Origin of the sequence: Rathayibacter sp. AY1C7 (genome assembly GCF_002931865.1) — a bacterium.
In the GTDB taxonomy this organism is placed as follows: domain Bacteria; phylum Actinomycetota; class Actinomycetes; order Actinomycetales; family Microbacteriaceae; genus Rathayibacter.
Window position 1 is genome coordinate 1 of sequence record NZ_PSWB01000009.1, and the last position, 109129, is coordinate 109129.

Here is a 109129-nt window from a genome sequence, read left to right on the forward strand (position 1 = left end):
CCGCCCCGGCCCGCCCCGCCTCGCCCCGGCTCGGCGAGAAGCCAGGACTTGTCGCACTCGACGCCCACTGCGACAACTCCTGCGCACTCGCGAGCGGCCTCGGGACGCCGGACGCCCGTCGCTCCTACGCCGAGCACCCCGAGACTCCAGGAGTTGTCGCACTCGAGACCGACTGCGACAACTCCTGCGCACTCGCGGAACCGCGATCGGAGGAGTCCGGCGAGAAGCCAGGACTTGTCGCACTCGACGCCCACTGCGACAACTCCTGCGCACTCGCGAGCGGAGGCGGCGGCGGACGCGCCGAGACGACGGAGGCCGCCGCACTCGAGCTCGAGTGCGACGGCCTCCGGCCCGTCACGAGCGGGCGACCGCGGGTCAGGACTCCGTGTCGACGAGCGAGTCGAGGTGCGCGAGGTCCTCGGACGAGATCTCGAAGTCGACGTCGGCGTTCTCGACGATGCGCGAGGGCGTCGTCGACTTCGGCAGCGGCAGCACGTCCTTCTCGAGCAGGTAGCGGATGCAGAGCTGCGCCACCGACTTATCGTACTTCGCGGCGATCTCGCCGATGTCGGAGTTGTCGAGCAGGCCGCCCGTCGCGAGTGGCGAGTACCCCTCGACGAGGATGCCGTGCTCCTTGCAGTACGCGGTCGTCTCGTCCTGGGTGTTGCCGACGAACCAGCGGATCTGGTTGGCGTGCGGCACCACGTCGGTCGCCGCGATCAGCGACTCCAGATCGGCGACCTGGAAGTTCGAGACGCCGATGGCCCTCGAGCGACCGGCCTCGAGGATCTCCTCCATCGCCTTCCACGCCGCGATGTTGCCCTCGCGGTGGTCGGAGCCCATGTCCTGCCAGGGCCACGGGGCGTGGATGAGGTACAGGTCGACGTGGTCGAGCTCGAGCGCCGCCATGGTGGTCTCGAAGCTCGCCTTCGCGCCCTCGTAGTCCTTCACCTCGGCCGGGAGCTTGGTGGTGATGAACACCTCGTCGCGCGGGACGCCGCTGTCGCGCAGTGCCCGGGCGACGCTCGCCTCGTTGCCGTAGGCGCGGGCGGTGTCGATGTGGCGGTAGCCCGCCTCGAGCGCGGCGGTCGTCGCGTCGTAGGCCTCGGGGCCGTCGGGGATCTGCCAGGTGCCGAACCCGATCTTCGGGATGGCGACTCCGTTGGACAGCGTGAACGTGTCGGTCAGGGCGGGCATGACTCTCCTCTGCATCGGTCTTCTCCGCGGCCCGCCACCGGCGGCGCCGCTCCTTCCACGCTAGGCCGGGCCCCCGGCTCGCGCGGGCCCCTTGCGCTGTGCGCCTGCGGTGCTACGCGGCCGTCGCGCTCCGGGCCGACGACCCCGCAGAAGTCGCAGGACTCGCGCGCGAGTACCGCGACTTCCGCGGGGTCGCGAGCCGGCACCGCCGGCCCGCCCCCCGCGAGCGGCCGGCGCCTCCCCCCTGAGGCGCCGACCGCTCAGCCTCGCGCCACCGACCAGGGGGTCCGCAGCGCCCGCTCGGCGAGCAGCCGCCGCTCCCCCGTGATCGACACCTCCGCCGTCACCGCCGCGTCCGCCGCCGAGGCGCCGGCCGTCAGCCGCAGCGGCCCCGGGTCCACGGCGAGCCGGCCGTCCTCCCCCGTCACCGCGAGCCGGGCCGCGTCGACGTGGAAGTGCACCGTCATCGTCTCGCCCGCCGCGATCGGCACGCGCGCGAAGCCGATGAGCTGCGCGACCGGCCGCACCACCGCCGAGGTCGGGTAGCCCGCGTAGAGCTGCACCACCTCGACCGTGTCGGCGCCGTCGTTCCGGAGCGATACCGCCACGTCGAGCGATCCGCCGACCGGCAGCTCCGCCGCCGTCGCCAGCTCCGTGTACGTCACCGCGCCGCGGGTCAGCCCGTAGCCGAACGGGTAGAGCGGAGTCGCGTCCAGCGCCGTGATCCCGGGGTTCGAGAGCCCGAGCGACGGCTGCAGGTACGTGGTCGACGCGGACGGGAGCCGCGGGATCTGCACGGGCAGCCGCCCGGTCGGAGCCACGCGGCCCGAGAGCACGCCGGCGACCGCAGCCGCCCCGTCCGCTCCCGGGAAGAACGCCTGCACGAGTCCGCGCGCCGCTCCGAACGCCCCGAGCGCGTAGGGCCGGCCCGAGAGGACGACCACCACGGTGGGCACGCCGGTCTCGAGCACGGCCGTCACCAGCGGCTCCTGCGCTCCGGGGAGGCGGAGGTCGGCCGCGTCGCAGCCCTCGCCCGAGGTGCCGTCGCCGAAGAGCCCGGCGATGTCGCCGACCACGACGACCGCCGCGTCGGAGGCGCGGACGAGGTCCACCGCCTCCTGCACGCCGTCGGTCGACGCGGAGGTGATCGAGCCGCCCGCCCCGAAGCGCACGCGCGACGCTCCGAACTCCTCCTGCAGCGCCGTCAGCACCGTCGGGATCGACAGCCCGAGGTCGTGGCCGGGGTGCTTGGAGAGCACGTGGTTGGGGAACGCGTAGCAGCCGACCAAGCTGCGGAACTGGTCCGCGGCCGGTCCCACGACGGCGAGCGAGCCGGAGGACAGCAGCCCCGCGACGTCCTCGTCGCGCAGCAGCACGACCGACTCCTCCGCGATCCGCGACGAGATCGCGCGGTTGCGGGCGCTGTCGAGGTCGACCTCCTCGGCCCCCTCGGGCACCAGCGGGCCGCCGTCGAGCAGGCCCGCCTCGAACTTGTGGCGCAGGTGCCTGGCCACGGAGCGGTCGAGGTCGGCCTCGTCGACGACGCCCTCGCGGATCAGGCGCGGCAGCTCGCCGTACGCCGCCGTCTGCGGCAGCTCGACGTCGACCCCCGCGTGCAGCGCCAGGCGCCCCGCGTCGGCCGCATCGACCGCCACGTGGTGCATGGCCTGGAGGAACGGCACCGCCCAGTAGTCGGCGACGACCGTGCCCTCGAAGCCCCAGCGATCGCGGAGCAGCGTCGTCAGCAGGTGCCGGCTGGCGCTGCTGGGCACGCCGTCGATGTCGGTGTACGAGGTCATCACGCTGCGGGCGCCGCCGTGCCGCAGGGCGGCCTCGAACGGTGGCAGCACCGTGTCGGCGAGCTCGCGCGGCCCCATGCTGACGGGTCCGTGGTTGCGGGCGCCGCGGGAGGCGGCGTACCCCGCGAAGTGCTTCAGCGTCGCGACGACGCCGGTCCCCTCCAGCCCCGCCACGTAGGCGGCACCGAGCTGCGAGACCAGGTACGGGTCCTCGCCGAGGGTCTCCTCGACGCGGCCCCAGCGGTAGTCCTTCACGACGTCGACGACCGGGGCGAGGCCCTGGTGGATGCCGAGGGCGCGCATGTCCGAGCCGATCGCCTCCGCCATCTCGCCAACGAGCTCCTCGTGGAAGGTGGCCGCCCAGGCGAGCGGAGTGGGGAACGCGGTCGCGCCGTACGCGGCCAGGCCGGTGAGGCACTCCTCGTGCGCGATGGCCGGGATGCCGAGGCGGCTGCCGGCGACCACGCGCTCCTGCAGCTCGCGGAGCCGGCGGACGCCCTCCGGGACGGTGACCGGCTCGGTGCCGAACACGCGGGTCAGCTGGCCGAGGCCGCCGGTGAAGAGGTCGTCGCCCGCGGCGGGCCCGTCGTCGAGCTTCGGGGCGAAGTCGTCGGCGGAGTCGGTGAGCCAGACGGAGCCGAGCTGCGCCGCCTTCTCCTCGAGGGTGAGTTCCTGGGTCAGGAGGCGGGCGCGCTCGGCCGGAGGCAGAGCGCGGTCCCGCCAGTCCCGCCCGGGAGGACGCGCGGCGTCCGTCCCGGGCAGTGCTGGGGAAGCGTCGTGCATCAGCCCTTGAACGCCCCGTCCATGATCCCGGACACCATCCGGCGGCCGACGAAGAAGAACGCGATCAGCAGCGGGAGGGTGGCCATGAACGATCCGCCCATCGCCAGGGCGACGTCGATCGAGCGGTTGGCCTGCAGCTGCTTCAGCGCGATCTGCACCGTGAACAGCTCCGGCGACTTGAGGACGATGAACGGCCACATGAAGTCGTTCCAGACCGCGGTGAAGGTGATCAGCCCGAGGACGAACGCCGCGGGGCGGACCACCGGGAAGGCGATGCGCCAGAACAGCTGCCACGAGTTGGCGCCGTCGATGCGGGCCGCCTGGATCAGCTCGTCGCTGACCGTCGTGGACATGTGCTGCCGCATCCAGAAGATGCCGAAGGCGCTGGCCAGGCCCGGCACGATGATCGCCTGGAGGGTGTCGACCCAGTCGAGCGCCGAGACGATCAGGTACTGCGGGATGATGCTCAGCTGCGCCGGCACCGTCATCGTCAGCAGCACGATCAGGAACAGCACGTTGCGGCCCGGGAACTGCAGCTTCGCGAAGGCGAAGCCGGCCATCGCGCAGAGGATCGAAGAGATGACGGCGATGCTCAGCGACACGATGAGGCTGTTCAGCATCGAGGCGATGAACGGGACGGTGTCGAACACCTTCTCGGCGATCGCCATGAAGTTCGTGCCCGGGTACAGGCGCGGCGGGATCGACGTGACGGCGGTCGCTCCGACCGACGCGACGACGAACATGTAGTAGAGCGGGAAGATCGAGACGAGCACCGCGATCACGAGGAAGACGTAGGTCGGCCAGCCGACTCCGCCGCCCTTCCCGCGCCGCTTCGGCAGCTGTGCCTTCTGGACCGTGGGGGCCAGCGTCTGCGGGACGGCCTGGTCGATCACATCCGACATCAGACGGCCTCCTTCCGGGTGCGGGTGGAGAGGTAGAAGTTGAGGAGGGAGACGAGGACCACGATCACGAACAGCACGACGCCGATGGCGGATCCGTAGCCGAACTTGAACTGGCCGAAGCCCTGCTCGTAGAGGAAGAGCGCCAGCGTCTGGCACTGCCGGCCTGCGCCGCAGGTGAGGCCCGATTCGGGAGCCACCAGGAGCGCCTCCGTGAAGATCTGCAGACCGCCGATGGTCGACATGATCACGGTGAAGACGATGATCGGGCGCAGCGCCGGGATCGTCAGGTGGCGGAACTGCTGCCAGCTGGACGCGCCGTCGACGGAGGCCGCCTCGAACATCTCGCGGGGCAGCGACTGCAGGCCCGCCAGGTAGAGGAGCGTGTTGTAGCCGAACCAGCGCCAGAAGACCATCGTCGAGATGACGATCCAGGAGCCGTAGTTCGTGGCGAGGAAGTTGATCGACGGCAGTCCGAAGATGCCGAGGAACCAGTTGATCAGGCCGAAGTTCTTGTCGAAGATCTGCGCGAACACGATCGCGGTCGCCGCGACGGAGGTGATGTACGGCACCAGCAGCGCCATGCGGAAGAAGTTCGCCCAGCGGAGGCGGGCGTGGTTCAGCAGGTGCGCGAGGAAGAGGGCGAACAGCAGCTGGGGCACCGTCGAGATGATGAAGATGCCGAAGGTGTTGACCAGCGCGTTCCAGAACCGGGAGTCGGCGAAGAGCTGCTGGAAGTTCGCGATGCCGACGAAGGTCTGCTCGCCGATCGGGTTCCAGTCGAAGAGCGAGACGTAGAACGTGAACAGGAGCGGGAAGAGCCCGAAGACGATGAAGATGATGAAGAAGGGCGCGACGTACGCGTAGGGGGCGATCCGCTCCGAGAGGGAGTTGCGGATCCGCGCGGCCTTCTGGACCGGCGCGCTGGGCTGCTTGCGCTGCTTGCGGGGTGGTGCTGCTGTCACCGTTGACACGGGAGTACCTCCGTCGAGAAAGGGGGAGGGGCCCGGCGCGCGAGGCGCCGGGCCGCTCGGGTGGGTGGGGCGATCAGCCGCCGATGGCCTGCTTGGCCGTGTCGAGTGCGGTCGACCACGCCTTGTCGGAGGTCACGTTGCCGGCCTCCAGCTCGACGAGGGTGTTGAGGAGCGCCCCGTTGATCGGGGTGGTGTCCGGTCCGTTGTAGAAGGACGGGAACTGCTCGACGGAGGTGGCCATGACCTCGCCGATCTTCGAGTCGCCGAAGAACGGGTCGGTGTACGACTGGACCTCTTCGCTGGCGACCGCCTCGGTGGCGGCGGGCAGCGTGCCCGAGGCCTTGAAGTGGTCGGTCTGGCCCTCGGCCGACATCATCGTCTTGATGTACTGCCAGGCGGCCTCGGGGTGCTCGGCGCGGGCGGGGATGGCGATGACGCTGCCGCCCCAGTTGCCGCCGATGCCGGGGACGCTGGTGACGCGCCAGTTGCCGGCGGTGTCGGGGGCGTCGGTCTTGATGCCGGCGAGGATCCACGAGGGGGCGATCGTCACGGCGAAGGCGCCGTTCGCGCGGCCCGGAGCCCAGCCCGAGGACCAGGCGGCGATGCCGGCGCTGATGCCGGCGTCCTTGGTGTCCACGGCGACCTGGAACGCGTCCTTCACCTGCGGGTTGGTGTCGTAGACCAGCTCGCCGTCGGGCGAGTAGTACTTCTCCGAGACCTGGTTGACGGTCGAGAAGAAGACGCTGGTCTCGATGTTGTCGACGAACGGCTTGCCGGTCGCCTCGGTGTACTTCTTGCCGGTCTCGATGAAGGACGGCCAGTCCTTCCAGAGCTCGGCGACCTGGTCGGGCTCGGTCGGCAGGCCGGCCTGCTCGAAGAGGTCGGCGCGGTAGGCGAAGCCCAGTCCGCCGACGTCGGTCGGGACGCCCACGACGGAGCCGTCGTCGGCGGTCGCGGCGGAGGCGGCCCACGGGAGGTAGGTCGAGGCGACGTCGTCGCCGCCGAGGGTGCGCAGGTCGAGGAAGTTCGAGCTGTTGGCGACGAACTGGGGCAGGTCGTCGTTCTGGATCATGACCAGGTCGGGCACCTTGCCGCCGGCGAGGGCCGCGGTGAGGGCGGTGGCGGTCTCGGTCGTGCTGCCGACCTCGGAGAGCTTGATCTTCGCGTCGGGCATCTTCGCGAGGTACTCGTCGACGCTGTCCTTGGCGTTGATGCCGGTGAAGGACCAGAAGGTGGCTTCGGCGTTCGGGTCGTCCGAGGCGCCTCCTCCCCCTCCGGACGAGCACCCGGTCAGGGTGAGCGCGACTACTGCTGCTGCGGCGGCTACGGCCGTCAGGCTTCTTTTCACGACAATTCCTCTTCGTTGGGGATTCGCAGGGTTTCGGTGAGGGCGGGCCTCAGAGAACGATCTCTTGGCGGCCAACCTAACCCGCCCGCGAGCACGATGCAAGCGAGAACCGGTCTCCGCGAGATAACGATCTCCGCCTAGTATCAAAGGGAAGTTTCGCAAATCGAGCAGTTCCGGACGGCCGCCCGCCGCCCCGTGCGAGTCTTCACCTCGACGCTCTCCCCACCGTGCTCCGCGGGGAGGCGCGGAAGCCGGAACCTCCCCTCGCAGAAGGAAGCAGCATGACTCGACCCACGCTGGTGGACGTCGCCCAGGCCGCGGGCGTCTCGCGCGCCACCGCCGCCCGGGTGCTCGCAGGCGGCACCAATGTCGACGTCCGGATGACCGCCGCGGTCGAGCGCGCCGCGAAGTCCCTCGGCTACGAGGCGAACAGCGCCGCCCGGATGCTCCGCGGCGGGCGGGCCGGGGCCATCGCCCTGATCGTCGCCTTCAACGAGCTCGACAGCCTCACCGGGACGTTCTTCACCTCGGTGCTGAAGGGCGCCGCGAAGGGCCTCTACGCCGGCGAGGTGCAGCCCGTGCTGCTGCCCGCCGACCACGACGACAGCGACCGCATCCCCCGCTTCCTCCGCTCGCGGGCCGTCGACGGCGCGATCGTGATCCTCCAGCACGAGATCACCCACCTCGCCCAGGCGCTGGCCGACTCCCCCGTGCCGATCGCCTGGGTCGGCCGCCCGCGCGTCGCCCTGCCCGAGGACGCGATCGTCATCGACTCCGACAACTACGGAGGCGGCCGCCTCGCCGCCCGCGCGCTCGCCGACTCCGGCCGCCGGCGCCTGGGCATCATCGCCGGCCCGCACGACATGGAGCCCGCCCGCGACCGCATCCGCGGCTGGCGCGACGAGCTGACCGAGCTCGGCCTCGACTCCAGCCCGATCGTGCACGGCGCCTTCACCCTCGAGAGCGGTTCCGCCGCGATGGCGCGCCTCCTGCAGCGCCACCCCGACCTCGACGGCGTCTTCGCCTCGTCGGACCTGATGGCCAACGGCGCCATCCGCGTCCTGCAGGCGTCCGGCCGCCGCGTCCCCGCCGACGTCTCCGTGATCGGCTTCGACGACGTCGTCATCGCGACCACCTCGGATCCGACCCTCACGACCATCCGCCAGCCCCTGGAGGACATGGGCCGCGTCGCCGCCGAGACCGTCGTCGCCGTCGTCCAGGGCCGCCCCGTCGACCGGCAGCCGATCCTCGCGACGACCCTCGTGCAGCGCGAGTCCGCATGACCCCGCCTCCCCCGCACCGCCTGATCGTCAGCACCGACGCCGCGAACGAGGCCGACGACCAGTTCGCGATCGTCCAGGCGCTGCTGACCGAGACCCTCGACGTCCGCGGCCTGGTCGCCGCGCACTTCGGCCGGCCGGGGAGCATGCCGGAGTCGCGCGCCGAGATCGACCGCATCGTGGAGTTGGCGGGATCGACGGTGACCGTCGTCGACGGCGCCGAGTCGGCCCTGCCCGCGACGGCATCCGACGGCGCCCGCCTGATCGTCGCGGAGGCCCTGCGCGACGCGGGCCGGCTGTGGATCGCCGTGCTCGGGCCGCTGACCGACGTCGCCGCAGCTCTCCTGCTCGAGCCGTCGATCGCCTCCCGCGACGTCGTGGTCGTCTGGGTCGGCGGCCCGCCCTACGACGAGATCCCCGCCTACAGCCCCGAGTTCAACCTGATCAACGACGTCGGCGCCGCGAATCTGGTGCTCGAGTCGGGCATCGCCCTCTGGCAGATCCCGATGCCCGTGTACTCCGGAGTCGGAGTCGGACACGCCGAGCTGCGGACCCGGCTGCGCGGCACGAGCCCGCTCGGGGACTACCTGGTGGACCAGCTGATCGCGTTCAACGACACCATCCCGTACGGGCCGCTCGACTTCCGGTCGCTGGGTGACAGCCCGGCGATCGGCGCCGTGATGAACCCCGCCGGCGGACGCTGGCGGAAGCGCCGCGCACCGCGGTTCTCCGCGGACGGCGAGCTCCTGCCCGACTCCGGGCCGTACACGATCCGGGTCCGCGAGGCGTTCGACACCCGCTGGCTGATCGAGGACCTGTTCGCGAAGCTCGTGGAGTTCGGGGAGCGGTCGGGCGGCGAGCGCTGATGGTCCCTCGTGGCGAGGCATCCGATGCGTGCGCTCGCTGAACAAACGAAGGCCTTCTGCGATGCGAGCGGACACCGCGGGTTGCTCGCACGATCCCGAGATCAGGTGTAAAGACGCAGCTCGGCTTCGAGAAGCGACTCAGCCCTGAGTTCCTTTATGAGTTCTTGAAGAGCTTCCACCGCGACGGTCTCGGCGCTCTCCGAGTCGGTCGCCTTGTGCGCAGCTCTCAGTACCGCTTGATGTCTATCGTAGATCGGATCCTCTGCATAAACAGCCTCGAGCACATCCGCGAAATCGACGAAATACCGGTAGAGAGTGCCGATGCCGACGCTGGCGCGAGCCGCCACCTTGGCGGTTGTCGCCCGATCTCTACCCACCTCGATGACGACTTCGCGTGCCGCCGCGACGATCGCGGCTCGCGTTCGATGAGCTCGATCTTGGAGTGGTTTCACTGGTGTGCTGCGATTTTTCGCTCCTGTCATACCTTTCATCCTCTCACCACAAGCCTGGAACGTGACACATACTCATATGGTCGATCGGAGTGTGCTGCCAACGAGAGTCGCATTGCGGGCGGCCCCCGAAGTGATCTCACCAGCGCGCTGGCCGCCACCCTTCCGGCCACGCCAACCGAGGGCGCTGAAGCAAGCGAAAGCGGAGGAGAGAAAGAAGTAGAGCCGAATTCACGAAGATCCGAGTAAGACTCCTCGCTCACGAACGCGCCACTTATCCCGCCACTTGAAGCTCCGCTCTTGACCGTTCCTGACTTCGCTGCAAGCCTTCTTCAAACGCGGAGATCAATCCGCATCTGAAAAAACGCTACAGATGAAAGGCCGTTCGATATGCCATTGAGGGAATTCAGAAGTGCCAATGAGAGTAGAGACAAGAAGCTAAAGGTGGATCGCATGAAGCGTTTCCGTTCCTTCGCTGCAAGCCTGCTTATTGCGGGCATCGCAGCCACCGGAATCGGACTGGTCTCTACGGGACCGGTGATGGCAGCACAACCGCCCGCCGGCTACCCCAGTACCGACACCTTCGCGACGGTGTCGAGCAGTACGCATGGGAGTTTCCCGATCCGGCGCGGCTTCTACGATGCAGACATCGAGCGCGGGTGGGGCCTCGACAAGGTTTTCCACAAGCACAACATCTGGAGCACCAACGCAATGAAGAAGGTGATGGCTTCCACGAACAGCACGCTGCAGGGGAACGGCAATTACAATCTCAAGGCCTACGCGGGCAACTACGACTGCGTCGACGGCAGGTGCGTGCTCCGCGAGCAGGTCGAGTTGCTGGGCATCTACAATCCCCGGTCGTACGACCTGTACTACGGATGGCCCGTCGGCGGAAAGATGGGCATGCAGACCCTCTACTGCAAGCAGGGCGGCGAAGCTCGCTGCGCCGACTGGGTGACGTACTCGATTGACTACCCAGGTGTCGACAACCCGTTTAGCCGGTCGAGCACGCCTGCGGAGGAAGGGCTCACGGCGGACCAACAAGCGAAGCAGGCCGAGATCCTCGCGTCGCCGGAGATCGAGGAGCTGAAGGCAGAGATCGCAAGCGACGTGACCGAGGTCGCGTTCGACTACGCGCCCCTGCCGGAGATCATGTTCACGGAGTAAGTTCGGTCAGTAGCAGAGGAGAAGAAATCTACTCTTCTCCTCTGCTACTGTCGATTAAAAGGAGTTGGGCAATGACACAGGCGGAACATACAGCCGACGCCTTCCTGCGAGGAGTGCGTGTTTTCCTAAAGCAAGATCGTGCTGGTGATATCGAACTTATTCACTGCTGGGCACAGGAACCTAATGACGCCTTCATCCTCTATAGATATCGAAGAGGACCCTCCAACGTTCTCGGGTGGCATGAACAGCTTCTCACGTCCGAAGGAGTGGAAGCCGCACTACTTCATGGTATGAATACAGCCCAAGAGCTTTCGGAACCCGTTGGAACCGCGTCTATCAAGGCTGATGAGAATGGCATCAAATGGGTCGGGCAAGCAGTTCATACCAGCCAGCCGAAACTTACCTTCGAGGCAGTGACTTTATTGCGTTCCGCTATGGAACGCTAGAAGAGGTAACGCGGGGCTTCGCAGGCCCGGCGGCGTGGCCCTGTGGCCGGGAAGGGTGGCCGACGGGCATGGGGGCTGGGCGTTTACATACCCGCGAGCCCCTGTGGTACCTCCTAGTTGGGTGTGACGGCGGAGGGAGCGAGCCTTTGCTCGAGCGGTGCGTGTGAGCGCATCGCGTCACTCAGCTCCGAGCACCGTGCTGTCAAGGGGTCGGTTCAGGGTCCTGCGCATGGTGTCCGACCTGATCGGCACCTACGACCGGGAGACGACCTCCGCGAGCATGAACAAGGGTGTGCGCTCGACCACGAGCGCGTTGAAGCGCGAACTGATCCTCGACGTCGCGGAGCTGGCGAACCTCCCCACACCGAGGAAGGGCCGCAAGATCGGGCGCGCGGTGATGATGTCCTCCGGTAACCGTGCCGCGATTCTGCGCACCGTCCCCTGGTTCGACGGACCCAAGGCGCTGGTGGAGTCGATCAACGCCTCCATCGCGAACCACAAAGCGGGCAAGCCCGCACCGACGACGCCGCCCCTCGTCACTACCGCCGTTATCGAGGAAGCATGACCGCATACGACTTCGACCCGTTCGGCGGCGAGGACTCCGCACCCACCGCAGAGCACGCTCCGGCGCCAGGCGAGGAGGCAGTAACGACGCACTACGGGTCCGCGGATGAGTTCGTGCGCAAGCAGCTCATCAGCACCTACCGCCGCCGGGTGATTGCGTATGGCTCCGGGGGCGGCATGCGCTGGAAAGCGGCCTGGTGGGAAAGCAAGGAGGCGGTGCAGCGCATCGAGGCCCTGTGGCGAGCGTGGGAGGCCGCACGACGAGACGAGACGGACGGGCCCAGCACCTGGTGGGTCAACCACTGCGACCCGCACATGAACGTGCTCCTCTCGATGGACGGGCCATTCGCGGACTCCCGACGAGAACGACGTCGGAGATCCGCTGCCCTACACGCCGCCGCCGGTCGGCATGTTCGAGGACGACAACCAACCCCCGCTCTACACCGAAGTGGTGGCGGCGCGGGAGGCGACGGCCTGAGCCCAAGGCAACAGCGAAGGGGAGCATCCGACTGGATGCTCCCCTTCTTTGCATGGCGTGCCTCAGCGTGCGAGACCGCCGCGGCCCACTCCACGGAACCAGCCCAGGGCACTCAATCCACAGTTGGGCAAACCTCCGATAATCTACCTTATGTCAGTTAACTCCTCGCTCGCAGTCCTACGAGGAGTCGGCGAGCTGACCGCGGGGAGACAAATTTCGCGGACGATGCGAGCATGCAGGGTTGACAGGGTATGCTTCCTGTATTATCTTTGGCTTACGCTGAAGCGCTGACGAAACTTCAAAATTCAAGAGAGAACATCAAAGCTACTCATAGGGAGGCGGATCTGATGCCAAACGGCTATCAGAAAATTTCCGTAAATCTCTCGGATCAGGTCCTCGAACAATTGCGCGCGATGGCCGCCGAAGAAGCAGTAACGGTCACTGAAATCCTTCGCCGATCGATTGGAACCCAAAAGTTCATCGAGGATTCTCAGAGAGAGGGTAAACGAATCTATCTCGTTGACCCAAAGACAAACGACTCAGAGCGAGTCGTTTTCAGATAAAATGGAGCAGAATAATGCGAGATAGTAGCGACTCACGCGACCCCGATCTGATTAGAGGCCAGGCAGCCACGGATCGAGGGTTTATTGGTGCGGATCATATTGTTGTGGCGTCATTGCCAATGGTGATAAAACAACACACTGTGATCAAGGTGATCATACAAAAGGAGAGCAAAGATGAAAACCTGACCGATGAAAGTTCTACCATCCAGGCGGCGCAGGCCGCTGAGGTGCCTAAAGACTTGCCACTCGAACCCTTTGTGCCTCGGCTGGAGCAATCGACCTGGCATCCCCCGAAGTCGTCGTGGGAACCCAAGGAAATTGTCCAGTTAGTTCTAGTCCTGGGCGTTCTTGGTCTTGTACTCACAAGCATTATCGTACAGAGTTCTGCTATTGAGTCCTTGCTTGTAATCATCGGCGCTATTGCCGGTTATTATTTCAGAGCAACAACTAAGCGTCGGGATAACTAGGCGCAAAGGGCGGCCTTCGGGCCGCCCTTTTTTTGTTCAACCTGCTGCCGACTATTCATAAATCGCTGCTACCTCTATTTGCACCTCGATGCAACGAATAATTTCGGATAAAATGGTGGGCGCAGAAGCATCGGTCTCGGGCGCGCGAGGAGCAATCCGGCCTGGCACGGATTGTAATAGGCTGCTGTTACTTTGACTGCCTCTCGACGGGAACCGCCGCCGGTCTTGGCGCGCTGCCGAGTATCGCCGCGTGGCGCATGACTTGCCACAAGCGCAACTAAGTTACCAACTTCACAACAACGGTAAGGACGGCACCAAAGCCCGGTTTAGAAGTCTGTCGGAGAGAATGGCAAACCCATTATTTCATCTTTTCTGCTTCCGAGTCTACGATTCAATGCGATTCCCTTTCGAACAAGAATCGAGAGCTCAGGATCGGGGAACAATATCGACAGCATTGTATACAAGCTTACAATTCTTCTTAGCTCTTTGCGCGCGAAGTGGAAGGAGCTATAGTCCGAATTTGCCTCAATCTCCCATGCAGAGCGGAGGATGGCTCTAATCCTTTCCATTGCCTGGGCAGGCGCCGCAATGTCTACCGACTGTTGCGCTTGACGTGTCGCCACTTCGACATTATCCGCCATGCCGAACCAGGCGTCGGCGGAAGTCCCCTTAGAATCAATTACCTCGCCTAGATGGTGACAGGTGAGCCACACTCCAAACCAGTCGTCCCAAAGTCGCTCTTTTGCTGAGCAAATAATTAGAACATCGCGCGCGGTTATCAAAACTCGTCGACTGAAAGTCAGTGTCCGTAGTTCAGCACGTCCGAGTTGGTGGGCGACGGGGCTTGTCGAAAGCTCTTCAAAATTAACATGCTTAAGCATCATTACACTACCGTCAATAAGGCGCTCAATCTGAGAATTAGTTAGCAAATGCGCACTCAAACGTTGTTCTAGTTCTAGTATCCATGTATGAGGAACGGGCGCGTCAACTTTATCTGACAGTACGACGCGAAGCTCCGAAATCAAAGTTTGAGCGTCAAAAACGGGCAACTGGGCCATATTTGTCCTTTTCATCACCTAGCGCGTTATTTAACGGAATGCTACGAACCGAGACGGCTTCAACGGCAGAATCGTTCGTACCGCTCAGATGCCACAACATGAATCCGTAGGTTACACGTCGAATCTTGCGCCGCGAGCGGTGGAACTCTTCGAAATTCTTAGAAGGATCCGCGGATATCTGGACAGATATTGCGCGCTCAAACCTGCACATTGCTTCGTCAGCCGTAGTGACTTTCACTGATTCCGAGTACCCAATGGAACACAAGATTGAAACGTTCTTCATTAGACGGTCCTCACCATCTAAAAAACGGCCTAGTTCACGAGTTAATTCGGAAAGCGACCGTATCAACTCCGATTGATTTCCCGATTTTTCACCTACGAGCTTTAGCCCATCTCGCACTACCGTTAATACTCGTCGAGCATCTCTAACAGTCGCGGTGTCTCGGGTTTTTAGAGCCTCGTCAATCATTGTAGGAAGCTCGAGCAGAGGCGCCTCTGAAAGCAAGTTCGTGATGAGCATTTGTATTTCATATAGCGGAACAGTTGAGGCATGCAACACGCTCGATGCCTGCGTTTGCCATGCAGTAACGCTGACAGATGGACCAGTCCGATTCTGATTCAAGTGGTTAAGAATTCGCGCAACAGCAGACCTGTTTCGCCATTCGGGTATGGCTGTCAATGTCAGCTCCCTCTTGCTTGGGAAGAACGCACGTTACACGCAGACCGGGTTCCCTGGCAATAGTCGGGGAGCTCAAACGGAGGCGACTTGAACCGTCTTTAACCAGTGCGAACGTGGAGGTGATCACCTTCGTCTTTGAACTGCGCCGCGTTCGCGGGCTCGGCTCCTGGCTGCATGAGTCAGCACCTATGCGCTCGCTGCAACGTGACGCTGACGATCGTCCACGCTCAGCCGTGATCAGTGGCGGATCGCGGAAGCGCGCCAGCCTTCGTCCTTGACCCAGTGGAACCCGATCCAGCAGGTCTGCTGTTCCGACGCATCGGCGGCCGCGTCCAGGGCGACCCGGAACGTGCCGGCTGTCGCGCCGTCGATGATCGTGACCTCGGCATCGCGGTTCGCGAGCGCCCCGCAGGCATCGCGCAAGCCAGCACTGTCCGACTCGGTGTTCGCGGGAAGAAGCTTCGCGATCGCCGGATCATCGTTCAACACCGGCACGAGCTCGTACACCAGCTCCTGGCCACTCCCCGCCGGCGGCACCGCCCCCGGAGCCGAGTCACCTAACGACCCGACCGCAAATAGGAAGACCGCGACGACGCCGGCCAGTACCGACGTCAGCAGAACGAGCAGGACCACGGTGACGCCACGATGGTGTCGCGGCGATGAAGGAAGATCCTCCGCCTCGTCGTACGCCCCCACCGCTCCCCCTCCGCCGACAGATCCTCCCGACCCGACTCACCACAGATACCAGACCCGAACAAAGGCCACCGCTTGCGCTACCTTCGCGCTCCTAAATGACCGTCGATCATTAAATCGCTTAGCGATCGGTGTGTATGATTTCGCACGGATCGACCGTGAACCTGGACCGCCGATCCCTGGCTTGAGACGCGAGAGCGCACCGGCATGTGCGCCAACCCGAACGGCGCACCCTCAGCCGCACCACAGTGCAGAAACGACCTCGCCGTCGCTCGTACTCGCCGCCACGAACGATGATCGGCCTGTTCGATCACGCGCCCGCTAAGAGCGGGGCGGCACCAGAACCAGCCGACTTGTGTGAAATTGACCGCATCGCGCGGCTCGCTTCCTAGTTACTCAATGGCGCTGGTAAGGAGGAGATCCGCAGGAAATATCGGGCATTTATCTATCACCGCAGCGACGGCGCTGTGTTGCTTTAGCCATGAAGCCAAGTCCTCGTCGATGAATGCGGCGAGTTCGATGACCGCGGCATGAGCATCCACGAGCGGTATCCTGAGAGGAGCATTATCGTCGCCAACCACCCCAGCAATCGGGACACCCCATACGATATGTTCATGGTGAGCGATGCGGTTGCGCAGGGCCTGGACACGCCTCGCGACACCCTCGACACGTTGGCGGTCAAGATCGCCGACGTTAGGGAAAGCGCGGCGCACCGCTTTCTTCCAAATAATCGTGTCGTAGATGCGCCTTTCACGCCGACCATTAGTCTCATTGTACTGACCGCGCCCGAGCAGATTCACCCAGAAGCCGAACATCATGGATGCGACAAGCTTCCCGTGAACGACTTGAGGGTCGTCTGGCAGCTTCGACAATCGTGTCCTCGTAGTCGCTTCCATGACCGATTCGACTGCGCTCTGATCCAGAATGTCGCCCTCCGTGTACCAAGCGAGGCCGTATTCATGCGCTAGCTCCTTCGCCATAGCTGAGCGCATCGCGACTTCAACGTGTCCGAGATCATCGAAGACGGCGAGCCCGACTGCTGTAGCCCACCTGTACAGTTCGATCCCGTCGACGTCCGGATCATGACGACAGGCATGGTCGTACCGTCGCATCCGGGCTTCCGGAACATTTGCGCGCAGCCGGTCCATGGGCTCCCTCGTTGCTTTTGGACGTTCAGAGACCTAGACTAGGGGGCAGTCCCCGACGCAGCGCACCTAGTGTGACGGTCGGGGTTCCTTTTTTTGCTCCGCAGCGGGGTTGATGCCGGGACGCGCCGTTGCGACCGCAGGACGCCAGCTACCTCCGACCGTCGTGTCCGCGTCGGAGCGGATTACAGGTGCGATCGACCCCGGAAGCCCGTCGCTGCGCCGCCGCATCGTCGCGCCGACGAGCGCGCACGGTGAGAAACGGAACGGTCGCGGTGGCAACAGCTCCCAAGCCCGCACCCAGCAACGCAGCAAGACTCGGGTCCACACATCGAGCGTAGCCCGCCCTTCACGAGTGCCCTCGTGACCACGACACCGAAACGACGCATCGAGTGCCCAGCTGGGCTACACCCCAACTCGACGTCAGACGACCCGGCCGAAGTGCGTCCGGGTAGAGCTGGATACGGTCACATCTGGGATTGGCCCTCACATGTCTAGATCCCATCTAGATCAGTGAGAGTCGGAGTGAGGTGTCGAACCAGGCGGGCCGCTCTGCTCATGGCCACGGGTACATGGCGCTGCCAGGAGTCGCATCGTGGACAGGAGGCGGTGCTGCACTGGTTAGGTTGCGTCGACCGCGTCCCAGAAAGCGGCACGAAGTCGGAAGCGGATATTGTCGCTCAACGTGTACTCGCCGATGGCGGCCGAGAGATCTAGAAGGAGTGCGCGGTCGAGGTCTCTCGGCACGGACGGGCGGTTGTCCCGAAGCTCGACCAATTGCTGAGGAGTAGCTGCTGCGGCCCACACCGTGTAGGTCTTCTGCGCGACGTCTTCGATCGCCTGGTCGGAGGCCGCGGCCGAACTCTCAATCGCAGGTCGAGGGTCTGCCGATGAGTAGACCAGCGTTGCGTCGCTCGCGGTCGGCCGTGGGACGGGTCGCGGAGTCGGTACCGCGGTCGCAATGCGCGCGATGTCCGCGGGAGTCGGAGATGAAGTTGAAGGTGGCGCGGGCGGCGCGTCGAGCTCGATTCCGACGGTTGCGGTCGGGCGGATGGAGGTATCGAGGAGCTGCGCGTCGAGGATCTCGAGACCGTCTGCGGCGAACGAGAGATGACGGCTGACTCCATGGCCCAGCCGTGTCCGGGACGGGACCGCGAGAACGATGACTTGCACGCCCTGAGCTTGCGCTTCGTCGACGGCTTCGGTGAGGTCGTCGTCGCCGGAGAGCAGGTACATCGTGTCGACAGCGCCTGTGCGGGAGTGGCCGACCATGTCCAGACCGATCCGAAGATCGACGCCCTTCTGCTCGCCGTCGACACCGATCCTGCCCAACCGCACCTTCACGCGAGGCAAGAGGGCGATCTCTTCCTGCGCGGATGTCGCTTTCCCGTCGCGGGCGGCGTCGTACCAGTAGACGCGCAGCAGAGGTAGACCGCTTCGTTGCTCGACCATGGTGATCAGGTCCGCGAGGAGGCTCGTGTAGTCGACAGTGATGCCCCGACGGATCGAGGAGCCGGTCAGACGAGTAGCGGCGGCCGCGATCAGATAGCCGGCGTCAACGTAGAGCGCGGAACGAGATCGCACGACTCTCCCTCGCTATGAGCACGGCCACGAGCATCGATTTGACGACGACCCGGAGCGCGATTCTAGTTGCGGGACCTGAATCGGTCCGGCGACCTCATCCAGATGTCGGGCTGGTCTGACGCCGACGAAGGTGCGGACGGTGATGGGGATGCCGGAGACGAACGTCGGTGAGCTGTGCACGAAGCTGAGCATCTCGTTGCTGTAGAGGACCGAGCCCGCGTCGTGGTCTAGCCCGGTGGTGTGGGTGTCGGTGCCGACCGATATAAGTGGGGGATGGACTTCGCCGAGCTCGCTGGCCGCGTGGAGAAGAACGTGTTGGGTCGCCTGATGCATGGGCAGCGTGAGTTGTTCCACAGCAACCTGCTCGCGTGGTTCTTCGAGACGTTGCCTGACGCCGCGGATGCAGTTTTCCTGCCGCTCAGTGCACCCGGTGCGGGCGCGGCGCGCCTCGTTGAACGAGAGCGTCAGAACATGGATCTGGTGCTGCGGTGGCCTGATCGCGCACCCCTGGTGATCGAGAACAAGGTGTTCGCGATGCCCGACGTCGACCAGCTGGACGAGTACGCGCAGCTCGCGGCGGCGTGGCGAGGTTCGCCTCCCGCGTTCTGCCTGCTCGCGATGTCGGCGCCGGTCCTGCACGCCAGCGCTAGCGGAAACCTCGTGACGCAGAACGGTTGGCAGTACATCAGCTATGCGGAACTGGCCCGCAGAATCGAGGCAGCTCTCCCTGCTGTGGAGTCCTACGAGGTGGAGACAATGCGTCGATATGCAGCGCTAATCGGTGACCTTCAGCAGTTGATTTCCGCCGTCGACGTGACGTCCGATCAGGAGGAAGCGTGGCTTCCGAAGTCGATGTTAGGTGCGGTGGGGAGTTCCCAGACCCGCGCTGCGTTGCAGAAGGCCCGGTCGCAGCGCATCGCTAGCGCCCTCCGCCGGGACACATCAGGTCGAGGGCGGTCCGTCGGTCACGGGATGACCCGTTCGGTCGCGCTCGTCGAGTCCTTTGAGCACGTGCTGGTTCAGGGAATCGACCTTTGGGCTGGGTGGCAGCTTCAAGGTCCACAGTTCCGCCGAGTGGTCATCTTCACCGACCCTGCACTTCAAGGCGGTAGTCCTGCTGCACGGGAGCAGCGAGCCTCGCTCGCCCGATCGCTCCCGGAACTTTTCACACTTCCGACAGTCCTCTCTGCAACTCCCGCGGGGCGGAACGAGTTCAACCACTACGCACCGAACTTCGTCTACCAGTACGGCAAGGTTCCCTCGCTGAGACTCGATGCCCTACTCCAGGCGACGTCGGAGATCCACACCGACCTCGCCCGCTTCGAGAGCGTCCATGCGGAGCCGCTCGACCGAAGTCACGTACGCACCCCCTCCCACTAGAGACTGAACGGCAGCAACCGATGTACCTTCCCGCTCCCCGTGGCCTGAAAAACCCTGAAGCAGTCCGCGAACGGCTAGACCTCCTCGAGACGGAGCCACGCGTCCAGCCACTCCGCGCTTGGGCAGCAGAGGTTGTCGAACGCCGCCGCCCGAGACAGCCCGACATCGTCATCCCACACTTCGACCCCGCCGAGGCGGGGGTAGAGGCCCGAGTGCTCCTGCTCTTCGAAGCACCTGGCCCCAAAACGGTTCCCGAGTGGGGTGGCTCCGGCTTCATCTCCGTCGACAACAACGACCTGACAGCGCAGAATGTTTGGACGGCCCGCAACGACGTCGGGCTCCACGAACACGTGCTGGCCTGGAACATCAACCCGTGGGTTCTCGGCCGAGCAGATGTGAAACCGACCGCCGACGAACTCGGGCAAGGTGCGTCCGAACTACGCCGGCTGCTAGCCATCCTCCCGGACCTGCGCGTAGTCATCGCTAGCGGAAAGAAGGCGCAGGCCGGCTGGGACCGGCACGTCGCGCCATTTGTCGGCGAGAAGTACGTATCAATCCATGCGCCGCACCCCGCCGGGCAGTCCTTCGCTCAAACAGGGAACCGGGAGCGCTTCGTGCGCTCCCTCGAACGCGCGGTCCAGCTTGCAGGTTAGGCGAGCGCGGCCAGCACTCTGATCCCCGCGTTGATCCGCGGCGCCGCGCTCGCTCTCGCGAAGGAGTCCACCACTACGACTGCGGTCCCGTCCTCGGACGCCATGATGTCGAGGGTCCGCACGTCGATGCGGTCTGCCCTAACCACGGCTCGGGTCCGAGGTGCGCGAACGGCGGTAGAACGTCGCTCGGGACATGCCCAGATCCCGGGCGACCTGAGCGGCCGGCTCCCCCGCCTCGACCAGGCGCAACGCGGACTGGATCTGGCTGTCAGTGATCTTCTGCGGACGGCCGCCGAGGTTCTTGCCGGCAGCTCGACGCTTGCTGATGGAGTCGACCACCCGCTCACGCTTAATCTCGTGCTCCATCTGCGCCAGCGCCGCCATGATTGTGAACAGCATCGACCCCATCGGAGTTGACGTGTCCACGTCCCCTCCCCCGAGATTGAGCACGCGAAGGCCTGCACCACGACCGCGTAGCTCGTCCGCGAACGCCAGCATGTTCTGAGTCGACCGCCCCAGACGATCCAACGTGGTGATGACCAGCGTGTCTCCCTCGTGCAGTGCGTCGAGCGCGCGATCAAACTGCGGCCGCGACGCTCGAGCCCCTGAAACCCCATGATCGACGTAGAGGTCATCACGCCGGATCCCAGCCGCAAGCAGGTCGGCCTCTTGCCTATCCGTGGACTGCTGACGCGTCGACACCCGCGCATACCCGATCAACCTCGCCACAGGACCTCCCTCAATGTCTCGAAACCAACGCTTAGCACACCCACTGACCCGCGAGGTTACGCGACGTAGTTACAAGAATCAGCGCTCCGCGAGAACCCGCTCGCGCTGCGGACGGACGACTGCCGCGCGCGAGACGTCTCGTATCGCTAGCGATACGAGACTGAAGCCAATCCGAAGTGCTTGATCGACGCCATCGGTTCGATCTGTCGCCCCGTTGCACCCACCGCTCCCCCAGCACGCACCTTGGCGTCCCCCGCCCAACCGACTCCTAGTACGCGATCCACCCTGGCGCCCACCTCGCCTTCAGCTCGAGGCGATCGGGATCGTCTCCGACTACGCTCAACGAGAACTCCGTCGAGGAGCTGCAACTGGAGAGGATCCCGCGTGGGGGTTAGGTACATCGGCAGCAAGGCCAGAGTCGCTGAGCAAATTGTCGAGTTGGCAGGGACCGCATCTACCGCTGGCCGATTCGTCGATGCCTTCAGCGGCTCAGGAGCGGTAGCAGGTGCAGCCGCCAAGCGCGGATGGGCTGTGTCCGTGAATGATTCACTGCCGTCGGCCGTCGCCATGAGTGTAAGTAATGTCGTCCGCAAAGACAACGTACCCTTTGAGAGACTCGGCGGGTACAACCGCGCTATTCAAGCGCTTAATGAACAACGCGAGGCGCCCGGCTTTATCTACCGCGAGTACAGCCCCGCCTCCTTGGAGCACGGAGTCGTAGAGCGGAGATACTTCACTCAAACCAATGCTGGCCGACTCGATTCAATGCGCAGTTTGATTGCCACTTGGGTGGCCTCTGGGTCACTTAGCTGGCTCGAGGAGCAACTTCTATTATCAGACCTTCTGCAATCGGCGAATAGCGTTGCCAACATCAGTGGAACTTACGGCAGCTTTCTCAAATTTTGGTCGCCGTCCGCACTCAAGCCAGTACTCGTCACCGCACGAAGCCTCCAAACCGGCTTTGCAGACGTCACCGCTACGACAAAAGACGTGTTCGACCTAGTGTCCAACTCGACAGATACCGTCTACTTAGACCCGCCATATACCAAAAGGCAATATAGCGCCTACTATCATATTCTCGAGACTTTACACGCCGGCGACGCCCCCGAGGTTGGCGGAGTTACTGGCCTACGCCCCTGGCAAGACAAAGCATCAATCTTTTGCTACAAGCAAAAGGCTCTCAGCGCCCTAACTCAACTCATTTCCGGCTTGAATGCTCGTCAGATTTTGCTTTCTTACAGCGATGAAGGGCACGTCCCACGAAGCCAGCTTGTTGAAGCACTCGGCATGATCGGTAAAGTCCGCGTACACGAAATTGAGAGTATTGGCCGTTACCGGCCAAATGCCCGCGCCTCAGCCGCTGGAAAACTCGTCCAAGAATTCGTGATCGAGATCGAACCGACCAGAGAGCGAGCCAGTATTAACGCGCAACTTCCGATGATGGTAACAAATTGAGAAGTGTTGAAAGTGCAGTTCTGCACAAGGCCAATAAGGCTCTCGATGAAATAGTAGCTTCACATTTTCCTGACGAAGACGTAACAAACTCGCGGCTCACCATCCTCGAGAGGATAGCAAGTCGATACGCTGGCTGGTCGATGGACGACTATGTCCAGCACTCAGCTCTCCACGTAAGCCCCAGTCCTAAGCACGTCGACAGCGCGCTTCTGGACGGACTACTAAACGAAATCGCAAGCACTCCGATTCCGGTTCCACTCGCACTGTCCGCGCTAAGCAGGGAGGTGCTTCCGCCCAGCCAGCAACGGACAACTGGCGCGTATTACACCGACTGGCGCTTAGCACGCATGCTTGCGAAACAAGCGGTCGAAGCGGTCACGGCGCCAGGCCTTTGGGTAGACCCAGCATGCGGCACAGGAATTCTCCTAGTCGCCGCCGCTCTGGAGGTTCAACCCGGGGCCAACCGTGACAACCTCATCGAACATCAATTAACAGGAGCCGATCTCTCACGTCGGGCTCTTCAGGGCACCCTCCTTAGCGTCGCCGCGCTCACCAAGAATCTCGGGGCGATCAGCAGTTTTTCGCAGCGCTTACTACAACGAGATAGTCTGCGTAGTCGAACGACTTGGACCCGCCTCGCACCGAGCGGCGTGGCGTTAACTATCGCGAACCCCCCGTGGGAGCGACTACGAGTCTCGCGTCATGAAACGTTGCAACGAGACGGGGTGGACCGTCACTACGGGCAGGCAATCGACCCAGCCCTAGACCTCAGCGTGGCGCGCCGTCGGATGCTCGACTACGTCGAAGCGGTCGCAGCCGGCACGCGTCTTCAGGGATCAGGTGACCACGATCTCTATAAGCTATTCATGGAACTTAGCATTGGGCTTGCTTGTGAGAACGGCGTAGTGGCGATGCTCGTACCTGCGGGCCTCATCCGCGCACAAGGTACCGCTGCCCTCCGCGAGGAACTAGACACGGTAGCTTCCGAGTTGCAGATCAGCGTCATTGAAAACCGCGCTCGAAATTTCGCGATTGACACTCGCTTTAAATTTCTCGCAGTCGTCGCCCGGGTTGGAAACACGGGTAGAGCACCGATCGCGCTTAGGGTAGCTGACCGCACTGGAACTCTGCCAGCAGACGCCGTCCCTATTCTTCGGGATGAACTAGCTAGTCTGCGCCCCGACCGGTCTATTCCCGAAGTGCGCTCTTTGGACGAGTGGAACTTGTTCGCTCGGTTGACTCGCGACTCTAAGACAGTTGGAGACCCGACGGGACCGTGGCACCCCGTCTATCGACGCGAAGTCGACATGACGTCCGACAACAGCAGATTCAAAACCCGCGCTGACAAGGACACAGTCCCTATCCTAGAAGGTCGTCACGTAAGTCAATTTAGATGGCGTGCCAAGACCTACGTCAGTGGCCAGGGCCGAGCCGCTCTATGGAATGCTGAACCTCTCAACTCGGCCCGCGTTCGCACGCAGTGGCACATTCCTCGCGCCGCTCTCCGATCCTCCACGCAGGAGCGAATCGCGCGGTCACGTGTTGGCTTCTGTGACATAACCGGGCAGACAAACGAGCGTTCGCTGCTCGTCGCCCGAGTCCCGGAGAACTTCGTTTGTGGAAATAAGGTCCCCACTCTCACCTTCGAAGCCGGTGAACAAGATCGAGAGGATCTTTTCATCGGGCTTGCGAACTCCTTCGTTGTGGACTGGATGCTGCGACGCGTAGTTACGACGAGCGTTAACTACTTCCTTCTTGACTCGTTGCCACTACCCCGCATAGACGAGTCGTCCACTATTGGTCAAGAGATTATCGCTTTGGTTCGCCAAGTCGCACTTGCCGAGGGAGACAGGCACACGCGCCTATCCACAGTTGGACTCTGGCGAGGTCGCCTCGATGCCCTTGTCGCACTTGCATGGGGCCTGACCATTGACGAACTCGAACTCGTCATGCGTGATTTCCCGCTCCTAGACCGTGGACAGGCTGTTCTACGGGGCGAAGCAATCCCTACCGTGACACGTGACTGTGTTCTATCGCACGCCGCCACGCTGTCCAAATCCAATCACCCGAGCCAGCGCCGGTTCGACCTGGCAATTGAGCTCGGTGCAACGCCGTACATCGGCGCTGAATACGTTTAGGAGTAAGAATGCCGCCACCGCTTCAGCCTGTCTTACTTGTATACCGCGAGCTTCTCGAGGGCGATCGCCGAAAGTTGCAGGCCGCATCCAACGATGACCCATCTGCGGGCGGCGGCGCTCGCGACCTCCGCTTTCCCTGGGAAGCGTTTCGGTCAGTGATGCACCGAATTTTCTCACAGGAGGCCGTTGGTAGGGGTGGAACGCTTGTGCGCACCGCGACCGTCTCCTACGTCGACGCTAACGGGCAGCCGCGCACTACGACGATGACGTACTGGCCGGCGAACGACTCACGGCCGACCGAGGACCGAGTCTCACGTATACACGCAAGTCCCGCTCTTCGACCGGATCTGCTCAGAGATGATTTTGGGCGCGTATTCTTCACATTCATCCTGTTTTCCGACGGAACCGTGCGTTGCGTTTTTGCCTATGAGAAGGACCTTCTCGAGGGCGGGTGGGCAGACCCAGTACGCGACACAATGCTCGGATGCGCGCGGACAACCGACGTGAAGAACGGCGCCCGCACCACCAATCGCGTCCCTGCAATGGGATTCTACGACTTTCAAACAGGAATTAGGTATTGCCATGCCGAATGAATCCGACATCGAGCCTGATGCTCGAGACGTCCTACGGGCTCTAGCCTTTCGCAAGAACGTCATCCTTTCGGGAGCGCCCGGAACTGGAAAATCTCGTCTGCTCGGACAAGTTCGCGATCTTTTCCAATGGCAGCAGGAAAAAGTAGGTGCCTCTCTGACCGGCCACATACCAATTCCTCCAGCACCGAGTGCGCTACCAGATTGGTTTCCAAGCCCGTCAGAAACTCTATCCCGGCGCGTCTACCCGACGGTCTTCGATCAAAACACAAAATACCGCGACGTCATGCGCGGCCTTGTACCCTCGGTCGGGAACGCTGGGGTATTCACCGTAACATCTGGAACTCTTTTCCGGGCCGCAAAAGACGCGAAGCTTCCTGGTCACGCCGCCCTCGTTATTATTGACGAGATAAACCGCGGTCCTGCCGTTGCGGCGTTCGGAAGTGCACTCGTCGGACTCGAAGCAGATAAGCGCTCGGGGTCCACAGGAGAAATGTTGCCCTCAACTCAGGAGTTCGAAATTCTGGGCGATACTGGGGCCAGCGAGCTGTTCAGCCTGCCGTCAGATCTCTACATACTAGCTTCAATGAACGAAGCCGACACAAGCGTCGAGCCTCTCGATGTTGCCTTCCTCCGGCGCTTTCAGCTAGTTCGCCTTGAGCCGGATTCGGCGATTCTCCGTCAACACTTTCGTTTACCGGCGGACAGTAAAGGCGCGCCGCTACCCGAAAGCCCGCAAAGCACCAGAGATTGGTACGAAGTACTGGTGCGCGCTTTCGATCGAGTGAGCGAGCAAGTCGTGCTCGGTAGAGGGCAGGCTTACCAACTCGGTCACGGCGCCCTCATGCATACAGCAGCTCCCCAGATTGAGACGTCCTCTGCAGCCGAGTACGTCTCAATGGCTTGGGGAACGCTGCACGGCCATCTCGAAGAGGTATTCTTCGGCAACTCTCGCGCAATGTCAGACATACTTGGAGGTGAGCGCTCAGGTAGCCCCTACCAACTCACGGAGGCCATTTTCGGCGGACAAACTGTTCGCCGTCTCGTTGGGCCAATTCGCCCGACCAATCAACAGCTCTATAAATTGCTTCGGCTCATCGCTGGCTCGTGAACTCGACAAGACACGTTCTCACGGAACTAGAATCCTCACCAGGTTTCACTAGCAAAATGGCGGCCGCTTCAGAGTGCTCCGAGGCCGAAGTGCTTGTTCAGCTCGATGATCTAAACGAACGCATCCGTCAGATGTTTCCGCATAGTAAAGACAAGAAGAGAAACGATGCTGTTACTTCTGACAAGCTGGGTAGCTGGAAGGCTGATGGTATTGCAGGCATTATCCGCTTAAACTCGCGGGTCGAGTTGGAGATTGTGCCGAAGTTCTTAGACAAGGCAGACCCAACCTGGAGACAGGACTTTTTCGTTCTGGCCGTGCTCGTAAAAACCGGTCACCTACTTCAGTACGACGAAATATCGGTTGCCTCTGCGACGCGTGACGACTTGGCTACTCTAGTGGCATTGTCATTGGTAGCTCTCTGCGAAGACGGGCGTCGACGGCCTCTGCGGAACTATCTCCGGACCGCGAGTCAGGATTTTGCCGTGGAAGGCGACGTTGATGCGGAGAGTATTGTCTTGCCCGACTCGGACGGGTACCGCATCTCCCGGCTGGAGCTATCAGGTCGAAACCGGTACAACGCGACAATATCTGCGGCCGCTCGAGTTCTGCTACGAGAGGTAGGAGACGTTGATACCCAAGATCGTCTGCGCCAGCTCATCAGGACGTTGGGCCCTCAAGACGCGGCGCCACGAGAGCAACGATCGGTACCGCAACGGCATCAGCACTGGGCTGAAGCCCATAGTCTCTCGCTGTTGATCCTTGAGGGCCTTGGGCTGGACTATCAGAGCGGTATGTTCACTGGCCCCGGCTTCATCATCCAGACCTGGGAAGCTTGGCAGATTTTCTGTGAGGAGATTGTCAGGCGCTCGTTGCGAGATTACCGCGTAATCGGCCAAAGAGCGTGGGAGCTCGGCGCCCAAGACGCGAAGTCGGTTCCGACCAAACCGGACATTAGCGTACTCAGAGAGGATGTTGTCCAGTTCCTTCTCGATGCAAAATATCGCACGCGCTTGAGCCGGTCTCCATCGATTGGCCAGGATGACCTGTACGAGTCATTCGCGTTTCTGCATGCTGCCGAGGTGAATCGCTTGGAACTTCTCTACCCGGCCACTGAATCTTTAGACACTCTTGCAGTAGGTGAGTGGCGTTATTTTGACGACATTCGACTTCGGGGCGATAAGCGCATCCGAGGCGTGGTGGTTCAAATAAGGGGTCTATCGCGCCGGGGAGGAATAGAGGCAATTATTCGACATGCTACCTTAAAGCTAGAAAGGCTTACTAGAGAGCTTCATGCGGAGGGCAAGTAAACGCTCAACCGTTGCGCCGAGGATATGAACCGCCCACGGCGCATGCTGCTGTTACAAGGGAGGCCAGTCGGGACTTCACCTGAGTGCCGTTTCCTGCGATAATGAGCGAGCGGTGAATCAGTTGGGCGGCAGCGACGAGGTAACAATGCCGTCCTCCCACTCCACCGCCCACTTGGTCGCGTCCGTAAAGTGCATCACCGCGACAGTCGGCATGAGGGAAGGCGGGCTTCCGCCGCGGCCGACCATAATGCCCGCCGCTGTGAGAACGAGCACGAGGCCTTGCCACGTTCGTCTCGGGTAGTGCTCATCCACGAACGCGTCGGTGAGGCCACGGCTTTGCGGGACCCAATGAATGTGGTGCAGCAGCCGTGCGAGCTCGTTCGCGGATCGATGTTCCGCAAACTGCTCAACCGACCGGGTAGCGCGACACGAGGCGCCCATCGGGATCTCGCGTATGGCGAGGGCTCCCCGCAACTCCCAACTCTCACGAAACACGCCCTTCTCGATCGGAAAGTCGGGCAGCTGAGCGACCACGTCCACCGCTTCCCGCGCTCCGTCAAATGAAGCGACCCGAAAGTGTGCGAGGAGTCGGGTGCCGATGAAGAACCGGACGTCTAGAGCTTCGCCCGAGCGCAGGCCGTCTGCGCGCGCGAGGAGTCGAGCTTGAGCGTCATTCCAGGAGAGGGCTGTTGGGAGGCGGAAGATGAATGGAAGCTGTTCGGGCACGTTGATCCTGTCCATCGAGATTGCGACGACTGGATGGTCGTCACCCGTTCTTTCCCTGGGGCACCCGTCGATGGATCGGGTTGCCGTGCGGCCGGCCAGGTACCGATAGCCGCAACTCTGGAACGTTTGACCGACACTAGAGCTCACCTGCGACACTCGCGCCCATCGAACACGGCCGACGTCGCAGGTCCAAGTTGTGTGACGAGGCGGTCATGGCTGGGTGTCACCGCGCGGTGAACACGAGCCGTCGCCCTCATGGACGGCCTCACCGCGATTTCGTGGTCGCTCAACGAGCGCGCAAGCAGGCCGCCGAGTCGGAGCGAACCGCTCAGGCCGCGCTCCAGAAATCGGCGGATGCGCAAACGGAAGCAGCAGCAGCGCTCGCGCGCAGCGCCGATGCGCAAGCGGACGCAACAGCGGCCCTCGCGCGCAGCGCGGATTCGGGAGACCGAATCCGCGGCGGCCGTCGAACAGATGGCCGCGCGCGCCTCCGAGCCGGACGTCGACTTCATTCGCGTGTTCGAGGACGCCTTGAACGCGAAGGTGGAGTGGGCGATCGAAGAGCGGGCCGAGCCGCACTCGTACCGGTTGCGAAACACCGGGAACGTTGACGCCGAGGATGTGCAGATCACCGCCATTCCTGCGGAGCATGCGGCCCTCCTCAGCGGGGGCGACCTCGGCAACATTGACGCGGGACAAGTCGGCATCTTCGGGACGTCAGCGCGCATGTCACTGTCCCTGCATCGGGTAGCGGTGAGCTGGGTGGAAGGGGACACCCGGCAGCCGGTGAGGGATGAGCTCAGCCTTCCCTAGGCCGTCTCACGGGCCTACAGCTTCGAGCGGGAGGCTCCATCCCCCGGGCTTGTCGACGGCCTGGCCGTCGCGGTCGGTGAACACGTAGAAGTAGAACGTCGAGAGCCGCTTGTCGTTGTTGCCTGACATGGCGCCGGCCGAGTAGAGCCGGCTCGCCCACGACTCCCCCACGGCCGCCTGTGCCCATGCGGCGTACTCGTCAGTGTCGAGGATCTCTGAGTTCCCGACGAGGAGATTCGAGCCCTTCACGGACACGCTGACGAGCGAGAGTGCCGGGTCGACGCCGGAGTCCGGTTCGAGTTGCGCGGCTGGGCCGCGGTCCATGACGACCGACACCTCTGCGCGCCGGTTAGTCAGTGAGCGACCGCGCAGGCGCGGGAGGGTCGATGCGCGAGCTCGCGCTGCGGCGATCGCCTGGGCGTCGGTCATGCCGGCGCCGGCTATCCGCTCCCCCGCGTCGGTGAAGAGGGTGCGCTGCATCGCGCGAATGTCGCGCTCGTGCTTGTTGACGATCTTGCGAACGAGTGCGGAAACCATCCTCGGATTTTACGGAGGAGGACGGGCACCCCTTAGCCGTGCGTGGCACGCTGGCGACATGAGTACTCCCCGGACTCCTCGGACGCCGCTGGCGTGGACCGTGTTGATCGCGAACGGCGGAGTGTGGGGCGGGCTGTCGCTGATGTTCCTCGGAATCGCAGGCGAGCAGACCTATGCGGCGTTCAGCGGTCAGTGGTTCAACGTCCTGGGCTGGGTGCTGATCGTCGCCGTCGCCGTGGGCCTGGCTATCGTCGGCGTGATCGAGAACCGGAACATTCGAGCGGGGAAGACCTACAAGCCGCGACCCCGCCGCTGACGGCCGTTCGGACGCGCGTGGCCGTTCCGTGCGCGCGGCGAGCGGTCGAGGGGGCTCTTCTCCTCGGGGCCGGTCCGACGAGGGCCGGCTCTGCATGTTCGGTGGGTCACTCCCCCATCGGTCGGCCCTGGGGCAGCTCGCGCGCTCCAACGGACGCAAACGGCTGGCCTCCGTTGTACTGAGCTTCGAGCCTCGCCACCTTCTCCATCACCGCGTCATTGATGAACTGCGACAGAGTGCGGGTGCCTTCTTGGACCTGGGTGTGTCGGATCGCGCCGCGTACTCGAGACGTGTCCACGGGGTCTTGGTAGAAGCTCACCTTGGGCGGGTACTTCGGCTTCGTCGTCGGCTTCGTCGTCGGCTTCGCGGCCAGCGTCTCCTGCTGTTCGATCGCGGGGGCAGGCGGCGCCGCCCGAGCCGGGCTGTCCTGCGGAGCCGGCGGCTCTGCTGCCGGCTCCGCCGCCGCGATCTGAGGCGGGGTGATGGGGTTTGCTCCGGCCAGGCTGGACTTACGGGGTGCGGGGCGGTTCACGAGCCTTCTCCTTCGATGCTGGCCAGGTGGTCGGCGTAGATGGCGCCGAGTGCGGATGCTTCGGCGCTCCCCCACTCGTCCAGGCCGCGGGCGGCCTCGGTCGCGTCCGCGATGACGACGCGCTTGGGGATCGGCGGGAGTAGGACGCTGAGGCCCCGGGTCTCCGCGGCACTGCGCAGCTCTTCCAGCCACGTCGCGCCGCTGACGGTGCGCTCTTCGTGCTGGTTGACGATGATGCCCGCGACGCGCAGCTCGGCGTTGTAGTAGCCGCGAACGTTCTCGATGGTGTCGAGGAGCTGCGCGAGCCCGTTGGTGCTCCACAGCTTCGAGTGGGTGACCACCACGACGCCCTGTTTCCCTCGTTCTCGGGCGCTATGGCGAGGTAGACGTCCGCCACGCTGGACGTGCCGTGCGAGTAGAGCCCCAGCGTCCGGTACATCGCGTAGATCTGGGGACCTCCGGCGATCGCTCGGCACCGCTGCTCGAAGCTGCGCGTGCTCTTGGCGCGGGCATCCCGATTCTCTTCCTCGTCCAGTCGACGGATCACGTCGGACAGGTCAGCGAGGCCGAGGTCGGTCACCTCCTTGAAGGTCTGGCGCCGGTTCTTCGTGTCTACTGCGCTCAGCGCCGCTCCACCGTCATCGGTGACCAGTAGCCAGGCCGCGTTCATCGCGCATTCCATCGTCTGCCTGATGAGGGGCATGGCTTCGAGGTCGTGTCCTGCTCCGTGCAGCAGGAGGACCGCTCGCGAGAGGCGCGCGGCGTGGTGCGCGAAAGTCCACACCTGGATTGCGTTCGAGGGGTGCAGGCCGTCCTTCGGCGCGAACCGGCGGGAGCTGAGCTTGTCCCAGAGAGTCAGGAGCCGTTGCGTCTCGACCGTGCCGTCAGGGTGGTTGGGGCTCATTCCTCGAATCTAGGGGCGAGGCCGGCCAGCTGGCCGGCCAGGCGCAGGGGGTGGAGATTCCTCCTGAGGACCTTGGACACGTCCAGGGTCCGGTGGGAGGGTGGGCGCATGTCGAAGCCTCGGACCAAGCTCGCGCGTGCTGCGCTGATCAGCAACGGCATGGTCTGGTTCGGGCTGTCGTTCATGCTCTTCGCGATCGCCGGTGAGCAGACGTACGCGGCGTTCACCGGTGAGTGGTTCAACGTGCTCGGGTGGGTGCTGATCGTCGCCGTGGCCGCCGGCCTGGCGGTCGTCGGGGTGATCGAGAACCGGAACATCCGGCCGGGGAAGAAGTACAAGCCGCGTCCTCGCCGCTGACTACCGCTCGAGCGCGCGTGGCCGTTCCACGCGCGTGACCGGGGGGTCGAGGGGGTTCTCCCCCTCGTGCGGGCCGGCCCGTTTCGGGTCGGCCCGCGCACGCGCTCAGAGGGTGAGCGTGTGAAGGATCAGGGTCGTGGAGCCGATGGGCTTTCCGAAGTCGGTGTAGTCGAGGGTGGCGCGGCGGTTGCTGATGAGGTCGAGGGCGATCAGTTCCTCCTCGGACTCGTCCGTCATGTCGCCGGGCTCCTCGTTCCATTCGCGGAGGACCTGGCGGTCGGCGTCGAGGACTTTCCACAGTCCCCAGACGTGGGCGATGGGGCCGGTCGTCTCGTACTTGAAGACGAGGGCGGTCGCGGTAGGCCAGCCGTAGGCGGCCGCGGCGACGATCAGCGCTCCCGCTGCGGCCGCGGTCGCGTCGGCGTCGCCGGACGCGGCCGCGGCGTCGACGGCGACCTCGGCGGCTCGCAGCGTCGGGTCCTCCTGGTACGGGTCGAAGCGGTGGGCGGGGCGGGGTGCGGTGGTCGTGGTGGTCATGGTGGGGCCTTCCTGTGCAGCAGTGGGAGAAGAGGAGGGGGCGGGGACCGGCGCGAGCCGGTCCCCGCCGGAGGAGCTAGCTGAGCCCTGCGGCGTCGGCGGGGGTGTTGTCGCCGGTGACGACCTGCTCGACCGGGGAGAGCGCGTATCCCCAGGCGGCGAGCTGGCGGAAGTGCTCGGCCGTGCGCTCGTCGCCGCGGCGCCAGGACTCCTTGCTCGTGTGCGCCTCCTGACCTTCGAGCACGACGGCCAGCGCGACCAGGCGGGCCTTCGCGGGGTTCGCCTCGACCAGCGCCGCGAGGGCGTCGGCGCGGTAGCCGGAGGGACGCTCGATGCGCAGCAGCGCGTGCGCGAGGTCGCTGCCGCCCGTCATCCCGGAGGACACCGCGAACCGGTGAGCGGTGAGACCGAGGGCGATGATGCGATCCGCGTCCTTGGGGAGGGTCTTGCGGGCGAGGAACGTCGCGATCCACTCGCGGCGCACCTTCTCGGCCGCGTTCCACGCCTTGTTGTTGGCGATGAGCACCTTCCGCTCCGCGGACTTCTCAGCCCGCTCCTCCTCGGCCTCCTCCTCGGTCTGCGGCTGCTCGGGGGCTCCGTAGGCGTAGGTGAATCCGGCGGCGGTCGGGTCCTGAACCAGGAGGGTGACCTCGACCTCGCCGCGCCAGCTGGTGTCGATGAGCACTCCGCGGCCGGGAGCGGCGGCGACCTGCTCGGGAGTGACGCTCTTCCCGTCCTCGCCGCGCAGCTGCCGCACCGGCGTCCACGTCGCCTGGTCGCCGTAGGCGTCGGAGCGGGTGAGGATCTGGAAGCCGTTGCCGGTGTACTCGGCGGCGGTCGCTGCGAGGAGCGCCTGGTGCGCGGCCTCGTCGCGGAGGGTCTGCGCGGTGTGCTCGAACTGGGCCGGGTCGTGGGTGGCGACCTCGATCAGGTTCGCGCGGGCGTCGGCGTCGTCCTTGAACTCCAACAGCACGGCCGCCTGGTCCAGGGTCAGCTCGTGCTCGTGCAGAACGGATGTGACGGTCGCGGACTCCGCGACCGCGAGGCCCTTCTTCACGGCGTCGGTCTTGGTGCCGGTTCGCTTGGCGATCGCTGCGGCGGTGACGCCCTCGAACGCGAGCTGCGCCCACGCTGCGGTGCGGTCCGCGACGCTCAGCTCGGCGCGCTGGTCGTTCTCGATGATCTGCTGAACGATCCGGTCCGCGGTCGTCTCATCGCCCTCCACGACGTAGACGGGGATCGTGGGCACTCCGGCCTCGCGGGCAGCGAGGGTGCGGCGCTGTCCGGCGCGGACGATGACGTTGCCGCGCTCGTCGCGGCGGGCGAGGACCGGGGTGATGACCCCGTTCTCGCGGATCGACGCGATGAAGTCCTTCGTCAGCGGGGCGCTGGTGCGGACGTTCGCCTCGATCACGAGGACGGTCGGGTCGATGTGCTGAACGGTCCCGGTTCCGGTGGTGATAGTCACGATGGTTTCTCCTCAATCGGTGTGCGACCATTGAGGCGACGAGTCCCGTGGTTCTAGACCAACTACGGGGCTTTTGTCGTCTTCCTGATCGTTTTTCTTTGCCTCTCCGGCGAGTGAAAACCAATTGAGTGGAGTCGGCGGAGTGACGGCTCTCTCGGGCGAAATAAGGGAGCGTGCGACCGCGTCCGAGAGAGACGGCACGTAGCCGGCGGAGCGAGATAGGTTGAAACCGCGGAGAGGTGAAGAAAACGGGTAATCCGGCCGCGTAGCGGCTCCTGCCGGCGGTGCTCCGTCACCGCTGCGCGTGCGCAGCTCGCGCCCCAACGGAGAAACGACGTCGGTAGGCTTCGGCTAAGTGACGCTTGATCACCCCGGACGGGAGAACGACATGAACGCCGTGATCTACCGCATTCGATCCATCGCCGCATCGCTCCGCGCGAAGTTCACCACAGCGCCGACGGCGCTGCCGGACGATCCGTTCGGGGATCCGCCACGCGAGGCTCACGACCCGCACTCGTACCAGGAAGAGTCCTGGAAGGCACCTGCGCCTTCCACGATCAACTTCCACTGAAGCCATGCTCCCCGGGGGAGTGTGAGGGGATCGCCCCTCACGGGCCGGCCCAGAAGGCCGGCCCCTCCCCCGCACTACTCGGCGGGCGTCAGGAACGCGATCAGCGCGGCGGCCTCGGCGGTGCCGTCGTCGTAGACAGGCATCCCGCCGGGTCCGCACTCACCCGGCAGTCCGAGCGTGTTGCGGGTGTGCGCGAGGATCTCCGCGTCGGTCGCGGTGGTGTTCTCCGGGTCCTCGTCGCGGCTGGTCGCGAGGATGAGCGCGAGCTGTTCGGCCGTGGCGCGGCCGGTGTCGGTGCGGGTCATGGTGTGGTCCTCTCAGCGGTTCAGGAACGGGGCGACGCGGCGGATCGCTGCGCGGCGGGCGTGGGCGACGCAGTGGCGGAATGAGCCGCTGGTGATGCCGTGCAGCTGGTCGGAGTGCCACGCCTCCCAGACGCCGGACTTGCGGCGGGTGACGTGTACCGAGGGCGTCGTCGTGGGGTCGGTGCCCACGACGCGGACGTCGACCGCGCGGGTGTTCGCGAGCGTGAGGTAGGTCTTCGCGGTGGTCTGCAAGTCGGTGGTGGTCTGCATGGTGTGGGTGCTCCCTCTGGCTGATAGTTTTTCTTTGCCTCTCCGGCGGGGAAAACCGTTTGAGTGGAGGTGGCGCAGTGACGCCGATAGCGGGCGAAATAAGCCCGCAGGGCGCGTCCGCTATCGGTGGCACGGAGCCGGTGGAGCGAAATAGGTTGAAACCGCGGAGAGGTGAAGAAAACGGGTGGAACGGGCCGCATCGCGGCCTCCCATTGGCGGCGCTCCGTCGCCGCTGCGCGAGTGCAGCTCGCGCCCCGGAACGGGACACCGGGGAGCGTGAGGGGGTCGCCCCTCACGGGCGGGCAGCGCAGGCCCTCCTGCTTAATTGCTTGGCTGGCAGGCGGCGCTGGCGGCTACGGTGGGCGGATGAACCGCCTTACGGCAGCTGCGATCGCGATCGCGGTGCTCACTGTCGCCAGCGGTTGCTCGGCGGTTGCACCTGAACCCGCGTCGAAAGCGCCGAACGGCGATCCGATCGTCGCCGCTCGCAGCCTCCCTGATGCTGGTGGCGTCGTCGCCGGTAGCGACGCCAGCTCAAGCTGCGGCGAATACGTTCTTGAGCAAGGCGGTGACTTGCCTAGCGAGGCTCGAGCGTGCCTCGCGACCGCCGCGATCGCGGGAGACGAAGCGGAACTGGCGTGGAGCACACCGACTACCGAAGGCGACCCGATCGTCTCGTTCGCGTTCGTCGGAGGCTCGATCGACGGCGTCGACGTGTACACGACGACGGCGTTCGATCGCCACAACGGTCTCGAAGAGCCCACGGGCGTGGGCGCCAGCTGGTCACTCCTGCACTGTGCCGATCCGGCAGATCTGCAAGGTTCGGGCGACTGCGAACGCTACGTCGAGGGATGAATCCTGAGCCGAGCACCTCGGAGACTGAGCCGCATCGCGGCCTTGGATGTGCGGTGCTCCGTCACCCGCCGGCCCCCACGCTCGAGCGGTTCGTGTCAGCGTCGGATGCGACGATGGAGGCATGTGGGAACTGGCACACCGGACGCGCGCGGAATCGGCATCAACGGTGGTGCGCAGCAACGCGGCGACGAGCGCCGCGGCGATCCCGGAAGTGCGCGCAGCGATCCCGGAGGATCACGTCATCCTCTACGCGGTCCGGATCGCGAACGGCTCGGAGTAGAACCCACCGGGATTCGCTCGGAACCACTAGCGTTGCGATCAGTTCCGGAAAGCGATGGTCTCGTGATGGCAAACGTGTTGAAGTTCGTCGGAAAGGCATTCGTGATCGTCTTCCGCCTTCTGGGCGCGGCGGTGTCCGCGGGACTCGCCGCTCTGGGCGTGGGCAGCTTCCAGCAGCCCAACCCCGGACCGCCTCCGTCCTCTACGGAGAACCGCGAATATAGGCCGTAGAACGGCGAACTCTGCGGCGGATGGCGGAGCATCTCGGACGACCGAGTCCTACTCAGCCGCGGAGGCGGCGCTGCGGCGGGGTGCGCGCTGGGTGGTCGTGGTGACTACGGCGGTCGCGCGGGTGAGGTTGGGGCCGATGGCGTCGGCTTCGAGGACGCGGCCGGTGCGGCGGTTCTCGCCGTCGCCCCAGGCGACGGTGCGCTCGTAGCCGACGACGATCACGGCGTCTCCCTTGTGGAGGGAGGCGAGCACGTGCTCGCCGAGTTCGAACTTCGCTTCCACGTAGTGCGTGGTCGGGGCCTCGTGCGGGGTCCACTCCCCCGCGCGGTATTCGCCGGTGTTCTCGATGACGCGCAGCTTCACGATCTGCACGCGGCCCGCCTGCACGGCCTCGGGGTCGGCGGCGAGGTTGCCGGTGATAGTCCTGGTGCTCATCTGACGTCTCCTGCTCGTGCGGTTGGTGGGTCCCGTCGACGGCGACGGGTTCTCGGTCGCGGCCGCGGCCGCGGGGGTGTCGGTGGCGGGTGTCTCGATGCCCCAGGACGCCAGAGCGTCGCGGCGGGTGACTTCGACGGGCGGCTCGGACAGCGCTCTGCGCTGTTCGAGCTCGGCGCGAGTGACGGTGAGGGCGGGGACGCGGCGCTCGTCGCCGTAGGCGAGGCGGTAGAGCCGGTCGGCCTCGTTCTCCAGCCAGTCGACTTCGCCTTGCCGGTCGGCCTGTCCGGCGAGGTACCCGGCCCGGTAGTCGTCGCCGGTGATGTTCGGGCCGGTCATGCGGCGTGCTTCTCGATGAGGTCGGGGCGAAAGCCCGACCAGTGGTCCTGGTCGCTCGCGACGACCACGGGGGCGGCGGAGTAGCCCAGCTCCTCCGTGACGTACGCGAGCGCTGCGGGGTTGGTGGTGATGTCGACGGTGGTGTACTCGATGCCCTTCTTCTCGAGCACCCGGTAGGTCATGGTGCACTGCACGCATGACGGTTTCGAGTAGACGGTGAGCATCAGTCGTCCCACCGGTCGCCGCGGTGCGGGTCGTGCTCGTCGTTGACCGGGGACCAGGCGTGCAGCTCGGCCCACTTCTCGGCGGCGTCGGTGTGTCCGGTCTGGGTAAGGATTCTCAATCAGATTTGTCAAGCCAGCGGGGGCGGTCTGGCTCGGTTGTTCTTCCTTCTCTCCCAGCGTTTTTTGCCTGGAAGGCACGTAGTGCCGAGCAGGGTCGGAGGTGGGAGCGCAACCCGGAGTGCGGAGGAGGAGAGGTTGTCGGCGCGATGTGAGGGAGCGCAGCGACCGCGTGTCGAGAACCTCGGAGGAGCCGGCCGCGCAGCGGCTTGCGCGGACGCCGGAGGCCCGTACGCTGCCGAAGGCTTCCAGGCAAAATGCGCGCAGCGCACAGCACCGCGTCGACCGGAGGTCGGCGTCCATGTCGGTGCCCGCGTCCGAGATCGTCTGCGCACCAGGAACGTGCTGCTCGATCGGGGTGCACGTGCGCTGTCTCTGTATGCAGTGCGTACCGCTGAGAAGCCGCATATCTCCGCGGAGCAGGCCGGTTCCGCCGCGCCACGGGTGCGAGCATGACCGTGGGAGGCCGGGATGCGTGACGCGGTGATGGTCGTCGAAGACGACGTCGAGATGGGCGAGCTCATCAAGCGGGGTCTTACCGGCGACGGCTACGACGTCGCCCTGTTCTCGAACGGGGTCGACGCGCTGAACGCGGCGCGCGACGCGGACTACGCCGCCGCGGTTCTCGACGTGATGCTCCCCGGAATGAGCGGCTTCGAAATCTGCCGGCACCTGCGCGCGACCGGCGCCACGCTCCCGGTGATCATGCTCACCGCCCGCGACGCCCTGCAGGACCGCGTGTTCGGCCTCGACGCAGGCGCCGACGACTACCTCGCCAAGCCGTTCCACTTCGAGGAGCTCTCCGCTCGCCTACGAGCCATGATTCGCAGAGAGCACCTCACGAATCGCGCGCCGGTCATGATCGGGAACCTGCGCATAGACCCGTACGCCCACTCCGCGACGATCGACGGCGCCGTCCTGCCGCTGAGTCCAAAAGAGTTCGGAGTCCTCCGCGCGCTCGCGGCGCGTGCCGGGGACTTCGTGCCGCGGGAGGAGATCCTGCTCGAGGTGTGGGGGTCGGCGGACTTCGTGGACCACAACATCGCGGAGCAGTACGTCAGCTACCTCCGCCGCAAGCTGGCCGCGGGCGGCGCGTCGGTCGAGATCCTCACCCGTCGGGGTGCGGGCTACCGGCTCGGGGGGAAGCCGTGAGCTGGCGGTCCCTGTCGATCCGGGTGCGGATCACGGTGTCGAGCCTGCTGGTCGCGATGCTGTTCTTCGGGATCGTCGCGGTCGTCGTGCGCGAGCAGCTCGATCACATCCTCGATACCTCCACGATCGAGCTGGTCCGCTCGGGAGCGTCGCAGGCGCTGATCGAGGAGAGCCGCGACACCGCCGAGGCCGTCGTCGGCGGCGTCAGCACGACGCTCCTGATCGCCCTCGCGATCCTGTTCGTCGCGTTCGCTGTGACGTCCTGGGTCCTGGTCGGCCTCGCGCTGCGCCCCGTCGGCAGGATGCGCGCGATCGCCGACCGGCTGCGCCAGGGACGCTCCACCGAGCTGCTCCCGGTCGGGCCCGCCCGCGACGAGCTCTCCGACCTCGCCTCGACCCTGAACGCGCTGATCGCGGACCTGCGGGAGTCGGCGGACCGGGAGCGGCGGCTCGTCGCCGACGCGAGCCACGAGCTGCGCACCCCGCTCGCCGCGCTGCGCACCCGGCTCGAGCTCGCTGAGCGGGTCCGTGACGATCCGGCGGCTCTCTACGCCGATGTCGTCGACGCGCGCCGCTCGATCGACCGCCTGCAGTCCCTGACGGACGGGCTGCTGATCCTGTCGAGGATCGACGCGGGCATCGCTACCGGCGACGCCTCCTCGGCGGCCCTGCGGGAGGAGGTAGCCGACAGCGTCGACCGCGCCCGGATGCTCGCCCGCGAGCGGGACCTCGCGATCGACTTCGTCGCCCCCGCCTCGATCGTCGCCGCCCGGTACCCGATCTCCCCGACCGATTTCGGCCGGATCCTGGACAACCTGCTCGCGAACGCCGTCACTGCGACGCCCGACGGCGGCAGCGTCAGCGCGACCCTCGTCGAGCGCGCCGACGAGATCGTCCTCTCCGTCGACGACGACGGCCCGGGCGTCCCCGACGCGTTCCTCGCCGTCGCGACCGACCGCTTCACCCGCCCGGACGCCGCCCGCTCCCGGGAGGGCGGCGCCGGCCTCGGCCTCGCCATCGTCGCCGGGCTCAGCCGGGCCGCCGGCGGCGAGCTCCGACTCCGCAACCTCGCCCCCCACGGCCTCGGTGTCGACGTCCGCATCCCCGCGACGCAGCCCGACCCGACCTCTCGCAAGGAGAACCGATGATCGACCCCCAATCCCTCCTCGACGGCGCCGGCCCCTGGGCGATCGCCCTGGTCTGCCTGATCGCGTTCGTCGAGACGGGCCTGCTGATCGGGTTCTTCCTCCCCGGTGACACCCTCCTCTTCTTCACCGGTGTCTTCGTCGCGACCGGCGTGATCTCCCTGCCGGTGCCGCTGGTGATCCTGATGGTCGCCGCCGCCGCGTTCCTCGGCGACCAGCTCGGGTTCGTCATCGGCCGCGCGAGCGGGCCGCGGATCTTCGAGCGCAAGGACAGCGGGCTCTTCAGCCGCTCGAGCGTCGCCCGCACCCAGTCGTTCTTCGACCGGTTCGGCGGCTGGGCGGTCACCATCGCCCGCTTCGTCCCGGTCGTCCGCACCTTCGCCCCCGTCGCCGCCGGAGTCGGGAAGATGCACTACGCCCACTTCGTCGGCTTCAACGCCCTCGGCGCCGCCGTCTGGTCCACCGGCGTGATCCTCCTCGGCTTCTTCCTCGGGCAGATCCCCGGCGTCGCGGACTTCGTCGGGAAGTACATCGACATCGTCCTCGTCGGCATCGTCGTGATCAGCCTCGCCGGCATCGCCCTCACCTACTGGCGGCAGAGGAACCGCGCTGGCCGCGACGCCTGAGCGCCGCGCTCAACGGGTCGGGCGCGGTCGGCGGAGCGCGATCACCGCTACCAGCAGCATGAACACCGCGAGGGCCGCGAGCGTGACCGGGCCGGTGCCCAGGCCCAGGCCCTTCCGGTCGACCGGATCCGCGAGCCAGTCGCAGACCGAGGCGCCGAGCGGTCGCGTGACGACGTAGGCGGCCCAGAACGCGAGGACCGCGTTCCGCCCCGTGAACCGGTGCGCGAGCGCCGGCACCGCGATGACCGCCGCGAACAGGACCGCGGACGGCAGGTAGCCGAACCCGAGCGTCGACGCGGTCAGATCGCCCGCGGCCGTGCCGAGCGCGAAGGTCCCGGAGACGGCGAGCCAGTAGAACGCGGCGCGGCGCGGCGTCGTAATCGAGTGGATCGACAGCGTCCGCTCCGCCCGCCACCACAGGGCGAAGACCGCGGCGAGCGCCACCGCGAACCCGAGAGTCGAGACGAGGTACGGGACTCCGGCGACCACGTGCAGCACGTCGGCGGCCATCGTGCCGAAGACGCTCACCATCAGCACCGCCGTCCAGTACACCCACGGGATGTACCGGCGGGCCGCGAACTGCAGCGCGAGGGCCGCGAGGAACGCGAGCCCTGTCGCGCCGACCACGATCACCGGGTCGAACGCGGTCGCGAGGAAGTCCGACGCCGTCTCGCCCATCCCCGTCGTCAGCACCTTGAGGACCCAGAACAGCGCCGTCGCCTCGGGCACCGTCGAGGCGGCGTAGCGGCCGGCGAGGAGGCGGGAGCGGATCCGAGGGAGCGGAGGGCGGCGCTGATCGGTGAGATGCGTCATGCCGCCATGGTCGGGCAGTCTGCGGCACCCGGGGCTGGGGGCTTCGCCGGGTCCGTTGAACAAGCGCACAGCGACCCGCTCACCGGCAGCGCTGCCCGCTGCCTTCCGCCGTCATCTGGTCGGACGGTGCCCGGAGAAGCGCCGCCAACGGAACGACGGTGATGCAGCACGTTCGGTGTGCAGCCTGACCGCGAGCGGCGCCCAGACGATCAACGCCACCCCGGCGCCCAGGAGCAGCCCACCGACGGTGTCGGAGATCCAGTGCGCACCGAGGTAGGTGCGGCTGAGCATCATCGCCACCGTGTAGAGGGCACCGGCGATCCGGACCCACCACAGGGGGAAGACGATCGCGAGGACCACCGCGGTCGTGGCCGCGTTCGCGCTGTGTCCGGAGGGGAAGGAGCCGAAGTCGGCGTTCACGAGGATCTCCAGCGGCCGTGGACGCCCGACCGCGTTCTTGAGGATCTGCACCAGCAGCCCGCTGAGCGGCGCGGCGATCGCGAAGTACGTCGCAGCCCAGCGACCGCGCCAGAGCAGCAGCGCCGCGAAGACGACCAGAGGAATCACGATCGTCCCGAGGATCCCGCCGCCGAGGCTGTTCATCACCAGCGACGGGACCAGCCAGAACGTGGACCGGTGCTCGATGATCTCGTTCATCCAGGCGGTGTCGAACCCGAACGGCTTGTCGTGCTCGCGGTAGAAGATCAGCGCGGCCAGGAGGATGGTGAGCAGCACCGCGAGGCCCGCCGAGATCAGCGGCCATCGTCGCGCCGCCCGATACGCGATCGCACCGTCCGGTAGGGGTTCCCGGTTCGGCATCAGTGTCGTCCTCGTCTCTCGACGCGAAGCACGCCGCAGAAGTCCACGCTATGAACGAGCCGTCTGTGGCGGCGGCGGATTCCCCTGCATCCGTTGTGAAAGCACAGAGCCTCGACCCCCTCAGCTCGGTACCGACCTGATCGCGTTCGGGTACTTCGGGTCGTTGTGAGCAAACACAACGCAGCACGGCGCATCCCGAGCCGCCGCCCACTTCCCGACTGAGACTCTGCGGGCATGGACATCTCAACGACGGCAGCACCGTCCCGCGGCCGGCGGCTGCTCAGCAAGGTCCCCGAGGTCACCATCTGGTTCTGGATCATCAAGATCCTCTGCACCACCGTCGGCGAGAGCTTCGCCGACTGGATCAACATGGTCCTCGGCGTCGGCCTCATCGCGACCGCCGTGATCTTCATCATCGTCACCGCAGTCGTGCTCGCGATCCAGATGCGGCTGCGCCGCTACCTGCCCGCCGCGTACTGGCTGACCGTCGTCGTCATGAGCGTCACCGGCACCCTGCTCACCGACATCCTCACCGACCAGCTCGGCGTCCCCCTCTGGGCCAGCTCCCTCGTCTTCTCCGTGCTGCTCGCGATCGTGTTCAGCGTCTGGTACTCGAAGGAGCGCACCCTCTCCATCCACAGCATCGACACCGCCCCGCGCGAGGCGTTCTACTGGCTCACCGTCCTCGTCACCTTCGCGCTCGGCACCGCCCTCGGCGACTGGACTCTCGAGCTCACCGGCTGGGGCCCTGGCGTCTCGATCCTCCTGCCCCTCACGCTGCTCGCGATCGTCACCGGCCTCTGGCGCTACGGCGCGAACCCGGTCCTCGCGTTCTGGATCGCCTACATCCTCACCCGCCCCCTCGGCGCCAATATCGGTGACTGGCTCGGCCTGTCCCCCGACGAGCAGGGCCTCGGGCTCGGCACCTTCGTCACCAGCATCATCTTCCTGCTCGCGATCCTCGCCACCGTCGTCTACCTCTCCCTCAGCAAGGCCGATGTCGACAAGGGCGCATCCGAGCACTACACCACGCCAGTCGCCCGCGAACGCCGTTCACTCGTCGCCTTCGCGGTCCTCGCCGTCGCCGTCGTCGGGCTGCTCGCCTTCACCAACAGCCAGCCGCACACCAGTCCGGCACCGGAAGGCGCAGCCCCGGCCTGCGATGCGTCGGGAACGCTGTCCGCAGCTGACGCGAAGGCATCCGTTCAGACCGACTTCCCCTCCGCCGACGTGCAGAACTTCCAGACGATCACCGCCGACACCCTCGCCCTCGTCACCAGCGGCGATCAGGCCGGCGCGAAAGCCCGCGCCACCGACCTTGAGACCGCCTGGGACGACGCGGAGCCCGCACTGAGCGCCGCGAACTGCCAGACGTGGACCTACGTCGACCAGCAGATCGACCCCGTTCTCTCCTCCGTCCGCGCCGGCAGCCCCGACCCGGTTGTCGAGAAGACGAGCATCCAGGACCTGCTGACCACTCTCGCCGGACGCTGACATGAGGCGTCACGGTCTTCTTTTGCGACCCGAATCCGGCCTCCTCCGACCAATTGATCACTGCCGCCCTGCCCTGCCGCCGCCGCAGCGGCATCAGCGCGACTCAACACATCGATCGGAACCGGTCGGTGACAAATCGGTCCGCTATTGAACCCATGCTCGAGCTCGTAGACGCACTCCGAGCACACGGGGCTGCCGACCAGGCCGGCGTCCGCGAGGTGCTCCACCCAGGGGTGCGAGCACTCACCACAAACCTCAGCGAGCAGAACCCGGAACCGGGCGCGGCGCGAACGGCGAGCGTCAGCTCGCCGGCGCCACTGCGAGAGGCCGACCATCACGTGAGCGTAGCGAGCGCGCCACCAAGCAATCGCGCGCTTCGCCTCATCCGCATCGCCTCTGGCGTCCCGTTTGGGGATTCCCATACGGACGGTAACTAAGGATCTATCCGGCGGTGATCAGCTCGCCGGGCGCACCGAGAGACGCGAGGTCGACATCGCCCTGTGACGTCAGGAGCTCTCCGCTGATCCCGTCGTAGACGGCGGTGAAGACGTCCACCCGATGGAGGTCGAAGCCATAGGGCGCGTCCGTTCTCTCCGCGGGCGCGTGCACGGTCAGCGCCCACACCGGCTCGTCCGGTGCGACCCAGTAGTGATCCGCGAGAGCGGGGTCATAAGCGGCGAGCTCCTCGTACGTGGTTCCGACCGCGTAGATCGGGTACTGCTTCTTCTCCTCCGCACTGAGCGTCGAGAGGAGTCTTCCGGTGCCGTTGGCCAGGTCGAGCGCCGGGTTCGTCAGCTGCTGGACGTCGATGATCGGTCCCTCAGAGGCGGCGGTGGCAATGGGGGTGCCCGGCGGACCCTCTGTCGGAACGGTGGGTGTCAGGGCCTCCGTCGCCTCCGATGGTTCGGCAGGCGTCTCGGTGGAGATGGGGGTCGTGCTGGCGGTGGCGTCGATGGTGACGGGGCCGGAGCGGATGCGCATCGTCGTGGAGGTCTGGGTGAGGCTGACGTCCTCGGCACCCAGGACGTCCATCAGCCACTGCTCTCGTTCGCCAGCGGCGGCGAGGCAGCCGACGTAGGTCGTCGCGGGGCCCCCGCTGACGACCCACACGGACGTCTGCAGCCCCGCGGACTGGAGGTCGTAGGCCAGCGTGTTGCACGGCCCGTCGACGCTGAGCTTCGACCGGCCGTCGATGCCGATGATGCGAAGGCTGACGGGGTGATCGAGCAGCCATCCGCCTGATCCTTGATCGCCGATGACCGAGGTGGTCTCGTAGACGGACCTGGTCGCGTCCTCGGCGCTGAGCAGCTCGCCGGGTATCTGCGTCGTCGGTGGGGAACCGGGGCTGCCGGCGCTCGTCGCGCATCCACTGACGAGGAGCGCCGCGGAGAGGCAGAGGATTATGAGGGGGAGGACTCTCGCCCGCCTGACGGTCACTGGTCCACTCCGGTCTGCGTCGCGGGCGGATTGGTGCAGTCGACCGCGGTGGTCAGTCCCGTGAAGATCTCGATCCGGCCGCCCTCCTGGCACACCTGAGTTCCTGCGAGGGAGAACAAGGCTGCGTCAGTCCCGTCTGCGTCGGTCCCCGTGAGCGCAGCGCACGCCGCTGCGAGCGACGCAGTGGACTGCTTCGCGGGCGTCTGGATCTCGCCCGACAGGGCAACGCCCTGCCCGTCCTGTTCCCAGCAGGTGACGGGCGCTGCGACCGGAGTGCCGCGCTCCGTCGTCACCGCCGTGAGGACTGCCGCGCTGAGGACGGCGCCGGCGATGCCGGCGAGCGTCACCGCCGCGGCCTGGCGAAGACGTCGGCGGCGGCGGATTCGGTCCGCGAGGCGTGCGCTGATGCGCTCGAGCTGCTCATCGCTCAGGTCACGACTGTCCATGGTCCTCTGTCCGTTCCGTCAGGGCTCTCGTCACCGATGCCCGTGCCCGCGAGAGGCGATTGCGGACCGTCCCGTGGGACAGGCCGAGGGAACGCGCGGCATCGCTGTAGCTGAGGTCGTCCTCGATGCACGCCGTCCAGATCGCACGGTCCGTCGCGCTCATCTGCTCGACCAGACGTCGCACGTCCAGCAGCCGCTCGCTCGCCTCCGCGTCGACGCCGCGAGAGGCGGTGTCGTCGGAGAGGGGCAGGTGGCGTCGGCGCTGCTCGCGGCGATTGGTCGAGAAGCTGAGGTTGCGTACCGTGACCAGCAGCCAGGGCAGCACCGACTTCCCCACGATGCGCACGCCCGAGCGGCGCTGCCAGAGCAGGAAGAAGCTCTCCTGCACGACGTCCTCGGCATGACCGGCGTCCGCGAGGAAGCTTCCCGCGGCGCGGTAGAGCGCGCGGCCGTGCATCCGGAAGAGAGCATCCAGCGCCGAAGGGTCACCACCGCGAAGACGATCCACCAGCGTCACCTCAGTAGCACCGACCATCCGACATCACCCCCTCAGTAGTGAATGCCCTCAGAGCACGGTTTCGTCTCAGACTGCACGGACGAACGTCGCCGGTCCCGCAATGCGTCTGTGACCGATCGCCTTGCGGACGCTCTCGGTCGCGAGCCGGTTGCTCCTCGTGGTGAGAGCCGCATCACGCCTACTCTTCTCCCGTGGGCGGACTCGAGCTGGGCAGCGGTCGAGGCCGTTTCTCGCCCATTGAGGGGAGACGCCGTGGTTGAAGGTCTGGACAGTTGGGATCCGAGCGGGCTCTCGCCGGACCGGCAGACGCCACCCCGCCAACGACGGTCGGTGAGACTGTCGATCGCGCTGGGCGCTCTAGCCGTCGTGGCGGCCGCGGGTTCTGTGGGTAGGTGATCTGCTGTTCGGAGTGCATGGCCCTTCCCACTACGTCAGCATCACCAACGACACCGGAGCCTCACTCACCTGGTCCTGCTCCTGGTCCGATCTTCACCTCGCCGCCGGGGAGACGGGTCAGCTGCGCATCCTCGACCAGCCCGACCAGGACTACGGCTGCGTCCCACAAGCAGCGACCCCCTTCGTAGCGGCGGCGCACAACAACGACATCTGCCCGTCACTGAACTCCATGACCGAGGGAAGGCAGTTCACGGCAACCGACTTCGCGAAGACATACCGCTGCCCGTAGCTGATGCGCGCTTGCGGCGTCGTTCCGAGCTGGCTCGACAGCTGTTCGGGATCATCGCGTCGGGCGGGCGCACCGAGAGCAGCTGTCGGCACGTCCCCCTCGGTCCGGAGGACGGCTAGACCGGCGTCGTACACGGGAGCGCAGAGAACGGCTGCAGCCGCGATCGTCGCTCCCGCGACGACGAAAGGGCGTCCGCGCTCTCTGGGCTCATCCACGAGCCCGGCCACGAGCAATGCGCTGTGGCCCCTGAGGGAACTGCGGCCACTCCATCCGGTCGCCCCAACCTCACGAGAAAGGGAGGAGCGGGGATGACGGCGGATGACCTGCTCTCCCTCAACCCGTTCCGCTTCCCTTCGGACGAGATTCTGCGTGTCGGTGAAGTGTCGCTGCGCGATGACCTCCCTGCGGGGCGCTCGCAGCCGCCTCTGTTGTTCCGGTTCTTGATCGATCCCGTGAAGTGCAGTGCATGATGTCCCGATGACCGTTGGAGAGCCCCCGCGACCGAGTGCAGCGACGCCCGTCGTTCTCGCCTTGGTCTTCGGCGGTCTCGCAGCCGTCATGGGAGCGGTTGCCTCCATCTACATGTGGGACCCGAGCGAGACGTGCCGGACCCGCGGCGGAGGCAGCCTGACCGGAGAGGGGTTCCTCTGGAACCCGCTGTGCTCGGACGGTTCGACCGTTCAGCCGACATGGATGACGTTGACGACTGCTGCGGCGTTGATCGTGGCTGTGACATGCGTCGTCCTCGCGGCCATCCGACGAGCTGAACGCGACGGACAGGAAACGGCGTCGTCCGACGTTCTGCACGACTTCTCGCGCCAGACCCTGCCGGAGGACAACCGGCTCCGCAAGCTGGGCGACGAATGGTGAGAGACGGCGGCTCCCAGGGGTTCTATCGTCCCGCCGTCGCGATGCGGCGTGCGTCGGTCCACGAATCGGCGTTTAGGTGATCGCTCGACGATCCCCATAAGGGACGCGCACAAGGCGCTCGGGTTCGCGAGACTGAACTGATGTCGGGGTTGCTGGTCATCGATCTCGTGTCGCGCGTGATCAGAGCCCGCCGCGGCCGAGCCGCGACGCACGAGAGGTGACGCGCCCGACGTCGGGAATCAGCACGCCTCATGGTCCACGGCGACGGAGGACCGGACGTCAACCAGCCGATCTGCGGCGTCGGCTCAGCGCCCAGACGAGCGCGCCCGCGAGGATCACCGCGCAGGTCAGCCCGGCGACGTGCAGGACGAGCGACGGCACGCCGTTCTCGGGGAGCAGGAAGCCGTACGGCACCCACCCGTCGGTCGCCCCGCGGACGAGCACGACGACGACCCAGACGATCGGGTAGGGCAGGACGACCCACAGCCGGCGCCAGGAGAGCGGCCCGCGGTCGTTGACGACGATGAAGTCGAGGAGGACGAGCGCGGGGAGCACCACGTGCAGGACGGCGCTGACCCAGGGCGGGGCCGTCCCGGTACCGGGAACGAGGGTGTTGTAGATCACGGCGACGACGATCGAGTAGGCCGTCGCCGCGCCGCGGACGTAGCTCAGCCACACGGGCGTCGGACGGCGGGCGAGCGCGACCGATCCGGCGACGATCAGCACCGCGCTCGCGAGCAGGCTGGTCTGGTTCGTGAAGTAGCCGAAGTAGTCGAACGGATTCGGGTCGCCGACCGCAATGCTCAGCGCATAGGTGTGGAGGATCACCGCGACGGCGGCTGCACCGACGGCGATGCGCGCTACACCCACGAATGGGCGGGTCGGTGCCGGGGAACTCATCGGGTCAGCCTAGGAGCCGTCGGGCTTCCTGACGACCCGCAGCAGACCGGCTGACAGCGGTCAGCCCGCCGGCACCGTCCGCATCTCCTCGCCCACCGAGGTGTGCAGATCGCCGCTTCGACTGGGGCTCTGCACCATCGATGACTCTGTCCGAGTGCGAATGACGGGGGTCCGTGTCACCCTGACTGCATGGGTTAACTCCCGGCCGGCGCTGGGCTCTGCCTCTCCCCTTCGTCTCTTCCCAGCCGGTGCAGCACTGACGGGATCGGGCAGGCTCGCCTGGCTAGCGCTACCGAGGGGTGGGTGCTTGCATGGCCCTCATGTCGACCCCATTCACGCCTCAGCCCTCCTCGCCCCGCGCGGAACCGCACGACAGCGCGATTTCAGGGCGGCTGAACTGGTTGCGAGCGGGCGTGCTCGGCGCGAACGACGGCATCGTCTCGGTCGCCGCTCTCGTCGTGGGTGTCGCCGGAGCGACGACCGCCACGGCACCGATCCTGACGGCGGGCGTCGCAGGGGTCGTCGGCGGTGCGATCTCGATGGCGCTCGGCGAGTACGTGTCGGTGAGCAGCCAGAGCGACAGCCAGCGCGCACTGATCGCGAAGGAGCGGGTCGAGCTGGCCGAGGATCCCGACGGGGAGCTCGAAGAACTCGCCTGGCTCTATCGAGCGCGTGGCCTGACCCCGGAGACAGCGCATCAGGTCGCCCGCGAGCTGACCGAGAACGACGCTCTGACCGCACATCTGGAAGCGGAGCTCGGATTGAACGAGGAAGCGGTCGCCAGCCCGCTCGCCGCCGCCGGCGCCTCGGCGCTGGCGTTCCTCCTGGGAGCCGTGCTGCCGCTGCTGGCGATCCTGCTCCCTCCGCCGGACTGGAGGGTTCCGGTGACCTTCGCCGTGGTGCTGATCGCCCTCGCCGCGACCGGATACATCAGCGCACGGGTCGGCGGCAGCCCGGCTCTGCGCCCGATGATCCGCATCGTCGTCGGCGGCGCTCTGGCCCTCGCGGCGACGTTCCTGATCGGCCTGCTGCTCGGCACGTCCGGCGCAGTCTGATGTCCCGGATCCTCGTCGTCGAGGACGACCCGCAGATGGGTGCCCTCGTCGAGCGGGGACTGCGGGAGGACGGCTACGACGTGCAGCTCGTCGACAACGGCGTCGACGCGCTGATCGCCTTCACCGCGGGAGACGTCGATGTCGCCGTCGTCGACGTGATGCTGCCAGGGATGACCGGGTTCGAGGTCTGCCGACGGATGCGGGAGTCGGGCAGCACCGTCCCGGTCGTGCTGATCACGGCGCGGGACGCCGTCGAGGACCGGATCTTCGGGCTGGACTCGGGCGCCGACGACTACGTCACCAAGCCGTTCCACTTCGGCGAGCTGAGCGCCCGGATCCGCGCACAGATCCGGCGCCGAGCCAGCGGCCCGCAGCCAGTGGTCCAGATCGGAGCGCTGCGCCTGGATGCCCTGTCCGTGCGCGCGACGGTCCGAGAGCGTCCCTTCGCGCTGAGTGTCAAGGAGCTCACGCTGCTGCGCTTCTTCGCCGTGCATCTCGATGAGGTACTGACCCGGACGGAGATCCTCGCCGAAGTGTGGGGGTCTACGGAGACGTTCGAGCCGACCCTCGTGGATCAGTACGTCAGCTACCTCCGCAAGAAGCTCGCCCTCGCCGACACAGGCCTCCGGATCACGACCGTCCGCGGCGCCGGATACCGGCTGGAGCGCGCCGAGTGAGGCTGCTGCGCTCCCTGTCGATCCGCTCCCGGATCACCCTCGGCAGCCTCCTCGTCGCGCTGATCGGGGTCGGCGTGATCACCCTCGTGCTGCACGGGCAGGTCCGCAGCATCGTCGTCGCGTCCGAGGTGACCGTCGCCGAGGGCGACCTCGCCCCGTATCTCGCCGATCTGGGATCGGACCCGACCGAGACCCCCGACCCTCCGGCCGAGGGGATCCTGATCTTCGCGCGCGCTCCCGGCGGAGCGGTCCCCGTCGATACGATGCCGCACGACGTCCACGAGGTTCTGGAGCGCAGCACCGGCAGCGACGGCACCTCGACGGTGATGACCGACGAGGACGTCCGGTTCACGATCGTCTCCCGGACCCTGGACACGAGTGCGGGCACGTGGGAGCTGTGGGCGGCTCGCAGCGGCGCCGGCAGCGACCTGACCGTCGCGGCCCTGGACCGGACGCTGCTCGTCAGCGCCGCGGCCCTCGTGATCCTGTCCGCCCTCGCCGCATGGCTGCTCACCGGCGCCGCCCTGCGTCCGGTCGAGCGGATGCGCCGCACCGCCGCGTCGCTCGGCGACCGGCACGGCGGCGAGCTTCCCGTAGGCCCGGCGACTGATGAGCTGTCGGATCTGGCGGAGACGTTGAACGCGTTCATCGCTCGGACGCGGGACACCGCCGATCGGGAGCGGCAGATGGTGTCCGCGGCAAGCCACGAGATCCGCACGCCGCTGGCAGTCGTCATCACCCAGCTCGAACTCGCGCACCGGCACTTCGGCGACGCGGACGCCCTCGAAGAAGAGATCCGCGCCGCCGAGGGGTCCCTCGCCCGCCTGTCCCGCCTGGCGACGAACCTCCTGGAGCTCTCCCAGCTGGACGCCGCCCCGCCCGTCACCGCGCGCGCGACGGCGAGCGAGCTGGAGACCGAGCTGATGGACTCCGTCGACCGGCTGAGGACGATCACCGGCGGCACCGGCCCCGACATCGAGCTCGATACCGCGATCGAGCGCGCCGACGCGCCCTACCCGCTCTCGGTGAGCGCGTTCTCGCGGATCCTCGACAATCTCGGCGCGAATGCGATCGCCGCAACACCTCCTGCCGGACGCATCACCCTCCTCCTCGAGCAGCACGATTCCACCCTCGAGCTGAGCGTCCGGGACACTGGGCACGGCATCCCGGAGGAGTTCGTGCCGCACGCGTTCGAGCGCTTCTCTCGACCCGACGAGGCGCGCACCAGCCGCGACGGCGGCAGCGGGCTCGGGCTCGCCCTCGTCGCAGCTCTCGTTGACACCGCGGACGGATCGGTCACCATCGAGAACTGTCGACCCGCCGGAGTGAGGGTGACGGTCGTGCTGCCCGAGCGGTGACATGTGATACCTCGAACACGAATCGGGCTCCGGCGGGGAATCGGCACGCATCCCTCATAGTCGACACCAAGACTCCCCCGCGACGGTAGGAGCGCGCCCCCGGAAACCCGAGGTCGGCGCATGCGACACCGACCGGAGGGCGCCGCCGTGAGCACCACGATCCGACCGACCAACGCACCCGCACCCCACGCGCCGACCACGCTGCGGCGGTCGCAGGCCGACCGCGAGCGATCCCTGCGTCGGCGCCTGCGTTCCGCGGACGCGCTCGTCACCGCCGGCTGGGTCTCGGTCGCCCTCGCCATCGCGCTCTACCTCGCAGCCGGCGGGCCCGCGGAGGCCACCGATATCGCCGGAGCTCTCACGGCCGCAGGGATCGTCGCCGGCCTCGTCGGCACCGACCTGATCCTGGTCATGCTCGTCCTCGCCGCCCGGATCCCCTGGATCGATCGCACCTTCGGCCAGGACACCGCGATGGCGCTGCACCGTCGCCTCGGCAAGCCCGCCCTGTCTCTGATCCTCGGGCACGGTGCCCTGCTCACCGTCGGCTACGCCCTCACCGACGGGCTGACGCTGTGGAACGAGACACTCGCTCTGTACTCCGGCGCCGACATGCTCCTGGCGCTGCTCGGCAGCACCCTGCTGGTGCTCGTCGTCGTCACCTCCCTCGTCGCCGTGCGCCGCCGCTTCGCGTACGAGGCGTGGCACGCGATCCACCTCCTCAGCTACGCGGCGGTCCTCGTCGCCGTCCCCCACCAGCTCTCCGCCGGCCAGGTCCTCGCCGAGAGCACCCCGCAGCGCGTCTACTGGCTCGCCCTCTACGTCCTGGCGTTCGGAGCGATCGCCAGGTTCCGGTTCGCGGTGCCGGTCCTCACGACGCTGCGGCACCGGATCCGGGTCGAGGCCGTCGAGACGATCGCCCCCGGCGTCTTCTCGCTCCACCTCTCCGGCCGCGACCTCTCCCGCCTCGGCGTGATCGGCGGGCAGTACGCGATCTGGCGGTTCTGGAGCCGCGGCACCTGGTGGCATGCGCACCCGATCTCCTTCTCCGCCGTCCCGACCGACACCCGCGCTCGGATCACCGTCCGCGCACTCGGAGCCGGGACCGACCGTCTCGCACGACTGCGCCCCGGGACCGCGGTCTCGATCGAGGGGCCCTACGGGATCTTCACCGACGTCGCCCGCACCGCCCCGCGGCTCGCGATCATCGCCGCCGGCATCGGCATCACCCCCGCCCGAGCGCTCCTCGAGCACGGCGGCCTCCGACCCGGCGAGGCCACCGTCCTGCTGCGCGCCACCGACGACTCCCAGACCTACCTCTGGGACGAGACTCGGACACTGGTCCGCAGCAGCCGCGGCGCGCTGTTCGGGATGATCGGCCGGCGGCCCGCAGGGCTGGCGACGTGGATGTCCGCCGAGTCCGTCGCCCGAGGTGTGACGATCACCTCGGCACTGCCGGGCCTGCTCGAATCCGACCTGTTCGTCTGCGGTCCCACCGCCTGGACCGACCTCGTCGTCCGCGACGCGCGAGCGGCAGGCCTGCCCGACCGGCAGATCCACGTGGAGAGGTTCGACTGGTGAGAACACGAGCAGCAGTCGCCAGCGTCCTCGCCTCCCTCGCCGTCCTCGTCGGCGGCTGGCAGATGGGATCCGCCGGCGCCACCGGTTCCCCGCTCGCCACCGGAACGAGCGCCACCACGGCCACGGACCCGACATCCCCCGCGGCGACCACGCCGACCTCGGCCGGCGCCCCCGCCTCGACGACGCCCTCCGCCGGCGCGCCCACCGACCCGTCGGCCGGTACGAGCTCGACGGCCACTGCGAGCCCGTCCGCCTCGGCCGACGGCACGTGGACCGGCTCATCTGTTCCGACTCGCTTCGACGCTGTGCAGGTCGCGATCACCGTCGCCGGCGGGCAGATCACCGACGTCACGGCCGTGCACCTCACGGACAAGGACGGCCGGTCCGTGTCGATCTCGCACCGGGCCGCGCCGATCCTGCGTCAAGAAGTCCTCGCCGCCCAGTCCGCGAACGTGCAGGCGGTCAGCGGAGCGACCTACACCAGCGACGGGTACCTCACCTCCCTGCAGTCGGCGATCGACCAGGCCGGACTCTGACCGTGCACACGTTCACGACGATGGGCACCGTCGTCAGCCTGCGCGCCGCCGACGACACCCCGGTCGGCGACGTCGAAGCCGTCTTCGCCGACGCCGACGCCCGCTTCAGCCTGTACCGGCCGGAGTCGGAGGCGTCCCGGATCGCCCGCGGCGAGCTCGCGCTGACGGCCGCGTCCGAGCAGATGCGGACCGCCTACACCGAATCGCTGCACTGGCGAACGGCGACGGACGGCGCCTTCACCCCGCACCGGCCCGACGGGGTCATCGACCTCGCCGGAACCATCAAGGCGACCACCATGGCGCGCGCGGCCCGGCTGCTCGGAGACGGCGAGTGGCTCCTCGACGTCGGTGGCGACGTCCTCACCTCGCCCTTCGGCAGCTGGAGGGTCGGGATCGTGGATCCCGACGACCGGCAGGCACTGCTCTGCGTCGTCCCGCTCGGCGACGGGCGCCGCGCGATCGCCACCTCCGGGACGGCTGAACGCGGAGAGCACGTCTGGCGCCGACCTGCCGAGCCCGGTGACGTCCCCTTCGTGCAGGTGTCCGTGATCGCCGAGGACATCGTCACCGCCGACGTCCTCGCGACCGCGATCCTCGCCGGCGGCGTCGGGACGCTCGACACCGTCACCGACCGCTTCGACGTCGACGTCCTCACCATCGACGCCGCCGGTGCCCTTCTCGTGACCGACCGGCTCCGCCGCCTGATCGCACCGGCGAGCCGGCACACGTCCTGACTCCGCTCGGTCGGCTCCTCGCATATCGGCGGTGAAGCGGGGAGTCGGCTCGGAGGACGGGCGAGTGATCGTTCGAGGGCTCACACGAACACGTCCAACGGCAGAGCGCGCAGGGCGGGGCGCGTTAGCGTCACGAGGACAGCCCCCCTCTCGACCGAAGGCGCCCCCGATGAACGACTGGCAGATCAACGGCCTCCCCCTCCACCCGCTCCTCGTGCACGCCGTCGTGGTTCTGCTCCCCCTCGCCGCACTGATGCTCATCCTCGGCAGCCTCTGGCCGGCCGCCCGCCGCAAGTTCGGGATCCTCACCCCGATCATCGCCCTCGCCGCGCTGATCGCCGTCCCGCTCACCACGCAGGCCGGAGAAGCGCTCGAACGACAGACGGAGCCGTCCGCGATCCTCGAGAAGCACACCGAGCTCGGCGACCACCTGCTCCCCTGGGCTGCCGGCCTGTTCCTCGTCGCCCTGGTCCAGTGGCTCTGGTTCCGCCGCACGCGACGAACCGAGGACCGAGCCGCCACCACCCGCCGCCCCCTCGTCGGAATCGTGCTCGCCGTCGCAGCGATCGCCATCTCCGTCGGAGCGACCATCGACGTGATCCGCATCGGCGACTCCGGCGCACAAGCCGTCTGGTCCGACTCCACCTCGAGCACCAGCACCGATCAGGCACCCGCGCCCGACAGCGACGACGACTGACCCACCCGCTCTCGGGCACTGCCCTCTCCGGCTGACACCGCCCCCTCTTCGCAGGAGGATGGTGTGAGTGCCTCAGCACTCGACGCCATCTGCGAGGTCCTCGGCTGCCAGGTGGGCGACATCCTGACTCACGTGCCGGACGACGTCGGGAGCAGTACGGATCGGCTCGGTGACCGAGCGGCCCGCTGACACGTCGCACCTCGGTGGTCGACTGGTCACCGCGGGCGTCGTCCAGCTGGTGGCCGTCGTCGCGCTCAATGTGCTGGGGCCGATCGTGCCCGTCTGAAGGATCTCCGGCCCGAGCGCTCAGGGTCCACTGCGGTCCCCGATCTGTCGCCTCTGCTCTGCTGGGCGATCGCCGCGGCGGTGTTCCTCGTCTGGGCCTGGTCGACGGCGTGGCCGGCCGGCCCGGAACGCACCCGCGACCTCGCCCGCCACGAGGACCGGTCCCGGAAGCTGGTCGACTCGCTCATCATCGCCGCCACCTTCTTCAGCCTCGTCCTCGTGGTCGTCGCACTCCTCCGCAGCCAGCAGAAGGACCCCGTCGGATCCGCGGCCGCGATCCTCGCGGTCGTCGGGGTCGTCGCGGCCTGGGCGCTCGTCAACACCGTCTACGCCTTCAAGTACGCGCGCATGTACTACCTCGACGACCGCCACCGCTTCGACTTCGACCAGGACGAGGAACTGTCCTACAGCGACTTCGCCTACACCGCGTTCTCGATCGGGATGGCCTACAGCGCGAGCAGCATCACCCAGTCCTCCACCCCCTCACGCCGCGTAGCCCTGGCCCACGCCCTGCTGTCCTACTTCTTCGGCACCTTCGTCGTCGCCGTCGCCATCAACCGGATCACCGGCCTCACCCAGGGAGGGTGAGGAGCGCCGCACATCCTCAGGCAGGCGTGTCGGAGCTCGATACTGATGTCATGGCATCACCGCTCGTCTCCGACGTCGCTCACTCCGGTCTCACCGTGGCCGACCTCGACGACGCGCTGGTGCTGTGGTGCTCCGGTCTCGGGTTCGTGCTCGAGCGCACCTTCACGCTCGACGTGGAGGTCACGGCGGCGACCACCGGCGTCCGTGGAGCCGTGATCCGCGCAGCGACGGTGACACTCGGCCCCCACCGGGTGGAGCTGCTGCAGTACGACCCGCCCCGACAGCTCGAGTCCGCCGGCTCGCCCGCACAGGTCGGCACGGTGCACATCGCGCTCTCGGTCTCGGACCTCGATCGTGTCCTCGAGCTCTGCGCTGGACACGGCTGGAGACCGGTGGGGACACCTCACCGGATGACCGCTGGCGCCCGAGCCGGCACGCGCATCATCTACCTCGAAGGAGCCCTCGGCGGATTCCTCGAACTGATCGCGCCCCCACAGCTCCCGTAGTCCGCGTCGGCCGATCGCAGTGCGCGCCCGACCTCTCAGCCCGCCAGCCTCGCCATCCACTCCTCCACCGCGTCGGGCGTGCGCGGCATCGCCGCCGAGAGCAGGATCGACGACGTCTCCGTGACCACGAGGTCGTCCTCGATCCGGATGCCCAGGCCCCGCAGCTCGGCGGGGACCGTCAGGTCGCCGAGCTGGAAGTAGAGGCCGGGCTCGACGGTGAGGGTGTGGCCGGCCGCGAGCACTCCGCCGAGATACGTCTCGTGCGGAGCGTGGTTGCAGTCGTGCACGTCCATCCCGAGCATGTGCCCGGCGCGGGAGATGCTCCACCGGCGGTGGTACGACGCCGACGGGGCCATGGCCTCGTCGACGGAGCAGCGGATCAGGCCGAGGTCGATCAGCCCTTCGGTGAGGGCTCGCCCGCACGCGTCCTGGTAGTCCTGGAAGCGCACTCCCGCGCGCAGGGAGTCGATGCCGGCCTGCTGCGCGCGCAGCACGATCGAGTACACGTCCCGCTGCAGCGGGGTGAACTCGCCGCTGACCGGGACGGTGCGGGTGATGTCGGCGGCGTAGAGCGAGGGCAGCTCGACGCCCATGTCCATCAGGACGAGGTCGCTGTCGGCGAGGGGCCCGGTGTTCCGCGTGTAGTGCAGGGTCGTGGCGTGCGCTCCCGAGGCGACGACCGATCCGTAGGCCGGCCCCTGTCCCTCGACCAGGGCGCGGCGGGCGAAGGTGCCCTCGAGGTAGCGCTCGCCGCGGGGCATCGCGCGGGCGACCGGCCACGCCTCGAGGCAGTCGTCAAATCCCCGCGCCGTGCCGTCGACGGCGAGCTGCAGCCGTCCGATCTCCCAGTCGTTCTTGATCAGGCGCAGCTCGTCGAGCGTCGACTTGAGCACGAGGTGCGGTCCGAGCTCCGGTCCGCAGATGCTCCGCACCAGCTCGTCGATGCTCTCGTCGAGGGTGGGCAGGACCCGGATGCGCCGGGCCCGCCGCGCGGCCCGCTCCACGTCGCGCGTGAAGTCGGCCAGCGGCCGGGTCTCGATGCCCAGCGCCGCCTGCGTCTCGGCGAGCGACGGCCGCGGCCCGACCCAGAGGTCGCCGAGCGCGTCGTTCTGCCAGAACTCGTCGCCGTCGCGGCCGGAGGGAGCCCGCAGGTACAGGATCGAGCCGGCCTCCCCTCCCGTCGTGTCGACGACGAGCACGCTCTCGGCGACTCCGTTGCCCGTCAGCCACACGTGGTCGGTGCCCGGGCGGAAGCGGTGGTCGCTGTCGTTCGAGCGCACCCGCGGCAGGCCGGAGGGGATGATCAGCAGCTCGGCGGGCAGCGCCTGCGCCAGTCGCGACCGGCGCTCCGCGGTGTAGGCGAGCACCGGCTCGTCGGAGTCGATCACCGGCTCCGGATCGGCCCAGCCGGCGGTCATGAACGCGCCGTCCCCGGGGAGCGGGCTGCGGTTCACGGCCCTCGGCATGCTCCAGAGTGCGGACTCCTCTGCCCGGGCCTCCTCCACAGCGCTCACGCGCCCGCCCGCTCCAGCGCGTGCGGTCGCTGGACAAAGCGCGGGCCGGCTCGACGACCTCAATCTGCGCATCCTCGCCGTCCTGCGCGAGAACGGGCGCATCTCGATGTCAGCCTTGGCCGAGCGGGTGAACGTCTCGCGGGCGAGCGTCTACAACCGGGTCGAGCAGCTGACCGCATCCGGCATCATCACCGGGTTCTCGGCCCTGGTCGATCCGGGGAAGGTGGGGCTCGACGTCTGCGCCCTGGTGTTCGTGACTGTGCACCCGCAGTCGTGGCACCGGTTCCGCGAGGGCATCCTCCAGATGCCCGACGTCGAGTACTGCTGCATCACGACCGGCGAGCACGACGCGATGCTCCTGGTCCGCTCGCTCGACATCGGCGGCGTGCACGACTTCGTCACCGGCGTGGTCGCGGCCCGGCCAGAGGTGAAGTCGGTGGTCTCGGTCGTCGTGCTCGACGAGGTGGTGCGCAAGGCCTATCTGCTGCCCTCCGACATCCCCGACCGCTCCGGATCGACGAACCGGCTCGGCATGACGCGGTTCACCACCGCGGGGAACGGCCGCGACGCGGCGCGCTGAGCGTCAGACCTCGACGCAGATGCTGACGTGGTCGTCGCCGTCGATCTCGAACTCCTCGACGAGCCGCAGCAGGCCCTCGCCGTCGAGCTCGACGCGGCTGCCGCCGGTGCCGCTGACCACGGTCCCGCCGTCGATCAGCTGGTGCACGAACGAGACCTGCAGGGCGTCGCCGGTGCGCGTGCCCACGAACCGGCCGAAGGTCACGGTGTCGCCGACGTCGTCGCCCCAGACCACTCCGTCGCGCTCGGAGTAGTGGAACCGCGACGGCGACTCCGGGTCGACCGCGCTGTTGGTCGAGGAGGTCATCACGAACTCGCGGCCGTCGAGACTGGGGGCGGTGGTGGCGTCGTTCAGGTCATGGAGTATGCCGGAGAGGTCGAGGTGTCCTGGCCGCGGGCCGATTTCGTCTCATCCTTCGGGTGGCGAACCCGTGGAACTGTACGAAAGTGTCGTCACGGCGTCCCTCCACGGTTCATTCGTCTGCGGTCGCGGACCGACCGACGTCGCTCGGATCGCGCCGAAGGCCCTCCGGCGTGGAGCGGGCGACTCCACGGACAGGACGTCGTCCGGTGTCTGCGAGGCGTCCGGACCTCCCCGGCCGCCTCGATGCTCCAGCGATTCGTCCGCGATCGGATTCTTTCCCGTACTCTCAAAACCCGTACGGGGAATGAATCGGGGCTCATTCGCATCCGATTCGAATTCAGCATCTTGGGGGCGCAATGGATCCGCAGCAATCGGTGAACAGGGATCGCGCCGTGTGCGCCAACGCGAGGAGCGACGGATGACGGGATCGAGCACGGCAGGGGCCGTCGTGAAGCGCCCCGAGTCGCGAGAGTGGATCGACTTCGCCAAGGGCGTCGCGATCAGCCTCGTCGTGCTCTACCACTCGTCGTTGTTCCTCGGATTCTTCGACCTCGCGGGGTACGTCCCGAAGCTCCGGACCGTGCTCCTCTACTTCCCCATGCCCGTGTTCTTCTTCATCGCGGGCCTCACGGCCGCCCGGATGCTGACGTGGACGTTCGCCGAACTGTGGCGCCGCCGAGTGCTCGCGCTGGTGTACCTCTACCTGCTGTGGTCGTTCATCCGGGTCGTCTTCTACCTCATCGTCCCGTTCTCACGGTCGGAGGCGACCTCGCCGACGGACCCGCTCAACGTGCTGGTGCTGCCCATCCTGCCGTCGAGCAGCTACTGGTTCATCTGGGCTCTCGCGATCTTCAGCATCCTCGCCTGGCTGATCCGCAAGGTGCCCCGATGGATCCAGCTCTCGGTGGCCGGGCTGCTGGCCGTCGCGGCGACGACCACCGGCCTGCTGGACACCGACAACATCGGCTGGGACCGGGTGCTCCAGAACTTCATCTTCTTCCTCGTGGCGATGTTCATCCCCCGCACGTTCTACCGCTTCGCCGCTCGCGTGAAGCTCTGGCAGGCGCTCGCGCTCGCGGTGGCCTACCTCGGCATCATCGCGGTGATCGTCGCCTTCGACGCCAACCGCATTCCGGGCGTCATCCTGATCGCCAGTTCGGTCGCGATCATCGCGGGCATCGCCGGCTCCCAGTACCTCGTCAAGGTCCGCGCACTGAAGATCTTCGTCACCATGGGGCAGCAGAGCTTCCAGATCTATCTCCTGCACCTCTTCGTGATCGCGGTCGTCGTCGCATTCGTCCCCCTGCTCGGCGAGACGAATGTCCCAACCCTCCCGGCGACGGTCTTCCCGGTCGCCCTGACGGTGTTCTCCCTCTGGGCGTCGCTGTTCATCTTCCAGTCGCTGCGGCGCTTCTCCTGGCTGTGGGTGAGCCCGTTCAGCACCGGCAAGTCCCAGAAGAAGCGCCTCGCCGCCAGGAATGCGAGATCAGCCGAGGTCCAGCCCACCGCGGTCGAGTCCGCAGCTCCTGTCGCCCCGGCCGACGAGCCCGCTGACGCGGGGACTGCGGGCAGACCGGAGAAGGACTGACCGGCGAGCACCTCCCGGGCGACTCCCCGGGCGACCCTTCTGCAGGCCCGAGTCGTCTCGGGCGCTGGTGAGTCCGCCTCAGACCGGGCCGGCCCGCGCTGCTCGGTCTCGGGTGAGCCGAGGGAGCAGTCGGACGAGGACGACCATGCCGACGAGTTCCACGAGGGTCTGCGTGACGACGACGACGGGCGCGAGCGACAGCGGTGCCGGGAGCGCGAGTGCGAGGGGCAGCACGACGAGCGAGTTGCGGGTCGCGCCGCTGAACACGAGGGCGCGCGTCGCGGGCACGTCGAGCCGGAAGACGCGTCCAGCACCCAGCCCCAGAGCGGTCATGACCACGAGGAATCCCGCGTAGAGCGGGACGAGGACGAGAAGCCGGCCGGCCGAGGCGCCCACGGCGCCGGCCTGGGAGGCGACGACGGTGAAGAGCGTGGCCGTCATGAGCGGCACCATGAGCCCGAGCATCGTGGACTCGACGATCCGGCCGGACACGTGTCGGCGCGCCAGGGCCTGCACCAGCCCGGCCGCGGACAGCGGCACCACGATCAGCAGCAGGAACGCCCGCGCGAACGGACCGGCGTCGACCACCGCCACCCCCGCAGGACCGATGAAGAGCACCAGATACACGGGGAGGAGGAGGATCTGCGCGAGCATCAGCAGCGGTGCGGCGGCGAGCAGCCGGTCGGACGCCCCTCCGGCGAGCCCGGCGAACACGATCACGTAGTCGATGCACGGCGTCAGGAGCACCAGGAGGACCCCGAACAGCAGCACCGGAGTGTCGGCGACGAATCGGGACAGCCCGTAGGCGACGAGCGGCACGACGACGAAGTTCAGCACCCCGACCGCGGCGAGGAAGCGGCCGTCGCGCAGAGACCGTCCGATCGCGGCGAACGGGACCCCGAGGAACGTGGCGAACAGCAGCAGCGCGAGCACCGGTTCGATCGCGACCTCGAGGTGGTGCGCGGCGGGCAGCAGCAGTCCGAGAGCGGCGCCGGCGGCGATCGCGGCGAGGTAGAGCGGGATCTGGCGGTGCTCGAGCCAGGCGACAAGCGGTCTCACGACAGCAGGCCGGCGAGAAGGAGGGGCACGGGTGCAACGGTAGAGGCTCGCCGCCCGGCTCACCGCCGTGGCCGAGACCACCCGCGAACTGCCGGCGCTGACCTGATCGCGCGTCGAGCGGAAGCACCGCCGCACAGTGAGTCCGCTGACGACCGCGACCTGGCGCGCCCGGGCGGATGATGGTCGGGTGAACCGCACCGATCGTCTCTACGGGCTCGTCGAGGAGCTGCGGGCGGTCTCGCCCCGGCCGCGGAGCGCGCGCCGTCTCGCCGAGCGGTTCGAGGTGTCGGTGCGGACCATCGAGCGGGACCTGTCCGCGCTGCAGCAGGCGGGTCTGCCGATCTGGGCAAAGCCCGGCCGCACGGGCGGCTACGTCATCGACGCGTCGGCGACCCTCAGTCCGGCCGGGTTCACGCTGGAGGAGGCCGTCGCCGTGCTGATCGGCCTCAGCGCGCTGCGGCGCAGTCCGTTCCGGCAGGCGGCCCGGACCGCCGCCCGGAAGACGCTCGCGGTCCTGCCCGACGACGTGGCCGCCCGCGCCGGCGCGGTCGCCTCCCGGGTGCACTTCCTCGAGAGCGAGGAGGAGGCGCCCGTCCCGGCGGAGTTCATCCCCGCCCCTGAAGGAGCCCCATGTCGTTCACCTCCCTCCGCATCGTCACCGACGACCTCGACGGCCTCGTCGCCTTCTACGAGCAGGTCGTCGGCCGACCGGCCGAGCGCCCGGCGCCGGTCTTCGCGCAGTTCACCGGAGCGGGCGCGACCCTCGCGATCGCCCACACCTCGACGGTCGCGATGCTCGACGGCGCCGTCGTCCCTGCGGCGAACCGCTCCGTCCTGCTCGAGTTCGAGGTGACCGACGTCGACCGCGCCTTCGCCGAGCTCGGACCCCGGAGCGAGGACGTGGTGCTCCCGCCGAGCACCATGCCGTGGGGCAACCGCTCCACCCTCGTCCGCGACCCGGACGGGAACGTCGTCAATCTGTTCAGCAGGCCCGCCGGCTGATCGGGCGTGTTCCGTCGGTCGCGCCCGCTGGGCCCTGCCCGAGTGGCGGCCCGACGACCGGAGTGGGTCGCGACGCGTTTCAGAGAGCCGTTCCCCGCCGGGACGGCGTCATGACGCGCTGCCGGGCGCTGCGAGCTCGCCCGTGAGGTACTGCGCTCGACCGAAGCCGAAGGACCAGTCCGCCGCGGTGTTCTCGACGAAGCCGACGACGAGGTCGGCGCCGTCGACGCCGATCTCCTCCAGCGCGGCGGCGAGTGCGGCGAAGAACGTCTGCTTCTCGTCCGTGGTGCGCCCGGTCTGAGTGAAGATCTGGATGACCACCACCTGCTCGGACCTCTCGATGCCGAGACCGACGTCGAGGGCGGTGAGCCGGCCGGGCTTGTGCTCGGTGACGATCTGGAAGCGGTCGCGCTCCGGGAGGCCGGAGACCTCGACGAGGGTGCGCATCAGCGCGTCGCCGAGTGCGGTGATCTGCTGGTCGGAGCGGCCCTCGATCAGGTCGATGCGGATGAGCGGCATGGTGATTCCTTCGGGTCCGGGGAGGTCGTCGCACCGTAGCGTGCAGCCTGCGCCGACCTCTGCCCCTCCCCTGCGTCTCCTCTCAGCCGGGCGGCGTCGGAAGGATCGGGCAGCCTCTCCTTGCTGGCGCGTCAGCGGGGCTGGTGCTTGCATGGCCCTCATGTCGACCCCGTCCGCGCCTCCGCCCTCCTCGCCCCGCGCGGAACCTCACGACGGTGCGATCTCGGGGCGGCTGAACTGGTTGCGGGCGGGCGTGCTCGGCGCGAACGACGGAATCGTCTCGGTCGCCGCTCTCGTCGTGGGCGTCGCCGGCGCCACGACCGCCACGGCACCGATCCTGACGGCGGGCGTCGCAGGGGTCGTCGGCGGTGCGATCTCGATGGCGCTGGGCGAGTACGTGTCGGTGAGCAGCCAGAGCGACAGTCAGCGTGCACTGATCGAGAAGGAGCGCGTCGAGCTGGCAGAGGATCCAGCCGGGGAGCTCGAGGAGCTCGCCTCTCTCTACCAGGCGCGGGGCCTGACCCCGGAGACCGCGCATCGGGTCGCCCGCGAGCTGAGCGAGAACGACGCTCTGACCGCGCATCTGGAAGTGGAACTGGGCCTGAGCGAGGAGGCGGTCGCCAGTCCGCTCGCCGCCGCCGGCGCCTCGGCACTGTCGTTCCTCCTCGGCGCCGCGCTGCCGCTGCTGGCGATCCTGCTCCCTTCGCCGGAACAGAGGGTTCCGGTGACCTTCGCTGTGGTGCTGATCGCCCTCGTCGCGACGGGGTTCATCAGCGCCCGGGTCGGCGGCAGCCGGGCTCTGCGGCCGATGATCCGCATCGTCGTCGGCGGCGCTCTGGCGCTCGCTGCCACGTTCCTGATCGGGTCGCTGCTCGGCACGTCCGGCGCGATCTGATGCCCCGGATCCTCGTCGTCGAGGACGACCCGCAGATGGGTGCCCTCGTCGAGCGGGGGCTGCAGGAGGACGGCTACGACGTGCATCTGGTCGACAACGGTGTCGATGCGCTGATCGCCTTCACGGCGGGAGACGTCGACGTCGCCGTCGTCGACGTCATGCTGCCGGGGATGACCGGGTTCGAGGTCTGCCGTCGGCTGCGCGAATCGGGCAGCACCGTCCCGGTGGTGCTGATCACGGCGCGGGACGCCGTCGAGGACCGGATCTTCGGGCTGGACTCGGGCGCCGACGACTACGTCACGAAGCCGTTCCACTTCGGCGAATTGAGCGCGCGGATCCGCGCGCAGATCCGCCGCCGGACCAGCGGCCCACAGCCTGTGGTGCAGATCGGAGCGCTGCGCCTGGACGCCCTGGCGGTGCGGGCGACCGTCCGCGACCGCCCTTTCGCGCTGAGCGTGAAGGAGTTCACCCTGCTGCGCTTCTTCGCCCTGCGGCCGGACGAGGTGCTGACCCGGACGGGGATCCTCACCGAGGTGTGGGGGTCGTCGGAGACGTTCGAGCCGACTCTCGTGGACCAGTACGTCAGCTACCTCCGCAAGAAGCTCGCGCTCGCCGATACGGGCCTTCGGATCACGACGGTCCGCGGCGCGGGGTACCGGCTGGAGCGCGCCGAGTGAGGCTGCTGCGCTCCCTCTCGATCCGCTCCCGGATCACTCTCGGCAGCCTCCTCGTCGCGCTGATCGGGGTCGGTGCGACCACCCTCGTACTGCACGCGCAGTTCCGCAGCATCGTGGTCGCCTCCGAGGTGACCCTCGCCGAGGGCGACCTCGCCCCGTACCTCGCCGATCTGCGATCGGAGCCGACCGAGACCCCTGACCCGCCGGCCGAGGGGATCCTGATCTTCGCGCGCGCTCCCGGCGGTGCGGTCCCCGTCGACACGATGCCGCACGACGTCCACGAGGTCCTGGACCGCAGCAGCGGCAACGACGGCGCCTCGACGGTCGTCACCGACGAGGACGTGCGGTTCACCGTCGTCTCGCGGACCCTCGACACCGGCGCGGGCACGTGGGAGCTCTGGGCGGCGCGCAGCGGCGCCGGCAGCGACCTCACCGTCGCGGCCCTCGACCGGACGCTGCTCGTCAGCGCCGCAGCCCTCGTGATCCTGTCCGCTCTCGCCGCATGGCTGCTCACCGGCGTCGCCCTGCGTCCGGTCGAGCGGATGCGCCGCACCGCCGCCTCGCTCGGCGATCGTGACGGAGGCGAGCTCCCCGTCGGCTCGGCGACTGATGAGCTGTCGGACCTAGCGGAGACGCTGAACGCCTTCCTCGCCCGGACGCGGGACACGGCGGATCGGGAACGGCAGATGGTGTCCGCGGCCAGCCACGAGATCCGCACGCCACTGGCCGTCGTCATCACCCAGCTCGAACTCGCGCACCGGCACTTCGGCGACGCGGACGCCCTCGAGACGGAGATCCGCGCCGCCGAGGGGTCCCTCGCTCGCCTGTCCCGGCTGGCGACGAACCTCCTGGAGCTCTCCCGCCTGGACGCCGCCCCGCCGGTCGCGGCGCGCGCGACGGCGCGCGAGCTGGAGACCGAGCTGATGGACTCCGTCGACCGGCTGAGGACGATCGCCGGAGGCGCCGGCCCCGAGATCGAGCTCGACACCGCGATCGAGCGGGCCGATGCGCCCTACCCGCTCTCGGCGAGCGCGTTCTCGCGGATCCTCGACAATCTCGGCGCGAACGCGATCGCTGCGACGCCGCCGGGAGGACTCATCACCCTCCGTCTGCGCCAGCACGACTCCGGCCTCGAGCTGCACGTCGAGGACACCGGGCACGGCGTGCCGGAGGAGTTCGTGCCGCACGCCTTCGAGCGCTTCTCCCGGCCCGACGAGGCGCGCACCAGCCGCGACGGCGGCAGCGGGCTCGGGCTCGCCCTCGTGGCGGCGCTCGTCGACATCGCGGACGGCTCGGTCGCCCTCGAGAACCGCAGCTCCGGCGGAGTCGCGGTGACGATGGTGCTGCCCGAGCGGTGACAGCCGGGCCCTCGACGACCGATCGCAGGAGGCCACCGGCTCCGACGACTGATCGCTCCGGCGAGCGAGCGCACGCACTGACTCCGCCCGGTCGGCGCCTCGCAGCTCGGCGGTGAAGCGGGGAGTGGGCTCCGAGGACGGGCGAGCGATCGTTCGAGGGCTCACACGAACGCGTCGATCCGGCGGAGCGCGCGGGACAGGCGCGTAGCGTCACGAGGACAGCACCCCTCGACCGAAGGCGCCCCCGATGAACGACTGGCAGATCAACGGCCTCCCTCTCCACCCGCTCCTCGTGCACGCCGTCGTGGTCCTGCTCCCCCTCGCCGCACTGATGCTCGTCCTCGGCAGCGTCTTGCCCGCCGCCCGCCGCAGGTTCGGGATCTTCACCCCGATCATCGCCCTGGCCGCGCTGATCGCCGTCCCGCTCACCACGCAGGCCGGCGAAGCCCTCGAACGCCGGACGGAGCCGTCCGCGATCCTCGAGCTGCACACGGAGCTCGGCGATCACCTGCTCCCCTGGGCCGCCGGCTTGTTCGTCATCGCCCTGGTGCAGTGGCTCTGGTTCCGCCGCACGCGACGGAGCGATGACCACGCCACCACCCGCCGCCCTGTCGTCGGGATCGTGCTTGCCGTCGCAGCGATCGCCGTCTCCGTCGGAGCCACCATCGACGTCGTCCGCATCGGCGACTCCGGGGCGCAGGCCGTCTGGTCCGACTCCACCACCGGCACCGACCAGGCACCCGCGCCCAGCGGCGACAGCGACGACTGAGTCCCCGACGGATCAGCGCTCATGCCCCTGCGACGGAGGACGCGCCTCCTCCAGCCCGCCCCGCCCGCTGGATGCGCGCCCGCACCAGCCGCTGCAGCAGCGCGGGGTAGAGCTGAACGGCGATCGTCGACCCGAGCAGCCAGGCCGCGCCGCCCGTCGCACCCGTGACTGTCGCGGCGAGGGCGAGCGCGACTCCGACGGCCGTGCACGCGACGTGCACCGCCTCGGAGCGGCGGGTGTGCTGATCGAGAGCGGCCAGCCCCGCGCGCGTGCCGTCGAAGCCGCGCTCGCGGGTGACGAGGCGGTTCCACCCGACGACGTCGAGCAGCCGACCGAAGACGCCGACCCCGAGCGCCCGCAGCACCGTCGGCTCGCGGCGGCCCACGTCGAACCAGGACTGCTCGAGCGGACGGGTGCGCGCACCGAAGGTCAGTGCCGCCCAGCCGGTGAGGACCATCTGCGCGACCGCGGCGAAGACCGGGCGCGAGGGTCCGATCGCGTGCCAGGCGGCGGCGAGGAGGGCTGCCGCGACGGCGGTGAGGACGAGGGTCCGGACCACTCCCGCTCCCTCCTGCCCGTGCTGCGGTGTCGGACCCGACCACCGGCGCACGCCTCCTATGATGACCGCTGCCGGGCAGTCGCCGTCAGGCCGGTACCGAGAGGGTCGCCGTGAAGACCGGCCCCCGGCGGGCCGGGTGAACGACGTCGAGACGGTGACGGTCCCGCCTGCCCGGGCGAGGATCGCCCGGGTGATCGCGAGGCCCAGACCGGCACCGCCGTCGTCACGGGCTCACGCCGGGCTGGGTCGACTCGCGCCTCACCAGGTCCGTAGGCAGGGTGATGGCAGCCGGGCGCTCCCCCTCGATCGCCTGCAGGAGGAGGCGGACCATCTCCGCGCTGATCCGCTCGAAGGGCTGCCGCATGGTCGTCAGCGGCGGGTCCGTCGTGAGGGCGACGGCCGAATCGTCGAATCCGCCGACGGCGACGTCCTCCGGCACACGCTTGCCGAGCCGGGCGAGTGCGTCGATAGCGCCTGCTGCCATGCGGTCGTTGGCGGCGAAGACGGCGTCGATGTCGGGATGCGCGGCGAGAAGCGCCTCCATCGCAGTGGCCCCACCGGCCCGGCCGTAGTCGCCGAACTCCACCGCCTCCGCACCGCCCACCTCCGCGCGGTAGCCCGCGAGCCGCGCGATCCCTCCCGTAGTGTCGGGCGGTCCGGCGATCGTGGCGATGCGCGAGCGTCCGAGGCTCCGCAGATGAGCGACCATCTCCCGCGCTCCCTCCTCGTCGTCGGCGGCGACGTAGCCCATGCGCTTCTCGTAGCCGACCGGCACGCCGCAGGCGATGGCCGGCACTGAGGATCTCTGGATGTCCGTGAGCAGCCGTGCGCCGACGTGGGCGGAGATGAGCAGGACCCCGTCGACGTGGCCCGCGTCGATGTAGGCGAGGGCTCGCCTCTGCTCGTGCTCCGTCCCCGCGAGGATGAGGACGAGGGCGACGTCGTGCTCCGCGAGTGCGGCTGAGGCGCCTCGGAGCAGAGTGGCGAAGTTCGGATCCTCGAAGAGCGAGCGCGCGTCCTCCGTGAGGAGGAAGGCCACCGTGTCGGTGCGGCTGCGGGACAGGCTCCGGGCGTGGGGATTGGCGCGGTAGCCGGTCTTCGTGATCGCCGCCTCCACTCGCGCGTGCGCTTCGGGGCTGACCCATCTTCCGCCGTTCAGCACGCGCGAGACCGTCCCGCGCGAGACACCGGCCTCGACAGCGACGTCCTGAATCGTGGGGCGTGAGGGCGTCCCGCCTCTTCCGCGCGAAGGCATCCGCGTCACTTCACCGCCCCGGCCGCCAGGTCGACCCGCCAGAACCGCTGCAGGACGAGGAACATCACGATCAGCGGCAGGATCGAGAGGAGTGCCCCGGTGATGACCAGCGTGTAGAGCGCCGGCGCGGAGGCGCCCTGGTTGAGCAGCCCGTTCAGGCCGACCGTGAGCGGGAAGAGCGAGTCGTCGCCGAGCATGATGTACGGCAGCATGAAGTTGTTCCAGATCGCGACGAACTGGAAGAGGAAGATCGTCACCAGCCCCGGCAGGAGCATCGGAACGGCGATCCGGGTGAAGATCCCCATCTCCCGGGCGCCGTCGGTCCGGGCGGCCTCGATGACCTCCGTCGGCACGGCGGCCGCGGCGTAGATCCGCGCGAGGTAGATGCCGTAGGGGCTGATGATCTGCGGCAGCAGCACTCCCCAGAACGAGTTGGTCAGCCCCACCTCGGCCAGCAGGAAGTACTGAGGGATCGCGAGGATCACGCCGGGGACGAGGACGCCCATCAGCAGGACGGCGAAGACGCCCTTCCTGCCGGGGAAGTCGAACTTCGCGAGCACGTATCCCGACAGTGCCGATACCCAGGTAGAGGCCACTGCACCGACGCCCGCGTAGAGCGCGGTGTTCAGCATCCAGCGCCAGAACAGACCTCCCCGGTACTGCGCGAGAGCGACCACGTTGTCGATCAGATGCGAGCCGGGCGCGAGCGTGAAGGTGGAGAAGAGCTCGCCGCCGCTCTTCGTGGACGCCGTCACCACCCACAGCACGGGGAAGAGGCAGTAGACGGCGCCGATCAGCAGGATCGTCGTCGCGATCCAGCCCGGACGTCCGCGATCGGGGTCGCGGCGTGCGGTCCTGGACCGTGTCCGCCCGACGGTGCGGGCGGGGGGCCGCTGAAGGATGCCGGGCACGGATCAGTCCTCCTGTCCGAAGGCTCGCTTCTGCACGACCCGGAGGAAGAGGAAGGAGACGGCGAAACTGGCGAGCGCGATCACGACGGAGGTCGCGGCGGCGGAGTGGATGTCGTCGCGGGTGAACGCGTCCCGGTAGACGAGCATCAGCGGGGACCAGGAGGTCGAGAGGCTGTTGGTCAGCGGTCGCAGCGTCGTCGGCTCTGCGAACACCTGCAGAGTTGCGACCATCGAGAAGAGCGCCGTCATCACCAGAGCGGGGGTGACGATCGGGATCTTGATGCGCAGCGCGATCTGCAGATCGCTCGCCCCGTCGATCCGTGCCGCCTCGTAGACGTCGGAGGGAATGGCCTGGAGGGCGGTGTGGATGACGATCATGTTGAATCCGACGCCGCCCCAGAGCGCGATGTTCGCGATCCCGAAGACGACGGCGCCGGAGGACAGGATGTCGGGGGCTTCCCCGCCCAGCCGCTCAATCACGTACGCGAAAGGCGAGACGGCCGGCAGGTAGAGGAATCCCCAGAGCAGCGAGGAGATGACGGCCGGTACGGCGTAAGGCAGGAAGATCGAGACCCTCGAGAACGAGACCGCACGGGCCCGCCTCGCGTCGAGGAGGAGAGCGAAGAGGAGCGCGAGACCGAGCATGCACGGGATGAGGACGAGCCCGTAGAGGAGCACCCGTCCGACGCTGGCCCCGAACTCCGGATCGCTGAGCGACACGAGGTAGTTCTCGATGCCGGCGAAGACCTGCTTCCGGCCGCCGGAACCCAGGCCGAGCCCAACGGCCTGCTTCTTCTGGAAGCTGAGCATGACGGTGTAGAGGATCGGCGCGGCCATGAAGGCGGCGAAGAGCACGATCGCCGGTGCGAGCATCGCATAGGGAGCGAGTACTCGGGCGCGGAAGCCGGTGCCGAGTCGACCTCTCCTCGGCGGCGCGGTCGGGAGAGTCAGGGGTGGGGGAGCCATGCCGAGTCCTTCGGAACGAGAGCGGTCGGGAAGCGGCGCCGGATCCTCGCCGCCGGGAGGCGCGCGGCCCGATGGTGGACGCGGGCCGCGCACCGGTCACTCCACGGAGAAGCCGCTCTTCACGAGGTCGTCGGAGGTGATCCGCTGCATCTCGGCCACGGCGTCGACGAAGGCGGACCGCGTCCTCGCGGCGGCGGCCTTCGCGAACTCGTCGTTGTACGCGCTGAAGGCGACGTTCACGTTCGGCCCGTAGGTGAACGGAGCGACCGACTCGGAGGCGGCGGCGGCGATGTCGGAGAAGTCCCCCTGGGTGCTGAAGAAGTCGGGCGGGCTGCTGAGCGCTGCTCTCGCCGCCTCGGTCGCCGCCGGGTAGACGCCCGCGACCTCGGCGAGTGCCGCGACCGCCACCGGATCCGTGTTCAGCCAGGTCGCGAACTCGGCAGCGGCCGCGGTCTTCTTCGTCTGACTGGTGACTGCCGTGGTGCTTCCTCCCCAGTTCCCGCTGGAGGGGTTCGCGGCGTCCCACTGCGGCAGAGCTGCGGCGATCCACGCGCCTTTCGTGTCGGGGGCGTTGCCGCTGAGCACGCCGGGTGCCCAGACGGCGCTGATCCAGCCGACCTGCGAACCGTCGTTCAACCCTGCGTTCCACTCCGGCGTGTACATCGGCGTGTTGCCGATCGCCCCGGATTCGACGAGCTCTCCCCAGTAGGCCGCGACCTTCTCGGTCGGTCCGGCGTCGATGTCGACGCCCCAGCTCCGGTCGTCCGTCGACCACCAGGAGGCTCCGGCCTGCTGCGCGAGGCCGGCGAACCAGCCCGCGTCGTTGGAGGAGAAGGTGCCCAGGTGTCGGGCCGGGTCGGAGGCGTGGACGGCCTCCGCGGCCGCGGCGTACTCCTCCCACGTCGTCGGGACGCCGAGGCCGAGGCTCTCGAGGATGTCCGCGCGATAGTAGGCCATCATCGGCCCCGAGTCCTGGGGGATCGCGTAGACGGCGTCACCTCCGAGCGTGACGGCCGACCAGGTGCCGTCGGAGAAGCTGCCCTCCAGATCGACGGCGCCTTCGTCGGAGATGTCGGCCAGAGCATCCGCCGCGACGAGGGTGGGGATCTTCTGGTACTCGGCCTGAACCAGATCGGGGGCTCCGCTGCCCGCCTTGACGGCGGTGAGCAGCTTGGTGATGGCGGGGTCGCCGCCGTCCTGCTTGCTGACGGTGACCTGGATCTCCGGGTGGTCCTCGTTCCAGATGTCGACGACCTGATCGAGGTTCGGCGCCCAGGCCCAATACGTCAGCTCGACAGGGCCCGAGGCTCCGTCGTCGAAGCCGGTGGAGCAACCGGTGAGCAGGAGCGCTCCGGTGACAGCGGCGGCGGCGCCGAGGGAGCGGATCCTGCGGAACGGGATGTGCATTCGTCCTCCTTGAAGAAGCTGGTTCGTCGATCCCCGGCGCCTCCGCTCGGGAGGAGGACGGCGGCGTGCCCTGTGAGCGGTTACAGTTAGCCATACGTGTATGGTCTTGTCAACAGTGGCGCAGCCACCCGCACCAGGGCACGACACTGGGACCGCGCACAGCCGAAGGAGACAGCTCGCATGACCACCGCTACCGGCGACACCCCCTCCGCCTTCCGCTACCGGCTCCCCGGAGCCGACGGGCGTCCGCTCCCCCGGGCTCCGTGGATCCCGGGGCGGCCGGGGCTGCGTTACGGAGGCGACTACAACCCCGAGCAGTGGCCGCGGGAGGTCTGGGCGGAGGACGTCGCCCTGATGCGCGAGGCGGGCGTCGACCTCGTCAGCGTCGGGATCTTCTCCTGGGCACTGCTCGAGCCGCAGGAGGGCCGGTACGACTTCGGGTTCCTCGACGAGCTGCTCGATCTGCTGCACGGCGCCGGGATCGATGTCGACCTCGCGACGCCGACGACCGTCCCGCCCGCCTGGTTCTGGAAGGCGTACCCGGACTCCCACCCTGTCACCCGGGAGGGCGTCACCCTGGGCCGGGGCTCGCGCGGCATGGTCAGCCCGAGCTCGCCCGAGTACCGGGCGGCGGCCGTCGCCGTCACGGAGCAGCTCGCGCAGCGCTACGCCGCGCATCCCGCGGTGGTCCTCTGGCACGTGCACAACGAGTACGGCGCTCCGGTCAGCGAGGACTACTCCGACTACTCTGTCGCGGCCTTCCGCGCCTGGCTGCAGGCGAAGTACGCGACGCTCGGCGCTCTGAACGCGGCGTGGGGCACGCTCTTCTGGGGCCAGGTGTACGGGGAGTGGGACGAGATCGACGCGCCACGGGTCGCGGCCACCGTCGTGAACCAGACGCAGCGGCTCGATTTCGCCCGCTTCACCTCGGACGCGCTCCTCGCCTGCTTCACGGCGGAGCGCGACGCGATCAAGCGCTACTCGGACAAGCCGGTCACCACGAACTTCATGGCCACCAACTGCCCCTCGATCGACTACTGGAGATGGAGCAGCGAGGTCGACCTGGTCTCGAACGACCACTACCTGGCCGCAGAGCGCCACGACAACCACGTGCTGCTGGCGATGGACGCCGACCTCACGCGATCTTTCGCCGGAGGGCGTCCGTGGATCCTCATGGAGCACTCGACGTCGGCGGTGAACTGGCAGCCGCGCAACATCGCGAAACGCCCCGGTGAGCTCGCACGCAACGCCGCGAGCCATCTCGCGCGCGGGGCCGACGCGGTCCTCTTCTTCCAGTTCCGGGCCTCCCGGTACGGAGCCGAGAAGTTCCACTCCGCGATGCTCCCCCACGCCGGGGCGCGGACGCGGGTCTGGAAGGAGGTCGTCGAGTTCGGCGCCGACCTCGACCGCCTCTCAGCGGTCCTCGGCTCCGTCGTCCGGACTCGCGTCGCGATCCTGTGGGACATCGAGTCCTTCTGGGCGCACGATCTGGAGTGGCGGCCCTCGGTCGAGCTCGATCACCGCGAGCGGATCGAGGCCTTCTACTCCGCGCTCTGGAAGCGCGGTGTCACGGTCGACTTCGCCCACCCCCACTCCGATCTCAGCGGCTACGGCCTCGTCCTCGCCCCCTCGCTCTACCTGATGGACCGGACGTCGTCCTCGAACGTGACCGAGTACGTCCGCGCCGGCGGCACGTTCGCCGCCTCCTACTTCTCAGGGATCGTCGACGAGAACGACGCCGTGCACGAGGGCGGCTTCCCCGGCGCCCTCCGCGAGGTCCTCGGCCTCTCGATCCCCGAGTTCCTGCCGCTCCGCGACGGCGAGGTCGTCGAGCTCGACTCCGGAGCGCGAGGAAGCGGCTGGACCGACGACATCGCCCTCGAGGGCGCGGTCGAGAGAGCGCGGTACGCCACCGGACCAGCTGCCGGAGGACCGGCGATCACCCGCAACGTGGTCGGCGACGGATCGGCCTGGTACCTCTCCACGCGGCTCCGGGGCGACGACCTCGCGGACTTCGTCGACACCCTGCTCACGGACGCCGGCATCACTCCACCCGCCGAGACAGTGGAAGGGCTCGAAGTCGTCGTCCGCCACGGTGACGTCGCGGACTTCACCTTCCTCATCAACCATGCCGAGACGGACGCGGCGGTCGCGAGCCCCGGCACGCTCGAGCTCATCACCGGCAGCACCGTGGACGGGACCGTGGTCGTTCCGGGGAAGGGCGTCCGGGTCGTGCGGCGGGACCACTGAGGATCGACCACCTGCTTCACTCCGAGGTCGAGACCTCGCGGGAACCGCGGGTGCCGCGAAGGTACTCGAAGGTGCGCAGGGATTCAAGGGGACGGCCGTCCGCAGCGAACAGGGCCTGGTTGTCCCAGGCCGATCCGCCGTGACTCCCGCCGACGTGGACCGGGTCGTAGCCCGCGGCGCGGCTCGTCGCCCATCCCGCGCCGAAGCGCTCCCAGAGCGACCGGTTCGCGGCGAGAGCCGATGGAGGACCGACGGGCAGCCAGGCCGGCTCCCAGTAGAAGACGCCGATGCCCGTCGATCCGACATCGCGCACTGCTGCGACGACATCCCGGAGAGCCGTCGCCTGGCCCTGCACACTGATCGGGTACCGGCTCGAAGAGGGAGCAGTGGCGATGACGTTCGGATGCCCGTCGCCGTCCGTCAGGGTGTACGGCCACGAGGTCTCGGCGACCATCACCTTCTTGCCGTAGGTCCGTGAGACCTGGGCCAGCACCTCGGTGAGGTTCGCGGTCGAGCCGTGCCAGTACGGATAGTAGGAGCTCGCGAAGACGTCGTAGTCGACTCCGAAGCGGTGGAGCCCCGCGGCGATCGCCGAGTACCGCCCGACGGATTCCGGGTTCGTGAAGTGCAGAGCGACAAGAGCATGCGGCAGCACTTCCCGCACGGCGGAAGCACCCGCTGCGAAGAGTGCTGCGAGGGAGGCGTCCATCGATGTGGCGTCGCGGGAGTAGCCGGCCATCCCGGTGTTCGTCTCGTTTCCGACCTGAACGACGCGCACGTCGACGCCGGCGTCCTCGAACCTCCGCAGCGCGCTGACCGTGAAGCCTCGCACGGCTGCTGCCGTCGCCTCCGGCGTCGAGCCGGCCCACGACTTCGGAGCCAGCTGACGACCGGGGTCCGCCCAGAAGTCGGAGTAGTGGAAGTCGACCAGCACTCCCAGTCCAGCAGCCGTGGCGCGTCTGCCGACCTCGACGGCTCGCCCGACGTCGACGTTCCCGCCGCCGTAGCCTCGGCCGCGGTCATCGAACGGATCGTTCCACACCCTGACCCGGACCGCCGTGACGCCCGCATCAGCGAGGACGGCGAAGAGATCCGCCGGAGAGCCGCTCCTCTCGCGGAAGACGACCCCGCTCTCCTCGAGGGAGAGGACGGAGGAGACGTCGACACCGCTGAGGAATCCCGTGGACATGCCGTCGACGCGGCTCACGACGACCGGGACACTCGTCGAGGCGGCAGGAGCGACTGGGGCCGGTGCGACCGTCCCGACGGTCAGGCAGGCGATCACAGCGGTGATCGAGAGGTGGAACGTTCTGCTTCGTCGCATGGTCAACCCTTCCGAGCGGTCCGTCACGGAGGAGGAGCCCCGCCGCCGCGGTCACGATCGCCGACCATAGGTTCGAGCGGCCGAGGGAACAACAGCCTTCTCCGTACAGGCGCGGCTTCCACCAGAACTGGCGCGGACGCGGAGCCGTGACGACCCTTCCCAAAGGGCTTCACGACGATGAGCCGCTCCCCGCTCGCGCGCCGCAGTCTCACCCGGGCGCCCCGCACCGGGCATCCGCCGCCTTCTCGACGGCGCTTCCTTGACACCGCCGCCGGCCGGTCATCATCATGCAGTCACGACCGGCGGCGGCGTGCCACCGGCGACCCGACAGGAACGGTGCACCGATGCCCACCACGATCTTCGTCAACCTGGCCGTCGCCGATCTCGCCCGGGCGAGAGCCTTCTACGAATCGCTCGGCTACTCGATCGACGAGGGCTTCAGCGACGAGAACGCCGTCAGCGTGGTGATCAGCGACACGATCACCGCGATGCTGCTCACGCGGGAGTTCTTCGCGGAGTTCACCAGCAAGCCGATCATCGACGCCACCACCTCGACCGAGGTGCAGCTCGCCCTCAGCGCCGACAGCAGGGAGGAGGTCGACACGCTCCACGGGAAGGCCCTCGCCGCGGGGGCGACCCCGGCCGGCGAGCAGGACCACGGATTCATGTACTCCAAGAGCTTCGACGACCTCGACGGCCACCACTGGGACTTCGTCTGGATGGACCCGGCGGCGGCAGCGGGCGGCGCACCGGAGCTGTCCGTCGAGGAGATCCGAGCGAACACGACGCACAGCTGAGTCACGACCCGCGGACTCCGAGCGGTCGACGTCCACGACCCGCGACGGCGCGCCCGCGCAGTCACACTCCGTCACGATCCGGCGCGCACTCCCCTCGGCCTGACAGGCTCCCGGCATCTGCCTTCAGGGCGTCTGGACAGGAGCACACCGTGACGATCACTGCACCGGCGACCACCGCGACCACCGCTGCGGCGACCACAGCGACCACTGCGGCGAGCGCCGCGACCTCGACCCCGGCGCCCGAAGACCGTGCCTCCGCGGCGGCCGGCTTCTCCACGCGCCAGGTGCACGCCGGTGCCGCGCCCGACGGCGCCCACGGAGCGCGCGTCACGCCCGTGCACCTCAGCGCCGGCTTCGTGTTCGACAGCTTCGAGCACGCCCGCGAGCGGTTCGCCGGCGAGGACGAGGGCTACCTCTACACCCGCAACGGGAACCCGACCACCGAGGAGGTCGAGCGTCGGCTCGCCGATCTCGAGGGCGGCGCCGAGGCGATCCTGGTGGCGAGCGGCCAGGCGGCCACCGCCTCCGCTCTCCTGGGGATCCTGCAGGCCGGCGACCGGGTGCTCTCGTCGCGCCGCTTGTACGAGGGCAACCGGGGGCTGCTGGTGCAGAACTTCGGTCGGCTCGGGATCGGCGTGGACTTCGTCGACGACGCGTCGGACCTCGGCGAGTGGGAACGGCGGATCGGGCCCGACACCCGGGTCCTCTTCGGCGAGCCGATCCCGAACCCGAAGAACGATCTGCTGGACCTCCCGGCGCTGGCCGCGATCGCGCACCGGCACGGGCTGCCGTTCGTGGTCGACAACACGCTCGCGACCCCGTACCTCCTCCGCCCGATCGAGCACGGGGCCGACGTGGTCGTGCACTCGACCAGCAAGTTCCTCGCCGGGCACGGCTCCGCCCTCGGCGGCGTGATCGTCGACGCCGGCACGTTCGACTGGGCGGCGCGCCCCGCGCTCTTCCCGCACCTCAACCAGGAGGAGCGGTCGTTCGGCGGCCGCAGCTGGACCGAGCAGCACGGCCGGCGCGCCTTCGTCTCGTACACGCGGGACATCGTGGTCTCCCGCCTCGGACCGACGCCGTCACCGCTGAACTCCTTCCTGCTGCGGCAGGGCGTCGAGACGCTGTCGCTGCGGGTCGAGCGGCACTCCGCGAACGCCCTCGCCGTCGCCCGCTTCCTCGAGGGGCGGCCCGAGGTCGTGTCGGTCGACTACTCCGGCCTGGAGTCGAGCCCGTCGTTCGCCCTCGCGCAGCGGCTGCTCCCCCGCGGGCAGGGCTCCGTCTTCTCCTTCACCGTGGCCGGAGGCGAGGCGGGCGCGGCCGCCTTCATCGACGCCGTCGAGCTGTTCAGCCACATGACCCACCTCGGCGACGTGCGCTCGCTGGTGCTGCATCCCGCGTCGACCACCCACGCCGGACGCACCCCCGCCGAGCGCGCCGCCGCCGGGATCCACCCCGGGCTCCTCCGGCTGTCGATCGGGATCGAGGACGTCGACGACCTCCTCCGCGACCTCGAGCGCGGGCTCGCCGCGGTGCGCGAACGCGCCCTCCCCGCGCTCGCGGAGGTGTGAGCGTGGCGCGCCGTCAGCACTTCGGCTGGTTCTTCTCCCGGGGCTTCGGACCGCAGGGATGGGGGCACCCCTACCGGGAGTGGAACCACGACTGGACGAAGCCCGGCCTCTACCAGCAGTCGGCCCGCGAGCTGGAGCAGGCCGGCTTCGAGCTGATCGTGATGGAGGACGCCGTCTCGCTCGGCTCCCCGGAGACGCTCGACCTGCGGGTGCGGGGAGCGTACGGCGGGCCGAAGCACGATCCGCTCCTCCTGGCGCCGTACCTGTTCGCGGCGACCGAGCGGATCGGGCTGGCGCCGACGATCAACGCCGGCATCACGCCCCCGTACCTCGCCGCCCGGCAGGCGGCGACGCTGCAGCACCTCAGCTCCGACCGCTTCGGGATCAACCTGGTCACCGACGTCGGCAGCGCCCGCCACGTGGGCCTGGAGCCGCTGTCGCACGACGCGGCCTACGACCGGGCCGACGAGTGGATGGCGGTCGTCCGCCGGCTCTGGCACAGCTGGGGCGAAGGCGCGCTGATCGCCGACCCCGGGTCGGGCCGCTACGCCGACGGCACCCGGATCGACGCGTTCCGGCACCGCGGGGAGCACTTCCGCGTGGACGGCCCCCTGAACGCCGTGCCCTTCGCGAACGGCGACCCGATCGTCGTCTCCCCCGGCGGGTCTCCCCGCGGCCTGGCCTTCGCCGGCACGCAGTCGGACGTGCAGCTCGCGCTCGCCCCTCTGGAGGCCCGGGCGGTGCGCGACTACCGGGCGCGCGTGCTCGCCGCGGCCGAGCAGCACGGGCGGACGGCGGACGACCTGCGCGTGCTCTTCGTCGTGAAGCCCGAGATCGTGTCGAGCCCGGAGGAGGCCGCGCGCGTCGTCGAGGCGTCGCGCCGCCCCGACGAGGACGCGCTGCGGCGGATCGCGCTCGGCTGGTCGAGCGACCTGGAGACCGACCTCACCGGGCTGGACCTGGACCTCCCCGTCCCGCGGTCGGTGTTCGGCGAGCACGTCTCGCACGGCACCATCGCCGGCCTGTACGGCGGCACGGAGGACGCTCCGCTGCGGGAGCTGCTGACCAGGAAGGCGTGCAAGGGCCGCGTCGCCGAGCGCGCCGGCTTCGTCGGCACCGCGGAGGAGTTCGCCGACTTCGTCGAGGAGCTCGGCGACGACGGCGGCAGCGACGGGCTCCTCCTCTCCGGGGACCTGCACCCGGTCACCCTGCACCGGATGCTCGACGACCTCGTCCCCGTCCTGCGCCGCCGCGGGATCCTCCGCGACGAGCTCGCTCCCGGCGGGACCCGCGCCAACCTCTTCGGGACGTAGGGGGGGTCCGCCCCGTCTCACTCCGGATCCTGCGCCCGGCCGGGCACCGGGCGGAAGGATCCGTGCTCGATCTCGTGGGCGAGCTGCACAGCCTCGACACGCGAGGCCGCCCGGTCCACCGCCGGCGGCCCGGCCTCATCGGGGGTGCAGAGGGAGCGGAGGCGCTGAAGGACGGCTCCTCGCCACTGTCGTGCGATGCCGCCCGCCTCGGTGCTCCGCCGTCCCACCTCGTCGAGTCCCCGCGAAGGCGCTCCGCCGTTCACACGGCGGCCCGCACGGCTTCGAGCGTCTCGAGGAGGAGGGGACGCGGCATGGCGAAGACGAGACGCACGTGGTCGGCGTAGCCGGCGCCGCACAGGCGTCCGGAGGTGAGCGTCACTCCCGCCTCGCGCTGCAGGTGCTGCGCGGGATCGGCGAGGCCGAGAGCACCCAGGTCGAACCAGGCGAGATACGTCGCCTCCGGGGTGCGGTGCCCGATCCGGGGCAGCTCGGAGGCGAGGAAGTCGGCGATGAGGCGCCGGTTGCCGTCGAGGTAGTCGACGACCTCGTCGAGCCACGCTCCGCCCTCCCGGTAGGCGGCCGTCGAGGCGATCACGCCGAGATTCGAAGCGCCGTGCTGCACCGCGAACCCGAAGCGCGAGTAGACGTCCTCGTCTGCGTCGTTCGTGGTGATCAGCTGCGCGGCCTTCAGGCCGGGGATGTTCCACGCCTTCGAGGCGCTCGTTCCGGTGACGGAATGCCGGGCGGCCTCCTCCGAGACCGAGGCGTAAGGGATGTGGGGGACGCCGTCAAACCGCAGCGGCGCGTGGATCTCGTCGGCGAAGACCCGCCCGCCGTGGCGCTCGACGACAGCGGCGAGACCTTCGAGCTCGGACCGCGGCAGGACCGAGCCCGTCGGGTTGTGCGGATTGCAGAGCACCAGGGTGCCCGCTCCCTGCGCGAAGGCCGCATCGATCCCGTCGAGGTCGTGCTCCCAGCGGCCGTCGACGATCGTTCCCGGGACCTCGATCACCTCGCGTCCGATGGCCGACAGGTAGGTGAGGAACGGCATGTAAGCGGGGGTAGGCACGATCACCGGTGAGCCGGGGCGGGAGAACTCGGTGACGGCCACTCCGAGCGCGGCCATGACATCCGAGACGGAGTGCACGCGGGCGGGGTCGACCGTCCACGCGTACTGCTCAGCGAGGTACTCCGCGGCGGCCTCGCCCAGCTCGCCCGCAGTCGAGGGGGACAGATAGCCCAGCACGTCGCCGGCCACGGCGTCGTGCAGTGCCCTCCGAACGGCCGGCGCCGTACCGAAGTCCATCTCGGCGACCCAGGCTCCGATGGTGCCGGGGCGGAGGCTCCACTTGCGGCTCGTCGGGCGGTCGAGTCGTTCGCGCGTGAGCGAGTCGAACAGGTGCATGGGAGTCCTCGGGGAAGCGGGCGGAGGGCGCCCCGCTGGGCGATCGGGGCGCCCGAGGCGGGGGCGGCTCAGCTGTTGTCGAGCGGGAGCCCGGGCGGGTTCACCAGGGCCTCGTCCACGGCCTCGTCCTGCAGGCCGTAGGCCGACAGCCAGTCCTGGTACTGACCGTTCCCGATGAGGTAGCCGAGGGCCTGGGCGATCGGCTCGGCGAGTCCGGAGTCCTTCTTCACAGTCGCCGCGATCAGCCCGTCGAGCGATTCGCCCGCTCCGGAGAACGTGCCGGCGTTGCGGGTCGGGTCGGCGCCGTCCTCCAAGATCCGGTTCTGGTAGACCGTCGTCGGGTTGGGCCCGAAGTAGGCGTCGATCCGGCCGGAGCCGAGAGCGAGAGTGACGGAGTTGGCATCGGGCAGTCGCGTGATCTCCAGGGACCTGCCCTCGGACTGCAGACGGGCCTGCCACTCGAGCAGGATCTTCTCCTGGTTGGTGCCGCTGCTGACCGCGACGGTGAGTCCGTCGAGGTTCTCGTAGTCGCCGTCGAACTCCCAGTCGTTCGAGGCGAGGACCTGGAACGCGAGGGTGTCGGCGCGGTAGGAGGCGAAGTCGTACTTCTCCTTGCGCTTCTCCGTGACGGTGATGTTCGAGAAGCCGACGTCGCTGCCTCCGGTGTCGATGCCCACGAAGAGGTTGTCCCAGGTGGAGTTCTCCACCTCGGGCTGCAGCCCGAGGACGGCGGCGACGAGGCGGCCGAGATCGGGCTCCGAGCCGGTGAGGGTCTCGGTGTCGGTCCCGGTGAACGCGAGCGGAGGGAAGCCTGCGGGGAGAGCGCCGACGCCGATCGTCAGGGTCCCGCGGTCGAGGATCTCCTGCGGCAGCGTGCCGCGGATCTCGTCGACGACCGGCACGTCGATGTCCGTCTCGGTCGCCGCTCCGTTGGAGAGGGCACCCACGGTGACGGTGGTGGTGCCGGAGGCGGCTCCCGGGGAGGCCGGGTCGGAGGCGGCGGCACCGGAGCAGGCCGCGAGGCCCGTCGTCAGCGCGGCGGCAGCGAGAAGCGCCCCGACTCTGGTCCAACGAGTGATGTGCGGTCTGGTCATGATTCGATTCCTGTGTCTGTCGTGCGGATGGAGAGGAGGAGGAGTGCGGGGGCTCAGCCGAGGACTCGGCCGAGGAAGTCGCGGGTCCGCGGATTCTGCGGGCGGTCGAGGACCTCGCTCGGGCTGCCCTGCTCGACGACGAGGCCGTCGTCGACGAACACCACCCGGTCGGCGACCTCGCGGGCGAAGCCGATCTCGTGGGTCACGACGATGAGGGTGCGGCCGCTCTCGGCCAGCGACCGGATGACCTGCAGCACCTCCCCGACGAGCTCGGGATCGAGAGCCGAGGTCGGCTCGTCGAAGAGGATCACCTCGGGGTCGAGCGCGAGCGCACGCGCGATGGCCACGCGCTGCTGCTGGCCGCCGGAGAGCTGCCTCGGATAGGCCGCCGCCTTGTCGGCGAGACGGACGTGCTCGAGCAGGGCGCGTGCCCGCTCGCGGGCCTCCGCGGGCGGCTGCCCCTGCGAGATCGGCGCCTCGGTGACGTTCTCGAGGATCGTCAGGTGCGGGAAGAGGTTGAAGCTCTGGAAGACGAAGCCGATCCTCGCCCTCTGGCGCAGGATCTCCTTCTCGCGCAGCTCCTTGAGCCGACCGCCGCGCAGCCGCACCCCGATCAGCTCGCCGTTCACGGAGACGAACCCCTCGTCGAGCTTCTCGAGATGGTTGATCGCCCGCAGCAGGGTCGACTTGCCCGAGCCGCTCGGACCGAGGATGACCGTGACGGTGCCTGCCTCGACGCGCAGGTCGACTCCCCGGAGCACGGTCCGGTCGCCGTAGGACTTGGTCGCGTTGTGGATCTCGATGGCGGCGGTCATCGCGCACTCCTCAGGCCGGCGAGCGAGCGCCGCACCCGCTGGAGGGGCGTGGGCGCGAGCTCCCGGTGCGCGCCACGGGCGTAGAAGCGCTCGATGTAGAACTGCACGACCGAGATCGCCGAGGTCAGCACCAGGTACCAGATCGTCGCGACGACGAGCAGGGGGATGATGTCCGTCGGGTACGTGCTGCCGAGGTTCTGAGCGACCCCGAACAGGTCGAGCAGCGAGACGTAGAACAGCAGCGAGCTCGCCTTCAGCAGGCCGATGATCTGGTTCACGTAGGCGGGCACGATCGAGCGGAGCGCCTGCGGGAGGACGATGCGGGTGAACTGGCGGCGCTGCGGGATCCCGAGCGCCTTCGCCGCTTCGTGCTGCCCCTGATCGACCGCGAGCACCCCGGAACGGACGACCTCGGCGCTGTAGGCGATCTCGGACAGGCTCAGGCCGATCACGCCGAGGGCGAGCGGAGGCAGCAGCGACACCGTCGGCACCGACCACTGCGGACCGAAAGGGATGCCGATGCCGACGGTCGGATACAGGTTGCCGAGATTGAACAGGAAGATGAGGACGAGGATCAGCGGCACCGAGCGGAACAGCCAGATGTAGACCCAGCTGAGCGTCGACAGCACCGGATTGCCCGAGAGCCGGGCTACGGCGACGACGATGCCTCCGACGAAGCTGATCACGGCGCTGATGGCGGTGGCGAGGAGCGTCAGCTGCAGCCCCTTCAGGATCGCCGGACTGAAGAGCCAGGTCCCGACCTTCGGCCACTCCCACGACGGGTTCGTGAAGAGGGTCTGTCCGGCGTTCAGCAGGAGCACGAGGACCAGTGCGGCGACCACCCAGCGCACCGGGTGGCGCAGCGGCAGCACCGGCCGCTCGCCGAGTCGGGCGAGGTCGATGCCTCCGGGAAGGGGGCCGGACGTGTCCCGCGGTCGAGGCGGCGCGATCGTGCCGCTCATGAGGCACGCCCCGTGACGCGACCGCGCAGGCGTGCTCCGCCGTCGGGCAGGGACGCGGTGAGCTGCGCGAAGGAGTCGTCGTGCGCGGTCCGGATCCTCGCGACGTCGAGCGGCCGATCGGTGAGCGTCCGCGCATAGCCGTGCAGGACGACCACCTCCGGAGGCTGGGTCACGTCGTAGAGCGGTGTGTAGCCCGCGGTGAGGTAGAGCCGCTGCGCCTCCGGCTGGAGCGGCCCGGTCGTGAGGTAGACGGTCGAGTAGCCGAGCCGGCGGGCCTCCGCCTCGAGCTCTGCGACCACGCGCAGGGCGAGTCCCTGCCGACGGTGCGCCGAGGATGTCCAGATGCGCTTGAGCTCGGCGGTCGTGTCGTCGAATCTCTTCAGCGCGCCTCCGGCGATCGCGGTGCCGTCGCGCAGAAGCAGGACGAAGGATCCCTCCGGCGGGGCGAACACCTCGCTCGGGTAGCGCGCGAGCTCGGCCGATGCCGGCTCGCCCCAGGCGGTGCCGTAGCGGGTGTCGTACTCGCGCTCGAGCTCGTCGAGCAGGGGCCGGGCCCGCGGGTCATCGGCCCGCACATGGACGAACTCGTCGGCCGCGACGGTGTCAGACGAGGACACGAGCGGCCTCCTCGGCGGCCTGGGCGGCCGCGGCGTCGCGTCGAGCGACCTCCTCGCGCACCAGCGGTATCACATGGCGACCGAAGTCGAGGGTGTCGTCGACGTAGTCGTAGCCGCGCGCCGAGATGATGTCGACCCCGAGATCGACGTAGTCGAGCAGCGCGGCGGCCACCGTCTCCGGTGTCCCGACGAGGGCGTTCGAGTTGCCGCGCGCTCCCGCGGCGACTCCCGCCCTGGTCCAGAGCGCGCGATCGAAACGGTCGCCTGCGGCGGCGATCGCGAGGAGGCGCTGCGAGCCGGTGTTCTCCGGCGCGGCGAGGCCTCCGGGGGCGGTCTCGCGGGTGCGCGCCTCGATGCGGCGGAGGATCCCCTCCGCCTTCTCCCAGGCCTGCTCCTCGGTGGCCCCGAGGATGGGTCGGAAGGCGACCTGGATGCGCGGCGCGACGTCGCGGCCGGCCGCCGCCGCCGCCGCCGCCCGGATGCTGCGGATCTGCTCGGCGGTGTCCCGCAGCGGCTCGCCCCAGAGCGCGTAGACGTCGCTCTCGGCGGCACCGACGGACAGAGCGGCGGGAGAGGAGCCTCCGAACGAGATCTGCGGCCGAGGCTGCTGCACCGGCCAGACGTCGCTGACGAACCGGGAGAAGCGGTAGTGCTCCCCGACGTGATCGAACGGCTCACGGGTCGTCCAGACCTGCTTGACGATCCTGATGTACTCGGCGGTGCGCGCGTAGCGCTCGTCCTTGCTCAGGTAGTCGCCCTCCGCGGCCTGGTCCGCGTCCGACCCGCCCGTGATAACGTGGACACTCAGGCGGCCTTCACTCAGCTGATCGAGGGTCGCGAAGGCTTTCGCCGCGACCGTGGGGTAGGAGACGTTGGGCCGGTGCGCCAGCAGCAGCTGGATGCGCTCGAGCCGCGACGCGATGAAAGCGGCGGCGACGGCGGGGTCGGGGGCTCCGGAGTGGTAGGCGAACAGGATGCGGTCCCACCCGCTGTCCTCATGAGCCGCGGCCAGACGCACCGTGTACTCCGGGTCGAAGCTCGCGCCGCTGCGTGCTCGTGTCTCGCTGCCGTCGTTGAGCGCGGCGATGCCGAGGAATTCGATGGGCACTCGAGGCTCCTGCCTGTCGGGGCGCACCGTTCTGCACGCCGTGGGGGCCGACGCTAGGGTCCGCGGCCACCCGGCTCCAACCCGCCGCTACACACTTCTTCACATCGTCACGAGTCGTCACAGAGCGGCGTCCTCACGGGGGAAGAGTCATCGTGGACGCATGTCAGCGCCATCGGACGGGACCCGCTCCCTCGTGATCGTCGGGGGAGGTCCCCGCGCGGTCGGGGTCCTCGAGCGCCTCGCCGCGAACGCCGCCGAGGACGCCCTCGGGCCGGCCGCGCTCGTCGTCCACGTCGTCGACCCGTACCCCGTCGGCCCCGGCCGGATCTGGCGCTACGAGCAGTCGCCGCTGCTGAAGCTCAACTCGCTCGCAGCCGACGTGACGATGTTCACCGACGCGAGCGCGACGATCGAGGGGCCGGTGCGCCCCGGACCCTCGCTGATCGAGTGGGCGGAGGCGGTGCGGGCCGGCCGGATCGCGCTCGCAGAGGGCGACGAAGCCGTGCGCCGCGAGCTCGACGGGCTCCGCGCCGACAGCTTCCCCACCCGCCGGCTGCAGAGCCTCTATCTGCGCTGGTTCCACCGGGAGGCGCTCGCCGCTCTCCGCCCTGACGTCGAGGTCCGCGAGCACGCGGCGCGTGTCGTCGAGGTGCTCGGCCGCGACGACGGTGCGCAGCGGGTCGTCCTCGACTCCGGCGACGTGATCGAGGCGGACCTGGTCCTGTTCTCGCTCGGGCACAGCGGCGCTCTGCCGACGGTCGACGAGACCCGGCTGGCCGGGTTCGCCGAGCGCCACGGCCTCGCCTACCTGCCGCCGTCGTTCACGGCCGACGCCGACCTCGGATCCCTCCGCGCCGGACGCGACGTGATCGTGCGCGGCTTCGGCCTCGTCGCGGTCGATCTCCTGGTGCTGCTCACCGAGGGCCGGGGCGGCCGCTTCGAACGGGACGACGCCGGCGGACTGCGCTACCACCCGTCGGGACGTGAGCCGCGCATCCTGATCGGCAGCCGCCGCGGGGTCCCCTACCACTCGAAGATCGGCTCGACGCTCCAGGGAGCCGCGCCCGAGCCCCGCTGGTTCTCGGCGTCCGTCGTGGAGGAGCTGCGCTCGCGACACCGCCCGCTCGACTTCAGCGAGGACGTCTGGCCCCTGATCGCCCAGGAGATGCTCTGGGGCTACTACCGTGAGCTCTTCACCGGGCACCCCGACCGGGTGAGCACCGACTGGACGCACTTCTCGGAGGTGTTCTCGCGGCTCGACCCGCGCGCCTCGGTCCTCGCCGGCTCCCGCGGCCCGCGACCCGAAGCGGGACAGGGGTACGCTCTCCCCGCACTCGGGGCCGACGCCGAGCGGGTCCTCGGAGATGCGCGGACCCTGACCGCGCTCGTCGCGGACACTGTGCCGGACAGCCTCGACAGGCTGCTCCTCCCCGATCTCGACCGCCCGTTCGCCGATGTGCGGTTCGCCGACGGCTCGGCGCTGCAGGAGGCGGTGCGCGCCTACATCCGGGACGACCTGGCTCTGCGCAGCCGGCAGGAGCACAGCGCCACGATGGCGCTCTTCCTCGCGCTTCTGCGCAGCCACTTCCTCGTCGCCGATCTCACCGCGTCCGCGAGGTGGACACCCCGCTCGCGGATCGAGGATCTGCACGGATGGTGGCTCGGCTGGTTCAGCTTCCTCGCGAGCGGGCCGCCCGCGCACCGTCTCGAGGAGCTGCTCGCACTCTCGGACGCGGGCGTCGTCGACTTCCTCGGCCCGGGCATCCGTGTGGAGACCTCCGAAGAGGAGGGCCGCTTCGTCGCGAGCGGCGGGGCGACCGATCAGGTCGTCCTCGCTGACGCTCTCGTCGACGCGCGCCTCCCCCGGACGTCCGTTGCGAGGAGTGACGACGCGCTGATGCGAGCGCTCGTCGCGTCGGGGTCGGCGGTCGAGGACCTCGTCGACGTCGGCGACACTCTCCTGTCGACCGGGAGGCTGCGCGTGCACCAGGACGACACCCTGCTGCGCTCGACGGCGGGAGGCCGCGTCGGCCGCCGGTACGCGATCGGCCCGTACACCGACTCGCCGTTCGTCGGCGCCTTCTCCCGGCCGGGCACGAACGCGGTGTCGTTCCGCGAGAACGACAAGGTCGCGCGCGCGCTGCTGCGCCGCCTCCGCGCACTCGACGACGAGGAGCTCGTCCGAGCCGGCACCCTGATCCGAGGAGCACGATGACCGCCGCCCCACCCCTCAGCCTCGCCGTCGCCCTCGAGGGCGCCGGCTGGCACCCCGCGTCCTGGCGCGAGCCTGGCGCCCGTCCCGACGCGCTCTTCACCGGCGCGTACTGGGCGGACATCGTGCAGCGGGCGGAGCGCGGCGGGATCGACTTCGTGACGATCGAGGACTCCTTCGCCCTGCAATCGGCGGACCCCTTCCTGGCCGACGACCGCACCGACGAGGTCCGCGGCCGGCTCGACGCGCTGCTGATCGCCTCCTACGTCGCCCCCCTCACGAGCCGCATCGGTCTCGTGCCCACGGTCACCGTGACGCACACGGAGCCCTTCCACGTGTCGAAGGCCGTCGCGACGCTCGACCACCTGAGCCGGGGGCGGGGCGGTTGGCAGGTCAGGGTGTCGTCACGCGTCGACGAAGCCTCGCACGTCGGACGACGAATCGCGGCGATCGTGCCGCCGGAGCCGGGCACGCCCCTTCTCGAGGACCCCGCGATCCGCGCCGTCGTCGACGAGCTCTTCGAGGAGGCGGCCGACGCCGTCGAGGTCGCACGGAGACTCTGGGACAGCTGGGAGGACGACGCCGAGATCCGCGACGTCGCCACCGATCGCTTCCTCGACGCCGACAAGGTGCACCGCGTCGACTTCGCAGGACGCTGGTTCTCGGTGCGCGGCCCCGCGATCACTCCCCGGCCGCCGCAGGGGCAGCCCGTCGTCGCCGCGCTCGCACACGCCGACATCCCGTACCGTTTCGCCGCGCGCTCGGCCGACGTCGTGTTCGCGACGCCTCAGAACGCAGCGGACGCCGAGAGGATCCTCCAGGAGATCGCCGAGGCGGAGCGCGGGGCGGGGCGCACGGGCGAGCGCCTGCGGGTCCTCGCCGACCTCGTCGTCGTCCTCGACACCCCGGCGGAGTCCGCCGCGGCCAGACTCTCGCGCCTCGACGCTCTCGGCCGACCGCTCACCGGCGACGCCGCCGTCGCCGCCGGGTCGGCCGCGTCCGTCGCCGACCGCATCGCCGAGCTCTCACGGCTCGGCTACGACGGCGTCCGCCTCCGACCCGCGGTTCTCGCCACCGATCTGCCGCTGATCGCCGACGACCTCGTGCCCGAGCTGCGCCGACGCGGTCTGCTCGTCGGGACGGAGGAGGGCCGCACCCTCCGCTCAGCCCTGGGCCTGCCCACGTCGATCCCGAACCGCTACGCCTCCGAGGAGCAGTCATGACGCGGCGACCGAAGCAGATCGTCCTCGCCGCCTACGTGGGCGGGGTGAACGAGCACACCCTGTGGGAGCACCCCGACGCCGGCAGCCAGGTCGACTTCTCGACGTTCCGCCGCGTCGCAGAGACCGCGGAGCGCGGGCGGTTCGACTACTTCTTCCTCGCCGAGGGTCTGGCACTGCGGGAGCGCGCGGGGCGCCCGTTCGACCATGACATCGCCGGACGACCGGACACTCTGCCGCTCCTCGCCGCGCTGGCCGCGGTCACGGAGCACATCGGCCTGGTCGGCACGCTCAACGCGACGTTCAACGAGCCCTTCGAGCTCGCCCGTCAGATCGCGACCCTCGACCACCTCTCAGGCGGACGAGCGGGGTGGAACGTGGTCACGTCCTTCGACGCCTTCACGGGCGCGAACTTCCGCCGCGGCGGCTTCCTCGACCGCGCCGACCGCTACGCCCGTGCCGAGGAGGCCGTCCGCGCGGTGACGACGCTCTGGGACACCTGGACCTCCGACGCCGTGCGAGCCGATGCCCCCTCCGGCGAGTTCCTCGCCGACTCGTCGACGGGGTCGTTCGCCGTCTCGAGCAGCCAGTTCGACGTCTCCGGCCGTTTCACCGTGCCGCGCAGCCCGCAGGGCCGCCCGGTGATCGTGCAGGCGGGCGTCTCTCCGCAGGGTCGCGACTTCGCGGCGTCGAGCGCCGACGTGATCTTCTCCCCCTACCACCGGGGACCTGAGGCGCACGAGTTCGCGCGCGACATCGCGGCCCGGGTCGCGGCGGAGGGTCGCCCGGCCGGCTCCGTGCGGATCCTCCCGTCAGCCGCCGTCGTCCTCGGCGGCACCGCTGCGGAGGCGGAGGAGAGAGCGCGGTGGATCCGCGATCAGCAACTCACACCGCGCACGATCCAGGTGCTCTTCGAGCAGGTCTGGAACCGGGACCTGTCGGGCTTCGACGTCGACGGGCCGGTACCCGATCTCGAGCCCGACCTCGAGGCGCCGCCGCTGATCGAGGGCCGCGCACTGATCCACGGTGATCGCGCGGGGACCGTCCGCGCCTGGCGTGCGCTCGCTCAGGAGCGCGACCTCACCCTCCGCGGTCTCGCCGAGACCGTCTTCGACCGCACGGAGTACGTGGGCACGGCTGAGCAGGTCGCCGACCGTCTCGACGAGTTCGTGCAGAGCGGAGGCGGCGACGGGGTCGTCCTCGGATCGCACCTGCACCCGGGTGGTCTGGACGAGTTCGTCGACCGCGTCGTGCCGCTGCTGCAGGAGCGCGGTTCGCTGCGCACCGAGTACGAGGGCACGACCCTGCGGGAGAACCTCGGCCTGGAGATCCCCGCCCGGCCGTGACCTCATCCCCTCCGCCCCCTCTCCGACCTCCGAAGGAAGACCATGACCGACGCCTACTACGACCGCGCAGCCGACCGCCGCTACACCGCCGCCTACAAGAAGGAGACCCCCGACGTCCTTGCGGCGTTCACCGCCTTCGACACCGCCGTCTTCGCTCCGCAGGGTCGCGAGATCCCGCTCAAGTACCGCGAGCTCATCGCCTACGCCGTGGGCATCAGCAAGCAGTGCGTCTACTGCATCGACGGCCACGGCCAGAACGCCGTGCGCGCCGGTGCGACCGAGACCGAGCTCGCCGAATCAGCCTGGGTCGCGGCCGCCATCGGAGCCGGAGCCGCCTTCGCGCACGGCCGACTCGGCTTCAAGCTGACCGAGGACCACCCGCACTGATCGTGCCCCCGCCCCTGTCCCTCCTACCGATCGGCCGATCATGACGAACGAACCCGCCTTCAGCATCACCCTCACCCCCTTCGACGAGGACTACTCGCCGGCCCGGAGCTCCCGGATCACCACCAACTTCGCGAATCTGGCCCGCGGCGAGCACCGCCGGGAGAACCTCCGGACCGCGCTGCGGATGATCGACGACCGGTTGAACGATCTCGTGCCGGGCGACGATCCGAGCCGCGGCCGCTACACGGTCGGGCTCGACATCGTCTCCGTCGGGCTGCGGCTCACCACGGACGGCGAGGACCGGGAGTTCCCCCTGCTGGAGGTCCTGCGCACCCGGATCCTCGACCGCCGCACCGGCCGATGTCAGCCGGGGACACTGGGGAACAACTTCTCCTCCTACCTCCGCGACCACGACTTCAGCGTGCGGCTGCCGGCGGTCAACGCCGCGCAGGCCGGCTTCACCGTCCCCGACGACTTCGGCGTCCTGCACGGCGCGCTCTTCCAGCACTTCCGGGACTCCGCGCAGTACGCGGAGCTCTCGTCGACGCCGCCCGTCATCTGCATCAGCGTCTCGACGAGCAGGACGTACCGGCGCACCGGGACCCTCCATCCGATCCTCGGCGTCGAGTACCGGCAGGACGAGCTCTCGCTGACCGACCGGTACTTCTCGGAGATGGGCCTCGGGGTCCGCTTCTTCATGCCGCCCGGCAGCACGGCGCCGCTCGCGTTCTACTGCGGCGGCGACCTGCTGGAGGACTACTCGGACCTCCAGCTCATCGCCACGATCAGCACGATGGAGACGTTCCAGAGGATCTACCGGCCCGAGATCTACGGCGCGCGCTCGGCCGCCGCCGACGTCTACCGGCCGGACCTGGAGCAGCAGGACTACGTGCGGCCCGCGGTCTCCTACGACCGCGAGGAGCGCGGTCGGCTCGCGGTCGAGCAGGGGCGGTTCGCGGAGGAGCACCTCATGAAGCCGCACGGGGAGCGGCTGCGGCAGTGGGCCGCCGAGTACGCGGAAGCGGTCCGATGAGCGCCCGCGGATCCTCGACGTCCCTCCCGCTCCTGCCCACCTCGATCGCCGGCAGCCTGCCGAAGCCGTCGTGGCTCGCGCAGCCGGAGACCCTGTGGTCCCCGTGGCGGCTGACCGGCGACGCCCTGGCCGAGGGCAAGCAGGACGCCCTGCGCGCCGCCGTCCACGAGCAGCACCACCGGGGCCTGGACATCGTCAGTGACGGGGAGCAGACCCGGCAGCACTTCGTCACGACGTTCATCGAGCACCTCACGGGCGTCGACTTCGAGCGGCGCGAGACGGTGCGCATCCGCGACCGGTACGACGCGAGCGTGCCGACCGTCGTCGGCGCCGTAGGGCTCGAGAGGCCCGTGTTCGCCGACGACGCCCGGTTCCTGCGCGAGCAGACCGATCAGCCCATCAAGTGGGCGCTGCCCGGCCCGATGACGATGATCGACACCCTCTCCGACCGGCACTACGGGAGCCGCGAGAAGCTGGCGTGGGAGTTCGCGACCATCCTCAACGAGGAGGCGCGGGCCCTCCAGGACGCCGGAGTCGACATCGTCCAGTTCGACGAGCCCGCCTTCACCGTCTTCTTCGACGAGGTGCACGACTGGGGTGTGGCCGCGCTGGAGAGGGCGGCGGAGGGACTCCGCATCGAGACCGCGGTGCACATCTGCTACGGCTACGGGATCAAGGCGAACACCGACTGGAAGGCGACCCTCGGGTCGGAGTGGCGGCAGTACGAGGAGTCGTTGCCGCTCCTCCAGCAGTCCTCGCTCGACATCGTCTCGCTGGAGAGCCACCATTCCCACGTGCCGATGGAGCTGATCGAGCTCGTCCGCGGCAAGAAGGTCATGCTCGGAGCGATCGACGTGGCGAGCGGGACCGTCGAGACGCCCGAGGAGGTCGCCGACACCCTGCGCCGCGCCCTCCGGTTCGTCGACGCGGACCTGCTCCTCCCCAGCACGAACTGCGGCATGGCGCCGCTGCCCCGCGACCTCGCCTGGGGGAAGCTCAGCGCGCTGAGCGCGGGAGCAGCGATCGTCCGCGAGGAGCTCGCGCCCTGACCGGCCTCCGGGGAGACGGGTCGCGGCCGGCCCGTCTCCCCGGAGGTCCCGCCCGCCTCACCCCTCCGCTCGCGCCTCCTGCGCCGCGATGTCCTTCATCGCCAGGTCCGCCCGGCGGAACTGGTCCGTCTCCGGAAGCGCGAGGTGCAGTCCGGCGACGGTCGTGAGCGAGACCGTCACCTCGGCCACGGTCACGTCAAGGACGTGCCCGCCCTTCTCGCGGGCGTCGTCGACGTAGTGCAGGTGGTACCCGGGGACCGACACGGCCTGCTCGAACTGCGGAGTGCGGAACCCCGCGATCGTGCCGCGGGTGTCGGCGATGCCGGTGACGCTCTGGTGGGCGGTCGCCTCGATCAGGGGCGGGTACGGCTCGGTCTGCGCGCCCACGGTCCGGGTTCGGACCTCGGTGAACCGGCCGTCGATCCGCAGGGCGACGGGGATGTTCCCGCCGTCGACCGCGTCGTCGATCAGCCGGGTGAGGCCGGCGAGACCGGTCGGCTCCTCCACCGTGAACGTCGTGGTCGCGTGGAAGGGCAGCACGGCGGCGAAGGGCGTCCGGTCGTCGCCGTCCGCGACCTGGACGGAGCCGTCGCTGCGCAGGTGGTAGCAGACGCCGTCGACGATCACCATCTCGCCGTCCAGGTGGTTGAAGGTGCCCAGCCCGAGGTCGCCGTGGGTGAGCAGCTCGCCGATCGTCAGGTCCCCGTCGTAGACCCCGGCCAGCAGGGCGGCCATGGTCGAGCTCTGGTAGATCGCGTAGTCGTCGGTCGAGTCGACCGTGTGCGTGCTCATTCGAAGGCGTCCTCGACCAGGTGGGCGGCGATGTCGACGTTGCGGCTGTAGTCCACCGCGACGTCGATGATCGAGACGCCCGGCTCGGCGAGGGAGGCGCGGAAGGCCTCCTCGAACTCGGCGAGGCCGCTCACCCGCCTGCCCGTGGCGCCGAACGCCGCGGCGAACTTCTCGATGTCGTAGTCGCCGAGCTGGACCCCGGACTTGCGGCCGTACTTCAGCAGCTGCTGGAAGCCGACCATGTCGTAGGTGTCGTCCCGCATGATCACGTGCGTGAACGAGAGGCCGAGCCGCGTCGCCGTCTCGATCTCCGTCGCGGAGAACAGGAACCCTCCGTCACCCGAGACGGAGACCACCGGGGTCCCGGGGCGCAGGAGGCTCGCCGCCATGCCCCACGGGAAGGAGACGCCGAGGGTCTGCTGCCCGTTCGAGAAGAGCAGGTGCTTGGGCTCGTACACGCGGAAGTGCCGGGCCATGAAGATGTAGTTCGAGCCGATGTCGCAGGCCACGGTGGCGTCGTCCGAGAGCAGGTCGCGCATCAGGAGCACGAGGCGGGCGGGATCGACGGTCCCGGGAGCCGCCTCGGCCGTGCGCGCCGCGTCGTCGATCCGCTCCAGCTCGCTCCGGTGCCGGGCGACCCGGTCGGCCGCGTCCTCGTCGAGCTGCAGGCCGGAGACGAGGGGCGTGAGGGCCGCGACCGTCTGCGCGAGATCGCCCTTCAGCTCCAGCGCCGGCAGGTAGTGGTTGTCCAGCGGGGCGTCGACGGAGTCGATGTGGACGATCCGGCGGTCGACGTCGCTGTTCCAGATCACCGGGTCGTACTCGACGGCGTCGTACCCGATCGCGACGACGAGGTCGGACTCGGCGAGGGCGAGGTCGGCGGGCTGGTTCTTGAACAGGCCGACGCGGCCCAGGTAGTGGTCCTCGAGCTCGCGGGAGACGAGGCCGGCCGCCTGGAACGTCTCGATCACCGGCAGCTCCGTCTCGCTGATCAGGGCCCGCAGGGCCGCGACGGTCTCCGGCTCCGACGCGCGGAGGCCCACGAGGAGGACGGGCCGCTCCGCGGTGTTGATCAGGTCGGCGGCGTGGGTGAGGTCCTCGGCGCGCGCCGGACCACTCGTCGGCCCCGTGGCCGCCCGGGTGATGATCTGCGAGGTCGGCGCGGCCATCACGCTGGCCGAGAGGACGACCGCCGCGGCGCCTCGGGGCTCGGTGACGGCGGCGCGGAAGGCGTTGCTGACCGCCTCCGAGACGTCGTCCGGATCCGTCGACTCGACCGTGTACTTCGTCACGGTGGTGAGGAAGGCGGCCGCGTCCATCGACTGGTGCGTGCGCTTGAGGCGGTCGGAGAGCTGCACGGCCCCGGCGAGCGCGACGACCGGGTCCTGCTCCGTGTTGGCCGTGAGCAGGCCGGTGGCGAGGTTGGTCGTGCCGGGGCCGGAGGTCACCAGGACGACGCCCGGGCTGCCCGTGAGCCGCCCCACCGCGGCGGCCATGAAGGCGGCGTTCTGCTCGTGCCGGCAGACGATCAGCTCCGGCCCCTCGTCGGCGAGGACGTCGAAGACCGCATCGATCTTCGCTCCCGGGATCCCGAAGACGTACTTCACGCCGTTGGCGATCAGGGTCTCGATCACCCGCCGTGCACTGCGCGTCTCGACGTTCGGCTGCTCCATGGTCCGCTCCGCTCTCTCCTCGGTTGTACCGACGAGCGTAGGAACGGGGGCACCCGGAGCGACCCGGTCAGATGACTCGTTCCCACCGGTGCATCTCCGGCGGCGTACCGATCGCAGTGACGGTGCGCTCGGGCGGGACACGCTCGGCTCCCCCGCCGACGGTCTGCTCGGAGAGTCGTCCGACGCTCGCCGCGACGTCCCCGGTCGTGATGGACTTGCCCGCATGATGATCTCTCCGCGCGAGTCCGCGCACGACACGAAGGCAGGCGTCTGATGGCCGAGGAGCGCGCGATCCTCGCGGGCGGATGCTTCTGGGGGCTCCAGGAGCTCATCCGCGACATGCCGGGCGTCTTCAGCACCCGCGCCGGGTACGCCGGCGGCAGCACGCCGAACGCGACCTACCGCCACCACGGCGACCACGCGGAGGCGGTCGAGATCGAGTTCGATCCCGAGCAGCTCTCCTACCGCGACCTGCTCGAGTTCTTCTTCCAGGTGCACGACCCGACGACGAAGAACCGTCAGGGCAACGACATCGGCACGGCCTACCGCTCCGTGATCCTCTTCCTCTCGCCTGAGCAGGAGAGGGTCGCGCGTCAGACGATCACCGAGATCGACGCGTCGGGCCGCTGGCCCGGACCGGTCGTCACCGAGGTCGAGCCCGCCGGCGAGTTCTGGGACGCCGAGGAGGAGCACCAGGACTACCTGCGCAAGCACCCCGGCGGCTACACCTGCCACTGGGTCCGGCCGAAGTGGGCGCTCGACGCCTGATTCCGGTCACGCGGGACGCGGGGCCCCGGGCTCCGCTCCCGCGGGCACGGCTCGCGCGCGGTGCGCGAAGAGCAGCACGACGGCGAGCGCTGAGAGCACGAGGGCCGGCGTCGGAGCCCAGGCCGGGGCGAGCGTCACGGTCGCCGCTCCGACGACCGCCCCGCCCGCGAGGCTCGCGACGATGAGCGCCTGGACGGTCCTCGACCCGGACGAGCGCTCGGCGAGCTCCTGCATCAGGCTCGTGAGCGTGCCCGTGACGAAAGTGGTCGTCAGGCCGGCGGCGCCGGAGATCCGCTTCGCGAGCACGGTCTGCAGCCCGAGCGCCGCCGCGCTGGTCGCGATGAACGCGCAGTCCACGAGCAGCGACGTGCCGCCCTGCACCGTCGGCCAGGCGACCGCGACGGCGAGCTGCAGGACGACCCCCACGAGCGCGATCGAGCGGAGCGGACGTCTCCCGTCGCCGGTCGACGGCGTGCGCGCCCGGGTCGTGCGGAACCCGGCGTAGACCGCTCCGGCGAAGAAGACGATCGCCGTGACCGCTCCGGCCGCGGTCGTCAGCCAGGCGGAGCGGGGGTACAGCCCCAGCAGCACCAGGTTGCCCGTCATGTTCGCGGTGAAGATGCCGCCGAGCAGGAGGAACGCGAACGCGTCGGTCGCGCCCGAGGCGATCGCCAGCAGCACCAGGGCGAGCCTGAGTCGCGCGGGGCCGGTCAACGCCGTCACGCGCGGCCCTCACCCATGGAGCTGCCGCCAGGTGACGATCTGCTCGCCGCGGAGCTCGTAGCTCCCGAAGCAGCGGAGCCAGTGGCCCTCCCCCGGGTCCGAGCGGAGGTGCAGGGCGTGCTCGGTGAGGACGACGCTGCCGGCGACGGCGATCGTGACGAGGGCGATCCGGATCTCGGTGAACGCCCGGTGGACCTCGTCGCACATCTCGAGGACCCGTGCCCGCCCCGCGATCTCCTGCGAGCTCGACGCGCTGTAGACGACCTCCGGATGCAGGAACGGGATGAGCTGGCGGCTGTCGCGAGCGCTCCACACCTCGAGGAAGTCGCGCACGACCAGCTCGTTCTCGATCATCGCGACGCCCCGCACCGACGCGTCCTGCCAGCTCTCGGCCATGGGTCCTCCCGCCGTCCCCGCACCGACACTCGTCGATGGCGACGAGCCTGCCCGAGAGAGCCCCGGGCGCCTACGCGTCGGATGACCCGATCTCCCCGGCGGCGGGCTCACCGCGCGTGCGCCGTCGCCAGCTCGCCCCAGTGCGTCGTCGCCCGGAGCGAGAGGGCGTCGCGCTTCATCGTCCACACCGGCCCCGTGCGGATGCCCGCCAGCCCGAGGCCGACCGCGGACCGCCCGTGGCGCTTCGTCACCGCGTCGATGGTGGCGCCGAGGCCCTTCGTGTCGAAGGCGGTGTCGAAGATCTCGAGCAGCGCATGGGAGTTCCGCGGCGACAGGTTCGTGAGGATGACGCCGGCCCGCACGTAGCGCGCGCCCTCCCGCAGCCGCGGGCGCAGGGTGCCGATCGCGGCCCTCACCATCGCCACCGGGTCGTCCGTGGGGACGGGGAAGCCGGCCAGGCCGCCGGCGGACTCGTACGGCGCGTCCGCGAACGGCGATGTCGACGCGAACACGCTCATCGTCCTGGTGACCGACTCCTGCGCGCGGAGGCGGTGGGCGGCGCGCTGCGCGTAGACGGAGAGCACCTGCTCCATGTCGCTGATCGTCGTCACGGGAGTGGCGAACGACCGGGAGAAGATCAGCTGGTCGCGGACGGTGCGGGCGGCCTCGAGCGGGATGCAGTCGACGCCGCGCAGCTCGTAGACGGAGCGCTGCAGGACGACCGAGAACTTCTTGCGGATCAGCGCGGGGTCCGCGTCGCGGAGGTCGCGGACGGTGTGGATGGACAGCTCCGCGAGGCGCTTCCCGGTGCGGCCGGCGACTCCCCACAGCTCGGTGACGTGCTGCGAGGCCATGAGCGCGTCGAGCTGCTCGGGCGTGTACCAGTCCGTGTCGCAGACGCCCCCCAGGCGCGGGTGCTTCTTCGCTCCGCCCTTGTTGACGAACTTCGCGAGCGTCTTGCTCGGCCCGAAGCCGACGCAGACGGGAAGCCCGACGTTCTTCGCGACCGCCGCCCGCATCGCCCGGCCGACCTTCGCCCGCTCCGCCACGTCGCCGTCGACGCCGAGGAAGGACTCGTCGATCGAGTACACCTCCTGCCAGGCGGAGTAGCGGCCCAGCAGCTCCATGACGCGCGCGGACAGCTCGCCGTACAGCTCGTAGTTGCTCGATCGGGCGATCACTTCCGGGAGGCGACCGGAGCGGATGAGCGGCTCGATCTGGAACCAGGGGGTGCCGTTCTCGATGCCGAGCTGCTTCACCTCGTCGGAGCGGGCGACCACGCAGCCGTCGTTGTTCGAGAGGACGACGACCGGCCGGCCCGCGAGCCTCGGATCGAACAACCGCTCGCAGGAGACGTAGAACGAGTTCACGTCGACCAGGGCGATGCGCCGCTCAGAGCGCACGGTGCAGCCGGTGGAGGCAGACGGTGACGACGCCCCACACCTGGAGGTCGCTCAGCTCGGCGACGTGGATCGGCGGGTACTCCGGGTTCTCGGCCCGCAGCACCACTCCCCCGGGGTGCAGCTCGAGGCGCTTCACGGTCAGCTCGCCGTCGAGGATCGCGATGACCACGCTCCCGTGCGTCGGCGTGATCGACCGGTCGACCACGAGCTCGTCGCCGTCGCTTATGCCCGCGCCGACCATGCTCTCGCCCGAGACTCGGACGATGAACGTCGACGTCCTGTCGCGGATCAGGTGGTCGTTGAGGTCGAGGGACCCGTCGAAGTAGTCCTGCGCCGGCGACGGGAACCCCGCCGCCACCGCCTCGCTGGTGACGAGGAAGGTGACGGCGACGGCGTCCGAGGCCGGAGTCGCGATGCGTTCCACGACGGTCACGCTCATGGTCGACTCCCTCCTCGTGGTATCGAACGTGTGTTCGAACGCGTCCGAGTGTAGGTCGGGGGCACCGACATTCGGGGGGCGCTCGGCGCCGTCCTCGACCGCCGGCGAGGAGGATCACCGGCGACGCCGCTGGGAGCCCGGAGGAGTGGCGCGTCGGCCGACGCGAGTCCAGCCTCCCTGGAGCCTTCTCCGGCACGATCCGACCTCATCCCCTCGGAAGGAGCCCCTCCCATGCGCGCATCCCGTCCCCTTCCCGGCGACCCCTGGCCGTCGGAGATGGTCATCACGGTCGAGGACAACCCCTCAGCGCTGCTCGAGCTCCTCTGGATCCGCGAGGCGCGGGGCCTCACCCCGGCGGGCGACGGGCCGCCGCCGCTCGAGCGGTCCCCGGAACGGGTCGGGTCGGCGGAGCCCGGCGCCGACGAGCAGCGCGCCTGGCCTCAGCTGTGGCACGACTGCGTCGAGCATCTGGCGGTCGAGACCGGCCCGCTCCTCCGGCAGCTCTCCAGCACCGCCGACGGATCCCCCGAGCGCGCACGCCTCCTCGACCTCGCGCGCGGCCCCGGCTGGCGGGAGCGCTTCGGCGACGACTCCCTCGGAGCGCCTTTCCGCGCCTGGCACGACGAGCTGCGGTCCGCCCGGATGGACGCACGGGACGTCCCTCTGGACGCCGCCCCCGAGCGGCGCTGCCTCGGCTCCCTCGTCCCCGCCTGGGAGGCCGGACTGACGACGGTGGTCACCCTCCCCTGCCGCGGCGAGTACACGCGCGCCGTCTCCGGCTCGGTGCTGCTCCTGACCGACAGCGACCACCGGGACCCGGACCGCTACGCGGCCGCGCTCCGCCGGTTCGCCGACGGCTCTCTGGAGTGACGGGGCACGGATCTCCGGATCGGATGAACGCTCGCGCGCTCCGGACGGTATCCCCCTCCGAGCCGCCGATCTCCGGCGACCGCAAGTCTCGAGGAGTGCACGATGACCAGGAACATCAGAGTCGGTATCGCAGCTGTCGCCGTCGCGGGCGTGATGGCGGTGGCACCCGTGCTCGCCGGTGCGAGCAGCGTCGCTCCCGCCGCGGCGACCAGCGACTCCAGCAGCGCGTCGGACAGGAACCTGATCAACGCGGTCCGCTCCGTGGCGGCGAAGCTGCGGGTCGTCGGACTCTCCGACGGCGGCACGAAGCTCGTGCAGTTCAACCCGACGAAGCCCGGCAAGGTCACGAACGGCGTCGCCGTCACCGGCCTCACCGGCGGCGACACCGCGCTCATCGGCATCGACTACCGGGTCCAGGACGGCGCCCTCTACGGCGTCGGCGACAACGCGGCGAGCGCCGGCGTCTACTCCATCAACCCGTCCACCGGCGTGGCCACTCAGGTGACCCGTCTCACCGTGGCGCTGAGCGGCACCTCCTTCGGCGTCGACTTCAACCCCGCCGCCAACGCGCTGCGCGTGGTCAGCGACACGGGCCAGAACCTCCGTCAGCCGTTCGCCACCGCGGGCGCCGCGACGGTCGCCGACGGCACGCTCAGCTACGCCGCGCCCGCCGTGGCCACCGGTGTCGCCGGGGCCGCGTACACGAACAACGACCTCGACGCGAACAGCGCGACCACCCTGTTCGTCCTCGACACGGCCCTCGACCAGATCGCCATCCAGTCCCCGGCCAACGCCGGCACCCTGGCGCCGACCGGGAAGCTCGGCCTCGACGCAGCGGGTGCGACCGGCTTCGACATCTACTCCGTCCTCCGCAACGGCAGCTCCATCGGCTCGGTCGGCCTCGCCGCCGTCAACGGGTCGCTCTACGAGATCGGACTGCTGAACGGCACGGCGACTCCGCTCGGCGCCATCGGCGCGGACGTCACGGACATCGCCGTCCCGCTCGTCCAGCGCTGACCCGAAAGGCTCCGGCGACCGCGCCCCTGCCGACCGACGCTCCCGGTGAGCGCCGGTCGGCAGGACGCCGGTCGGCAGGACGCTCCGGCGGGCCGCCGGGGCCGAGAGCCCTCGTCGGAAAGTTCACTCAGCTATGCATCACCGTTCACCCACCGATGCGGCGATGAGGAGTGAGATGAGCGTGCCCCTTTCCGGGGTCTCACCTCTCAAGGAGTCCACGACGTGACACGACTGTTCCGCTCCGCGAACCGCGGACGCTCCGCTCTGGCCCTCTCGGCCGCTGCTCTGGTCTGCGCCGCCGCCCTGGCCGCACCCGGCGCCGCCACTGCTGTCGGTGCCGCCGACCTCTCCGCCACCGGCGGAGCCGCCCGCATCTCCCCGGTCGACGCCGACCTCTCCGACTCGCTGCGCGCAGCGGTGAAGGAGCAGGACGCGAAGAACGTCATCCTCCTCATCGGGGACGGCATGGGCGATTCGGAGATCACCGTCGCTCGCAACTACCAGTACGGAGCGGCCGGCCGCTTCCCCGGGATCGACGCCCTGCCGATCACCGGCCAGTACACGACCTACTCGCTCTACCGCGCGGACGACCCGGCGGCGGGTGCCGTCAAGGGCGCCCCGGACTACGTGCCCGACTCCGCCGCCACCGGCAGCGCCTGGGCCACCGGCACCAAGACCTACGACAACGCCATCTCGGTCGACATCGACCAGCAGCGCAAGGACACCCTCCTCGAGATCGCGAAGGCGAACGGCCTGAAGACCGGCAACGTCACCACCGCCGAGATCCAGGACGCCACCCCGGCCGTGCAGGCCGCCCACGTCGACGCCCGCAGCTGCTACGGACCCGACAGCGCGAGCTGCGGCGACGACGCGCTGGAGAACGGCGGACTCGGCTCGATCAGCGAGCAGATCCTCGACACCCGCGCCGACCTGACCCTCGGCGGAGGGTCGGCCAGCTTCGCGCAGGTCGCCCGCGCCGGCGACTGGAGCGGCGAGCCGCTGTTCCAGCAGGCCGCGGAGCGCGGCTTCCAGGTGCTCGGGGACGCCACGACTCCCGCCACCGCCGCGCAGCTCGACGCGCTGACCGTCGCCGACCAGGACGCGCCCGTGCTCGGACTGTTCAACTCCGGCAACCTGCCCGTCCGCTACGCGCCCACCCCCGCGACGGTCGGCGGAGCGGACGCCGCCCCGCAGACCTGCGTCGCGAACCCCGACCGTCCGGCCGAGCAGCCGACGCTCCGCTCCATGACCGAGAAGGCGATCGACCTCCTCGACACGGGCGACAAGGGCTTCTTCCTCCAGGTCGAGGGCGCGAGCATCGACAAGCAGGACCACGCCGCGAACGCGTGCGGCCAGATCGGCGAGACCGTCGACCTCGACGAGGCCGTCCAGGCCGCGCTCGCGTTCGCCGAGGCGGACGGGAACACCCTCGTCATCGTCACCGCCGACCACGCCCACTCCAGCCAGATCGTCGACTCGACCCCGCCGGCCTCGCTCAGCACCGCGCTGAAGACCGCCGACGGCAGCACCATGAAGGTGTCGTACGGCACGGCCGCCGAGGGCGGATCGCAGCAGCACACCGGAACGCAGCTGCGCATCGCCGCCTACGGGCCGGGCGCGGCGAACGTCGCCGGGCTCACCGACCAGACCGACACGTTCTTCACCATCACGAACGCGCTCGGAGTGGACCGCGACATCCGCTCGATGAGCTTCGGAGCCACCGCCGAGCTCTCCGGCTCGTCGTTCACCCCCGGAGCCGACGTCACCCTCACCGCGAAGGGCTTCAACGGGGACACGCAGCTGATCGGCTCCGCGCCCCTCTTCACGGACCGCACCGCGACCCGCGACCTCGCCGGCGGCGGCCTCACCGTCACGGCGAAGGCGCCCACCACGCCCGGCGACTACAGCGTCACGGTGACCGGCGACCAGACCGGCAAGGCGATCACCCTGCCGTTCACCGTCACCGAGCGCCCGAAGTCGAGCACCCCCATCACCGACAAGGTCAAGGACCTCGGCGGGAAGCTGATCGACAAGATCCGCCAGCACTGAGCACTCGTCGGCCCGGCTCCTCTGGAGGAGCGCGGGCCGACGGAGTCGCGGGAAGGGCCGTCCCTCGGGGCGGCCCTTCCTCGCGTCGGGGGGGGTGTCGGCACGACCGGACCGGTGAGCCCGCCTCCGATCAGGACGCGCCGACTCCCGGCGACCGGTCGCGATGCGGCACGGCCCCCGCGCGCTGCACGATCGAGCGGATCAGCGCTTCGAGCAGCAGCGCCGCCCGGCTCGCTGTCAGCGGAGTGGGCTGCCGATCCGACGAACCACTGCGACTCCCCTCGGAGGAACAGCCCGCTGCTCGAAAAGGTCCGGCTCATCAGAGGGAAGCGCGACTCGGCGGTCGGTGCGGTTGATGTAGAAATCGAACCCGCTGCCGTCGATCGTCCGCCGCGAGTGGAAGACGGCGCCGACCATCTCCGACGGGAGCTCGGAGGCCACTCCGGCGGCCTCGAGAAGTTCGGCGACGACATCGAGGAGGTCACCCCCTCGGAGACGGGTCGAGACGTAGGAGGCGCTGCCCGCTCCGGCCGCGCGCCGCGTCACCGCCGGCTCGCCCGCGTGCGGTCCTGTCGCGTAGCGGCGGACCACCCGCGTCTCAGGACTGCGGAGCTGGATCCCCTCGGTCCACAGGGATCCGCGCAGGTCACTCTCCAGCAGGACGTGCTCCTCCTCGAGGAGCGGGTGGAACTCCTCCACTCGGATGCCGAGGAGGTCGCGCAGAGCACCCGGGTAGCCGCTGGCGACGACGTGGTCGTTCTCGTCGGCGATCCCCGAGAAGTACGTGGTGATCAGGTTCCCGCCGCCCTCGACGTAGCCGGTCAGCTCGCGACCTGTCCGCCCGGAGACGAGGTAGAGCATCGGAGCGACGACGACGTCGTACGGGGTCAGGTCGGTGCCCGGGGTGATCACGTCCGCGCGGACGCCCGCGTCGGCGAGCGCGCGCCACCAGTCCAGCGCCTCGCGTCGGTAGCGCAGCAGCGTGCTGGGGTGCGATTCCAGCTCGCTCGCCCACCAGGAGTCCCAGTCGAACAGGACGGCGACCGGGGCCGCCTCGCGCCGGCTCCCCGCCACATCGTCCAGCCGGCGCAGCCGCTCCCCCAGCTGGACGACGTCGCGGAACAGCTGGCTGTCCTCGCCGGCGTGGGGCAGCATCGCGGAGTGGAACTTCTCCGCTCCGGCGACGGACTGCCGCCACTGGAAGTAGCAGACGGCGTCGGCGCCGTAGGCGACGTGGGTGAGGGCGTCGCGCGCCATCTCCCCCGGCTGCTTGGGCTGGTTGACCGGCTGCCAGTTCACCGCGCTGGTCGAGTGCTCCATCAGGAACCAGGGCGATCCCTGCGCGACGCCTGAGGTCAGCGCCGCTGAGAAGGCCAGCTCGTCGAAGGACTGCTCCCCGGCGAAGCGGTAGTGGTCGTTGGAGACGAAGTCGACCTCCCGCGCCCAGTCGTCGTAGGCGGCGTGGTTCTTGCCCTCCATGATCATGAAGTTGGTCGTGACCGGGATGTCGGGGGTGATCCGCCGCAGCACCTCGCGCTCGGCGACGAGGTACTCCTTCAGGGCGTCGGAGGAGAAACGGAGGAAGTCCAGGCGCTGGGTCGGGTTCGGCAGGGCCGCCACCAGACGCGGAGTGAGCACCTCCTCGAACGAGCTGTAGCGCTGCGACCAGAACGCTGTCCCCCACGCCGCGTTGAGGCCGTCGATGCCGGTGTAGCGGTGCTCGAGCCAGGTGCGGAACGCCCGCGTGGCGTCCTCGGAGTGGTCCCAGGCGTTGTGGCAGCCGAGCTCGTTGCTGACATGCCAGGCGACGATCGCGGGGTGGTCCCGGTAGCGCTCGGCGATGCGCTCGACGAGCTCGAGGGCGTGCGCTCGGAAGACCGCCGAGGCGGGACGCCAGTGCTGCCGGCCCCCGGGCGAGAGGATCCTGCCGTCGGCGGTGACGGGGAGGATCTCCGGGTGGGCCAGCGTGAGCCAGGGCGGCGGGGAGGCGGTCGCCGTCGCCAGATCGACTCCGATGCCTCCGGCGTGCAGCAGGTCGAGGACCTCGTCGAGCCAGGCGAAGTCCCACTGGTCGGGGGCGGGCTGGATCTTCGCCCAGGAGAAGATGGCGACGGAGACGACGTCGACCCCGGCCTCCTGCATCAGCCGGACGTCCTCGGCCCAGATCTCGCGCGGCCACTGATCCGGGTTGTAGTCGGCGCCGAAGGAGATGCGCGGGGTGCGCTCCTCGCCGGTGCGGAGCCATCGGTGGTTCATGGGAGCCTCTCGTCGGTGTCCGGGCGCCGTGAAGACGGCGACCGCGGGTCGTGTGGGGTCGGGTCGGGTCGAGCGCGGGTCGAGCGCGATCAGGCGGAGCGCTGGGAGAGCGGGGAGATGACGAGCTCGTCGATCCGCACGTGGCGGGGTGCGTCGACCACGAACATCGCCGAGCGGGCGATATCGGCGGGCGCGAGCATCACCGATCGGGCCGCCGCGCCGGGGACCTCGGGCCGCTGGCGCAGGAAGTCGCTGTCGATGTCCCCGGGGCAGAGGAGTGTCGCGCGGACGCCCGAGTCCGCCTCCTGGTCGTTGAGGGTGCGGACGACCGGCGCGAGCGCCGTCTTCCCGGCGCTGTAGGCGACTCCGGCGCCGGGCGAGGGGCGCCAGCCCGCGATCGAGGAGACCACGACGATCACGCCGGATGCGGCGCGCAGTCCCGGAAGTGCGGCGTCGGCACTGCGGACGACGCCGAGGAGGTTGGTCTGCACGACGCTCGCGAACTCCGCCATCGACTGGTCCGCCCACGCCCGCCGCGGGGTGTTGGCACCGGCGGAGAGAATGACGGCGTCCAGGCGGTCGGTGCCGGTCGCGGCGGCGATCGCCTCGACGCGCTCACGGGCGTCGTCCGTGGCGACGTCGAACGGCAGCTCGAGGGCGGTGCCGCCTGCGGTGCGGACGAGTCCCGCCGTCTCGGACAGCTCGGGCGCCCTGCGCCCCGAGAGGGCGACGGTCCACCCCCGCTCCCCCAGGGCCGTCGCGCAGGCGCGCCCCACTCCGCTTCCGGCTCCTGTCACCCAGGCGACTCGCATCTCCGCGTCCATGAGATCTATAATAAGCAGACTTTTCAGAACGACGGGGGTAGGACATGCTGATGGATCTCACGGATCGGGTCGTCCTGGTGACGGGTGGCGGCCGGGGCATCGGGCGGGCGCTCGCTGAGCGGTTCGCCCTCGAGGGTGCGAAGGTGGCGGCGTTCGACGTCGCCTTCCCGGAGGGCGCGCCCGAGGGCGTCCTCCAGATCGAGGGCGACGTGACCGAGCCCGACTCCGTGGCGAGCGGCGTCGCTCGCGTCGCCGAGGAGTTCGGCGGTATCGATGTCCTGGTCAACAACGCGGGCATCAACGTCGAGGGCCGGGTGGAGGATCTCGATCTGGCCGCCTGGCGCCGCTGCTTCGACGTGAACGTCGGCGGCGTGTTCCTGATGTCGCAGGCGGTGCTTCCGCATGTGAAGGCCTCCGGTCATGGACGCATCCTCAACGCGGCCTCGTTCGCGGCGATCGTCCCCTCGGTGGGCGCGGCCGCCTACGGCGCATCGAAGGCGGCCGTCGTGCAGTTCAGCCGGGTGCTCGCCGGCGAGCTGGGGCCGTGGGGCGTCACGGTCAACGCCTACGCTCCCGGTATGATCCCGAGCGCCATGAACGGTTTCGAGACGATGCCCCAGGCGGCTCAGGACCGGCTGCTCGACACGCTGACCCTCCGCCGCTGGGGCACCGCCGACAGCATCGCCGATCTGCTCGTGTTCCTCGCGAGCGACGCCGCCGACTACATCACGGGCACGCTCATCGACGTGAGCGGCGGAAAGCTCGCCACGCAGCTCCCGCAGCGCGCCTACGAGGGAGTGGTCCCACCCGTCTCATGACTCATCAACGCTCCCTCGTCGACACCATCGGCACCGCCATCGTCGGTGGAGATCCGCCGACGGGCACGGTGCTGAACATCGAGACGCTCACTCGCGAGCACGGCGTCTCGCGGTCGGTGATCCGAGAGGCTCTGCGCATCCTCGAGACGCTCGGGATGATAGTCGCCCGCCAGCGGGTGGGGATCACCGTCCTCGGCCGCGAGCACTGGCAGCTCCTGGATCCGCGGGTCATCGCCTGGCGGTCGCACACGGACGACGCGCAGATCCAGCTCCGCGAGCTCATGCAGCTGCGCACCATCATCGAGCCGGCGGCGGCGGAGCTCGCCGCGGTCCAAGGCACGGAGGAGCAGCTGACCGCGATCGTCCGGGCCGCCGAGGAGATGACCGCGACCTACCGCGACCGGCGCGTCGCCGCGTTCACGCGGGCCGACCTCGACTTCCACTCGGCGATCGTCGTCGCGGCCTCGAGCTCCGTCCTCGCGCAGCTCTCCGACACCGTCCTCGCCGCCCTCCGGCTGCGCTACTCCGGCAGCGTGCCGGTGTTCGACGAGGAGGGCGAGCGGGCCCTGGCCATCCACGTCCGGCTCGCCGACGCGCTCACCGCACGCGACGCCGGAGCAGCGGTCGGCCTCACCCGTGCGCTCGTCGATCAGACCCGGGGCCGCCTGGAGGAGCCCGTGGAGCACCCGGACGACGCGGTCGCGGCGACGCCGGGAGGCGGCGCATGAGCTCCGCCGTCCCCGCCTACTGGGAGGCCGCGGTGTGCATCCCGCCCGTGTCGCATCACGCCGAGGGCCCGCTCTGGGACCCGCGCGGCGACACGCTGATATGGGTCGACCAGTACGCGGGACTCGTCCGCTCCGCGACCCCGGAGGGTACGAGCTTCCTGCTCCGCCCCCCGATCGCCTTCGACGGTCCCGTGGGCGCCGTCGTCGGAGACGTGCGCGGCGGCTGGCTCGTCGCGGCTGCGGACGGCCTGTGGTCCCTCTCCCCAGAGGGCACCGTCTCCCCCGTCGTCGACGTCCTTCCGCGCGACGGCGTGCACCGGCGCATGAACGACGGGAAGGTCGATCCGGCCGGCCGGTTCTGGTTCGGCACGATGGCGATGGACAAGCGCTCGGGCGCCGGCTCCCTCTACGCCCTCGACCAGGGCGTCGTCACGGAGGCGGTCCCCGAGGTCACGATCTCCAACGGTCTGGCCTGGTCCCCAGACGGCGGCACGATGCATTACATCGACACCCCGACCCACCGCATCGACCGGTATCTCACGGAGGGGTCCGCCCTCCGTCGTGACGGATCGCTCGATCTGTCGTCGCGGCCAGGGAGCCCGGACGGCATGACGATCGACGACGAGGGGGCGCTGTGGGTAGCGATGTGGGGTGCTTCGGCAGTGCATCGCTACGACCCCTCCGGCGAGCTGATCGGTGTCGTCCACGTCGACGCCCCGCAGGTCTCCAGCGTGACCTTCGGCGGACCCGATCTGGACACCCTGTTCATCACGACGTCCCGCGAGGACTACTCTCCCGCCGATGCCGCCGCGCACCCTCTCGCCGGAGCGCTGTTCCAGGTGCGGCCGGGAGTCCGCGGCACAGCGGCCGTCCTGTACCGGCCCTGATCGCTCCGCGCCGATCCTCTCCGGTCCCGCGGAGCGCGGCGGCTGTCGCGGGACAGTCGATCGCGCCCTCGACCGCGCAGGAGAGCGCGGCGCGGGGAGGCCCCGCGCCGCGCTCTCGTATCGCTCAGCGACTCCGTATCACTTGTTGACGGAGAAGCCCTGCTGGTCGCCGTACTCGACGAGCTGGTCCTGCCAGTCCATCAGTCCGCTGCCGATGTCCTCGTGGTTGACGAAGGACTGACCGACGGTGTCCGGGAAGACGCTGTTGGCGTAGACCTGGAAGGGCAGGTACTGCCAGCCCGTGCTGACGGTGCGGGACGCTTCGACGAGGATCTCGTTGATCGCCTGCCCGCCGAAGTACTCGGGGGTCTGCGCCAGGAACTCGTCCGACTCGAGGTCGGCGACGGTCGCGGGGAAGCCGCCGGACTGGAGGAAGATGTCGATGCTCTCGTCGTCCGAGTTCAGCCACCGCACGAACGCAGCGGCCAGAGCCTTGTTCTCGCTCTGCTCGAGCACGACCTGTCCGCCGCCGCCGTTCTCCGAGTTGCCGCCCGTGCTGCCGCCGTCGGCGGTGGGCAGGGCTGCGGCGCGCCAGTCGCCCGCGGCCTCGGGCACGGAGGACTCCAGCACGCCGGGCATCCAGGCCCCGCTGAGGAGCGTGGCGATGGTGCCGTCGCCGAGTGCGCGGTACCACTCGTCGCTCCAGCTCGGGATGTCCGGCAAGAGCTCGCCCTCGGTCAGGCGGGACCAGTTCGCGGCGAAGGCCTGAGAGCCCTCGTCCTCGAGGTCGACGGAGATCGTCGTGCCGTCGTCCGCGACCTCGAACGGGCGGCCGCCGGCCTGCCAGATCATGCTCGTCGCGAAGCCGGGGTCGCTTGTGTCGCCGGCGATGTAGGCGTCGGGGTTCGCTGTGTGCAGCTTCTGTGCGGCGGCGTAGTACTCGTCCCAGGTAGTGGGGACCTCGATGCCGTACTGGTCGAAGACGGCCTGGTTGTAGAACATGGCCATGGGGCCGGAGTCCTGCG

General features: G+C 68.8%; 115 protein-coding genes, 1 pseudogene and 1 riboswitch (1 of these 117 cut by a window edge). Of the genes and pseudogenes, 61 read left to right on the forward strand and 55 right to left on the reverse strand.

What is annotated here, in order from left to right; translation table 11 throughout:
- Positions 1 to 375: 375 nt before the first annotated feature.
- The 5 genes from C5C69_RS06485 to C5C69_RS06505 all read right to left on the reverse strand — a co-directional run bounded on the left by C5C69_RS06485 (position 376) and on the right by C5C69_RS06505 (position 7000).
- On the reverse strand, positions 376 to 1197 hold the full coding sequence (locus C5C69_RS06485) for an aldo/keto reductase (RefSeq protein WP_104226493.1): 822 nt from the start codon (positions 1195 to 1197) through the stop codon (positions 376 to 378).
- 260 nt (positions 1198 to 1457) lie between these two features.
- A complete protein-coding gene (locus tag C5C69_RS06490; RefSeq protein WP_104257565.1) occupies positions 1458 to 3779 on the reverse strand; it encodes a glycoside hydrolase family 3 N-terminal domain-containing protein in 2322 nt (773 codons plus the stop codon).
- Positions 3779 to 4681 (reverse strand): carbohydrate ABC transporter permease, encoded by a 903-nt coding sequence (locus tag C5C69_RS06495; RefSeq protein WP_104257566.1) that lies wholly within the window; start codon positions 4679 to 4681, stop codon positions 3779 to 3781. Before C5C69_RS06495 ends, C5C69_RS06490 begins: the two co-directional genes overlap by 1 nt.
- Positions 4681 to 5643 (reverse strand): carbohydrate ABC transporter permease, encoded by a 963-nt coding sequence (locus C5C69_RS06500; protein WP_104224677.1) that lies wholly within the window; start codon positions 5641 to 5643, stop codon positions 4681 to 4683. The genes C5C69_RS06495 and C5C69_RS06500 overlap by 1 nt, the downstream gene beginning before the upstream one ends.
- 82 nt (positions 5644 to 5725) lie before the next feature.
- On the reverse strand, positions 5726 to 7000 hold the full coding sequence (locus C5C69_RS06505) for an extracellular solute-binding protein (RefSeq protein WP_104226495.1): 1275 nt from the start codon (positions 6998 to 7000) through the stop codon (positions 5726 to 5728).
- 281 nt (positions 7001 to 7281) lie between these two features.
- Between C5C69_RS06505 and C5C69_RS06510 the strand changes: the two genes are divergently transcribed.
- Together C5C69_RS06510 and C5C69_RS06515 are read left to right on the forward strand one after the other, a co-directional pair.
- Positions 7282 to 8283, forward strand: a complete 1002-nt coding sequence (locus C5C69_RS06510) for a LacI family DNA-binding transcriptional regulator (RefSeq protein ID WP_104224675.1) — start codon at positions 7282 to 7284, stop codon at positions 8281 to 8283.
- Positions 8280 to 9146 (forward strand): nucleoside hydrolase, encoded by an 867-nt coding sequence (locus tag C5C69_RS06515; RefSeq protein ID WP_104257567.1) that lies wholly within the window; start codon positions 8280 to 8282, stop codon positions 9144 to 9146. Before C5C69_RS06510 ends, C5C69_RS06515 begins: the two co-directional genes overlap by 4 nt.
- A gap of 101 nt (positions 9147 to 9247) precedes the next feature.
- Here the strand turns inward: C5C69_RS06515 and C5C69_RS06520 are convergent, their stop codons facing one another.
- Positions 9248 to 9628 (reverse strand): TetR/AcrR family transcriptional regulator, encoded by a 381-nt coding sequence (locus tag C5C69_RS06520; RefSeq protein ID WP_104288647.1) that lies wholly within the window; start codon positions 9626 to 9628, stop codon positions 9248 to 9250.
- A gap of 411 nt (positions 9629 to 10039) precedes the next feature.
- Here C5C69_RS06520 and C5C69_RS06525 point away from each other — a divergent pair, with 411 nt between their 5' ends.
- From C5C69_RS06525 to C5C69_RS16650, 5 genes are all read left to right on the forward strand, one after another.
- Positions 10040 to 10762 (forward strand): hypothetical protein, encoded by a 723-nt coding sequence (locus C5C69_RS06525; RefSeq protein ID WP_104262297.1) that lies wholly within the window; start codon positions 10040 to 10042, stop codon positions 10760 to 10762.
- A 71-nt stretch (positions 10763 to 10833) separates the two neighbouring features.
- Positions 10834 to 11208 carry a hypothetical protein gene (locus C5C69_RS16645; protein ID WP_146083605.1) on the forward strand — a complete coding sequence of 125 codons (375 nt, stop codon included), beginning with the start codon at positions 10834 to 10836 and terminating at the stop codon, positions 11206 to 11208.
- Between the two features lie 229 nt (positions 11209 to 11437).
- Positions 11438 to 11773, forward strand: coding sequence for a hypothetical protein (locus C5C69_RS06530; protein ID WP_104256133.1), 336 nt, complete (start codon positions 11438 to 11440; stop codon positions 11771 to 11773).
- Positions 11770 to 12411: a DUF4913 domain-containing protein gene (locus tag C5C69_RS17450; protein ID WP_219812347.1), complete on the forward strand. Its 642-nt coding sequence runs from the start codon at positions 11770 to 11772 to the stop codon at positions 12409 to 12411. The genes C5C69_RS06530 and C5C69_RS17450 overlap by 4 nt, the downstream gene beginning before the upstream one ends.
- A gap of 542 nt (positions 12412 to 12953) precedes the next feature.
- Complete coding sequence (locus C5C69_RS16650; RefSeq protein ID WP_146083606.1) at positions 12954 to 13280, forward strand: hypothetical protein; 327 nt, start codon at positions 12954 to 12956, stop codon at positions 13278 to 13280.
- 326 nt (positions 13281 to 13606) lie between these two features.
- Here the strand turns inward: C5C69_RS16650 and C5C69_RS16655 are convergent, their stop codons facing one another.
- From C5C69_RS16655 to C5C69_RS06550, 5 genes are all read right to left on the reverse strand, one after another.
- Positions 13607 to 14338: a hypothetical protein gene (locus C5C69_RS16655; protein ID WP_146083607.1), complete on the reverse strand. Its 732-nt coding sequence runs from the start codon at positions 14336 to 14338 to the stop codon at positions 13607 to 13609.
- Positions 14316 to 14858 carry a hypothetical protein gene (locus tag C5C69_RS16660; protein ID WP_146083608.1) on the reverse strand — a complete coding sequence of 181 codons (543 nt, stop codon included), beginning with the start codon at positions 14856 to 14858 and terminating at the stop codon, positions 14316 to 14318. The genes C5C69_RS16655 and C5C69_RS16660 overlap by 23 nt, the downstream gene beginning before the upstream one ends.
- Positions 14859 to 15254: 396 nt before the next feature.
- Positions 15255 to 15713 (reverse strand): hypothetical protein, encoded by a 459-nt coding sequence (locus tag C5C69_RS06540; protein ID WP_104257570.1) that lies wholly within the window; start codon positions 15711 to 15713, stop codon positions 15255 to 15257.
- Between the two features lie 389 nt (positions 15714 to 16102).
- Complete coding sequence (locus C5C69_RS06545; protein WP_146083609.1) at positions 16103 to 16858, reverse strand: hypothetical protein; 756 nt, start codon at positions 16856 to 16858, stop codon at positions 16103 to 16105.
- Between the two features lie 618 nt (positions 16859 to 17476).
- Positions 17477 to 18439, reverse strand: coding sequence for an NYN domain-containing protein (locus C5C69_RS06550; RefSeq protein WP_104257572.1), 963 nt, complete (start codon positions 18437 to 18439; stop codon positions 17477 to 17479).
- A gap of 273 nt (positions 18440 to 18712) precedes the next feature.
- On the opposite strand from C5C69_RS06550, the gene C5C69_RS06555 reads away from it, so the two are divergent.
- A complete protein-coding gene (locus C5C69_RS06555) occupies positions 18713 to 19819 on the forward strand; it encodes a PD-(D/E)XK nuclease family protein (RefSeq protein WP_104257573.1) in 1107 nt (368 codons plus the stop codon).
- Positions 19820 to 20031: 212 nt separating this feature from the next.
- Entirely contained in the window at positions 20032 to 20472 is a 441-nt protein-coding gene (locus tag C5C69_RS06560) for a uracil-DNA glycosylase (RefSeq protein WP_181127029.1), read from the forward strand.
- Here C5C69_RS06560 and C5C69_RS16910 read toward each other — a convergent pair.
- A complete protein-coding gene (locus C5C69_RS16910; protein ID WP_181127030.1) occupies positions 20469 to 20618 on the reverse strand; it encodes a hypothetical protein in 150 nt (49 codons plus the stop codon). The genes C5C69_RS06560 and C5C69_RS16910 overlap by 4 nt on opposite strands.
- Entirely contained in the window at positions 20611 to 21201 is a 591-nt protein-coding gene (locus tag C5C69_RS06565; RefSeq protein WP_104257575.1) for a recombinase family protein, read from the reverse strand. The genes C5C69_RS16910 and C5C69_RS06565 overlap by 8 nt, the downstream gene beginning before the upstream one ends.
- 384 nt (positions 21202 to 21585) lie before the next feature.
- On the opposite strand from C5C69_RS06565, the gene C5C69_RS06570 reads away from it, so the two are divergent.
- The 4 genes from C5C69_RS06570 to C5C69_RS06580 all read left to right on the forward strand — a co-directional run bounded on the left by C5C69_RS06570 (position 21586) and on the right by C5C69_RS06580 (position 27802).
- Entirely contained in the window at positions 21586 to 22656 is a 1071-nt protein-coding gene (locus C5C69_RS06570) for a DNA adenine methylase (protein ID WP_181127031.1), read from the forward strand.
- A gap of 788 nt (positions 22657 to 23444) precedes the next feature.
- The gene (locus tag C5C69_RS16665) at positions 23445 to 24794 is read left to right on the forward strand and encodes a hypothetical protein (RefSeq protein ID WP_146083610.1); all 1350 of its coding nucleotides are present in this window, start codon (positions 23445 to 23447) and stop codon (positions 24792 to 24794) included.
- Between the two features lie 582 nt (positions 24795 to 25376).
- Complete coding sequence (locus C5C69_RS06575; RefSeq protein ID WP_104257577.1) at positions 25377 to 26495, forward strand: AAA family ATPase; 1119 nt, start codon at positions 25377 to 25379, stop codon at positions 26493 to 26495.
- A 56-nt stretch (positions 26496 to 26551) separates the two neighbouring features.
- Positions 26552 to 27802: a hypothetical protein gene (locus C5C69_RS06580; RefSeq protein ID WP_104257578.1), complete on the forward strand. Its 1251-nt coding sequence runs from the start codon at positions 26552 to 26554 to the stop codon at positions 27800 to 27802.
- Positions 27803 to 27919: 117 nt separating this feature from the next.
- On the opposite strand, the gene C5C69_RS16670 is transcribed toward C5C69_RS06580, so the two are convergent.
- Positions 27920 to 28543 (reverse strand): hypothetical protein, encoded by a 624-nt coding sequence (locus C5C69_RS16670; RefSeq protein ID WP_146083611.1) that lies wholly within the window; start codon positions 28541 to 28543, stop codon positions 27920 to 27922.
- Positions 28540 to 28652, reverse strand: a riboswitch (SAM riboswitch). It overlaps the preceding gene by 4 nt.
- A 230-nt stretch (positions 28653 to 28882) precedes the next feature.
- On the opposite strand from C5C69_RS16670, the gene C5C69_RS06585 reads away from it, so the two are divergent.
- On the forward strand, positions 28883 to 29341 hold the full coding sequence (locus C5C69_RS06585; RefSeq protein WP_104257579.1) for a hypothetical protein: 459 nt from the start codon (positions 28883 to 28885) through the stop codon (positions 29339 to 29341).
- Between the two features lie 6 nt (positions 29342 to 29347).
- On the opposite strand, the gene C5C69_RS06590 is transcribed toward C5C69_RS06585, so the two are convergent.
- Positions 29348 to 29878: a hypothetical protein gene (locus C5C69_RS06590; protein WP_104257580.1), complete on the reverse strand. Its 531-nt coding sequence runs from the start codon at positions 29876 to 29878 to the stop codon at positions 29348 to 29350.
- 58 nt (positions 29879 to 29936) lie between these two features.
- Here C5C69_RS06590 and C5C69_RS06595 point away from each other — a divergent pair, with 58 nt between their 5' ends.
- Positions 29937 to 30194, forward strand: a complete 258-nt coding sequence (locus C5C69_RS06595; protein ID WP_146083612.1) for a hypothetical protein — start codon at positions 29937 to 29939, stop codon at positions 30192 to 30194.
- A 106-nt stretch (positions 30195 to 30300) separates the two neighbouring features.
- On the opposite strand, the gene C5C69_RS06600 is transcribed toward C5C69_RS06595, so the two are convergent.
- Both C5C69_RS06600 and C5C69_RS06605 read right to left on the reverse strand, forming a co-directional pair.
- Positions 30301 to 30726, reverse strand: a complete 426-nt coding sequence (locus tag C5C69_RS06600; protein WP_104257582.1) for a hypothetical protein — start codon at positions 30724 to 30726, stop codon at positions 30301 to 30303.
- Entirely contained in the window at positions 30723 to 31070 is a 348-nt protein-coding gene (locus tag C5C69_RS06605) for a ParA family protein (protein ID WP_219812348.1), read from the reverse strand. The genes C5C69_RS06600 and C5C69_RS06605 overlap by 4 nt, the downstream gene beginning before the upstream one ends.
- A 668-nt stretch (positions 31071 to 31738) precedes the next feature.
- On the opposite strand from C5C69_RS06605, the gene C5C69_RS06610 reads away from it, so the two are divergent.
- A complete protein-coding gene (locus C5C69_RS06610) occupies positions 31739 to 31987 on the forward strand; it encodes a hypothetical protein (protein WP_104257583.1) in 249 nt (82 codons plus the stop codon).
- A 105-nt stretch (positions 31988 to 32092) separates the two neighbouring features.
- Here the strand turns inward: C5C69_RS06610 and C5C69_RS06615 are convergent, their stop codons facing one another.
- Both C5C69_RS06615 and C5C69_RS06620 read right to left on the reverse strand, forming a co-directional pair.
- On the reverse strand, positions 32093 to 32524 hold the full coding sequence (locus tag C5C69_RS06615) for a hypothetical protein (protein ID WP_104257584.1): 432 nt from the start codon (positions 32522 to 32524) through the stop codon (positions 32093 to 32095).
- Between the two features lie 76 nt (positions 32525 to 32600).
- Positions 32601 to 33992 carry a ParB/RepB/Spo0J family partition protein gene (locus C5C69_RS06620; protein ID WP_104257585.1) on the reverse strand — a complete coding sequence of 464 codons (1392 nt, stop codon included), beginning with the start codon at positions 33990 to 33992 and terminating at the stop codon, positions 32601 to 32603.
- 355 nt (positions 33993 to 34347) lie between these two features.
- Here C5C69_RS06620 and C5C69_RS06625 point away from each other — a divergent pair, with 355 nt between their 5' ends.
- Positions 34348 to 34563, forward strand: coding sequence for a hypothetical protein (locus C5C69_RS06625; RefSeq protein ID WP_146083613.1), 216 nt, complete (start codon positions 34348 to 34350; stop codon positions 34561 to 34563).
- Between the two features lie 74 nt (positions 34564 to 34637).
- On the opposite strand, the gene C5C69_RS06630 is transcribed toward C5C69_RS06625, so the two are convergent.
- A complete protein-coding gene (locus C5C69_RS06630; protein WP_104257587.1) occupies positions 34638 to 34868 on the reverse strand; it encodes a hypothetical protein in 231 nt (76 codons plus the stop codon).
- Positions 34869 to 34880: 12 nt separating this feature from the next.
- Positions 34881 to 35138 carry a hypothetical protein gene (locus tag C5C69_RS06635; RefSeq protein WP_104233593.1) on the reverse strand — a complete coding sequence of 86 codons (258 nt, stop codon included), beginning with the start codon at positions 35136 to 35138 and terminating at the stop codon, positions 34881 to 34883.
- Between the two features lie 366 nt (positions 35139 to 35504).
- Between C5C69_RS06635 and C5C69_RS16675 the strand changes: the two genes are divergently transcribed.
- Entirely contained in the window at positions 35505 to 35993 is a 489-nt protein-coding gene (locus tag C5C69_RS16675) for a hypothetical protein (RefSeq protein ID WP_146080973.1), read from the forward strand.
- Positions 35994 to 36114: 121 nt separating this feature from the next.
- Positions 36115 to 36273, forward strand: coding sequence for a hypothetical protein (locus tag C5C69_RS16915; protein ID WP_181127032.1), 159 nt, complete (start codon positions 36115 to 36117; stop codon positions 36271 to 36273).
- Positions 36274 to 36551: 278 nt separating this feature from the next.
- On the opposite strand, the gene C5C69_RS06640 is transcribed toward C5C69_RS16915, so the two are convergent.
- Positions 36552 to 37277, reverse strand: a complete 726-nt coding sequence (locus tag C5C69_RS06640) for a single-stranded DNA-binding protein (RefSeq protein ID WP_104257588.1) — start codon at positions 37275 to 37277, stop codon at positions 36552 to 36554.
- A complete protein-coding gene (gene nrdH / locus C5C69_RS06645; RefSeq protein ID WP_056045893.1) occupies positions 37274 to 37504 on the reverse strand; it encodes a glutaredoxin-like protein NrdH in 231 nt (76 codons plus the stop codon). The genes C5C69_RS06640 and nrdH overlap by 4 nt, the downstream gene beginning before the upstream one ends.
- A 585-nt stretch (positions 37505 to 38089) precedes the next feature.
- Here nrdH and C5C69_RS06650 point away from each other — a divergent pair.
- From C5C69_RS06650 to C5C69_RS06660, 3 genes are read left to right on the forward strand one after another with little or no spacing between them, the layout of a single operon-like run.
- Positions 38090 to 38770 carry a response regulator transcription factor gene (locus C5C69_RS06650; RefSeq protein ID WP_104257589.1) on the forward strand — a complete coding sequence of 227 codons (681 nt, stop codon included), beginning with the start codon at positions 38090 to 38092 and terminating at the stop codon, positions 38768 to 38770.
- Positions 38767 to 39918 (forward strand): cell wall metabolism sensor histidine kinase WalK, encoded by a 1152-nt coding sequence (locus C5C69_RS06655; protein WP_104257590.1) that lies wholly within the window; start codon positions 38767 to 38769, stop codon positions 39916 to 39918. Before C5C69_RS06650 ends, C5C69_RS06655 begins: the two co-directional genes overlap by 4 nt.
- Positions 39915 to 40541, forward strand: coding sequence for a DedA family protein (locus tag C5C69_RS06660; RefSeq protein ID WP_104257591.1), 627 nt, complete (start codon positions 39915 to 39917; stop codon positions 40539 to 40541). The genes C5C69_RS06655 and C5C69_RS06660 overlap by 4 nt, the downstream gene beginning before the upstream one ends.
- A gap of 9 nt (positions 40542 to 40550) precedes the next feature.
- On the opposite strand, the gene C5C69_RS06665 is transcribed toward C5C69_RS06660, so the two are convergent.
- Positions 40551 to 41354: a hypothetical protein gene (locus C5C69_RS06665; RefSeq protein WP_104250830.1), complete on the reverse strand. Its 804-nt coding sequence runs from the start codon at positions 41352 to 41354 to the stop codon at positions 40551 to 40553.
- 111 nt (positions 41355 to 41465) lie between these two features.
- Entirely contained in the window at positions 41466 to 42173 is a 708-nt protein-coding gene (locus tag C5C69_RS06670; RefSeq protein WP_104250831.1) for a phosphatase PAP2 family protein, read from the reverse strand.
- 234 nt (positions 42174 to 42407) lie between these two features.
- Here C5C69_RS06670 and C5C69_RS06675 point away from each other — a divergent pair, with 234 nt between their 5' ends.
- Positions 42408 to 43667: a hypothetical protein gene (locus C5C69_RS06675; RefSeq protein WP_104257592.1), complete on the forward strand. Its 1260-nt coding sequence runs from the start codon at positions 42408 to 42410 to the stop codon at positions 43665 to 43667.
- Positions 43668 to 44108: 441 nt separating this feature from the next.
- Here C5C69_RS06675 and C5C69_RS16920 read toward each other — a convergent pair whose 3' ends face one another.
- The 3 genes from C5C69_RS16920 to C5C69_RS06690 are packed head-to-tail and all read right to left on the reverse strand — an operon-like array spanning position 44109 to position 46058.
- Positions 44109 to 45104, reverse strand: a complete 996-nt coding sequence (locus tag C5C69_RS16920; protein ID WP_181127033.1) for a hypothetical protein — start codon at positions 45102 to 45104, stop codon at positions 44109 to 44111.
- On the reverse strand, positions 45101 to 45550 hold the full coding sequence (locus C5C69_RS06685) for a hypothetical protein (RefSeq protein ID WP_104257594.1): 450 nt from the start codon (positions 45548 to 45550) through the stop codon (positions 45101 to 45103). The genes C5C69_RS16920 and C5C69_RS06685 overlap by 4 nt, the downstream gene beginning before the upstream one ends.
- Positions 45537 to 46058: an RNA polymerase sigma factor gene (locus C5C69_RS06690; protein ID WP_181127034.1), complete on the reverse strand. Its 522-nt coding sequence runs from the start codon at positions 46056 to 46058 to the stop codon at positions 45537 to 45539. Before C5C69_RS06690 ends, C5C69_RS06685 begins: the two co-directional genes overlap by 14 nt.
- Positions 46059 to 46476: 418 nt before the next feature.
- On the opposite strand from C5C69_RS06690, the gene C5C69_RS16680 reads away from it, so the two are divergent.
- The 3 genes from C5C69_RS16680 (at position 46477) to C5C69_RS06700 (ending at position 47622) form a co-directional block, all read left to right on the forward strand.
- Positions 46477 to 46752: a hypothetical protein gene (locus tag C5C69_RS16680; protein WP_146076568.1), complete on the forward strand. Its 276-nt coding sequence runs from the start codon at positions 46477 to 46479 to the stop codon at positions 46750 to 46752.
- A 308-nt stretch (positions 46753 to 47060) separates the two neighbouring features.
- A complete protein-coding gene (locus C5C69_RS16925; protein ID WP_181068051.1) occupies positions 47061 to 47222 on the forward strand; it encodes a hypothetical protein in 162 nt (53 codons plus the stop codon).
- A gap of 7 nt (positions 47223 to 47229) precedes the next feature.
- A complete protein-coding gene (locus C5C69_RS06700) occupies positions 47230 to 47622 on the forward strand; it encodes a hypothetical protein (protein WP_104250836.1) in 393 nt (130 codons plus the stop codon).
- Between the two features lie 279 nt (positions 47623 to 47901).
- On the opposite strand, the gene C5C69_RS06705 is transcribed toward C5C69_RS06700, so the two are convergent.
- Entirely contained in the window at positions 47902 to 48522 is a 621-nt protein-coding gene (locus tag C5C69_RS06705; RefSeq protein WP_146078432.1) for a Pr6Pr family membrane protein, read from the reverse strand.
- A 311-nt stretch (positions 48523 to 48833) separates the two neighbouring features.
- On the opposite strand from C5C69_RS06705, the gene C5C69_RS06710 reads away from it, so the two are divergent.
- The 10 genes from C5C69_RS06710 to C5C69_RS06755 all read left to right on the forward strand — a co-directional run bounded on the left by C5C69_RS06710 (position 48834) and on the right by C5C69_RS06755 (position 56536).
- Positions 48834 to 49577, forward strand: coding sequence for a VIT1/CCC1 transporter family protein (locus C5C69_RS06710; RefSeq protein WP_104226515.1), 744 nt, complete (start codon positions 48834 to 48836; stop codon positions 49575 to 49577).
- A complete protein-coding gene (locus tag C5C69_RS06715; protein WP_104226516.1) occupies positions 49577 to 50254 on the forward strand; it encodes a response regulator transcription factor in 678 nt (225 codons plus the stop codon). Before C5C69_RS06710 ends, C5C69_RS06715 begins: the two co-directional genes overlap by 1 nt.
- A complete protein-coding gene (locus C5C69_RS06720; protein ID WP_104257597.1) occupies positions 50251 to 51612 on the forward strand; it encodes a cell wall metabolism sensor histidine kinase WalK in 1362 nt (453 codons plus the stop codon). Before C5C69_RS06715 ends, C5C69_RS06720 begins: the two co-directional genes overlap by 4 nt.
- A gap of 147 nt (positions 51613 to 51759) precedes the next feature.
- Complete coding sequence (locus C5C69_RS06725) at positions 51760 to 53190, forward strand: ferredoxin reductase family protein (RefSeq protein WP_258062910.1); 1431 nt, start codon at positions 51760 to 51762, stop codon at positions 53188 to 53190.
- Positions 53187 to 53726, forward strand: coding sequence for an FMN-binding protein (locus C5C69_RS06730; protein ID WP_258062909.1), 540 nt, complete (start codon positions 53187 to 53189; stop codon positions 53724 to 53726). The genes C5C69_RS06725 and C5C69_RS06730 overlap by 4 nt, the downstream gene beginning before the upstream one ends.
- Before the next feature lie 2 nt (positions 53727 to 53728).
- On the forward strand, positions 53729 to 54460 hold the full coding sequence (locus C5C69_RS06735; RefSeq protein ID WP_258062908.1) for an FAD:protein FMN transferase: 732 nt from the start codon (positions 53729 to 53731) through the stop codon (positions 54458 to 54460).
- Positions 54461 to 54629: 169 nt separating this feature from the next.
- Positions 54630 to 55157, forward strand: a complete 528-nt coding sequence (locus C5C69_RS06740) for a DUF2231 domain-containing protein (protein ID WP_104226519.1) — start codon at positions 54630 to 54632, stop codon at positions 55155 to 55157.
- Between the two features lie 63 nt (positions 55158 to 55220).
- On the forward strand, positions 55221 to 55346 hold the full coding sequence (locus C5C69_RS17455) for a helix-turn-helix transcriptional regulator (protein WP_181065426.1): 126 nt from the start codon (positions 55221 to 55223) through the stop codon (positions 55344 to 55346).
- A 150-nt stretch (positions 55347 to 55496) separates the two neighbouring features.
- Entirely contained in the window at positions 55497 to 56030 is a 534-nt protein-coding gene (locus tag C5C69_RS06750; protein WP_258062911.1) for a DUF1345 domain-containing protein, read from the forward strand.
- 50 nt (positions 56031 to 56080) lie between these two features.
- On the forward strand, positions 56081 to 56536 hold the full coding sequence (locus C5C69_RS06755) for a VOC family protein (RefSeq protein ID WP_104257600.1): 456 nt from the start codon (positions 56081 to 56083) through the stop codon (positions 56534 to 56536).
- A gap of 35 nt (positions 56537 to 56571) precedes the next feature.
- Here C5C69_RS06755 and C5C69_RS06760 read toward each other — a convergent pair whose 3' ends face one another.
- Positions 56572 to 57990: an aminopeptidase P family protein gene (locus tag C5C69_RS06760; protein ID WP_219812349.1), complete on the reverse strand. Its 1419-nt coding sequence runs from the start codon at positions 57988 to 57990 to the stop codon at positions 56572 to 56574.
- A gap of 10 nt (positions 57991 to 58000) precedes the next feature.
- Here C5C69_RS06760 and C5C69_RS06765 point away from each other — a divergent pair, with 10 nt between their 5' ends.
- Positions 58001 to 58630 (forward strand): Lrp/AsnC family transcriptional regulator, encoded by a 630-nt coding sequence (locus tag C5C69_RS06765; RefSeq protein ID WP_104257632.1) that lies wholly within the window; start codon positions 58001 to 58003, stop codon positions 58628 to 58630.
- Positions 58631 to 58633: 3 nt separating this feature from the next.
- On the opposite strand, the gene C5C69_RS06770 is transcribed toward C5C69_RS06765, so the two are convergent.
- Positions 58634 to 58936, reverse strand: a complete 303-nt coding sequence (locus C5C69_RS06770) for a hypothetical protein (RefSeq protein WP_104257601.1) — start codon at positions 58934 to 58936, stop codon at positions 58634 to 58636.
- 475 nt (positions 58937 to 59411) lie between these two features.
- On the opposite strand from C5C69_RS06770, the gene C5C69_RS06775 reads away from it, so the two are divergent.
- Positions 59412 to 60581, forward strand: a complete 1170-nt coding sequence (locus tag C5C69_RS06775; RefSeq protein ID WP_181127035.1) for an acyltransferase — start codon at positions 59412 to 59414, stop codon at positions 60579 to 60581.
- A gap of 78 nt (positions 60582 to 60659) precedes the next feature.
- Here C5C69_RS06775 and C5C69_RS06780 read toward each other — a convergent pair whose 3' ends face one another.
- Complete coding sequence (locus tag C5C69_RS06780; protein WP_104257603.1) at positions 60660 to 61640, reverse strand: arsenic resistance protein; 981 nt, start codon at positions 61638 to 61640, stop codon at positions 60660 to 60662.
- Positions 61641 to 61827: 187 nt separating this feature from the next.
- Between C5C69_RS06780 and C5C69_RS17195 the strand changes: the two are divergent.
- Positions 61828 to 61953 (forward strand): annotated as a pseudogene (locus C5C69_RS17195) (HTH domain-containing protein); the annotation flags it as partial.
- 56 nt (positions 61954 to 62009) lie between these two features.
- On the opposite strand, the gene C5C69_RS17200 reads toward C5C69_RS17195, so the two are convergent.
- Positions 62010 to 62249 (reverse strand): hypothetical protein, encoded by a 240-nt coding sequence (locus tag C5C69_RS17200; protein WP_258067495.1) that lies wholly within the window; start codon positions 62247 to 62249, stop codon positions 62010 to 62012.
- Positions 62250 to 62270: 21 nt separating this feature from the next.
- Here C5C69_RS17200 and C5C69_RS06790 point away from each other — a divergent pair, with 21 nt between their 5' ends.
- A complete protein-coding gene (locus C5C69_RS06790; protein ID WP_104257604.1) occupies positions 62271 to 62642 on the forward strand; it encodes a VOC family protein in 372 nt (123 codons plus the stop codon).
- 108 nt (positions 62643 to 62750) lie between these two features.
- Here the strand turns inward: C5C69_RS06790 and C5C69_RS06795 are convergent, their stop codons facing one another.
- A complete protein-coding gene (locus C5C69_RS06795) occupies positions 62751 to 63161 on the reverse strand; it encodes a tautomerase family protein (protein WP_104257605.1) in 411 nt (136 codons plus the stop codon).
- Between the two features lie 160 nt (positions 63162 to 63321).
- Here C5C69_RS06795 and C5C69_RS06800 point away from each other — a divergent pair, with 160 nt between their 5' ends.
- The 4 genes from C5C69_RS06800 (at position 63322) to C5C69_RS06815 (ending at position 66860) form a co-directional block, all read left to right on the forward strand.
- Entirely contained in the window at positions 63322 to 64056 is a 735-nt protein-coding gene (locus tag C5C69_RS06800; protein ID WP_104223272.1) for a VIT1/CCC1 transporter family protein, read from the forward strand.
- Complete coding sequence (locus C5C69_RS06805; protein WP_104223273.1) at positions 64056 to 64733, forward strand: response regulator transcription factor; 678 nt, start codon at positions 64056 to 64058, stop codon at positions 64731 to 64733. Before C5C69_RS06800 ends, C5C69_RS06805 begins: the two co-directional genes overlap by 1 nt.
- Positions 64730 to 66091: a cell wall metabolism sensor histidine kinase WalK gene (locus C5C69_RS06810; RefSeq protein ID WP_104223274.1), complete on the forward strand. Its 1362-nt coding sequence runs from the start codon at positions 64730 to 64732 to the stop codon at positions 66089 to 66091. Before C5C69_RS06805 ends, C5C69_RS06810 begins: the two co-directional genes overlap by 4 nt.
- Positions 66092 to 66338: 247 nt before the next feature.
- Positions 66339 to 66860: a DUF2231 domain-containing protein gene (locus C5C69_RS06815; protein ID WP_104257606.1), complete on the forward strand. Its 522-nt coding sequence runs from the start codon at positions 66339 to 66341 to the stop codon at positions 66858 to 66860.
- Between the two features lie 19 nt (positions 66861 to 66879).
- On the opposite strand, the gene C5C69_RS06820 is transcribed toward C5C69_RS06815, so the two are convergent.
- The 5 genes from C5C69_RS06820 to C5C69_RS06840 form a co-directional block, all read right to left on the reverse strand.
- Positions 66880 to 67419: a hypothetical protein gene (locus tag C5C69_RS06820; protein WP_104223276.1), complete on the reverse strand. Its 540-nt coding sequence runs from the start codon at positions 67417 to 67419 to the stop codon at positions 66880 to 66882.
- 223 nt (positions 67420 to 67642) lie between these two features.
- Entirely contained in the window at positions 67643 to 68674 is a 1032-nt protein-coding gene (locus C5C69_RS06825) for a LacI family DNA-binding transcriptional regulator (protein ID WP_104257607.1), read from the reverse strand.
- 5 nt (positions 68675 to 68679) lie between these two features.
- Positions 68680 to 69489, reverse strand: coding sequence for a carbohydrate ABC transporter permease (locus C5C69_RS06830; protein ID WP_258064151.1), 810 nt, complete (start codon positions 69487 to 69489; stop codon positions 68680 to 68682).
- A gap of 99 nt (positions 69490 to 69588) precedes the next feature.
- Positions 69589 to 70551 carry a carbohydrate ABC transporter permease gene (locus C5C69_RS06835; protein ID WP_104257608.1) on the reverse strand — a complete coding sequence of 321 codons (963 nt, stop codon included), beginning with the start codon at positions 70549 to 70551 and terminating at the stop codon, positions 69589 to 69591.
- Positions 70552 to 70647: 96 nt separating this feature from the next.
- A complete protein-coding gene (locus C5C69_RS06840) occupies positions 70648 to 71958 on the reverse strand; it encodes an ABC transporter substrate-binding protein (RefSeq protein ID WP_104257609.1) in 1311 nt (436 codons plus the stop codon).
- A 180-nt stretch (positions 71959 to 72138) separates the two neighbouring features.
- On the opposite strand from C5C69_RS06840, the gene C5C69_RS06845 reads away from it, so the two are divergent.
- Positions 72139 to 74208 (forward strand): beta-galactosidase, encoded by a 2070-nt coding sequence (locus C5C69_RS06845; protein WP_104257610.1) that lies wholly within the window; start codon positions 72139 to 72141, stop codon positions 74206 to 74208.
- 16 nt (positions 74209 to 74224) lie between these two features.
- Here C5C69_RS06845 and C5C69_RS06850 read toward each other — a convergent pair whose 3' ends face one another.
- Positions 74225 to 75532, reverse strand: coding sequence for a glycosyl hydrolase 53 family protein (locus C5C69_RS06850; protein WP_104223281.1), 1308 nt, complete (start codon positions 75530 to 75532; stop codon positions 74225 to 74227).
- Between the two features lie 344 nt (positions 75533 to 75876).
- Here C5C69_RS06850 and C5C69_RS06855 point away from each other — a divergent pair, with 344 nt between their 5' ends.
- The 3 genes from C5C69_RS06855 to C5C69_RS06865 all read left to right on the forward strand — a co-directional run bounded on the left by C5C69_RS06855 (position 75877) and on the right by C5C69_RS06865 (position 79213).
- Positions 75877 to 76329, forward strand: coding sequence for a VOC family protein (locus C5C69_RS06855; RefSeq protein ID WP_104257611.1), 453 nt, complete (start codon positions 75877 to 75879; stop codon positions 76327 to 76329).
- 284 nt (positions 76330 to 76613) lie between these two features.
- Positions 76614 to 77900 carry an O-acetylhomoserine aminocarboxypropyltransferase/cysteine synthase family protein gene (locus C5C69_RS06860; protein ID WP_104257634.1) on the forward strand — a complete coding sequence of 429 codons (1287 nt, stop codon included), beginning with the start codon at positions 76614 to 76616 and terminating at the stop codon, positions 77898 to 77900.
- Between the two features lie 2 nt (positions 77901 to 77902).
- Positions 77903 to 79213 (forward strand): LLM class flavin-dependent oxidoreductase, encoded by a 1311-nt coding sequence (locus tag C5C69_RS06865; protein WP_104257612.1) that lies wholly within the window; start codon positions 77903 to 77905, stop codon positions 79211 to 79213.
- Between the two features lie 259 nt (positions 79214 to 79472).
- Here C5C69_RS06865 and C5C69_RS06870 read toward each other — a convergent pair whose 3' ends face one another.
- From C5C69_RS06870 to C5C69_RS06895, 6 genes are all read right to left on the reverse strand, one after another.
- Positions 79473 to 80618 (reverse strand): MalY/PatB family protein, encoded by a 1146-nt coding sequence (locus C5C69_RS06870; RefSeq protein ID WP_104247108.1) that lies wholly within the window; start codon positions 80616 to 80618, stop codon positions 79473 to 79475.
- Between the two features lie 68 nt (positions 80619 to 80686).
- Entirely contained in the window at positions 80687 to 81712 is a 1026-nt protein-coding gene (locus tag C5C69_RS06875) for a transporter substrate-binding domain-containing protein (RefSeq protein ID WP_104257613.1), read from the reverse strand.
- 53 nt (positions 81713 to 81765) lie between these two features.
- A complete protein-coding gene (locus tag C5C69_RS06880) occupies positions 81766 to 82527 on the reverse strand; it encodes an amino acid ABC transporter ATP-binding protein (RefSeq protein WP_104223287.1) in 762 nt (253 codons plus the stop codon).
- Positions 82524 to 83489 (reverse strand): amino acid ABC transporter permease, encoded by a 966-nt coding sequence (locus C5C69_RS06885; protein WP_104233982.1) that lies wholly within the window; start codon positions 83487 to 83489, stop codon positions 82524 to 82526. The genes C5C69_RS06880 and C5C69_RS06885 overlap by 4 nt, the downstream gene beginning before the upstream one ends.
- Entirely contained in the window at positions 83486 to 84106 is a 621-nt protein-coding gene (locus C5C69_RS06890; RefSeq protein ID WP_219812350.1) for a GNAT family N-acetyltransferase, read from the reverse strand. The genes C5C69_RS06885 and C5C69_RS06890 overlap by 4 nt, the downstream gene beginning before the upstream one ends.
- On the reverse strand, positions 84093 to 85214 hold the full coding sequence (locus C5C69_RS06895; protein WP_104257614.1) for an LLM class flavin-dependent oxidoreductase: 1122 nt from the start codon (positions 85212 to 85214) through the stop codon (positions 84093 to 84095). Before C5C69_RS06895 ends, C5C69_RS06890 begins: the two co-directional genes overlap by 14 nt.
- 160 nt (positions 85215 to 85374) lie before the next feature.
- Here C5C69_RS06895 and C5C69_RS06900 point away from each other — a divergent pair, with 160 nt between their 5' ends.
- The 6 genes from C5C69_RS06900 to C5C69_RS06925 are packed head-to-tail and all read left to right on the forward strand — an operon-like array spanning position 85375 to position 92461.
- The gene (locus tag C5C69_RS06900) at positions 85375 to 87429 is read left to right on the forward strand and encodes an FAD/NAD(P)-binding domain-containing protein (RefSeq protein ID WP_104257615.1); all 2055 of its coding nucleotides are present in this window, start codon (positions 85375 to 85377) and stop codon (positions 87427 to 87429) included.
- Positions 87426 to 88649, forward strand: a complete 1224-nt coding sequence (locus tag C5C69_RS06905; protein ID WP_104226542.1) for an LLM class flavin-dependent oxidoreductase — start codon at positions 87426 to 87428, stop codon at positions 88647 to 88649. The genes C5C69_RS06900 and C5C69_RS06905 overlap by 4 nt, the downstream gene beginning before the upstream one ends.
- Positions 88646 to 89992 carry an NtaA/DmoA family FMN-dependent monooxygenase gene (locus tag C5C69_RS06910; RefSeq protein WP_104257616.1) on the forward strand — a complete coding sequence of 449 codons (1347 nt, stop codon included), beginning with the start codon at positions 88646 to 88648 and terminating at the stop codon, positions 89990 to 89992. The genes C5C69_RS06905 and C5C69_RS06910 overlap by 4 nt, the downstream gene beginning before the upstream one ends.
- A gap of 42 nt (positions 89993 to 90034) precedes the next feature.
- Positions 90035 to 90379 (forward strand): carboxymuconolactone decarboxylase family protein, encoded by a 345-nt coding sequence (locus C5C69_RS06915; protein ID WP_104223293.1) that lies wholly within the window; start codon positions 90035 to 90037, stop codon positions 90377 to 90379.
- Between the two features lie 40 nt (positions 90380 to 90419).
- The gene (locus C5C69_RS06920) at positions 90420 to 91412 is read left to right on the forward strand and encodes a putative oxygenase MesX (protein WP_104257617.1); all 993 of its coding nucleotides are present in this window, start codon (positions 90420 to 90422) and stop codon (positions 91410 to 91412) included.
- Positions 91409 to 92461, forward strand: a complete 1053-nt coding sequence (locus C5C69_RS06925; RefSeq protein WP_104226544.1) for a methionine synthase — start codon at positions 91409 to 91411, stop codon at positions 92459 to 92461. Before C5C69_RS06920 ends, C5C69_RS06925 begins: the two co-directional genes overlap by 4 nt.
- A gap of 57 nt (positions 92462 to 92518) precedes the next feature.
- On the opposite strand, the gene budA is transcribed toward C5C69_RS06925, so the two are convergent.
- Together budA and alsS are read right to left on the reverse strand one after the other, a co-directional pair.
- The gene (budA, locus tag C5C69_RS06930) at positions 92519 to 93253 is read right to left on the reverse strand and encodes an acetolactate decarboxylase (RefSeq protein WP_104226545.1); all 735 of its coding nucleotides are present in this window, start codon (positions 93251 to 93253) and stop codon (positions 92519 to 92521) included.
- Positions 93250 to 94926: an acetolactate synthase AlsS gene (gene alsS, locus C5C69_RS06935; protein WP_104257618.1), complete on the reverse strand. Its 1677-nt coding sequence runs from the start codon at positions 94924 to 94926 to the stop codon at positions 93250 to 93252. Before alsS ends, budA begins: the two co-directional genes overlap by 4 nt.
- Positions 94927 to 95199: 273 nt before the next feature.
- Between alsS and msrA the strand changes: the two genes are divergently transcribed.
- Positions 95200 to 95694 (forward strand): peptide-methionine (S)-S-oxide reductase MsrA, encoded by a 495-nt coding sequence (gene msrA, locus C5C69_RS06940; RefSeq protein ID WP_104226547.1) that lies wholly within the window; start codon positions 95200 to 95202, stop codon positions 95692 to 95694.
- A gap of 6 nt (positions 95695 to 95700) precedes the next feature.
- On the opposite strand, the gene C5C69_RS06945 is transcribed toward msrA, so the two are convergent.
- The 4 genes from C5C69_RS06945 to C5C69_RS06960 form a co-directional block, all read right to left on the reverse strand.
- Positions 95701 to 96417: a YoaK family protein gene (locus tag C5C69_RS06945; RefSeq protein WP_104257619.1), complete on the reverse strand. Its 717-nt coding sequence runs from the start codon at positions 96415 to 96417 to the stop codon at positions 95701 to 95703.
- 9 nt (positions 96418 to 96426) lie between these two features.
- Positions 96427 to 96813, reverse strand: coding sequence for a nuclear transport factor 2 family protein (locus C5C69_RS06950; protein ID WP_104257620.1), 387 nt, complete (start codon positions 96811 to 96813; stop codon positions 96427 to 96429).
- 107 nt (positions 96814 to 96920) lie between these two features.
- Positions 96921 to 98216: a Y-family DNA polymerase gene (locus C5C69_RS06955; RefSeq protein WP_104257621.1), complete on the reverse strand. Its 1296-nt coding sequence runs from the start codon at positions 98214 to 98216 to the stop codon at positions 96921 to 96923.
- Positions 98206 to 98655: a LexA family transcriptional regulator gene (locus tag C5C69_RS06960; RefSeq protein ID WP_104233991.1), complete on the reverse strand. Its 450-nt coding sequence runs from the start codon at positions 98653 to 98655 to the stop codon at positions 98206 to 98208. The genes C5C69_RS06955 and C5C69_RS06960 overlap by 11 nt, the downstream gene beginning before the upstream one ends.
- 231 nt (positions 98656 to 98886) lie before the next feature.
- Here C5C69_RS06960 and C5C69_RS06965 point away from each other — a divergent pair, with 231 nt between their 5' ends.
- The 3 genes from C5C69_RS06965 (at position 98887) to phoA (ending at position 102591) form a co-directional block, all read left to right on the forward strand.
- A complete protein-coding gene (locus C5C69_RS06965; protein ID WP_104257622.1) occupies positions 98887 to 99525 on the forward strand; it encodes a hypothetical protein in 639 nt (212 codons plus the stop codon).
- A 102-nt stretch (positions 99526 to 99627) separates the two neighbouring features.
- A complete protein-coding gene (locus tag C5C69_RS06970) occupies positions 99628 to 100542 on the forward strand; it encodes a DUF4394 domain-containing protein (RefSeq protein ID WP_219812351.1) in 915 nt (304 codons plus the stop codon).
- A gap of 222 nt (positions 100543 to 100764) precedes the next feature.
- Positions 100765 to 102591 carry an alkaline phosphatase gene (phoA, locus tag C5C69_RS06975; RefSeq protein ID WP_308558100.1) on the forward strand — a complete coding sequence of 609 codons (1827 nt, stop codon included), beginning with the start codon at positions 100765 to 100767 and terminating at the stop codon, positions 102589 to 102591.
- 237 nt (positions 102592 to 102828) lie between these two features.
- On the opposite strand, the gene C5C69_RS06980 is transcribed toward phoA, so the two are convergent.
- Both C5C69_RS06980 and C5C69_RS06985 read right to left on the reverse strand, forming a co-directional pair.
- Entirely contained in the window at positions 102829 to 104847 is a 2019-nt protein-coding gene (locus tag C5C69_RS06980) for a beta-galactosidase (RefSeq protein WP_104257623.1), read from the reverse strand.
- 89 nt (positions 104848 to 104936) lie between these two features.
- Positions 104937 to 105671: an SDR family oxidoreductase gene (locus tag C5C69_RS06985; RefSeq protein WP_104257624.1), complete on the reverse strand. Its 735-nt coding sequence runs from the start codon at positions 105669 to 105671 to the stop codon at positions 104937 to 104939.
- A 50-nt stretch (positions 105672 to 105721) separates the two neighbouring features.
- Between C5C69_RS06985 and C5C69_RS06990 the strand changes: the two genes are divergently transcribed.
- Genes C5C69_RS06990 through C5C69_RS07000 form a run of 3 tightly spaced genes read left to right on the forward strand, consistent with a single transcriptional unit; the run spans position 105722 to position 108104 of the window.
- A complete protein-coding gene (locus tag C5C69_RS06990) occupies positions 105722 to 106489 on the forward strand; it encodes an SDR family NAD(P)-dependent oxidoreductase (RefSeq protein WP_308470860.1) in 768 nt (255 codons plus the stop codon).
- Positions 106486 to 107217 carry a FadR/GntR family transcriptional regulator gene (locus C5C69_RS06995; RefSeq protein WP_104223306.1) on the forward strand — a complete coding sequence of 244 codons (732 nt, stop codon included), beginning with the start codon at positions 106486 to 106488 and terminating at the stop codon, positions 107215 to 107217. The genes C5C69_RS06990 and C5C69_RS06995 overlap by 4 nt, the downstream gene beginning before the upstream one ends.
- Positions 107214 to 108104, forward strand: coding sequence for an SMP-30/gluconolactonase/LRE family protein (locus C5C69_RS07000; RefSeq protein ID WP_104238876.1), 891 nt, complete (start codon positions 107214 to 107216; stop codon positions 108102 to 108104). Before C5C69_RS06995 ends, C5C69_RS07000 begins: the two co-directional genes overlap by 4 nt.
- 138 nt (positions 108105 to 108242) lie before the next feature.
- On the opposite strand, the gene C5C69_RS07005 is transcribed toward C5C69_RS07000, so the two are convergent.
- On the reverse strand, positions 108243 to 109129 hold the 3' portion of the coding sequence (locus C5C69_RS07005; protein ID WP_104233995.1) for an ABC transporter substrate-binding protein. Its footprint extends 475 nt past the window's final position; only the last 887 of its 1362 coding nucleotides appear in the window; the start codon falls outside the window, past its right edge; the stop codon is at positions 108243 to 108245.

What these genes read in the sequence shown, in the direction of transcription:
- C5C69_RS06485 (WP_104226493.1), bottom strand. Translation starts at nt 1,197, where the DNA reads ATGCCCGCCCTGACCGACACGTTCACGCTGTCCAACGGAGTCGCCATC.
- C5C69_RS06490 (WP_104257565.1), bottom strand. Translation starts at nt 3,779, where the DNA reads ATGCACGACGCTTCCCCAGCACTGCCCGGGACGGACGCCGCGCGTCCT.
- C5C69_RS06495 (WP_104257566.1), bottom strand. Translation starts at nt 4,681, where the DNA reads ATGTCGGATGTGATCGACCAGGCCGTCCCGCAGACGCTGGCCCCCACG.
- C5C69_RS06510 (WP_104224675.1), top strand. Translation starts at nt 7,282, where the DNA reads ATGACTCGACCCACGCTGGTGGACGTCGCCCAGGCCGCGGGCGTCTCG.
- C5C69_RS06515 (WP_104257567.1), top strand. Translation starts at nt 8,280, where the DNA reads ATGACCCCGCCTCCCCCGCACCGCCTGATCGTCAGCACCGACGCCGCG.
- C5C69_RS06520 (WP_104288647.1), bottom strand. Translation starts at nt 9,628, where the DNA reads ATGACAGGAGCGAAAAATCGCAGCACACCAGTGAAACCACTCCAAGAT.
- C5C69_RS16645 (WP_146083605.1), top strand. Translation starts at nt 10,834, where the DNA reads ATGACACAGGCGGAACATACAGCCGACGCCTTCCTGCGAGGAGTGCGT.
- C5C69_RS06530 (WP_104256133.1), top strand. Translation starts at nt 11,438, where the DNA reads ATGGTGTCCGACCTGATCGGCACCTACGACCGGGAGACGACCTCCGCG.
- C5C69_RS17450 (WP_219812347.1), top strand. Translation starts at nt 11,770, where the DNA reads ATGACCGCATACGACTTCGACCCGTTCGGCGGCGAGGACTCCGCACCC.
- C5C69_RS16655 (WP_146083607.1), bottom strand. Translation starts at nt 14,338, where the DNA reads ATGGCCCAGTTGCCCGTTTTTGACGCTCAAACTTTGATTTCGGAGCTT.
- C5C69_RS16660 (WP_146083608.1), bottom strand. Translation starts at nt 14,858, where the DNA reads ATGCTCATCACGAACTTGCTTTCAGAGGCGCCTCTGCTCGAGCTTCCT.
- C5C69_RS06545 (WP_146083609.1), bottom strand. Translation starts at nt 16,858, where the DNA reads ATGGACCGGCTGCGCGCAAATGTTCCGGAAGCCCGGATGCGACGGTAC.
- C5C69_RS06555 (WP_104257573.1), top strand. Translation starts at nt 18,713, where the DNA reads ATGGACTTCGCCGAGCTCGCTGGCCGCGTGGAGAAGAACGTGTTGGGT.
- C5C69_RS16665 (WP_146083610.1), top strand. Translation starts at nt 23,445, where the DNA reads ATGCTCGACTACGTCGAAGCGGTCGCAGCCGGCACGCGTCTTCAGGGA.
- C5C69_RS06575 (WP_104257577.1), top strand. Translation starts at nt 25,377, where the DNA reads ATGCCGAATGAATCCGACATCGAGCCTGATGCTCGAGACGTCCTACGG.
- C5C69_RS06580 (WP_104257578.1), top strand. Translation starts at nt 26,552, where the DNA reads ATGGCGGCCGCTTCAGAGTGCTCCGAGGCCGAAGTGCTTGTTCAGCTC.
- C5C69_RS16670 (WP_146083611.1), bottom strand. Translation starts at nt 28,543, where the DNA reads ATGGACAGGATCAACGTGCCCGAACAGCTTCCATTCATCTTCCGCCTC.
- C5C69_RS06585 (WP_104257579.1), top strand. Translation starts at nt 28,883, where the DNA reads ATGCGCAAACGGAAGCAGCAGCAGCGCTCGCGCGCAGCGCCGATGCGC.
- C5C69_RS06590 (WP_104257580.1), bottom strand. Translation starts at nt 29,878, where the DNA reads ATGGTTTCCGCACTCGTTCGCAAGATCGTCAACAAGCACGAGCGCGAC.
- C5C69_RS06595 (WP_146083612.1), top strand. Translation starts at nt 29,937, where the DNA reads ATGAGTACTCCCCGGACTCCTCGGACGCCGCTGGCGTGGACCGTGTTG.
- C5C69_RS06610 (WP_104257583.1), top strand. Translation starts at nt 31,739, where the DNA reads ATGTCGAAGCCTCGGACCAAGCTCGCGCGTGCTGCGCTGATCAGCAAC.
- C5C69_RS06615 (WP_104257584.1), bottom strand. Translation starts at nt 32,524, where the DNA reads ATGACCACCACGACCACCGCACCCCGCCCCGCCCACCGCTTCGACCCG.
- C5C69_RS06630 (WP_104257587.1), bottom strand. Translation starts at nt 34,868, where the DNA reads ATGACCCGCACCGACACCGGCCGCGCCACGGCCGAACAGCTCGCGCTC.
- C5C69_RS06635 (WP_104233593.1), bottom strand. Translation starts at nt 35,138, where the DNA reads ATGCAGACCACCACCGACTTGCAGACCACCGCGAAGACCTACCTCACG.
- C5C69_RS16675 (WP_146080973.1), top strand. Translation starts at nt 35,505, where the DNA reads ATGAACCGCCTTACGGCAGCTGCGATCGCGATCGCGGTGCTCACTGTC.
- C5C69_RS16915 (WP_181127032.1), top strand. Translation starts at nt 36,115, where the DNA reads ATGTGGGAACTGGCACACCGGACGCGCGCGGAATCGGCATCAACGGTG.
- C5C69_RS06640 (WP_104257588.1), bottom strand. Translation starts at nt 37,277, where the DNA reads ATGACCGGCCCGAACATCACCGGCGACGACTACCGGGCCGGGTACCTC.
- C5C69_RS06650 (WP_104257589.1), top strand. Translation starts at nt 38,090, where the DNA reads ATGCGTGACGCGGTGATGGTCGTCGAAGACGACGTCGAGATGGGCGAG.
- C5C69_RS06660 (WP_104257591.1), top strand. Translation starts at nt 39,915, where the DNA reads ATGATCGACCCCCAATCCCTCCTCGACGGCGCCGGCCCCTGGGCGATC.
- C5C69_RS06665 (WP_104250830.1), bottom strand. Translation starts at nt 41,354, where the DNA reads ATGACGCATCTCACCGATCAGCGCCGCCCTCCGCTCCCTCGGATCCGC.
- C5C69_RS06670 (WP_104250831.1), bottom strand. Translation starts at nt 42,173, where the DNA reads ATGCCGAACCGGGAACCCCTACCGGACGGTGCGATCGCGTATCGGGCG.
- C5C69_RS06675 (WP_104257592.1), top strand. Translation starts at nt 42,408, where the DNA reads ATGGACATCTCAACGACGGCAGCACCGTCCCGCGGCCGGCGGCTGCTC.
- C5C69_RS06685 (WP_104257594.1), bottom strand. Translation starts at nt 45,550, where the DNA reads ATGGACAGTCGTGACCTGAGCGATGAGCAGCTCGAGCGCATCAGCGCA.
- C5C69_RS16925 (WP_181068051.1), top strand. Translation starts at nt 47,061, where the DNA reads ATGACGGCGGATGACCTGCTCTCCCTCAACCCGTTCCGCTTCCCTTCG.
- C5C69_RS06700 (WP_104250836.1), top strand. Translation starts at nt 47,230, where the DNA reads ATGACCGTTGGAGAGCCCCCGCGACCGAGTGCAGCGACGCCCGTCGTT.
- C5C69_RS06705 (WP_146078432.1), bottom strand. Translation starts at nt 48,522, where the DNA reads ATGAGTTCCCCGGCACCGACCCGCCCATTCGTGGGTGTAGCGCGCATC.
- C5C69_RS06710 (WP_104226515.1), top strand. Translation starts at nt 48,834, where the DNA reads ATGGCCCTCATGTCGACCCCATTCACGCCTCAGCCCTCCTCGCCCCGC.
- C5C69_RS06715 (WP_104226516.1), top strand. Translation starts at nt 49,577, where the DNA reads ATGTCCCGGATCCTCGTCGTCGAGGACGACCCGCAGATGGGTGCCCTC.
- C5C69_RS06740 (WP_104226519.1), top strand. Translation starts at nt 54,630, where the DNA reads ATGAACGACTGGCAGATCAACGGCCTCCCCCTCCACCCGCTCCTCGTG.
- C5C69_RS06755 (WP_104257600.1), top strand. Translation starts at nt 56,081, where the DNA reads ATGGCATCACCGCTCGTCTCCGACGTCGCTCACTCCGGTCTCACCGTG.
- C5C69_RS06765 (WP_104257632.1), top strand. Translation starts at nt 58,001, where the DNA reads ATGCTCCAGAGTGCGGACTCCTCTGCCCGGGCCTCCTCCACAGCGCTC.
- C5C69_RS06770 (WP_104257601.1), bottom strand. Translation starts at nt 58,936, where the DNA reads ATGACCTCCTCGACCAACAGCGCGGTCGACCCGGAGTCGCCGTCGCGG.
- C5C69_RS06775 (WP_181127035.1), top strand. Translation starts at nt 59,412, where the DNA reads ATGACGGGATCGAGCACGGCAGGGGCCGTCGTGAAGCGCCCCGAGTCG.
- C5C69_RS17200 (WP_258067495.1), bottom strand. Translation starts at nt 62,249, where the DNA reads ATGAACTCCGCCGGGACGGGCGCCTCCTCCTCGCTCTCGAGGAAGTGC.
- C5C69_RS06790 (WP_104257604.1), top strand. Translation starts at nt 62,271, where the DNA reads ATGTCGTTCACCTCCCTCCGCATCGTCACCGACGACCTCGACGGCCTC.
- C5C69_RS06795 (WP_104257605.1), bottom strand. Translation starts at nt 63,161, where the DNA reads ATGCCGCTCATCCGCATCGACCTGATCGAGGGCCGCTCCGACCAGCAG.
- C5C69_RS06800 (WP_104223272.1), top strand. Translation starts at nt 63,322, where the DNA reads ATGTCGACCCCGTCCGCGCCTCCGCCCTCCTCGCCCCGCGCGGAACCT.
- C5C69_RS06805 (WP_104223273.1), top strand. Translation starts at nt 64,056, where the DNA reads ATGCCCCGGATCCTCGTCGTCGAGGACGACCCGCAGATGGGTGCCCTC.
- C5C69_RS06815 (WP_104257606.1), top strand. Translation starts at nt 66,339, where the DNA reads ATGAACGACTGGCAGATCAACGGCCTCCCTCTCCACCCGCTCCTCGTG.
- C5C69_RS06825 (WP_104257607.1), bottom strand. Translation starts at nt 68,674, where the DNA reads ATGCCTTCGCGCGGAAGAGGCGGGACGCCCTCACGCCCCACGATTCAG.
- C5C69_RS06835 (WP_104257608.1), bottom strand. Translation starts at nt 70,551, where the DNA reads ATGGCTCCCCCACCCCTGACTCTCCCGACCGCGCCGCCGAGGAGAGGT.
- C5C69_RS06840 (WP_104257609.1), bottom strand. Translation starts at nt 71,958, where the DNA reads ATGCACATCCCGTTCCGCAGGATCCGCTCCCTCGGCGCCGCCGCCGCT.
- C5C69_RS06845 (WP_104257610.1), top strand. Translation starts at nt 72,139, where the DNA reads ATGACCACCGCTACCGGCGACACCCCCTCCGCCTTCCGCTACCGGCTC.
- C5C69_RS06850 (WP_104223281.1), bottom strand. Translation starts at nt 75,532, where the DNA reads ATGCGACGAAGCAGAACGTTCCACCTCTCGATCACCGCTGTGATCGCC.
- C5C69_RS06855 (WP_104257611.1), top strand. Translation starts at nt 75,877, where the DNA reads ATGCCCACCACGATCTTCGTCAACCTGGCCGTCGCCGATCTCGCCCGG.
- C5C69_RS06870 (WP_104247108.1), bottom strand. Translation starts at nt 80,618, where the DNA reads ATGCACCTGTTCGACTCGCTCACGCGCGAACGACTCGACCGCCCGACG.
- C5C69_RS06875 (WP_104257613.1), bottom strand. Translation starts at nt 81,712, where the DNA reads ATGACCAGACCGCACATCACTCGTTGGACCAGAGTCGGGGCGCTTCTC.
- C5C69_RS06880 (WP_104223287.1), bottom strand. Translation starts at nt 82,527, where the DNA reads ATGACCGCCGCCATCGAGATCCACAACGCGACCAAGTCCTACGGCGAC.
- C5C69_RS06885 (WP_104233982.1), bottom strand. Translation starts at nt 83,489, where the DNA reads ATGAGCGGCACGATCGCGCCGCCTCGACCGCGGGACACGTCCGGCCCC.
- C5C69_RS06900 (WP_104257615.1), top strand. Translation starts at nt 85,375, where the DNA reads ATGTCAGCGCCATCGGACGGGACCCGCTCCCTCGTGATCGTCGGGGGA.
- C5C69_RS06905 (WP_104226542.1), top strand. Translation starts at nt 87,426, where the DNA reads ATGACCGCCGCCCCACCCCTCAGCCTCGCCGTCGCCCTCGAGGGCGCC.
- C5C69_RS06910 (WP_104257616.1), top strand. Translation starts at nt 88,646, where the DNA reads ATGACGCGGCGACCGAAGCAGATCGTCCTCGCCGCCTACGTGGGCGGG.
- C5C69_RS06915 (WP_104223293.1), top strand. Translation starts at nt 90,035, where the DNA reads ATGACCGACGCCTACTACGACCGCGCAGCCGACCGCCGCTACACCGCC.
- C5C69_RS06920 (WP_104257617.1), top strand. Translation starts at nt 90,420, where the DNA reads ATGACGAACGAACCCGCCTTCAGCATCACCCTCACCCCCTTCGACGAG.
- C5C69_RS06925 (WP_104226544.1), top strand. Translation starts at nt 91,409, where the DNA reads ATGAGCGCCCGCGGATCCTCGACGTCCCTCCCGCTCCTGCCCACCTCG.
- budA (WP_104226545.1), bottom strand. Translation starts at nt 93,253, where the DNA reads ATGAGCACGCACACGGTCGACTCGACCGACGACTACGCGATCTACCAG.
- alsS (WP_104257618.1), bottom strand. Translation starts at nt 94,926, where the DNA reads ATGGAGCAGCCGAACGTCGAGACGCGCAGTGCACGGCGGGTGATCGAG.
- msrA (WP_104226547.1), top strand. Translation starts at nt 95,200, where the DNA reads ATGGCCGAGGAGCGCGCGATCCTCGCGGGCGGATGCTTCTGGGGGCTC.
- C5C69_RS06950 (WP_104257620.1), bottom strand. Translation starts at nt 96,813, where the DNA reads ATGGCCGAGAGCTGGCAGGACGCGTCGGTGCGGGGCGTCGCGATGATC.
- C5C69_RS06960 (WP_104233991.1), bottom strand. Translation starts at nt 98,655, where the DNA reads ATGAGCGTGACCGTCGTGGAACGCATCGCGACTCCGGCCTCGGACGCC.
- C5C69_RS06965 (WP_104257622.1), top strand. Translation starts at nt 98,887, where the DNA reads ATGCGCGCATCCCGTCCCCTTCCCGGCGACCCCTGGCCGTCGGAGATG.
- C5C69_RS06970 (WP_219812351.1), top strand. Translation starts at nt 99,628, where the DNA reads ATGACCAGGAACATCAGAGTCGGTATCGCAGCTGTCGCCGTCGCGGGC.
- C5C69_RS06980 (WP_104257623.1), bottom strand. Translation starts at nt 104,847, where the DNA reads ATGAACCACCGATGGCTCCGCACCGGCGAGGAGCGCACCCCGCGCATC.
- C5C69_RS06985 (WP_104257624.1), bottom strand. Translation starts at nt 105,671, where the DNA reads ATGGACGCGGAGATGCGAGTCGCCTGGGTGACAGGAGCCGGAAGCGGA.
- C5C69_RS06990 (WP_308470860.1), top strand. Translation starts at nt 105,722, where the DNA reads ATGGATCTCACGGATCGGGTCGTCCTGGTGACGGGTGGCGGCCGGGGC.
- C5C69_RS06995 (WP_104223306.1), top strand. Translation starts at nt 106,486, where the DNA reads ATGACTCATCAACGCTCCCTCGTCGACACCATCGGCACCGCCATCGTC.
- C5C69_RS07000 (WP_104238876.1), top strand. Translation starts at nt 107,214, where the DNA reads ATGAGCTCCGCCGTCCCCGCCTACTGGGAGGCCGCGGTGTGCATCCCG.